This is a genomic window from Methylorubrum thiocyanatum (assembly GCA_014138645.1).
Lineage (GTDB): Bacteria > Pseudomonadota > Alphaproteobacteria > Rhizobiales > Beijerinckiaceae > Methylobacterium > Methylobacterium thiocyanatum.
Genome location: JACJIB010000003.1, coordinates 281,394 through 389,454, shown reverse-complemented (window position 1 = coordinate 389,454; position 108,061 = coordinate 281,394). Strand labels below are relative to the sequence as shown.

General features: G+C 69.8%; 111 protein-coding genes (2 of these 111 only partly in view). 52 read left to right on the top strand and 59 right to left on the bottom strand.

Translation table 11 applies throughout. The features are described 5' to 3' along the window. Positions 1 to 287, bottom strand: the 5' portion of a protein-coding gene (locus HNR51_RS09340; RefSeq protein ID WP_182554762.1) for a hypothetical protein. 196 nt of this gene lie to the left of the window's left edge; the window shows 287 of its 483 coding nt (coding positions 1-287); its start codon is at positions 285 to 287; the stop codon falls past the left edge of the window. Between the two features lie 650 nt (positions 288 to 937). Between HNR51_RS09340 and HNR51_RS09335 the strand changes: the two genes are divergently transcribed. Beyond that, complete coding sequence (locus tag HNR51_RS09335) at positions 938 to 1,867, top strand: histone deacetylase family protein (protein WP_182554985.1); 930 nt, start codon at positions 938 to 940, stop codon at positions 1,865 to 1,867. Positions 1,868 to 1,892: 25 nt separating this feature from the next. On the opposite strand, the gene HNR51_RS09330 is transcribed toward HNR51_RS09335, so the two are convergent. The 3 genes from HNR51_RS09330 to aroC form a co-directional block, all read right to left on the bottom strand. Continuing rightward, entirely contained in the window at positions 1,893 to 2,126 is a 234-nt protein-coding gene (locus HNR51_RS09330; RefSeq protein ID WP_182554761.1) for a zinc ribbon domain-containing protein, read from the bottom strand. A 99-nt stretch (positions 2,127 to 2,225) separates the two neighbouring features. Next, positions 2,226 to 3,302, bottom strand: a complete 1,077-nt coding sequence (gene ribB, locus HNR51_RS09325; RefSeq protein ID WP_182554760.1) for a 3,4-dihydroxy-2-butanone-4-phosphate synthase — start codon at positions 3,300 to 3,302, stop codon at positions 2,226 to 2,228. Between the two features lie 35 nt (positions 3,303 to 3,337). Further along, complete coding sequence (aroC, locus tag HNR51_RS09320; RefSeq protein WP_182554759.1) at positions 3,338 to 4,438, bottom strand: chorismate synthase; 1,101 nt, start codon at positions 4,436 to 4,438, stop codon at positions 3,338 to 3,340. A gap of 132 nt (positions 4,439 to 4,570) precedes the next feature. Between aroC and HNR51_RS09315 the strand changes: the two genes are divergently transcribed. Further along, positions 4,571 to 4,873 (top strand): type II toxin-antitoxin system RelE/ParE family toxin, encoded by a 303-nt coding sequence (locus HNR51_RS09315; protein ID WP_152277436.1) that lies wholly within the window; start codon positions 4,571 to 4,573, stop codon positions 4,871 to 4,873. Beyond that, positions 4,870 to 5,157: an addiction module antidote protein gene (locus HNR51_RS09310; protein ID WP_182554758.1), complete on the top strand. Its 288-nt coding sequence runs from the start codon at positions 4,870 to 4,872 to the stop codon at positions 5,155 to 5,157. The genes HNR51_RS09315 and HNR51_RS09310 overlap by 4 nt, the downstream gene beginning before the upstream one ends. 4 nt (positions 5,158 to 5,161) lie before the next feature. Here HNR51_RS09310 and HNR51_RS09305 read toward each other — a convergent pair whose 3' ends face one another. Next, entirely contained in the window at positions 5,162 to 5,767 is a 606-nt protein-coding gene (locus HNR51_RS09305; protein ID WP_182554757.1) for a DUF3578 domain-containing protein, read from the bottom strand. Then, positions 5,764 to 6,897 (bottom strand): anhydro-N-acetylmuramic acid kinase, encoded by a 1,134-nt coding sequence (locus HNR51_RS09300; RefSeq protein WP_182554756.1) that lies wholly within the window; start codon positions 6,895 to 6,897, stop codon positions 5,764 to 5,766. The genes HNR51_RS09305 and HNR51_RS09300 overlap by 4 nt, the downstream gene beginning before the upstream one ends. Before the next feature lie 138 nt (positions 6,898 to 7,035). On the opposite strand from HNR51_RS09300, the gene tyrS reads away from it, so the two are divergent. Continuing rightward, positions 7,036 to 8,307 (top strand): tyrosine--tRNA ligase, encoded by a 1,272-nt coding sequence (tyrS, locus tag HNR51_RS09295; protein WP_182554755.1) that lies wholly within the window; start codon positions 7,036 to 7,038, stop codon positions 8,305 to 8,307. A 134-nt stretch (positions 8,308 to 8,441) separates the two neighbouring features. On the opposite strand, the gene HNR51_RS09290 is transcribed toward tyrS, so the two are convergent. Both HNR51_RS09290 and HNR51_RS09285 read right to left on the bottom strand, forming a co-directional pair. After that, positions 8,442 to 9,167: a hypothetical protein gene (locus HNR51_RS09290; RefSeq protein WP_182554754.1), complete on the bottom strand. Its 726-nt coding sequence runs from the start codon at positions 9,165 to 9,167 to the stop codon at positions 8,442 to 8,444. Continuing rightward, positions 9,136 to 12,585 (bottom strand): YhdP family protein, encoded by a 3,450-nt coding sequence (locus HNR51_RS09285; RefSeq protein WP_182554753.1) that lies wholly within the window; start codon positions 12,583 to 12,585, stop codon positions 9,136 to 9,138. The genes HNR51_RS09290 and HNR51_RS09285 overlap by 32 nt, the downstream gene beginning before the upstream one ends. A 150-nt stretch (positions 12,586 to 12,735) precedes the next feature. On the opposite strand from HNR51_RS09285, the gene HNR51_RS09280 reads away from it, so the two are divergent. After that, entirely contained in the window at positions 12,736 to 13,203 is a 468-nt protein-coding gene (locus tag HNR51_RS09280; protein ID WP_182554752.1) for a peroxiredoxin, read from the top strand. Between the two features lie 178 nt (positions 13,204 to 13,381). Then, on the top strand, positions 13,382 to 14,557 hold the full coding sequence (locus HNR51_RS09275) for a M23 family metallopeptidase (RefSeq protein WP_182554751.1): 1,176 nt from the start codon (positions 13,382 to 13,384) through the stop codon (positions 14,555 to 14,557). Positions 14,558 to 14,648: 91 nt separating this feature from the next. Here the strand turns inward: HNR51_RS09275 and prfB are convergent. Then, positions 14,649 to 15,777 (bottom strand): peptide chain release factor 2 gene (prfB, locus tag HNR51_RS09270; protein ID WP_182554750.1). Its coding sequence is split into 2 segments (ribosomal slippage): positions 14,649 to 15,707 and positions 15,709 to 15,777, totalling 1,128 coding nucleotides; the frame shifts between segments, so codons are not numbered across the junction. Between the two features lie 76 nt (positions 15,778 to 15,853). Between prfB and HNR51_RS09265 the strand changes: the two genes are divergently transcribed. From HNR51_RS09265 to HNR51_RS09255, 3 genes are all read left to right on the top strand, one after another. Continuing rightward, positions 15,854 to 16,243, top strand: coding sequence for a ribosomal maturation YjgA family protein (locus HNR51_RS09265; protein WP_182554749.1), 390 nt, complete (start codon positions 15,854 to 15,856; stop codon positions 16,241 to 16,243). 122 nt (positions 16,244 to 16,365) lie between these two features. Beyond that, positions 16,366 to 16,620 (top strand): type II toxin-antitoxin system Phd/YefM family antitoxin, encoded by a 255-nt coding sequence (locus HNR51_RS09260; RefSeq protein WP_012455033.1) that lies wholly within the window; start codon positions 16,366 to 16,368, stop codon positions 16,618 to 16,620. Next, complete coding sequence (locus HNR51_RS09255) at positions 16,617 to 17,039, top strand: type II toxin-antitoxin system VapC family toxin (RefSeq protein ID WP_210279960.1); 423 nt, start codon at positions 16,617 to 16,619, stop codon at positions 17,037 to 17,039. The genes HNR51_RS09260 and HNR51_RS09255 overlap by 4 nt, the downstream gene beginning before the upstream one ends. Positions 17,040 to 17,096: 57 nt before the next feature. Here the strand turns inward: HNR51_RS09255 and HNR51_RS09250 are convergent, their stop codons facing one another. The 4 genes from HNR51_RS09250 to HNR51_RS09235 form a co-directional block, all read right to left on the bottom strand. Further along, the gene (locus HNR51_RS09250; RefSeq protein ID WP_182554747.1) at positions 17,097 to 18,800 is read right to left on the bottom strand and encodes a lysine--tRNA ligase; all 1,704 of its coding nucleotides are present in this window, start codon (positions 18,798 to 18,800) and stop codon (positions 17,097 to 17,099) included. A 109-nt stretch (positions 18,801 to 18,909) separates the two neighbouring features. Beyond that, positions 18,910 to 19,839: an AEC family transporter gene (locus HNR51_RS09245; RefSeq protein ID WP_141951856.1), complete on the bottom strand. Its 930-nt coding sequence runs from the start codon at positions 19,837 to 19,839 to the stop codon at positions 18,910 to 18,912. 111 nt (positions 19,840 to 19,950) lie between these two features. Next, entirely contained in the window at positions 19,951 to 20,256 is a 306-nt protein-coding gene (rpmB, locus tag HNR51_RS09240; RefSeq protein WP_012455029.1) for a 50S ribosomal protein L28, read from the bottom strand. Between the two features lie 200 nt (positions 20,257 to 20,456). After that, the gene (locus HNR51_RS09235) at positions 20,457 to 21,305 is read right to left on the bottom strand and encodes a tetratricopeptide repeat protein (RefSeq protein ID WP_182554746.1); all 849 of its coding nucleotides are present in this window, start codon (positions 21,303 to 21,305) and stop codon (positions 20,457 to 20,459) included. A 96-nt stretch (positions 21,306 to 21,401) separates the two neighbouring features. Between HNR51_RS09235 and HNR51_RS09230 the strand changes: the two genes are divergently transcribed. Next, complete coding sequence (locus HNR51_RS09230; protein WP_182554745.1) at positions 21,402 to 22,811, top strand: leucyl aminopeptidase family protein; 1,410 nt, start codon at positions 21,402 to 21,404, stop codon at positions 22,809 to 22,811. A gap of 27 nt (positions 22,812 to 22,838) precedes the next feature. On the opposite strand, the gene HNR51_RS09225 is transcribed toward HNR51_RS09230, so the two are convergent. After that, positions 22,839 to 23,078 (bottom strand): hypothetical protein, encoded by a 240-nt coding sequence (locus tag HNR51_RS09225; protein ID WP_152277423.1) that lies wholly within the window; start codon positions 23,076 to 23,078, stop codon positions 22,839 to 22,841. A gap of 162 nt (positions 23,079 to 23,240) precedes the next feature. Continuing rightward, positions 23,241 to 24,053 (bottom strand): cold-shock protein, encoded by an 813-nt coding sequence (locus HNR51_RS09220; protein ID WP_141951852.1) that lies wholly within the window; start codon positions 24,051 to 24,053, stop codon positions 23,241 to 23,243. A gap of 408 nt (positions 24,054 to 24,461) precedes the next feature. Between HNR51_RS09220 and HNR51_RS09215 the strand changes: the two genes are divergently transcribed. Further along, the gene (locus tag HNR51_RS09215) at positions 24,462 to 24,938 is read left to right on the top strand and encodes a response regulator (RefSeq protein ID WP_012455024.1); all 477 of its coding nucleotides are present in this window, start codon (positions 24,462 to 24,464) and stop codon (positions 24,936 to 24,938) included. Positions 24,939 to 24,973: 35 nt separating this feature from the next. On the opposite strand, the gene HNR51_RS09210 is transcribed toward HNR51_RS09215, so the two are convergent. Further along, entirely contained in the window at positions 24,974 to 25,924 is a 951-nt protein-coding gene (locus tag HNR51_RS09210) for a metallophosphoesterase family protein (protein ID WP_141951851.1), read from the bottom strand. 219 nt (positions 25,925 to 26,143) lie between these two features. On the opposite strand from HNR51_RS09210, the gene HNR51_RS09205 reads away from it, so the two are divergent. Genes HNR51_RS09205 through lpxK form a run of 3 tightly spaced genes read left to right on the top strand, consistent with a single transcriptional unit; the run spans position 26,144 to position 29,188 of the window. Then, positions 26,144 to 26,896 carry a lysophospholipid acyltransferase family protein gene (locus tag HNR51_RS09205; RefSeq protein WP_182554744.1) on the top strand — a complete coding sequence of 251 codons (753 nt, stop codon included), beginning with the start codon at positions 26,144 to 26,146 and terminating at the stop codon, positions 26,894 to 26,896. Then, positions 26,893 to 28,197, top strand: a complete 1,305-nt coding sequence (locus tag HNR51_RS09200; RefSeq protein ID WP_182554743.1) for a 3-deoxy-D-manno-octulosonic acid transferase — start codon at positions 26,893 to 26,895, stop codon at positions 28,195 to 28,197. The genes HNR51_RS09205 and HNR51_RS09200 overlap by 4 nt, the downstream gene beginning before the upstream one ends. A gap of 7 nt (positions 28,198 to 28,204) precedes the next feature. Further along, positions 28,205 to 29,188 (top strand): tetraacyldisaccharide 4'-kinase, encoded by a 984-nt coding sequence (gene lpxK, locus HNR51_RS09195; RefSeq protein WP_182554742.1) that lies wholly within the window; start codon positions 28,205 to 28,207, stop codon positions 29,186 to 29,188. A gap of 24 nt (positions 29,189 to 29,212) precedes the next feature. On the opposite strand, the gene HNR51_RS09190 is transcribed toward lpxK, so the two are convergent. Further along, positions 29,213 to 29,437: a DUF2093 domain-containing protein gene (locus tag HNR51_RS09190; RefSeq protein WP_012455019.1), complete on the bottom strand. Its 225-nt coding sequence runs from the start codon at positions 29,435 to 29,437 to the stop codon at positions 29,213 to 29,215. A gap of 145 nt (positions 29,438 to 29,582) precedes the next feature. Between HNR51_RS09190 and cdd the strand changes: the two genes are divergently transcribed. Genes cdd through deoA form a run of 4 tightly spaced genes read left to right on the top strand, consistent with a single transcriptional unit; the run spans position 29,583 to position 32,884 of the window. Continuing rightward, complete coding sequence (cdd, locus tag HNR51_RS09185; RefSeq protein ID WP_012455018.1) at positions 29,583 to 29,996, top strand: cytidine deaminase; 414 nt, start codon at positions 29,583 to 29,585, stop codon at positions 29,994 to 29,996. Continuing rightward, positions 29,986 to 30,810, top strand: a complete 825-nt coding sequence (locus HNR51_RS09180; RefSeq protein WP_182554741.1) for a purine-nucleoside phosphorylase — start codon at positions 29,986 to 29,988, stop codon at positions 30,808 to 30,810. The genes cdd and HNR51_RS09180 overlap by 11 nt, the downstream gene beginning before the upstream one ends. A gap of 8 nt (positions 30,811 to 30,818) precedes the next feature. After that, a complete protein-coding gene (gene deoC, locus HNR51_RS09175) occupies positions 30,819 to 31,577 on the top strand; it encodes a deoxyribose-phosphate aldolase (protein ID WP_182554740.1) in 759 nt (252 codons plus the stop codon). Then, a complete protein-coding gene (gene deoA, locus HNR51_RS09170; protein WP_182554739.1) occupies positions 31,574 to 32,884 on the top strand; it encodes a thymidine phosphorylase in 1,311 nt (436 codons plus the stop codon). Before deoC ends, deoA begins: the two co-directional genes overlap by 4 nt. Before the next feature lie 23 nt (positions 32,885 to 32,907). Here deoA and HNR51_RS09165 read toward each other — a convergent pair whose 3' ends face one another. From HNR51_RS09165 to dnaK, 4 genes are all read right to left on the bottom strand, one after another. Beyond that, entirely contained in the window at positions 32,908 to 33,225 is a 318-nt protein-coding gene (locus tag HNR51_RS09165) for a hypothetical protein (RefSeq protein ID WP_182554738.1), read from the bottom strand. A gap of 320 nt (positions 33,226 to 33,545) precedes the next feature. Then, the gene (locus HNR51_RS09160; protein WP_012455013.1) at positions 33,546 to 34,202 is read right to left on the bottom strand and encodes a class I SAM-dependent methyltransferase; all 657 of its coding nucleotides are present in this window, start codon (positions 34,200 to 34,202) and stop codon (positions 33,546 to 33,548) included. A gap of 169 nt (positions 34,203 to 34,371) precedes the next feature. Continuing rightward, entirely contained in the window at positions 34,372 to 35,523 is a 1,152-nt protein-coding gene (dnaJ, locus tag HNR51_RS09155; protein ID WP_012455012.1) for a molecular chaperone DnaJ, read from the bottom strand. A gap of 233 nt (positions 35,524 to 35,756) precedes the next feature. Beyond that, positions 35,757 to 37,676: a molecular chaperone DnaK gene (gene dnaK / locus HNR51_RS09150; protein WP_012455011.1), complete on the bottom strand. Its 1,920-nt coding sequence runs from the start codon at positions 37,674 to 37,676 to the stop codon at positions 35,757 to 35,759. Positions 37,677 to 38,044: 368 nt separating this feature from the next. On the opposite strand from dnaK, the gene HNR51_RS09145 reads away from it, so the two are divergent. The 3 genes from HNR51_RS09145 to HNR51_RS09135 all read left to right on the top strand — a co-directional run bounded on the left by HNR51_RS09145 (position 38,045) and on the right by HNR51_RS09135 (position 42,348). Further along, complete coding sequence (locus HNR51_RS09145) at positions 38,045 to 39,076, top strand: hypothetical protein (RefSeq protein ID WP_141951841.1); 1,032 nt, start codon at positions 38,045 to 38,047, stop codon at positions 39,074 to 39,076. A 123-nt stretch (positions 39,077 to 39,199) separates the two neighbouring features. After that, the gene (locus tag HNR51_RS09140; RefSeq protein WP_182554737.1) at positions 39,200 to 41,515 is read left to right on the top strand and encodes an FdhF/YdeP family oxidoreductase; all 2,316 of its coding nucleotides are present in this window, start codon (positions 39,200 to 39,202) and stop codon (positions 41,513 to 41,515) included. 539 nt (positions 41,516 to 42,054) lie between these two features. Continuing rightward, the gene (locus HNR51_RS09135; protein WP_012254285.1) at positions 42,055 to 42,348 is read left to right on the top strand and encodes an RNA polymerase sigma factor region1.1 domain-containing protein; all 294 of its coding nucleotides are present in this window, start codon (positions 42,055 to 42,057) and stop codon (positions 42,346 to 42,348) included. An 86-nt stretch (positions 42,349 to 42,434) separates the two neighbouring features. On the opposite strand, the gene HNR51_RS26680 is transcribed toward HNR51_RS09135, so the two are convergent. Beyond that, on the bottom strand, positions 42,435 to 42,644 hold the full coding sequence (locus HNR51_RS26680) for a hypothetical protein (RefSeq protein ID WP_239681473.1): 210 nt from the start codon (positions 42,642 to 42,644) through the stop codon (positions 42,435 to 42,437). Between the two features lie 406 nt (positions 42,645 to 43,050). On the opposite strand from HNR51_RS26680, the gene HNR51_RS09125 reads away from it, so the two are divergent. Continuing rightward, positions 43,051 to 43,275, top strand: a complete 225-nt coding sequence (locus HNR51_RS09125) for a hypothetical protein (RefSeq protein WP_182554735.1) — start codon at positions 43,051 to 43,053, stop codon at positions 43,273 to 43,275. Positions 43,276 to 43,392: 117 nt separating this feature from the next. On the opposite strand, the gene recN is transcribed toward HNR51_RS09125, so the two are convergent. Continuing rightward, on the bottom strand, positions 43,393 to 45,090 hold the full coding sequence (gene recN / locus HNR51_RS09120) for a DNA repair protein RecN (RefSeq protein WP_182554734.1): 1,698 nt from the start codon (positions 45,088 to 45,090) through the stop codon (positions 43,393 to 43,395). 174 nt (positions 45,091 to 45,264) lie between these two features. Between recN and HNR51_RS09115 the strand changes: the two genes are divergently transcribed. Further along, a complete protein-coding gene (locus tag HNR51_RS09115) occupies positions 45,265 to 46,704 on the top strand; it encodes a beta-1,6-N-acetylglucosaminyltransferase (protein WP_182554733.1) in 1,440 nt (479 codons plus the stop codon). A 102-nt stretch (positions 46,705 to 46,806) separates the two neighbouring features. On the opposite strand, the gene HNR51_RS09110 is transcribed toward HNR51_RS09115, so the two are convergent. The 9 genes from HNR51_RS09110 to murB form a co-directional block, all read right to left on the bottom strand. After that, positions 46,807 to 47,682, bottom strand: coding sequence for an outer membrane protein assembly factor BamD (locus HNR51_RS09110; RefSeq protein ID WP_012455005.1), 876 nt, complete (start codon positions 47,680 to 47,682; stop codon positions 46,807 to 46,809). A gap of 164 nt (positions 47,683 to 47,846) precedes the next feature. Then, on the bottom strand, positions 47,847 to 48,788 hold the full coding sequence (gene lpxC, locus HNR51_RS09105) for a UDP-3-O-acyl-N-acetylglucosamine deacetylase (protein WP_063986948.1): 942 nt from the start codon (positions 48,786 to 48,788) through the stop codon (positions 47,847 to 47,849). A gap of 351 nt (positions 48,789 to 49,139) precedes the next feature. Then, positions 49,140 to 50,906 carry a cell division protein FtsZ gene (gene ftsZ, locus HNR51_RS09100; protein WP_182554732.1) on the bottom strand — a complete coding sequence of 589 codons (1,767 nt, stop codon included), beginning with the start codon at positions 50,904 to 50,906 and terminating at the stop codon, positions 49,140 to 49,142. Between the two features lie 205 nt (positions 50,907 to 51,111). Continuing rightward, the gene (gene ftsA, locus HNR51_RS09095; protein ID WP_012455002.1) at positions 51,112 to 52,434 is read right to left on the bottom strand and encodes a cell division protein FtsA; all 1,323 of its coding nucleotides are present in this window, start codon (positions 52,432 to 52,434) and stop codon (positions 51,112 to 51,114) included. A 62-nt stretch (positions 52,435 to 52,496) separates the two neighbouring features. Then, positions 52,497 to 53,435, bottom strand: a complete 939-nt coding sequence (locus HNR51_RS09090; protein ID WP_141951833.1) for a cell division protein FtsQ/DivIB — start codon at positions 53,433 to 53,435, stop codon at positions 52,497 to 52,499. After that, entirely contained in the window at positions 53,402 to 54,325 is a 924-nt protein-coding gene (locus HNR51_RS09085) for a D-alanine--D-alanine ligase (RefSeq protein ID WP_182554731.1), read from the bottom strand. The genes HNR51_RS09090 and HNR51_RS09085 overlap by 34 nt, the downstream gene beginning before the upstream one ends. Positions 54,326 to 54,388: 63 nt before the next feature. After that, the gene (locus tag HNR51_RS09080) at positions 54,389 to 54,595 is read right to left on the bottom strand and encodes a type II toxin-antitoxin system HicB family antitoxin (RefSeq protein WP_012454999.1); all 207 of its coding nucleotides are present in this window, start codon (positions 54,593 to 54,595) and stop codon (positions 54,389 to 54,391) included. After that, on the bottom strand, positions 54,595 to 54,789 hold the full coding sequence (locus HNR51_RS09075) for a type II toxin-antitoxin system HicA family toxin (RefSeq protein ID WP_012454998.1): 195 nt from the start codon (positions 54,787 to 54,789) through the stop codon (positions 54,595 to 54,597). Before HNR51_RS09075 ends, HNR51_RS09080 begins: the two co-directional genes overlap by 1 nt. A 6-nt stretch (positions 54,790 to 54,795) precedes the next feature. After that, entirely contained in the window at positions 54,796 to 55,725 is a 930-nt protein-coding gene (murB, locus tag HNR51_RS09070) for a UDP-N-acetylmuramate dehydrogenase (protein ID WP_182554730.1), read from the bottom strand. Positions 55,726 to 55,769: 44 nt separating this feature from the next. Here murB and HNR51_RS09065 point away from each other — a divergent pair, with 44 nt between their 5' ends. Next, the gene (locus HNR51_RS09065; RefSeq protein ID WP_239681474.1) at positions 55,770 to 56,027 is read left to right on the top strand and encodes a type II toxin-antitoxin system RelE family toxin; all 258 of its coding nucleotides are present in this window, start codon (positions 55,770 to 55,772) and stop codon (positions 56,025 to 56,027) included. Positions 56,028 to 56,037: 10 nt separating this feature from the next. Beyond that, positions 56,038 to 56,427 (top strand): helix-turn-helix domain-containing protein, encoded by a 390-nt coding sequence (locus tag HNR51_RS09060; protein WP_182554729.1) that lies wholly within the window; start codon positions 56,038 to 56,040, stop codon positions 56,425 to 56,427. Between the two features lie 16 nt (positions 56,428 to 56,443). Here the strand turns inward: HNR51_RS09060 and murC are convergent, their stop codons facing one another. The 3 genes from murC to HNR51_RS09045 form a co-directional block, all read right to left on the bottom strand. Then, on the bottom strand, positions 56,444 to 57,850 hold the full coding sequence (gene murC, locus HNR51_RS09055) for a UDP-N-acetylmuramate--L-alanine ligase (RefSeq protein WP_012454996.1): 1,407 nt from the start codon (positions 57,848 to 57,850) through the stop codon (positions 56,444 to 56,446). A 117-nt stretch (positions 57,851 to 57,967) separates the two neighbouring features. Next, the gene (gene murG, locus HNR51_RS09050; protein ID WP_182554728.1) at positions 57,968 to 59,080 is read right to left on the bottom strand and encodes an undecaprenyldiphospho-muramoylpentapeptide beta-N-acetylglucosaminyltransferase; all 1,113 of its coding nucleotides are present in this window, start codon (positions 59,078 to 59,080) and stop codon (positions 57,968 to 57,970) included. Between the two features lie 115 nt (positions 59,081 to 59,195). Then, complete coding sequence (locus HNR51_RS09045) at positions 59,196 to 60,362, bottom strand: FtsW/RodA/SpoVE family cell cycle protein (RefSeq protein WP_012454994.1); 1,167 nt, start codon at positions 60,360 to 60,362, stop codon at positions 59,196 to 59,198. A gap of 361 nt (positions 60,363 to 60,723) precedes the next feature. On the opposite strand from HNR51_RS09045, the gene guaB reads away from it, so the two are divergent. Then, on the top strand, positions 60,724 to 62,214 hold the full coding sequence (gene guaB / locus HNR51_RS09040; protein ID WP_012454993.1) for an IMP dehydrogenase: 1,491 nt from the start codon (positions 60,724 to 60,726) through the stop codon (positions 62,212 to 62,214). Positions 62,215 to 62,659: 445 nt separating this feature from the next. Here guaB and HNR51_RS09035 read toward each other — a convergent pair whose 3' ends face one another. After that, positions 62,660 to 63,505, bottom strand: coding sequence for a hypothetical protein (locus tag HNR51_RS09035; RefSeq protein ID WP_182554727.1), 846 nt, complete (start codon positions 63,503 to 63,505; stop codon positions 62,660 to 62,662). 217 nt (positions 63,506 to 63,722) lie between these two features. Continuing rightward, positions 63,723 to 64,607, bottom strand: coding sequence for a hypothetical protein (locus HNR51_RS09030; RefSeq protein WP_182554726.1), 885 nt, complete (start codon positions 64,605 to 64,607; stop codon positions 63,723 to 63,725). A gap of 207 nt (positions 64,608 to 64,814) precedes the next feature. On the opposite strand from HNR51_RS09030, the gene panE reads away from it, so the two are divergent. Next, a complete protein-coding gene (gene panE, locus HNR51_RS09025; protein ID WP_182554725.1) occupies positions 64,815 to 65,753 on the top strand; it encodes a 2-dehydropantoate 2-reductase in 939 nt (312 codons plus the stop codon). A gap of 16 nt (positions 65,754 to 65,769) precedes the next feature. Here the strand turns inward: panE and HNR51_RS09020 are convergent, their stop codons facing one another. Further along, complete coding sequence (locus HNR51_RS09020) at positions 65,770 to 65,946, bottom strand: hypothetical protein (protein ID WP_012454988.1); 177 nt, start codon at positions 65,944 to 65,946, stop codon at positions 65,770 to 65,772. Between the two features lie 154 nt (positions 65,947 to 66,100). On the opposite strand from HNR51_RS09020, the gene HNR51_RS09015 reads away from it, so the two are divergent. Together HNR51_RS09015 and HNR51_RS09010 are read left to right on the top strand one after the other, a co-directional pair. Further along, entirely contained in the window at positions 66,101 to 67,393 is a 1,293-nt protein-coding gene (locus HNR51_RS09015; protein ID WP_182554983.1) for an RsmB/NOP family class I SAM-dependent RNA methyltransferase, read from the top strand. 134 nt (positions 67,394 to 67,527) lie between these two features. Beyond that, positions 67,528 to 68,556, top strand: coding sequence for an alpha/beta hydrolase (locus tag HNR51_RS09010; RefSeq protein ID WP_012454986.1), 1,029 nt, complete (start codon positions 67,528 to 67,530; stop codon positions 68,554 to 68,556). Positions 68,557 to 68,614: 58 nt separating this feature from the next. On the opposite strand, the gene HNR51_RS09005 is transcribed toward HNR51_RS09010, so the two are convergent. After that, positions 68,615 to 68,842, bottom strand: coding sequence for a hypothetical protein (locus HNR51_RS09005; RefSeq protein ID WP_012454985.1), 228 nt, complete (start codon positions 68,840 to 68,842; stop codon positions 68,615 to 68,617). A gap of 169 nt (positions 68,843 to 69,011) precedes the next feature. Here HNR51_RS09005 and guaA point away from each other — a divergent pair, with 169 nt between their 5' ends. Together guaA and HNR51_RS08995 are read left to right on the top strand one after the other, a co-directional pair. Continuing rightward, positions 69,012 to 70,577: a glutamine-hydrolyzing GMP synthase gene (gene guaA / locus HNR51_RS09000; protein ID WP_182554724.1), complete on the top strand. Its 1,566-nt coding sequence runs from the start codon at positions 69,012 to 69,014 to the stop codon at positions 70,575 to 70,577. Positions 70,578 to 70,644: 67 nt separating this feature from the next. Next, entirely contained in the window at positions 70,645 to 71,580 is a 936-nt protein-coding gene (locus HNR51_RS08995) for a DUF6925 family protein (RefSeq protein WP_182554723.1), read from the top strand. 42 nt (positions 71,581 to 71,622) lie between these two features. Here HNR51_RS08995 and HNR51_RS08990 read toward each other — a convergent pair whose 3' ends face one another. From HNR51_RS08990 to HNR51_RS08965, 6 genes are all read right to left on the bottom strand, one after another. Then, positions 71,623 to 73,947 carry a TonB-dependent receptor family protein gene (locus tag HNR51_RS08990; protein WP_182554722.1) on the bottom strand — a complete coding sequence of 775 codons (2,325 nt, stop codon included), beginning with the start codon at positions 73,945 to 73,947 and terminating at the stop codon, positions 71,623 to 71,625. Between the two features lie 63 nt (positions 73,948 to 74,010). Then, positions 74,011 to 75,381, bottom strand: a complete 1,371-nt coding sequence (locus HNR51_RS08985; protein WP_182554721.1) for a PepSY-associated TM helix domain-containing protein — start codon at positions 75,379 to 75,381, stop codon at positions 74,011 to 74,013. Positions 75,382 to 75,419: 38 nt separating this feature from the next. After that, a complete protein-coding gene (locus HNR51_RS08980) occupies positions 75,420 to 75,785 on the bottom strand; it encodes a hypothetical protein (protein ID WP_182554720.1) in 366 nt (121 codons plus the stop codon). A gap of 104 nt (positions 75,786 to 75,889) precedes the next feature. Beyond that, positions 75,890 to 76,297 carry a hypothetical protein gene (locus HNR51_RS08975; protein ID WP_012454918.1) on the bottom strand — a complete coding sequence of 136 codons (408 nt, stop codon included), beginning with the start codon at positions 76,295 to 76,297 and terminating at the stop codon, positions 75,890 to 75,892. A gap of 174 nt (positions 76,298 to 76,471) precedes the next feature. Continuing rightward, positions 76,472 to 77,131, bottom strand: a complete 660-nt coding sequence (locus tag HNR51_RS08970) for a 3-oxoacid CoA-transferase subunit B (RefSeq protein WP_182554719.1) — start codon at positions 77,129 to 77,131, stop codon at positions 76,472 to 76,474. Between the two features lie 101 nt (positions 77,132 to 77,232). After that, positions 77,233 to 77,970 carry a CoA transferase subunit A gene (locus tag HNR51_RS08965; RefSeq protein WP_041372033.1) on the bottom strand — a complete coding sequence of 246 codons (738 nt, stop codon included), beginning with the start codon at positions 77,968 to 77,970 and terminating at the stop codon, positions 77,233 to 77,235. Between the two features lie 365 nt (positions 77,971 to 78,335). On the opposite strand from HNR51_RS08965, the gene HNR51_RS08960 reads away from it, so the two are divergent. Further along, positions 78,336 to 80,240 carry an AsmA family protein gene (locus tag HNR51_RS08960; protein WP_182554718.1) on the top strand — a complete coding sequence of 635 codons (1,905 nt, stop codon included), beginning with the start codon at positions 78,336 to 78,338 and terminating at the stop codon, positions 80,238 to 80,240. Positions 80,241 to 80,466: 226 nt separating this feature from the next. Here the strand turns inward: HNR51_RS08960 and HNR51_RS08955 are convergent, their stop codons facing one another. Further along, positions 80,467 to 81,723, bottom strand: a complete 1,257-nt coding sequence (locus HNR51_RS08955; protein WP_182554717.1) for a D-alanyl-D-alanine carboxypeptidase family protein — start codon at positions 81,721 to 81,723, stop codon at positions 80,467 to 80,469. A 169-nt stretch (positions 81,724 to 81,892) separates the two neighbouring features. Between HNR51_RS08955 and HNR51_RS08950 the strand changes: the two genes are divergently transcribed. The 6 genes from HNR51_RS08950 to HNR51_RS08925 all read left to right on the top strand — a co-directional run bounded on the left by HNR51_RS08950 (position 81,893) and on the right by HNR51_RS08925 (position 85,681). Next, positions 81,893 to 82,282: a hypothetical protein gene (locus HNR51_RS08950; RefSeq protein ID WP_182554716.1), complete on the top strand. Its 390-nt coding sequence runs from the start codon at positions 81,893 to 81,895 to the stop codon at positions 82,280 to 82,282. Positions 82,283 to 82,376: 94 nt separating this feature from the next. After that, positions 82,377 to 83,531, top strand: coding sequence for a ribonuclease D (gene rnd / locus HNR51_RS08945; protein WP_012454912.1), 1,155 nt, complete (start codon positions 82,377 to 82,379; stop codon positions 83,529 to 83,531). Between the two features lie 156 nt (positions 83,532 to 83,687). Next, positions 83,688 to 83,975 carry a hypothetical protein gene (locus tag HNR51_RS08940; RefSeq protein WP_012454911.1) on the top strand — a complete coding sequence of 96 codons (288 nt, stop codon included), beginning with the start codon at positions 83,688 to 83,690 and terminating at the stop codon, positions 83,973 to 83,975. Positions 83,976 to 84,024: 49 nt separating this feature from the next. Next, entirely contained in the window at positions 84,025 to 84,951 is a 927-nt protein-coding gene (locus HNR51_RS08935; RefSeq protein WP_182554715.1) for a DNA-3-methyladenine glycosylase family protein, read from the top strand. Further along, entirely contained in the window at positions 84,948 to 85,406 is a 459-nt protein-coding gene (locus tag HNR51_RS08930) for a GNAT family N-acetyltransferase (RefSeq protein ID WP_182554714.1), read from the top strand. Before HNR51_RS08935 ends, HNR51_RS08930 begins: the two co-directional genes overlap by 4 nt. A gap of 56 nt (positions 85,407 to 85,462) precedes the next feature. Continuing rightward, positions 85,463 to 85,681, top strand: coding sequence for a hypothetical protein (locus HNR51_RS08925; protein ID WP_012454908.1), 219 nt, complete (start codon positions 85,463 to 85,465; stop codon positions 85,679 to 85,681). Positions 85,682 to 85,693: 12 nt separating this feature from the next. Here HNR51_RS08925 and HNR51_RS08920 read toward each other — a convergent pair whose 3' ends face one another. The 3 genes from HNR51_RS08920 to HNR51_RS08910 all read right to left on the bottom strand — a co-directional run bounded on the left by HNR51_RS08920 (position 85,694) and on the right by HNR51_RS08910 (position 88,586). Beyond that, positions 85,694 to 86,608 (bottom strand): metallophosphoesterase, encoded by a 915-nt coding sequence (locus HNR51_RS08920; RefSeq protein WP_182554713.1) that lies wholly within the window; start codon positions 86,606 to 86,608, stop codon positions 85,694 to 85,696. 37 nt (positions 86,609 to 86,645) lie between these two features. Beyond that, a complete protein-coding gene (locus tag HNR51_RS08915) occupies positions 86,646 to 86,861 on the bottom strand; it encodes a hypothetical protein (protein WP_182554712.1) in 216 nt (71 codons plus the stop codon). Between the two features lie 333 nt (positions 86,862 to 87,194). Further along, positions 87,195 to 88,586: an aminotransferase gene (locus HNR51_RS08910; RefSeq protein WP_182554711.1), complete on the bottom strand. Its 1,392-nt coding sequence runs from the start codon at positions 88,584 to 88,586 to the stop codon at positions 87,195 to 87,197. Between the two features lie 119 nt (positions 88,587 to 88,705). On the opposite strand from HNR51_RS08910, the gene HNR51_RS08905 reads away from it, so the two are divergent. Then, positions 88,706 to 89,245: a CxxCxxCC domain-containing protein gene (locus HNR51_RS08905; RefSeq protein WP_182554710.1), complete on the top strand. Its 540-nt coding sequence runs from the start codon at positions 88,706 to 88,708 to the stop codon at positions 89,243 to 89,245. 18 nt (positions 89,246 to 89,263) lie between these two features. Here HNR51_RS08905 and HNR51_RS08900 read toward each other — a convergent pair whose 3' ends face one another. Both HNR51_RS08900 and HNR51_RS08895 read right to left on the bottom strand, forming a co-directional pair. Next, positions 89,264 to 89,626, bottom strand: coding sequence for a hypothetical protein (locus tag HNR51_RS08900; protein WP_012454903.1), 363 nt, complete (start codon positions 89,624 to 89,626; stop codon positions 89,264 to 89,266). Positions 89,627 to 90,078: 452 nt separating this feature from the next. Beyond that, positions 90,079 to 90,882, bottom strand: coding sequence for a response regulator (locus HNR51_RS08895; RefSeq protein ID WP_012454902.1), 804 nt, complete (start codon positions 90,880 to 90,882; stop codon positions 90,079 to 90,081). A gap of 186 nt (positions 90,883 to 91,068) precedes the next feature. Between HNR51_RS08895 and HNR51_RS08890 the strand changes: the two genes are divergently transcribed. Further along, positions 91,069 to 91,290: a NepR family anti-sigma factor gene (locus tag HNR51_RS08890; RefSeq protein ID WP_182554709.1), complete on the top strand. Its 222-nt coding sequence runs from the start codon at positions 91,069 to 91,071 to the stop codon at positions 91,288 to 91,290. A 73-nt stretch (positions 91,291 to 91,363) separates the two neighbouring features. On the opposite strand, the gene HNR51_RS08885 is transcribed toward HNR51_RS08890, so the two are convergent. Then, positions 91,364 to 91,540 carry a DUF1328 domain-containing protein gene (locus HNR51_RS08885; protein WP_012454900.1) on the bottom strand — a complete coding sequence of 59 codons (177 nt, stop codon included), beginning with the start codon at positions 91,538 to 91,540 and terminating at the stop codon, positions 91,364 to 91,366. Positions 91,541 to 91,649: 109 nt separating this feature from the next. Here HNR51_RS08885 and HNR51_RS08880 point away from each other — a divergent pair, with 109 nt between their 5' ends. The 3 genes from HNR51_RS08880 to HNR51_RS08870 all read left to right on the top strand — a co-directional run bounded on the left by HNR51_RS08880 (position 91,650) and on the right by HNR51_RS08870 (position 94,424). Continuing rightward, a complete protein-coding gene (locus tag HNR51_RS08880; RefSeq protein WP_182554708.1) occupies positions 91,650 to 91,949 on the top strand; it encodes a hypothetical protein in 300 nt (99 codons plus the stop codon). A 502-nt stretch (positions 91,950 to 92,451) separates the two neighbouring features. Further along, a complete protein-coding gene (locus HNR51_RS08875; protein ID WP_239681475.1) occupies positions 92,452 to 93,417 on the top strand; it encodes a DUF2865 domain-containing protein in 966 nt (321 codons plus the stop codon). Positions 93,418 to 93,491: 74 nt separating this feature from the next. After that, positions 93,492 to 94,424, top strand: coding sequence for an MBL fold metallo-hydrolase (locus HNR51_RS08870; protein ID WP_182554706.1), 933 nt, complete (start codon positions 93,492 to 93,494; stop codon positions 94,422 to 94,424). Between the two features lie 12 nt (positions 94,425 to 94,436). On the opposite strand, the gene HNR51_RS08865 is transcribed toward HNR51_RS08870, so the two are convergent. After that, entirely contained in the window at positions 94,437 to 95,216 is a 780-nt protein-coding gene (locus tag HNR51_RS08865; protein WP_012454897.1) for a DUF1499 domain-containing protein, read from the bottom strand. A 118-nt stretch (positions 95,217 to 95,334) separates the two neighbouring features. Between HNR51_RS08865 and HNR51_RS08860 the strand changes: the two genes are divergently transcribed. Continuing rightward, positions 95,335 to 95,808, top strand: a complete 474-nt coding sequence (locus tag HNR51_RS08860) for a MarR family winged helix-turn-helix transcriptional regulator (RefSeq protein ID WP_012454896.1) — start codon at positions 95,335 to 95,337, stop codon at positions 95,806 to 95,808. Positions 95,809 to 95,928: 120 nt separating this feature from the next. Here HNR51_RS08860 and HNR51_RS08855 read toward each other — a convergent pair whose 3' ends face one another. Continuing rightward, positions 95,929 to 96,117, bottom strand: a complete 189-nt coding sequence (locus tag HNR51_RS08855) for a con-10 family general stress protein (protein WP_041371474.1) — start codon at positions 96,115 to 96,117, stop codon at positions 95,929 to 95,931. Positions 96,118 to 96,320: 203 nt separating this feature from the next. On the opposite strand from HNR51_RS08855, the gene HNR51_RS08850 reads away from it, so the two are divergent. Next, positions 96,321 to 96,569 (top strand): hypothetical protein, encoded by a 249-nt coding sequence (locus HNR51_RS08850; RefSeq protein ID WP_012454894.1) that lies wholly within the window; start codon positions 96,321 to 96,323, stop codon positions 96,567 to 96,569. A 173-nt stretch (positions 96,570 to 96,742) separates the two neighbouring features. Then, a complete protein-coding gene (locus HNR51_RS08845; RefSeq protein WP_141951806.1) occupies positions 96,743 to 97,192 on the top strand; it encodes a Crp/Fnr family transcriptional regulator in 450 nt (149 codons plus the stop codon). 47 nt (positions 97,193 to 97,239) lie between these two features. Here the strand turns inward: HNR51_RS08845 and HNR51_RS08840 are convergent, their stop codons facing one another. Continuing rightward, positions 97,240 to 97,500, bottom strand: a complete 261-nt coding sequence (locus HNR51_RS08840) for a hypothetical protein (RefSeq protein ID WP_182554705.1) — start codon at positions 97,498 to 97,500, stop codon at positions 97,240 to 97,242. A 118-nt stretch (positions 97,501 to 97,618) separates the two neighbouring features. Beyond that, positions 97,619 to 98,062, bottom strand: coding sequence for a VOC family protein (locus HNR51_RS08835; RefSeq protein ID WP_012454891.1), 444 nt, complete (start codon positions 98,060 to 98,062; stop codon positions 97,619 to 97,621). 199 nt (positions 98,063 to 98,261) lie between these two features. On the opposite strand from HNR51_RS08835, the gene HNR51_RS08830 reads away from it, so the two are divergent. From HNR51_RS08830 to HNR51_RS08810, 5 genes are all read left to right on the top strand, one after another. Further along, positions 98,262 to 98,957 carry a L,D-transpeptidase gene (locus HNR51_RS08830; RefSeq protein WP_012454890.1) on the top strand — a complete coding sequence of 232 codons (696 nt, stop codon included), beginning with the start codon at positions 98,262 to 98,264 and terminating at the stop codon, positions 98,955 to 98,957. Between the two features lie 107 nt (positions 98,958 to 99,064). Beyond that, positions 99,065 to 99,217, top strand: coding sequence for a DUF3096 domain-containing protein (locus tag HNR51_RS08825; protein ID WP_012454889.1), 153 nt, complete (start codon positions 99,065 to 99,067; stop codon positions 99,215 to 99,217). 277 nt (positions 99,218 to 99,494) lie between these two features. Continuing rightward, positions 99,495 to 102,161, top strand: coding sequence for a pyruvate, phosphate dikinase (ppdK, locus tag HNR51_RS08820; RefSeq protein WP_182554704.1), 2,667 nt, complete (start codon positions 99,495 to 99,497; stop codon positions 102,159 to 102,161). Between the two features lie 216 nt (positions 102,162 to 102,377). Further along, positions 102,378 to 102,635, top strand: coding sequence for a hypothetical protein (locus HNR51_RS08815; RefSeq protein ID WP_012454887.1), 258 nt, complete (start codon positions 102,378 to 102,380; stop codon positions 102,633 to 102,635). A 106-nt stretch (positions 102,636 to 102,741) separates the two neighbouring features. Continuing rightward, the gene (locus HNR51_RS08810) at positions 102,742 to 103,647 is read left to right on the top strand and encodes a cell wall hydrolase (RefSeq protein WP_182554703.1); all 906 of its coding nucleotides are present in this window, start codon (positions 102,742 to 102,744) and stop codon (positions 103,645 to 103,647) included. Positions 103,648 to 103,672: 25 nt separating this feature from the next. On the opposite strand, the gene HNR51_RS08805 is transcribed toward HNR51_RS08810, so the two are convergent. From HNR51_RS08805 to HNR51_RS08795, 3 genes are all read right to left on the bottom strand, one after another. Further along, positions 103,673 to 104,941 carry a hypothetical protein gene (locus HNR51_RS08805; protein WP_182554702.1) on the bottom strand — a complete coding sequence of 423 codons (1,269 nt, stop codon included), beginning with the start codon at positions 104,939 to 104,941 and terminating at the stop codon, positions 103,673 to 103,675. Beyond that, entirely contained in the window at positions 104,938 to 106,569 is a 1,632-nt protein-coding gene (locus tag HNR51_RS08800; RefSeq protein WP_182554701.1) for an alpha-D-glucose phosphate-specific phosphoglucomutase, read from the bottom strand. The genes HNR51_RS08805 and HNR51_RS08800 overlap by 4 nt, the downstream gene beginning before the upstream one ends. A gap of 103 nt (positions 106,570 to 106,672) precedes the next feature. Continuing rightward, positions 106,673 to 107,353, bottom strand: coding sequence for an MgtC/SapB family protein (locus tag HNR51_RS08795; RefSeq protein WP_182554700.1), 681 nt, complete (start codon positions 107,351 to 107,353; stop codon positions 106,673 to 106,675). A gap of 140 nt (positions 107,354 to 107,493) precedes the next feature. Here HNR51_RS08795 and lgt point away from each other — a divergent pair, with 140 nt between their 5' ends. Further along, a protein-coding gene (gene lgt, locus HNR51_RS08790; protein WP_182554699.1) for a prolipoprotein diacylglyceryl transferase crosses the window boundary here: on the top strand, positions 107,494 to 108,061 show its 5' portion. It continues 323 nt past the right edge of the window; the window shows 568 of its 891 coding nt (coding positions 1-568); the start codon lies at positions 107,494 to 107,496; its stop codon lies beyond the right edge, outside the window.

Here is a 108,061-nt window from a genome sequence, read left to right as displayed (position 1 = left end):
CGGCCGGCGATGGAGGCGGCGAGCCACGCCGACATCTCGCGGGTGATGATGCCGGTGGGGCGCTCGCCGTAGACGGCAAAGTTGACGACTTCCGCCGTGACGAAGGCGGAAAAGCCCTCGTGGATGTCGGCGACGGCGCGGTCCAGGGCCAGCAGCAGGTCGGCCTCGTCCCGGCCCATGATGCCGTCGGGCAGGATCTCGCGGGCGAGTTCGCGAACGTCGTCCTGGGTCAGGCGGCCGGCGTCGACGATGCGGGTGCAGAACAGTTCAAGCGCAGTGTTGGTCATGGTCTGATGCCTCTCCAGCTCGTTGTCGCCGGTGTTTGTTCGTGTCTGTGCTGACATTACGGGCCGACAACGCTCGAAGAGGTTAATGGCCAAATCTGAACCCGTGTTCAGGTAAACGGCTGCTCACGATTGAGCCTTTCGGAAAGCTTGCTTTTTCGCGGTAAGACTCCGTTTAACGTGCCGACTTTCGTCCCGATAGGGCGTCCCGCTCGGGCCCGGGCGGAAGGGGCGGAACCGCGGGCCGTTCGGCGACCGACTGGATCGGCGCCACGGCCTGGGCTGTCGGCGACTGGCAGGCGGTCAGGTGCGGCGCGAGGCCCACGGGGAAACGAGGGCGAGCGAGGGGCGCATGTGGAAGGCCCGTGGTGCGAGGCAATCCACCGGGGGTTGCGCACCGCTCGATGGCCGAGCGTGGGCCGAAATGATGCCGGCGCATGGAGACGGTGATCGTGCATCGCCGTCTTCAACTGTGCTGTTGCGCGCCGGGGCCAAGATCGACAAGTTCGAGCCAACGAGAACGGTGGCCCTGGCCCAGACCGGGAGCGCCGCATGGCAGCAACGAGGTTGCCCTGCCCCCGCAGGGCGGCGCGTGACGAGGCGGGATGGCCGTGGCCCGGCATCACCGTCTCGCGCACCCGGGAGAAACGGCCCTGAGCACCCTGTACGTCACCCATCCGAGCGCGCTGGAACACGCGGTTCCCACCGGCCATCCGGAGCGGCCCGCCCGCATGCAGGCGGTCGAGCGCGCCCTCGAGGACGAACGCTTCGCCGCGCTGGTGCGCTGCCACGCGCCGAAGGCCGAGGCTTCCGTCGCCGAACTCGTCCACCCGGCGGCCTTCGTCGAGACCATCCTCGCCGCCTCGCCCGACGAGGGCTTCTTCCAGATCGACGGCGACACGCTGATGTCGCCCGGCTCGCTCAACACCTGCCTGCACGCCATCGGCGGATCGAATCACGCGGTCGATGCGGTGATGAAGGGCGAGTGCGCCAACGCCTTCGTGGCCATGCGTCCGCCCGGCCATCACGCCGAGCGCGAGCGCGCCATGGGCTTCTGCCTGTTCAACCATGCGGCGATCGCCGTGCGCCACGCCCAGAAGGCGTTCGGTGCCACCCGCGTCGCCCTGGTGGATTTCGACGTCCACCACGGCAATGGCTCGCAGGACATCTTCTGGTCCGACAAAAGCGTGATGTACGCCTCGACCCACCAGATGCCGCTGTTTCCCGGTTCGGGCGCGACGGGGGAGCGGGGCGACCACGACACCATCGTCAACGCGCCGCTCAAGGCCTTCGACGGCAGCGAGATCTTCCGGGAAGCCTTCGAGGCGCGGATCCTTCCGCGGCTCGACGCGTTCGCGCCGGATCTCGTGGTGATCTCGGCCGGGTTCGACGCGCACAAGCTCGACCCGCTGGCCAACATCCAGCTCGAAGAGGCGGATTTCGGCTGGGCGACGCGCCGGCTGATGGAGGTCGCCGACCGCCACGCGGGCGGCCGGGTCGTGTCGATCCTAGAGGGCGGCTACAGCCTCGACGGGCTCGCCCGCTCCGTCGCCGCGCATGTGGACGCGCTGATGGGGCGGTGACGGGCACCGCCCCGGTCCCTTCGGCTTATCGGTGGGTCAGGATCAGGGTGATGAGCACGGCCGCGAAGCTGATGAACATCACGCTGCCGAGGATCGCCCCCGTGATCGCGTTGGCGGAGACGTAGGTTCCGGCGAAGCGGCCCAGCGCCGGCACGAGGCCGTGCCGGTCGCTCCCGCTGCCGGGATGCCCGCAGGAGGGGCAGGCGACGGCCTTCTCGGAAATGCGGTGATCGCAGGCGGGACAGGCGACGAGGACCATGCGCGCTCCTTTTCCGCAGATAGCGGCCGAGAGAGCCGCCTCGGAAAGGAACTGGGAACGGCCGCGCTTGCCCGCAAGGGGCAGCGCGGCCGCCTGCCTTCAACCCTCCAGCGGCTCTTCGCTCACCAGCTCGATGCCGAAGCCAGACAGGCCGACATAGGAGCGCGACGAGGAGGACAGGTTGCGGATCGAGACCACGCCGAGGTCACGCAGGATCTGCGCGCCGAGTCCCACCTCGCGCCACTGGCGCACGCGCTGCGCCTCGGCCCCCTCCTCGGCGTAGCGGTTGAGCGGGACGCCCGCGGTGCCGTCGCGCAGATAGACGAGGATGCCGCGGCCCTCCTTGGCAAAGCGGCGCATCACGCTCTCGATCTGGCCGCCGCCCTCGATCACGTCGGCGACGACGTTGGAGCGGTGCAGGCGCACCGGCACGTTGCGGCCGTCGCCGATGGCGCCGTGGACGAAGGCGAATTGCTGGATCGGCTCGAACGGCGTGACATAGGCGTAGCCGGTCATGGCGCCGAACTCGGTCTTGACCGGGAAGGTGCCGACCCGCTCGACCAGCCGGTCGCGGGCCTGCCGGTAGGCGATGAGGTCGGCCACCGAGACGCGCTTGAGGCTGTGCTGCTCGGTAAACGTGTCGATCTGCGGCCCCTTCATCACGGTGCCGTCGTCGTTGGCGAGTTCGCAGATCACGCCCACCGGCGGCAGACCCGCGAGCTTGCACAGATCGACCGCCGCCTCCGTATGACCCGAGCGCATCAGCACGCCGCCGTCGCGGGCGATCAGCGGGAAGACGTGGCCCGGCCGCACGAAGTCGCCCGCGCCCATATTGCCGTTGGCGAGCGCGCGGACCGTATTGCAGCGCTGCTCGGCGGAGATGCCGGTGGTCAGCCCGTGGCGCACGTCCACCGTGACGGTGAAGGCGGTGCCCAGCGGCGCGTCGTTCGAGGCCACCATCGGGTCGAGATGCAGACGGCGCGCCTCGTCGAGGGTGATCGGCGCGCAGACGATGCCGCAGGTGTTGCGGATGATGAACGCCATCTTCTCCGGCGTGCAGAGTGAGGCGGCGACGACGAGGTCGCCCTCGTTCTCACGGTCGTCGTCGTCGGTAACGACCACGATCTCGCCGCGGGCAAAGGCCTCGATGGCCTCGGTGACGCTGCAATGGGGCACGGGCTTCGTCTCGTTCAGCACTTCGAATGGGGCGGTCAGGCGCGGTCGCCGACCTGCCCGCGATGGCGGAGATGGTGATCGGCCAGCACGCACGCCATCATCGCCTCGGCGACGGGAACGGCGCGGATGCCGACGCAGGGGTCGTGGCGGCCCTTGGTGACAAGGTCGATTTCTTCACCCTGGCGATTCACGCTTTGCCGCGGCGTCAGGATCGAGGAGGTCGGCTTCACGGCAAAGCGCACCACGATCGGCTCGCCTGACGAGATGCCGCCCAGGATGCCGCCGGCATGATTGCCGAGGAAGCGCGGGCGGCCGTTATTGCCCGCGCGCATCTCGTCGGCATTGTCCTCGCCGCGCAGCGCGGCGGCCGCGAAGCCGTCGCCGATCTCGACGCCCTTGACCGCGTTGATCGACATCATCGCCGCGGCGAGATCCGCATCGAGCTTGCCGTAGATCGGCGCGCCGAGGCCGGGGGGCACGCCCTCGGCGATCACCTCGATCACCGCGCCGACCGAGGAGCCGTCCTTGCGGATCCCGTCGAGATAGCTCTCGTAGAGCGCGGCCGCCTTGGCGTCCGGGCAGAAGAACGGGTTGTTGCCGACCTCCGCCCAATCCCAGTTCGCGCGGTCGATGGCGTGCGGGCCCATCTGCACCAGGGCGGCGCGGATGGTGATGCCGGGGATCACCTTGCGGGCGATCGCGCCAGCGGCGACGCGTGCGGCCGTCTCTCGCGCCGACGAGCGCCCGCCGCCGCGGTAATCGCGAAAGCCGTATTTGGCGTCGTAGGTATAGTCGGCGTGGCCGGGGCGGTAGCTGTCGCGGATTTCGGAATAGTCCTTCGAGCGCTGATCGGTGTTCTCGATCATCAGCGCGATCGGCGTGCCGGTGGTGAGCTGGCGCCCGCCCGTGCGGTCGTCGCCGAATACGCCCGACAGGATCTTCACCTGATCGGGCTCGCGCCTTTGCGTGGTGAAGCGCGACTGGCCGGGCTTGCGCCGGTCGAGCTCCGCTTGGATCTCCTCGGCTTCCAGCGCGAGGCCGGGCGGGCACCCATCCACCACGCAGCCGAGCGCCACCCCGTGGCTCTCGCCGAAGGTGGTGACGCGGAACAGGTGGCCGAAGGTGTTGTGCGACATGGCGCGCGTGCCTTAGCGCGGGATGCGGAGCGGCACAAATTCCGCCCGCCCTTCAACCCATCGTGCGGGGCCCGCGCTCGGTCTGATCGTGAAGCCCGTTGTCGAAATGTAGCCTATGGGCTACGATCCGGAATGCCGGAGATTATCCGAACCCGCGTGTTCGCGGACTGGCTTCGAAATCTCCGGGACGATCGTGCCAAGGCACGGATCGCCTTGCGGATCGACCGCCTTGCACTCGGCCACGAAGGTGACTCGAAGCCTGTCGGCGGAGGCGTCAGCGAACTGAGGATCGATTACGGGCCGGGTTACCGGATCTACTTCAAGTACCGCGACGGAACGCTCGTCATCCTTCTTTGTGGAGGGGACAAGTCCAGCCAGAAGCGCGACATCGCCCGTGCGCTCTCCCTCGCGGCGACGCTGAAAGAAAAGCCATGACAGAGTTGAGCCCGTACGACTCGGCCGAGTTTCTCGACAGCGACGAGGCTGTCGCTGAGTATCTGGCTGCAGCCATCGAGCAAGGCGATGCCGCGCTGTTTCGTCGGGCGCTTGGCGTGGCGGCGCGGGCCCGAGGCATGACCCAGATCGCCCGCGAAACGGGCTTGTCGCGGGAAAGCCTCTACCGGGCGCTGTCGGATGACGGCAATCCCAGCCTCGACACAGCCTTGCGCGTCCTCAACGCTCTGAACGTGCGCCTTACGGCCTCCGTGATGCCTCACTGAAGCTTCAGCGTTGAGTTGGAAGATCGAGCCCACCCCGCGCCTTCAGCGCCCGGTAGGCGGCGAGGCCGGTGGCGAGGTCGGCGTGCAGGCGCCGCTCATCGGCGAGCGCGGCGAGATCGTAGGTCAGGCCGAGGATGTGGGCGGCCTCGTAGCCTTCGGGCAGCTCGCCCGCACTGCCGAGGGTGATTGCCGTGACCGGCAGGTCGGCGGCGAAATCGGCCAGCCGTTCCCGCAGCCGGGCACCGCTTTCGCGCAGATGGTCGCCCGAGCGCGGCCCGTATTCGCGGATCGCTGCCACCGTCCCCTGCGCCAGCGAGAGATGCACCGCCTCGCGATGCGCCGGAAACAGGTAGACGAGGTAATAGCCGCGGGTCGCGCTCGTCGTCACCGCCGGGTCGAACAGAGCGAGCCAAGGCACGGCGGCCCAGTGGCTGCCGCGGCCTGGGCTGCCCTTGACCACGAACGGGCTGCCGAGGGGAGCCAGCGCCCGGCGCAGCTCGTCCGGCGCGCCTTTTCGGATCACGTGGGCGAGCGGGTGCCCGGCCGGCGGATCGGTGCGCGCCAGCGGATACTCCTCGACGATGCGGCGCAGGGCGTAGCCGAGGCTCACGGCTCGGAGACGATCCCGCCCGTGACCGGTTCGCTGACACCCGTCGTCGTCGGATAGGTGAGCGGCAGGCCCTCCAGCGCCCGTAGGGCGAGGTAGGCGAAGGCCTGCGCCTCCAGAAAATCGGACGACCAGCCGATCGCGTCGGCGTTCAGCACTTCCGCCTTGAGGAGGCGTTCCAGCATCGCCATCAGCGTGCGATTCTTCGCGCCGCCGCCCCCGACGATCCAGCGGGTCGGGCGCTCGCTGGCGAAGGCGAGGCTGCGGGCGACCGCGTGGGCGGTGAAGGCGGTGAGCGTCGCCGCTCCGTCCTCGATCGTGAGATAACCGGCCAGACGATGCGAGAACCAGTTGCGGTCCAGCGATTTCGGCGGCGGGCGCAGGATCAGCGGGTGGCCGAGCAGGTTTTCGAGCAGATCCTCATCCACCGTGCCGCGGGCGGCGGTGGCGCCGTCCTCGTCGAGGTCCCGGCCGGTTCGCTCCTTCATCCAGTCGTTGATCGGCCCGTTGCCCGGCCCGGTGTCGAAGGCGAGCATGTTCCCGCTCGAATCGATCAAGGTCGCGTTGGCGAGGCCGCCGATGTTGAGGATGCCGAGCGGCCCGGCAAAGCCCGCAGCCCCGGCCAGGGCCTTGTGGAACACCGGCACCAGCGGCGCGCCCTGGCCGCCCTGGGCCACGTCGTTGGCGCGCATGTCGGACACGACGCGGATGCCGAGGCGCCGGGCGAGCGCCGCGCCGTCGCCGATCTGCACGGTGAGGCCGAGCTTCGGCCGGTGGATCACCGTCTGGCCGTGGAAGCCGACGACGTCGATATCCGCGGGGCTCAGGCCGTTTTCCGCCAGGAAGGCTTCGATGGCCTCGGCATGGGCGCGAGTGACGAAATCCTCCGCCTGCGGCAGGCGTCCGGGCCGATCGGCGCGCGCCCGGATGCCCTCGGCGTCGCGGGTCGCCTCGCGCAGCAGGGTCTTCTCGTCCTCACGGTATCCGCGGTAGCCCGTCGGCCCGAGCGGCGCGATGAAGCCGTTGGCCGATTTGACGATACGGATGCTCTCGCCGTCGCTCTCGATCAGCGCCACGTCGATCCCGTCCAGCGAGGTGCCGCTCATCAGGCCGATCGCGCGCTTCATCGTCATGCCGCCCTCTCCCCCGAAATCCGGGCTCGTGCCTTTCGCGGCCTGCCCTGCTAAGAGCGCGCGCGAGCGCTTCCCCTCGCGGGATAGCATTGCGGCCGCGCCCCTGTCGCGCCGCCAAACCATCCGAGACCGATCATTATGACCGCCGAGAGCTTCGCGCCGAAATCCGACTTCATCCGGGTGCTGCAGGAGCGCGGCTACATCCACCAAGCCTCGGATCTGCCCGGCATCGACGCCCTGGCGGCGGAGGGGGGGCTGACGACCTATACCGGCTACGACTGCACGGCTGCCTCGCTCCATGTCGGCCACCTGCTCTCGATCATGATGCTGCACTGGCTCCAGAAGACCGGCGGCAAGCCGGTCGTGCTCATGGGCGGCGGCACCACCCGCGTCGGCGACCCGTCGGGCCGCGACGAGGCGCGCAAGATCCTGACCCTGGAGCAGATCGAGGCCAACAAGGAGGGGATCAAGCAGACCTTCGCCCGCTTCCTCAACTTCGGCGAGGCCGGCAACGACGCGATCATGGTCGACAACGCCGAGTGGCTGACCAAGCTCAACTACATCGAGATGCTGCGCGACATCGGCCGGCATTTCTCGGTCAACCGCATGATGTCGATGGACAGCGTGCGGATGCGGCTGGAGCGCGACCAGGAACTCTCGTTCCTGGAATTCAACTACATGATCCTCCAGTCCTACGACTTCGTCGAGCTGAACCGCCGCTTCGGCACCCGCCTGCAGATGGGCGGCTCGGACCAGTGGGGCAACATCGTCAACGGCATCGATCTCGGCCGCCGCATGGGCACGCCGCAGCTCTACGCCCTGACCTGCCCGCTGCTGACCACCGCGTCGGGCGCCAAGATGGGCAAGACCGCCGCCGGCGCCGTCTGGCTCGATGCCGGGATGCTCTCGCCCTACGATTACTGGCAGTTCTGGCGGAACACCGAGGACGCCGATGTCGGCCGTTTCCTCAAGCTGTTCACGCTGCTGCCGCTCCCCGAGATCGAGCGGCTCGCCGCGCTCCAGGGCGCCGAGATCAACGAAGCCAAGACGATCCTTGCCACCGAGGCGACCGCGCTGATGCACGGGGCGGAGGCGGCGACCGCCGCCGCCGAGACCGCCCGCAAGACCTTTGTCGAGGGCACGCTGGCGCAATCCCTGCCGACGATCCCCGTGCCGTCCGCGGTGCTGGAGGCGGGCCTCGGCGTGCTGACCGCCTTCGGGCCGGACTACGCCCGGCTCGTGCCGTCCACGAGCGAGGCGCGCCGCCAGATCAAGGGCGGCGGCCTGCGGATCAACGACGTGCAGGTGAGCGACGAGAAGGCGGTGCTGCGGCCTTCCGATCTCACGGCCGAGGGCGTGATCAAGCTCTCGTTCGGGCGCAAGAAGCACGTGCTGCTGCGGCCGGAATAGCGTTTCTGTCCGGCGACGGTTCCTCGAACCGTCGCGCCGTCCGAAGACGCGACGAGGTCGATCGCCCCTCATCGTGCGCGTCCACGACGTGACCGGGCCTCGGCACCCATGGATGCCCCGCGGGTTCGATCCTGCTACCGCGTGGGCGGGCGCGTGCCGTCGCGGATCGCGCGAAACACCGGCAGGGCGCTCGGCAGCGCCTGTTTCGTCGTCGCGCAGACGACGTCCGTTCGGCCGATGACGCGGTCCATGATCGCCATGTAGATGCGGATGGTCCGGTGGTCCGGCCCGCTGTTCGGGATCGAGACGATCTCGAAGCCGGCGAACGCGCTGCTCTCGATCGGATCGACGGTTTCCGTCTCCAGGCCCTGGCCGGCCAGAACGGTCCTGGCTTCGGCCACCCTGCGTTTGAGGGCCGGCAGCGCGTTCAACTCCGCCTGCGAGGCGACAGCGCCCTCTGGATTCCGTCTGAACCCTGCGGCGCAGAGCGCGTGGCTTCGTCCCGCGACCGGCGGTTGCCCGGTCAGGCTGACGATGCCGACGAGGATCTCGTGGTTCGGATCCTTGCGCGGAGGGCGCAGGGCGAACCCGGCCGGCACCGTCACCGAGAATCCGGTCGACGGGTCGGTGAACGCCTCACTGCGTGCGGGTGGGCCGAGGATGGTGAGGGTGAGCGATAACCCGAGCGCCTGGATCCATCCGCGCGGCATGCCCTCTCCCATCACTCGATGCTCGACCGCAGGGTGCCATCGCACTTCATCGTGGTGAGGCCCTGCGCTTGCCGGCCAGGGCTGTTCGTCATCGTCACGGGCCGACCGGGCCGCGCCCTTACTGCTCCGGTCCACTCGGTTGCGCGCCATTGGCAAACGCATCGCCGCCGCCGGCGCCGAAGAGCTTGCGCAGGAAGCCGGGGGCGACCGCCGAGAGCGGGTTCACGCTGACCGTCGGCTTGGCGATCGGGCCTGAGACGGCGAAATTGACCGCGAACAGGCCCTCGTTGCTGCCGCCGCCGAGCAGAGGTCCGATCAGCGGTACCTGCGACACGACGTTGTTGAGCCCGTAGAGTGGCACGAAGGCGCCCGTGATCTCCGTGCGCTCCTTGGCGGTGTCGAGCCAGCCCTGGGCCGTGAATCCCATCGCCGGGTTGGAGATCGCCGCATCGGTGAAGCTGACCTTCGAGCCGTTGCGGGTGAAGTTCGCCCGCATTCTGTCGAAGTTGACGTCGTTGGCGCTGGAGGCCGCCCGCCGCCCGTCCGCGGGCGGCGGCGCCTGCGCGACGATGCTCGACAGGGCCGGTTCGTTGCGCAGGGCGAAGTCCTTGATCTGGACCACGCCGGCCTGCGGCCCGTCGTTGAGGTAGACGTTGAGCGCGAGCCGCCCGCCATACATCCGCTTGTAGATGTCGAGGAAGCGCAGCGTCGCGCCGGAATCGACGGAATCGAGGGTGAGCAGCGGCGCCCCGCGCTCGCTCCGGACCACGGCGCTGAGCGGGGCCGCACCGAAGCGGCCCTTGAACTGGGCGGCGCGCAGGTCGCCGCCCTTGAAGTTCGCCTTGAGCGTCGCGTTGGTGAGCGATTCGCCGTTGAAGCCGGAGACGATGCTGGCGGCGACATCCGCCTCGATGTCCTTGCCGGGATCCTTGCTGCCCTTGGCGTCGTCCGTCATGCCCTTGAGGAAGGGCCGCGCATCGATGACCGCGCCCTTCACCGCCACCTTGTAGGTCGAGCCGGCCCGGTCGAGGCTGACGCGCATGTCGTCGCCCGGCGAGATCTTGAGCGCGGTCAGGTCCGCCCGCTCCAGGTTGCCCTCGGCCGAAATCGCGGCACTGCCGCGGGCGAGCGCCGGAGCGGCGTCGAGGTTGATGTCGCGCAGCTCCATCCCGCCGCCCGCACCCTCCACCAGGGTGAAGCCGAGGCGGCCGGCCTTGCCCGCGGGCTTGCTCCAGCCCGGCAGCAGGCCGTTGATCGAGGCGCGGGTCAGGTCGGCCTCGACCCGGGCCGGCGGCTTGCCGGCGGAAGCCGGGCGTCCCACCGGTATGACGACGCGGGCCGGGATGACGCCGCCGAGCTGCGGCGCGGTCGGCAGGCCGCGCTTGGCCCGGAAGGCGTCGTCGAGGGCGAGGCTCACCACCGCCTCGCCGGGACTGCCGGGCTTGGGCTGCTTCAGGTCGATGGCCACCGCCGCGCCGAGCAGCCTTCCGTCGCCTTTGAGGGCGAAGCCGCTGCGGTCGTACGAGACCGTGAAGCGGCCCCCCTCGAAGCGGTCCTTTCCGACCGCCTTGTCCATGCTGAAATCGGCGAGCGTGCCCGTGAGCGTTACCGGCATGTCGGCCAGATCGGGCATGTGCTTGAGGTTGATCGGCACGTCGAGGCGCAAGTCCGCCTTGCCCTTGATCGTGGACGGATCGATGTCGGCGCCGGTGAGCCCCTTGAACATCGGGGTTTCGAGCAGCGCGGCCAGGGAATCGGCCGATCCGGACAGGCGCAGGCCGAGCTGGGCGACGATCTTGTCCGGCGCGGGATCGCGGATCAGGAAGGAGGCGTCCGAGATCGTCAGCGCCCGGGTGTCGGAGAGCCGGATATCGGCGGTGGCGTTCTGGATCGTCGTGCTGCGGCCGGTGATCGTGCCGGCGACGCGCCCGCGGCTCAGCGGCGGCGCGTCCGGCGAGACCGTGAGGCCGGCATCCGAGATCGCGAAGGTGACGTTGAGGGCGTGGTCCGGCATCGGATCGCCGTGGGTCGCGGCGGCGAGTTCCGGGCCGCTCATGTCGACCTGGATATCGGCCTGATCGAGCCGGCCGCCGCGCAGCTCGTCCACGAGGTAGTTGCGCACGCCGGGGGCGATGTTCTCGGGCCAGAGCCGCAGCGCCTTGCGGCCGTCGGTGTCGCTGGCGACGATGTGCAGGGTGAGGCCGTCGTCGTCGGCGCGGGTGCCGACCGTGCCGCTCAGGCGGCCGTGCAGGCCGTCACCCGCGATCGCGATCGATTCGATGTTCACGCCCCCGGCCCGGCCGGTGAGCCGGCCGGTGATCTCGCCGATGCGGAAGGAGGGATCGCTGCGGGCCGCGCCACGCAGCAGGGCGTCCTTGCCGGCGAAGTCCAGGGTCCAGGCATCCTCGGCGCCGGGCGGGCCGATGGCGAAGGCGCCGGTCAGGTGCGCGTCGTTGCCGCCACCCTTGTAGTCGATGGCCGAGATCGCGAGGGCGCGCCGCGCCTCGTCCCAGGCCGCCTCGGCGCGCAGCTCGTCGATGACGACCGGGTTGAAGTCCTTCTCGTCGACGAGGAGCGTGCCGCCGCCGGTCCTGACCTCGGCCTTCATCGTGTCGATGCGCCCGCCCGACAGGGCCACGTCGGCCTTGGCCGAGAGCTTGAGGTCGGTATCGACCGGCATCTTCGAGTGGCCGGACAGGAGCAGCAGGTCGGTGACGGGCAGGTCGTCGAGGGTGATGACGCCCGCGCGCCGCCCCTCCCCCACCTCGTGGACACGCCCGCCGAAGCGCCACTCGCCGTGCGGGCCGTCGATGCGCAGCTCGAACACCCGCGAATCGTCGCTGGTGCCGCGGCGGAACAGGCCGTTCACCCGCTCGAAGGTCGCCTGATGCCGGGCGTCGTCGACCAGGGTCAGGCGTCCGTTGGTGATCCGCGCCCGGTCGAGGGCGCCGATGACGCCGGCCGGGTCGAGCACGACGCCGAAGATCGAGGCGACCGCCGCCGAGACCGGCGAGACGGTGCCGCGCGCGGCGTCCACGCTCGGAAGGGTGTGGGGCTTGGCCGCCTCCCCTTGCGCCGGCGCCGACGCCGCGAAGGCGATGGAGCCGTCGTCGTGGACGAGGGCCGTCATCTCGATGTCGCGGAACTCGATGGAGCGGGGCTGGACCGAAAGGCGCAGCAGGCTCCACGTGTCGAGGCTGACCACCGCGAGCGGCGCGCGGACCACCAGCGCGCCCTCCGGATTGAAGATGTCGAGCCCGCCGACCCTGAGCGCCAGGGAGGATTCGCTGTCGAGTTCGAGCGCGCTGTCGCGCAGGGCCACGCGCCATCCCGGCCCGAAGCGGCCCGCCACCGCATCCGCGACCTGATGCGTCAAGCCATCGATGCGCAGCGGCCCCTGCGACAGCCGCAGGACGACGAGACCGCTGCCGAGCCCGATCAGGAACATGAGAAGCAGCGTGCACCAGAGCACCGGCCGCCGACGACGGCGCACCGCGCGACGCGCTTTGCGCGGCGCAGGAGGCTCGACGGCTTCCTGGAGCAGGGTCCTGGCCGTTTCCTGATCCATCACTCGTTCGCTGCTGCACCCGTAGGTTCGGGCGGAGGTCCGTTCACCGCGGCGTCTTTCCTCAGGATTCAAGCCACTCCGACATGGCGTCCCGGGAGGTCTGCGTGCATGGGTTCAGGCACACCATCAATCGGCCGAAAGGAAGGCGAGATGCCGCTAGAACCCGGCAATGCCGCGCCCCTGTTCTCGTTACCCGGAGCGGGTGGAGAGACCATCTCTCTCGAAAGCCTGCGTGGTCACAAGATCGTGCTTTATTTCTATCCCAAGGACGACACGAGCGGTTGCACCTTGGAGGCACAGAACTTCAACGCCCAGAGCGACGCCTTCGCCGCCGCCGGGGCGACGGTGATCGGCGTCTCACCCGACTCCGTGAAAAGCCACGATAAGTTCAGGGCGAAGTACGGCTTGACCTTTCTGCTCGCCTCCGACGAGGCGAAATCGATGCTGGAGACCTACGGGGTCTGGGTCGAGAAAAGCATGTATGGCCGGAAATACATGGGCGTCGAGCGCACGACCCTGCTCATCGACCGGGAGGGACGGATCGCCCGGGTTTGGAACAAGGTGAAGGTGCCGGGCCATGTCGAGGAGGTTCTGGCCGCCGCCCAGGCCCTCGCGTAACGGCAGATCATCGACCGCGTGCCGGATCCCGGGAGCTGGCCCTCAACTCTCGGGAGACGGGCCTGCGGTTGCGGCGGCACGGTGCGTCGTCCGGACTGTCCGTCCCGAAACGATGCGATAATCTTCCTTAACCTTAATCAGCTGTGATCGAGCGCGTCACCGTAACCTTCGACGTGCCATGCCATCGACTGCCCAAGGCCGCCGCAGCGCCGGCCTCACGCCCCTCCTTCAGCATCGTCTTCTGGTCACCCTGAGCCTCGGACTGGTCCTCTCGACGCTCTGGGCGGGGGCCGCGAGCTACTACCTCGTTTTCCACGACGAAGTTCTGGCCCGCTTCGTCTCCCGCCAGAGCGCGATGCAGTTCGCCTACGAGGAGCGGCTCGGCACGCTCCAGCGCGCCCTCGACCGGACGGCGGCCGAGCGCAGCGCGGAGCGCGGCAGCGTCGAGAACCGGCTCTCGGCACTGACCGAACGGCAGGCCCTGATCGAGAAGCGCCAGGGGCTGCTCTCCGGTCTCGGCGGGGCGGCCGCGCCGATCGATGAGCCGCCGCCGGCGCCGATGCCGGTCGCGGAGCCCGCGCCGCGGGTGCAGAAGCCGTTCCCGACACCGGAACTCCGGATGGGGCGCGAGGATCGGGCCGAGGCCGCCGGGCGCGATTCGGCCGGGCGCCTGTCGCGTCTGGAGGCGGGGCTGCAGCGGGTCGCCGAGGCGCAGGCGCGGTCCGTCGCCGGGATCGCCCTGCAGGCGGGGCGCAGCGCCGAGCGGTTCCGCGACCTGATCGCCCTCACGGGCCTCTCGCCGGCCCGGTTCGACCCGCCCGCGAGCGGCATCGGCGGCCCCCTGGTCCCGCTCGGGCTCGATGCCTTCGAGCAGGCGCTGGTCGAGGCCCGGCGCCGGATCGAGGAGGAGACGCATCTGCGCCGGGTGACCGCCGCCCTCCCCTTCCGCCAGCCGCTTCCGGGCGAACTCGCCTTCACCAGCAGCTTCGGTGCCCGCCTCGACCCGTTCACCCGCGGCTACGCCCTGCATACGGGCGTGGACATGCGTGCCGAGACCGGTGCCCCGGTCCAGGCCACCGCCGCCGGGCGGGTGACGGCATCCGAATATGCCGGCGGCTACGGCAACATGGTCGAGGTCGATCACGGCCGCGGCCTCGTCACCCGCTACGCGCACCTCTCGGCGAGTGCGGTCTCGGTCGGGCAGCAGGTCGATGCGGGGAGCGTCGTGGGATTTGCCGGCTCGACGGGCCGCTCGACCGGCAGCCACCTGCACTACGAGACCCGCATCGACGGCGAACCGGTCGATCCGCAGCGGTTCCTGAGGGCTGGCGCGCAGCTCGTCTTCGCGGACTGATCGCCGCCCGGTTCTTTCGAAACATATCGAGCGGAGTGTCGGCGATGCGGCGAAAGCGGCGGTCCCGACGAAGGCCGGGACCACCCAACAATCAGTCGATGTCCGCGACCTCTTCGCCGCCGCCGAAGACGCGTTGCGCCAGCGAGGCTTCCATGAACGGGTCGAGGTCGCCGTCGAGCACCTCGTCCGGGTCGGTGGACTGCGTGCCGGTGCGCAGGTCTTTGACGAGCTGGTACGGCTGAAGCACGTAGGATCGGATCTGGTGGCCCCAGCCGATCTCCGTCTTGGAGGCGGCCTCGGCGTTGGCCTTCTCCTCGCGCTTCTTCAACTCGGCCTCGTAGAGGCGGGCGCGCAGCATGTTCCAGGCGGTGGCCCGGTTCTTGTGCTGCGAGCGCTCCTGCTGGCAGGCCACCACGATGCCGGTCGGATTGTGCGTGATGCGCACCGCCGAATCGGTCGTGTTGACGTGCTGGCCGCCCGCACCCGACGACCGGTAGGTGTCGATGCGGCAGTCGGATTCCTTGATCTCGATCTCGATTCGGTCGTCGATGACCGGATAGACCCAGACGGACGCGAAGCTCGTGTGCCGCCGCGCATTCGAATCGTAGGGCGAGATCCGCACCAGCCGGTGCACGCCCGATTCGGTCTTGAGCCAGCCATAGGCGTTGTGGCCCTTGATCAGGAGCGTGGCGCCCTTGATCCCGGCCTCTTCGCCGTCGGTCATCTCGACGATCTCGACCTTGAACTTCCGCCGTTCGGCCCAGCGGGCATACATGCGCTGGAGCATGTTGGCCCAGTCCTGGCTCTCGGTGCCGCCGGCACCCGCATGGACTTCGAGATAGGTGTCGAAGCCGTCGGCCTCGCCCGAGAGCAGGGTCTCGACCTGCCGGCTCGCGGCCTCCTTCTCGACCGCCTTGATCGCGTTCTCGCCCTCGGTGATGGAGGCTTGGTCGCCCTCCATCTCGCCGAGTTCGATCAGCGTCACGGCGTCCTCGAGATCCTGCTCGAGCTTCTTGATCGCGGTGACGGCCTCGTCGAGCTCCTGACGCTCGCGCATGACCTTCTGCGCGGCCTCCGGATCGTTCCAGAGGTCGGGGTTCTCGGACGCGGCGTTCAGCTCCGCGAGGCGTTTATCGACGGTGTCCCAGTCAAAGATGCCTCCTCAGCAGCCCTATAGACTGCTTGGCGGCATCCGAGGCCTGCTCGATCTCGGCGCGCATCTGGTGTGAAACTCGTATGTCGGTGTGGCCGGGGGTGATACCGGGCGGTTCCCGCCCTGTAAACCGCCGCGCCCTCATGCCGAGCCCCCAGACCCGCCGCCTCGGCCTGCTGGCCGCCATCCTGATCGTGATCGCGGCCGGCATCGGCGTGCGCCTCCTGCCGCTCGGCCTGCCGCGGGAGGTCATGAAGTATGCGGGCTCGGTGCTGTGGGGCGCGATGGTCTACGGGCTCGTCGCCCTCGTCCGCCCGCGCGCCGCGACCGGTCGGCTCGCCGCCGTCGCCCTGGCGCTCGCGGTGCTGGTGGAGCTGTTCCGCCTCGTTCACACACCGGAGCTCGATGCGTTCCGCCGCACGCTGGCGGGTCAGCTGCTGCTAGGCCGCATCTTTTCTGTCTGGAACGTAGTCGCCTACGCCGTCGGCATCGGACTGGCGGCGGGATTGGACGCTGGAACGCGGCGACGCTGATGCGTCGCAGCCGGAACGCTCAGGCCCACGATCCGTACCGTCTCCTGCTGGGCGAGATTGTTCTTACATCTAGGATGTAGTAACAAACCTACATCCTGATCGCGCGTTATGCGGGTGCCCTCATGACCATCACGACACTCTCCAGCCGCGAGCTGAATCAGGACGTGAGCCGTGCCAAGAAGGCCGCGGAGAACGGTCCCGTGTTCATCACCGACCGCGGTAAACCTGCCCATGTTCTGTTGAGCATCGAGGAATATCGACGGCTGACGAGGCAGCGGCGCAGCATCGCTGAAGCCCTGGACATGCCGGGCGCCGCGGAGATCGATTTCGAGCCTCCGCGCGCGAACATCGCAAGCCGACCGGCCGATTTCTCCTGATGTACGTCCTCGACACCTGCGTCGTGTCCGAGTTGCGGAAGGTCCGCTCCGGCCGGGCCGATCCCGGTGTCGCCGCTTTCGAGAAGACGGTCGATGCCAGCGCGCTGTTCCTGTCAGCCGTGACGATCTTGGAACTGGAACTCGGCATCCTTGCGCTTGAGCGAAAGGATGCTGCCCAAGGCTCGGTGCTTCGCGCTTGGCTGGAAAAGAACGTTCTGCCGGAGTTTTCCAGCCGGACGCTGCCGGTCGATGTCGCCGTCGCTCGGCGGTGCGCCCGGTTGCACGTTCCCGACCGGCGAAGCGAGCGCGATGCGTTCATTGCCGCGACAGCACTCGTGCACGGGATGTCGGTCGTGACCCGGAACGTTGCCGATTTCGAGCCGACCGGTGTCGCGATCATCAATCCCTGGGCGGTATGAGGATCGGGCGAAGGGAGGGCGAGAGCGCGGCTTACCCTCCCACCGCCCCGCGCCAACTCACTCCGCCGCGGCCTTGCGGCTGTCGAGGAAGGCCGCATGTTCGGCCACCAGCGCGCCGCTCAGCGCCTTCTCGATCAGCGCCCGCGTGCCGGCCACGCCGTAGAGCGCGATGAACGAGCCGAAGCGCGGGCCCTGCGCCTCGCCGAACAGCACGTTGTAGATCGAGGCGAACCACGTCTTCGACACGCCGGGCCGCCCGTCCGGGCTCTTGGCCTTGCCCGACAGGTCGGGGAAGTGGCGCCGGCCGACCTCGTAGACCACCGCCTGCAGCGCCTCCGGATCGGTCGAGCCCTCGTGCTCCTTGAGCGTCTCGGACAGATCGCGCAGGGCCGCGGCTTCTTCCTCGGTGGGCGCGCGGTACTGCTTCTGCGGCCGCACGAAGTCCCGGTAATAGGCGAGCGCCCGGGTCACGAGACCGGCGAGTCGCGGATGCGTCTCCGGCCCGACATTCGGCGCGTAGCGGCGGATGAAGCCCCACAGCACCGCCTCGTCCTCGGCATTGGCCACCGCCACGAGGTTCAAGAGCATGCCGAAGGACAGCGTGGTGCCGGCCTCGTCGATGGTCTCGACCGCCGGCGGCGCGCCCGCGTGCAGATGCCAGACCGGGTTGCCGAGCCGGTGCTTCGCCTCCTGGCCGGCGAAGCGGCCGAGGAAGTTGTCGTATTCGTCGACGTGGCGCGGAATCACATCGAAGAACAGGCGCTTGGCCTCGCGCGGCTTGTTGTACATGAACAGCGCGAGCGACTCGGGCGTGGCATAGGTCAGCCACTCGTCGATGGTCAGGCCATTGCCCTTCGACTTCGAGATCTTCTGGCCTTTTTCGTCGAGAAACAGCTCGTAATTGAAGCCCTCGGGCGGTTCCGCCCCCAGGGCCCGTGCGATCTGGCCCGAGAGCTTGACCGAATCGATCAGGTCCTTGCCCGCCATCTCGTAATCGACGCCGAGCGCCACCCAGCGCATGGCCCAATCGGGCTTCCATTGCAGCTTGACGTGGCCGCCGGTCACCGGCGTCTCGTAGACCTCGTTCGTCGCCGGGTCGCGCCAGACGATGGTGCCGGCGCTCGGGCGCACCTCGTCGATCGCCACCTGCATCACGTGGCCCGTGACCGGGTGGATCGGCAGGAACGGCGAGTAGCTCGCCGAACGCTCGGCCCGCAGCGAGGGCAGCATGATCGCCATCACCGCGTCGTAGCGCTCCAGCACGAGGCGCAGCGTGTCGTCGAAGACGCCCGACCGATAGCACTCGGTGGCCGAGCGGAACTCGTAATCGAAGCCGAAGGCGTCGAGGAAGCGGCGGAGCTCCGCGTTGTTGTGCGCGCCGAAGCTCTCATGCGTGCCGAACGGGTCGGGCACCTTGGTCAGCGGCAGGTTGAGCGCATCGCGCAGCATCTCGCGGTTCGGCACGTTGTCCGGCACCTTGCGCAGGCCGTCCATGTCGTCCGAGAAGGCGATCAGCCGGGTCGGCACCGCGTCGTTGGTCAGCACGCGGAAGGCGTGGCGCACCATCGAGGTGCGGGCGACCTCGCCGAACGTGCCGATATGCGGCAGGCCCGAGGGGCCGTAACCGGTCTCGAACAGCACCTCGCTCTTCGGCTTCTTCTCCAGCCGCGCCACGAGCTTGCGCGCCTCCTCGAACGGCCAGGCGGCGGCGGAGGCGGCGGCCTCCAGGATATCGGGGTCGAGGCGGAGGGGCGCGGACATCGGAAGCGAGCTTTTCGGGGTTCAGGACAGGCGCCGCGCCGGCCATCCGGGCCGGGGCGCGAGAGCGGGCAACCTATGGAGCGGGCGGGCCGGGGTCAACGTAAGGCGGTTATCCCCGTCCGAGCAGCATCAGCCAGCCGACGGTGGTCGCCGTCGCGGCCAGCGTCGAGACCAGCACGGCGGCGGCCACCAAGCCCTGTTCGCTCTTGTAGCGGGCGGCGAGCAGATAGGCGTTGATGCCCACCGGCATCGCCGCGAACAGCACGGCCACGCCCGCATAGGCCGGTGGCATGGTGAAGACGTGAAAGGCTAAGAGATAGACCGCGAGCGGGTGCAGCCCGAGCTTCAGGGCCGCGACGATGCTGGCGCCGGGCAGATCGTGCAGCACCTTATAGCGGGTCAGGCCGGCGCCGAGGGCGATCAGCGCGCAGGTCGAGGCGGTGCCGCCGAGGGAATCCACCAGCGCTTTCGGGATGCCGGAGAGCGAGAGGCCCGTCGCCTTCATCGCCATGCCGACGGCGAGCGCCAGGAAGATCGGGTTCTTGGCGAGCACGAGGCCGAGCGACGTGAGACGGTGGCCGAGCGGGCGCCCACCCTCCGATTCGATCAGGAAGGTCGCCGCGCCCATCATCAGCGGCAGATGGACGGCGAGGAGCATGAACAGCGGGAAGGCCCCGGCCTCGCCATAGGCCTGGAGGATCATCGGAACGCCGACGAAGACGGTGTTCGACTGGCTCGCGGCGAAGCCGTGCAGCACGGCGCCGCGCCGGTCCACGCCCTCGGTGCGGCGCCCGATCAGCGAGCCGGTGGCCCAGGCGATGGCCGCGCCGCCGAAATAGCTCGCCCAGTAGCCCCAGGCGATCTCGCCCGACAGGCCCGGCCGCGTCAGCGTCGAGACGATGAGGGCCGGCACCGCGAGCGAGAAGACGTATTCCGACAGGCCGTCGCCGACCCGCTCCGAGATGATCCCCGTGAGCGAGGCGATCCAGCCGACCAGAACGAGGCCGAAGATCGGAATGATGAGGGTGAGCGCCGTCATCGGCAGCGTGTGTCTCGCGCAACGGAAAAGGCCACCGGGCGCGCGCTGCGCATCCGGTGGCCTCCCGATTCGGTTCTGGAAGAAGCGCGGGCCGCTATGGGCCCGGGCGCGTTACGCGGCGGCGGGCGTCGCGGTCTCGGCGATCTTCTTCTCGATGTCGCGCTTGAGCAGGCGAGCGGTCTGCGACAGCTCGATCTCGCGCGCCTTGATGAGGAAGGCGTCGAGGCCGCCGCGGTGCTCGACCGAGCGCAGCGCGTGGGCGGTCACGCGGAGACGGACGCGGCGGTTGAGGGCGTCCGACTGCAGCGTGACGTTGCAGAGGTTCGGCAGGAACCGGCACTTGGTCTTCCGGTTCGAGTGGCTCACGAGGTGACCGACCTGGACGGCCTTGCCCGTGAGTTCGCAGCGACGCGACATCGTTACAGTCCTGTCAACGTTAGGCCGGGTCTCGGCGCTGAGGCGTTTCGGCAATGCCACACGGCTCTCGCGCCGAGGGCGTCGAACCCTCGCGACAATCGATACCGGCGGAGTCCTATGGGAGTGGCGAGCCTATAGGGGAGTTGCGCCGGATTCGTCAAGGTCGGAAGGCGAGAACTTTCGTGGAACCGGCCCAGGGCTTACTGGATCGCCGTCCGAGCGAGCTGCCGCCCCGGCGTCGGTTCGGCGGCCTGCGCCGTCTTCGGCGCGCTCCGCTTGGCCGCCATGGCGCGGATGGCCTGCACGTTGGCCGCCGCTTCCGCCGGACCGAGATCCTGGGCCAGCACGCGTTCCGCCTCGTCGTAGCGGCCCTTGAGCCCGAGCACCAGGGCGAGGTTCTGGCGCACCCGCGCATCGGCCTTCGGCTGCGCGACCGCGAGGCGCAGGGTCGTCTCGGCCTCGCCGAGTTGGCGGGAGAGTGCGTAGGACAAGCCGAGATTCGACAGGATCCGCGGCTCGTTCGGCGCGATCTTGAGGGCGGCGTCGTAGAGGCTCTGCGCTCGGGCGTGGTCGCCGGTCTCGTCGGCCACCATGCCTTGCGCCGAGAGCACGCGCCAATCGGGCTGGGCCGGGCTGTGGGCGTTCTGGAGAACTTCGCTGGCCTCCTGGTAGCGGCCGGCATCGGCAAGGCTCTTGCCGTAGGCGGCGAGCACCGCCTTGTCCTTCGGGTTGCGCAGGGCGACCTGCTGCAGCACCGCCGCGGCCTGGGATTTCTGGTCGGTCGCCCGCAGCGCCGCGGCATAGCGCATGGCGTTGCGCACATCGCTCGGGTCGGAATTGTAACGCGCCGCAAGCGCGTCGATCTCGGCGCGGGGCGAGCGCTCGGGGCGGCTCGTGCCGAGGAGGTTGAGCCCGCCGATGGAGCCCGTCGTCTCCGGCGAGCGGCTCTGGCAGCCGGCGAGGCCGAGGCCGATCACGGCCAGAGCGAGCAGGCGCCGTGTCCGGACCGTTCCAGGCCGGTCCGAAGCCCCGCCGCAGATGCCGGTCATGTCGTCCTCCCCCCCAATGCCACGGCCGGCGCTTGCGCCGTACCGATGACGGGGTGATAGAGCGTTAACCCTAATGGCCGGTTAAGCTTATTTTCCATGACCCCAGCGCAGATTCCGCACGGACCAGCTCTTCTGGACGCAGCCGCGGGCGCGGTCCCGATCCGCTGCGTCTCGGCGGAGGGATGGAAAGCCGTCGAGTCCGGCCTGCCGCCGCTCCAGCGCAGCTTCGCCGCCGCCACCGGCTTTGCGCCGAAGGCCGGGCGCATCGCACTCCTGCCGGGTGAGGATGGCGGGCTCGGCCTCGTGCTGTTCGGCCTCGGCGATACGAACGCGGCGGGCCACGACCGCTTCCTCGCCGGCAAGCTGCCGGGCGCCCTGCCCGCGGGCGATTACCGCTTCGAGCCCACGGACGGCTTCGATGCGGGCGAGGCGGCCCTGGCGTGGCTGCTCGGCAGCTACCGGTTCGAGCGCTACCGCAAGCCGGGCGAGCCGCGCCCGCGCCTCGTCGCGCCACATGGCGTCGATGCGGTGGCGGTCGGGCGGGTCGCCGCGGCGGTCGCGGCCGGACGTGACCTCGTCAACACTCCCGCCAATGATCTCGGCCCCGCCGAGATCGAGGCGGCGGTGCGGGCTCTGGCCGAGCGGTTCGGCGCGGCGGTGGCCGTGACCGTCGGCGAGGCCCTGGAAAAGGAGTTTCCGCTCGTCCACGCGGTCGGCGCCGCCTCGCCGCGGGCGCCCCGGCTCATCGACCTGACTTGGGGGCCGGCGGACGCGCCGCGTGTGACGCTGGTCGGCAAGGGGGTCGTGTTCGATACCGGCGGGCTCGACATCAAGCCCGCCTCCAACATGCTGCTGATGAAGAAGGACATGGGCGGGGCCGCCGCGGCCCTGGCGGCGGCCGAGATGATCATGGGCGCGGATCTGCCCGTGCGCCTTCGGCTGATCGTGCCGAGCGTCGAGAACGCGATCGCCGGCGACGCCTTCCGCCCCGGCGACATCATCCGCTCCCGCGCCGGCCTCACCGTCGAGATCGGCAACACCGATGCGGAGGGGCGCCTGATCCTCGCCGACGCCCTGGATCTGGCCGATGCCGATGCGCCCGACCTCATCCTCGATTTCGCGACGCTGACCGGCGCCGCCCGCGTGGCTTTGGGCCCCGACCTGCCGGCCTTCTTCACCGAGGACGAGGCGCTGGCGGGCGCGGTCGCCGCAGCGGGCCGACGGGTCAACGATCCGGTCTGGCGCCTGCCGCTGCACGCGCCCTACGCCGGCCAGCTCGATTCGAAGGTCGCCGACCTCAACAACGCGCCGGGGGGCGGTTTTGCCGGGGCGATCACCGCCGCCCTGTTCCTGCGCCGCTTCGTGCGCCGGACTCGGGCGCACGTGCATTTCGATCTCTATGGCTGGAATCCCTCGACCAAGCCCGGACGGCCGGAGGGCGGCGAGGTGCAGACCGCTCGCCTCGCTTACGCCCTCGTGGCCGAGCGCTACGGGCGTAAGCCCTGACGCGCGGGCGGGCTTCCGCGATCGGGTTCAGCGCCGTCCGGACGGCGGCGAGGTCTCCGGCCGTCGACGCTCCTGAACCCGTGCCACGCTCGGTGGTAGTCCGTCCTCCGGCTTCGCCGAGCCCGGCAGGCCGGGGGCGTCGCGAGGGCCGCCGCGCTCGAACGCCCAGCCCGCATTCACGCCGGCATAGAAGCCGGTGAAGTCTTCCGCCGCGGCCGGTGCGGCGCATAGGAGAAGCAGGCCGAGCGCGCTCACGGTCCGACGCATCGCGTTCCCATCATGATCTCTGCCGGCCGGCGCCTTTTGTAGGCACCGTCTTCCTCCGAAAGCCGGCCACCACCCTCCGGGACGATGCGATCGCGCCGCCATGGCGCCAAACGAAAACGGCGGCCGTGAGGCCGCCGCTTCCATCAAACTGTCAGGCGTCGATCAGTAATCGACGGTGATGCTGGAAGCCTCGCGGCCCTTCTGGCCCTCGACCACGCCGAGGGTGACCTGCTGGCCTTCGGCCAGGGAGTCGAGGCCGGCACGGGAGAGCGCCGAGCGGTGCACGAACACGTCCTTGCCGCCGTCGTTCACCGAGACGAAGCCGAAGCCCTTGGCCGGATCGTACCACTTCACGGTGCCGGTCATCTCGACCGACGGGCCGGAGGCGAAACGCCCGCCGCCACCGCCGCCGCCACCGCCGCCGAAGCGATCACGGCCACCGCCGCCGAAGCGGTCGCCACCGCCGAAGCGATCGCCGCCGCCACCGAAGCGGTCGCCGCCGCCGAAGCGCGGGCCTTCGCGCCGGGGCGGAGCCGCCTCGGCCGTGGAGGTGTCGACGCTGTTCACGGCGGTGACCTGCGGACCCTTCTGCCCCTGGGCAGTCTGAACCGTCAGGCGCGTGCCGGGAAGGAGGTCGTCGTGACCGGCGGCTTCGACCGCGCGGATGTGGAGGAAGGCATCGCCGGAGCCGTCGCCGAGCTCCACGAAGCCGAAGCCCTTCTCCTTGTTGAACCACTTGACCGTCGCGTCACGCTCCGGTCCCGTCGGAGCCGCCGCTGCGCGGGCCGGGCCGCGGTCGAAGCCGCCGCCGCCACCGCCGTAACCGCCGCCGCCGCCGAAGCGGTTGCCACCGCCACCGCCGCCGCCGAAGCGGTCACCGCCGCTGGGGGGGAGTTCATCGGGCCAACGCGGCTCGGAACCACCCTCGTCGAAGCCGCGCTTCTGCGGCCCCCTGAAATCACGACCACGTCCCATTGAAAGCTCGCAAAAACCGTTCGCCCGCCAAGTCTCGAATACCGCGTGCGCGCTATCTCGAGACAGCCGACGCGCCGCACTATCATCCCCCCGGCTGCGGCCACCGGGAGCGATGCCTCAGGTCTGACGCAATCCCGTCCATACCGCAAGGATCTTCTAACCGATCCGTGCTCCGGGCTCCGCATTTTCGCGGTGAAACTGCGTACGTACCCCGTTTGGGATGGCAACGGCTCCGATTTCCGCTTGCACGCAGAGGCAGCAGTTCCGGATGATTCTCGCCCGCGAGTCCCGTCGCTGATTCATGTCGATGATTCCCGCAGGCCGCCGCCGCTTTAGGGAAACGCAAACCCGATCCGACTTAGCCTCGCCCGTGAAACGCTCCGGATTCGAACCGGGCGCCGGCCGCCGATGATCGCAACTCCGACCTTCCCGGATCTCTCCGCCCTCGTCGTCGACGAGAGCCTCTATATCCGCCGCATCGTGCGCGACATGCTCATGCGCGTCGGCATCAAGCGCGTGCTGGAGGCGCCCGACGGCGCCGAGGCGCTCGGCGTGCTGGCCGAGAGCAAGCCGGACCTCACCATCATCGACTGGGATCTGGCGATCCTGTCGGGCGAGGAGTTCATCCGCCTCGCTCGCACCCCGGCTACCTCGCCCTCGCCGACGGTGCCGATCATCCTGATGCTGGCCCAGCCGCGCCGCAACGTGGTCGATCGGGCGATCGCGCTCGGTGTCAACGAGATCATCGCCAAGCCGTTCTCGCCCAAGACCCTGTGGTCGCGCCTGGACGAGGTGATCAACCGGCCGCGCCCCTTCTCGCAGGTGAAGAGCCTTCTGCGCCCCCTTCCCCGGGCCAATGGCATGGCGAAGCTGGGGGCGCTCTGAGGGGGCAGGGCTTGGCGGATCGGGGCGCTGCCGCCTCAGCCCCGGAGCCGCCGACGTTTCCGATAGCTCAGCCCGAGCCGGTCCGCCGGCGGCGTCTCGATGTCGAAGCCCGACAATTCGCCGATGCCGCCCGCCTCGTCGAGGCCGCGCTCCGTCACGCCGATCCGGTAGCCGCTGTCGTGCGGTGTGACCGTGTAGAGGTAATAGGAGGCGCGCCGGTTGGTGAGCAGGGTGCGCGCCGAGGCCGAGGGTGCGCCTACCACCGGCACCGGCCGCCCGTCCGGCCCGAGGATCTGGGCCACCGAGCCGACATGGTTGTGCCCGTGCAGGATCAGATCCGCCCCGGCCCGGCCGATCATCGCCGCGAAATCCGCCGCGTCCTTCAACTCGCGTCCCGCGGCCGCCCCGCCCGGATGGGGCGGGTGATGGATCATCACCACGCGGCAGGGCCGGTCCGGCGCCGCGGCGAGGTCGCGCAGCAGGCGCTCGGCCGCGTCGATCTGCACCGAGCCGAGGCGCCCGCTCGCAACGAAGGGCTTGGTCGGGATCGCCGAGGACAGCCCGACCAGGGCGAGCGGCCCGCGCCGCCGCAGATAGGGGAACAGGCGGCTCTGCCCGTCATCGGCCGCGGTCCAGCCGCCGCAGGCGGCGAGCAGGCCCTCCAGCGAGCCGCGCACATAAGCGTCGTGATTGCCCGGCACGAAGCTGACCCGCTCCGCCGGGCCAAGCGCTTCGAGAAACAACCGGGCGCTCTCCCACTCGTCGGGAAGGCCGAGATTGCACAGGTCGCCGGTGCAGGCGACGTGATCGGCGCCCTGGCCGTGCAGATCGGCGATGAGGGCGCCGAGCAGATCCATGTCGTGGTGGTGGCAGCGGCCCCGGCGCCAGTTCACGTAGCCCGCCGCCCGCTTGCTCAGGAGCTGGCGCAGGCGCGGCCGCGGCAGCGGCCCGACATGGGGATCGGTGAGATGGGCGAGACGGAACATGCGTCGCCCCGCATCGCGGCAATGCGCTCCGGCGTCAATATCCGCATCCTGCCGCACCGCAGCGTAGGGGTTGCAACGTATAACATACGTTATAATGTGCGCCCGGCTCCGTTGCGTCCGTCGCACGGACGGGTCTAGACAGCCGGCGGATCCGGTCGTCTCGTCGTGGGAGGCGGGCGGGCACGTGGTGCACGAAGCGGGACAGGGCGGTCCGAACCCATGGGCCTGATCAAGACCATCGGCCGCAAGCCCGGTGTCCAGCGGGTGCTGAGCCTCGTCGCCTCGGGCTATCTCCAGCTCGTGCGGCGCACCAACCGCTTCACCGTCGAGCCGGCGGATTCCGATGCACGGCTGGACAGCTACGGCCCGTTCATCGCGGCGATGTGGCACGGCCAGCACATCATGATCTCGTTCATGCGCCGTCCGCACGACCGGATCGCGACGATCATCTCCCGCTCTCCGGACGGCAACATCAACACCATGGCCCTGACGCGGATGGGCGTGCGGGTGATCCGCGCCTCCGGCGCCCGCGGGCGCGTGGTCAAGGATGCCCGCGCCAAGGGCGGCGCCGAGGGCCTGCGGGCGATGGTGAAGGCGCTGAAGGGGGGCGAGACCGTCGCCTTCTCGGCGGATGTGCCCAAGGTGTCCCGCGTATGCGATGCCGGGATCATCATGCTGGCGCGCTTCTCCGGCGCCCCCATCGTACCGGTGGCGGTGGTCACGAGCCGGCACATCCGGTTCAATTCCTGGGACCGCGCCTGCCTCGGCCTGCCCTTCGGCCGCGGCGCGATGGTGTTCGGCGAGCCGATCTACGTACCCCGCGAGGTCACGCCGGAGGAAGTCGATAGCCTGCGCCAGCGGGTTCAGACCGAGCTGAACCGCGTCCACGACCGCGCCTACACCCTCGTCGGCCGACCGGACCGGGTCGGGATCGCCGCCTCCGCCCCCGACGCGCAGGGCAGCCCGGCGTGAGGGTGCCGAAGCTGCCCGTGGCGCTGCGCGCCTACCGCTACGGCCTCTATCTCGGCGAGCCTGCGGTGGCCGGCCTGCTGGCGTGGCGTTCGCGCCGCGGCAAGGAGGACCCGGCCCGGCTCTCCGAGCGCCGCGGCCTGCCCGGGCGGGCGCGGCCGGTGGGCCATCTCGTCTGGATGCACGGGGCCAGCATCGGCGAGGCGCTCTCCCTCGTCGGGCTGATCGAGGGCATGATCGCCCGGGGCTGCTCGGTGCTCGTCACCACCGGCACGCGCAGCGCTGCCGACCTCCTGAGCAAGCGCCTGCCCGCGGGGGCGGTGCACCAGTACATGCCGCTCGACGCGCCGCGCTGGATCGAACGCTTCCTGGCGCATTGGCAGCCGGATCTCGCCATCGTCGCCGAATCCGAGATCTGGCCCAACACCATCGTCTCGCTGCATCGCCGCGGCATTCCGCTCGTCCTCGTCAACGGCCGGATGTCGGAGCGCTCCTTCAAGGCCTGGACGCGCTCGCCCGACACCGCGCGCGCGCTGCTGGCGCGGATCGCGGTCTGCCTCGTGCAGACGCGGGAGGACGGGGAGCGTTTCGCCCGGCTCGGCGCGCCGCGCATCAGCGTCGTCGGCAATCTCAAATACGATTCGGCCGTTCCCCCCGCCGATGCCCAGCAGGTGGCCTATCTCGGCGACATGATCGGCGATCGGCCGGTCTGGGTCGCGGCCAGCACCCATCCGGGCGAGGACGAGGTCATCGCCCGCGTCCATGCCGGCTTGAAGGCGCGTTTCCCGCGCCTGCTGACGGTGATCGTGCCGCGCCATCCGCGCCGGGGCGAGGAGGTCGCCCGGGTCGCCGCTGAGGCCGGCCTGCGGGTGAGCCGCCGCGCCAAGGGCGGGCGCCCGCTGCCGTCGATCGACCTCTACGTTGCCGACACGCTGGGCGAACTCGGTCTGTTCTACCGGCTCTGCCCGCTGGTCTTCCTCGGCGGCTCGCTGGTGCCGCATGGCGGCCAGAACCCGATCGAGCCGGTGCGCCTGGAAAGCGCGATCCTGCACGGGCCGCACGTCCACAATTTCCACGAGCCCTACGGTGCGCTCGATGCCGGGGACGGCGCCCGCATGGTCGCCGACGAGGCGGCGCTCCTGGCCGCCGTCGCCGCGCTGGTCGCCGAGCCGCGCGCGCTGGCGGCGATGTCCGCCCGGGGACAGGCCGCGCTCCTGCCCCTGGAGGGCGCGGTGGCGCGCACCTTCGCCGTGCTCGAGCCCTATGTCGCGCAGATGAAGCTCTCCGCCCGCGAGCGCGCCTGAAGCCGCGATGCGCCCGCCCGGCTTCTGGTCCCGCCCGCCGACACATCCCCTGGCTCGGATCCTGGCTCCCGTGGGGCGGATCTATGGCGGGCTGACCGCGGATCGGATGGACCGCCCCGGCGCGGCACCGCCCTGCCCGGTCCTGTGCGTCGGCAACTTCACCCTCGGCGGCGCCGGCAAGACGCCGACCGCCCTGGCGCTCGCCGACCTCCTGCGCGATCTCGGCCGAACGCCCGCGTTCCTCAGCCGCGGCTATGGCGGCCGGCTCTCCGGGCCGGTGATCGTCGATCCCGCGCGGCACCGTGCGGAAGAGGTGGGCGACGAGCCGCTCCTGCTGGCGCGGGCCGCGACCGCCGTCGTCGCCCGCGACCGGCCGGCCGGAGCCCGGCTCTGCGCCGGCTCCGGCGCCGACGTGATCGTCATGGATGACGGGCTGCAGAATCCGAGCCTGAGCAAGTCGCTCTCGCTCGCGGTGATCGATGGCGGTGCCGGCATCGGCAACGGACTGCCCTTCCCCGCCGGGCCGCTGCGGGCGCCGCTCCTGCGGCAATGGCGGCACGTCGCCGGGCTGGTCCTGATCGGCGAGGGCATGGCCGGCGCGGGTGTGGCGGCGGAGGCGGAAGCCCAGGGCCTGCCGGTCCACCGCGCCCGGCTGGTGCCCGAGGGCGGCGCGGATTGGGCCGGCCGCCGCGTCGTCGCCTTCGCCGGGATCGGGCGCCCGCAGAAGTTCTTCGAGACGCTGCGGGGCTTGGGCGCCGAGATCGTGGCGGAGCGGGCTTTTCCCGATCACCACCCCTACCGGCCGCGGGATTGGGCGGCGCTGACCGCGCTCGCCGCGCGCAAGGGGGGCGACCTCGTCACCACGGCGAAGGACGCGGTGCGTCTGCCACCGGAGGCCCGCGGAGCCGTGGCGGTGCTCACGGTCGCCCTCGCCTTCGACGACGAGGCGGGTCTGCGCCGCCAGCTCGCGGCGGCGCTCCCGCGGGCCTGACGCCCGAGCGGCCTTGCCGCGCCGTCAACGGGCCGCGCCGGTCTCCTTCAGGCGCTGCATCGCCGCCTCGGGCGTAGCGTAGGCTTCCTGGCGGTCGACGTTCCAGTAGCGCAGGGCGTCGAGGGCGATCGGCTCGCCGGTCACGGCGCAGCGGACATAGGTGCCCGGCTTGATCACCCGCATGGTCCCGTCGCCGTACTCGACCTTGGCCTCGCCGTTAGTCGGTCCCCGATCGTAGCGTCCGAGCATTGTGTGGGCTCCCGGTGCCGCGTCCGTGCGCGCTCGGGACTGCCTTAGAAGCCGCCGCCGCCGCTGTCGATGGCCTGCCCCTCGACAGCGGCCCCGCCCTCGGGCCAAACGGGGCCATGCGCCTCACTTCGCTTCGGTGTCGCCCGTGACCGAGCCCGATCTCGATGCCCTGTTCACGGCCGCCAGTGCGGTGCGTGGGCAGGCCCATGCGCCCTATTCGGGCTTCCGGGTCGGCGCGGCGCTGCGGGACGAGGCCGGGCGCATCCATGCCGGCTGCAATGTCGAGAACGCCGCCTACCCGGTCGGCACGTGTGCCGAGGCCGGCGCCATCGCCGCGATGATCGCCGCCGGCGGCCGGCAGATCCGCGCGATCCTCGTGCTCGCCGACAGCCCCGCCCCGGTGACGCCCTGCGGCGCCTGCCGCCAGCGCATCCGCGAATTCGCCGGCCCCGACACCCCGATCCTCTCGGGCGATTCCAGCGGCCTGCGGGCGCGCTACACGCTGGACCAGTTGCTGCCCGCTTCCTTCGGTCCGGAGCATTTCGTCCATGGCAGCTGAGGACCGAGCGCCGGGAGACGCGGCCACCGCGCATCTGCGGGCGGCGGGCTTCGCCGGCCCCTACGACCTCGCGATCGTCACCGGCACCGGCCTCGGCGCGCTCGTGGAGGCGGTCGAGGATCGTGTCAGCCTCGCCTACGCGGCGATCCCCGGCTTTCCCGCTCCGGGTGTCAGCGGGCATGGCGGGCGGCTGCATCGCGGGCGCCTCGCGGGGCGGCCGGTGCTGGTGTTCGAGGGCCGCGCCCACGCCTACGAGACCGGCAACGCGGCTGCCATGCGCGTCCCGCTCGCCGCCGCGCGGGCGCTCGGCGTCAGGCGGCTTCTGCTCACCAATGCCTGCGGCTCGCTGCGGCCGGAGGTCGGTCCCGGCAGCCTCGTGATGCTCGCCGATCACATCAACCTGTCGGGGCTCAACCCGCTGATCGGCGAGGCGAGCGAGGCCCGCTTCGTGCCGATGACGGAGGCCTACGACGCGGGTCTGCGCGCCCATCTCGCTGCGGCGGCCGGAGAGATCGGTCTGCGGCTGCATTCCGGCGTCTACGCATGGTTCTCCGGCCCGAGCTTCGAGACGCCCGCGGAGGTGCGCATGGCCGGCTTTCTCGGCGCCGATCTCGTCGGGATGTCGACCGTGCCCGAGACGATCCTGGCTCGCTTCCTCGGCCTGCCCGTGGCGGCCGTCTCCGTGGTGACCAATCTCGCGGCGGGGATCGCGGGCGGAGACCCGCATCACGCCGAGACCAAGGCCGTCGCCGCCGGGGCCGGGGCGGATCTGGCCCGTCTCGCCGCCGTTTTCGTCGGCCGACTCGACGCTTGAGGAACCGGATGACCGCCCCAGCCCCCCTCCCCCCGCAGGATGCGGCCCTTGTGGCGCGCCGCGCCCTGCCGCTGCTCGACCTCACCGACCTGAGCGACGCCTGCACCGCGGCCGCCGTCGCGGAGCTGTGCGGCAAGGCCCGCGCGAGCGGGGTCGCGGCCGTCTGCGTCTGGCCGCGCTTCGTCGCGGATTCGGTACGCGCGCTCGAGGGCAGCGGCGTGCGGGTCGCGACCGTCATCAACTTCCCCGAGGGCGGCGAGGATGCCGAGCGCGCGGTCGCCGATACGAGCGCCAGCCTCGCGGGCGGCGCCGACGAGATCGACCTCGTCCTGCCCTACCACGCGCTGATGCGCGGCGATGCGGAAACCGCTCGGGGCATGGTTGCGGCGGTGCGCGCGGCCTGCGCCGGCCGGCTCCTCAAGGTGATCCTGGAGACCGGCCGGCTCAAGGAGCCGGACCTGATCGCGCGGGCGAGCCGCCTGTCGCTGGACGCCGGCGCCGACTTCATCAAGACCTCCACCGGCAAGACGCCGGTTTCCGCCACGCCGGCCGCCGCCGAGAGCATGCTGAACGTCATCCGCGCGCGCGGCGACCGCTCGGCGGGGCTCAAGGTCTCGGGCGGCCTGCGCCGGGTCGAGGATGCGGGCGCCTATCTCGCGCTCGCGGACCGGATCATGGGGCCGGACTGGGCAAGCCCGAACACCTTCCGTATCGGCGCGAGCGCGCTCCACGCCGACCTCGTCCGCGCCCTGGAGGCGGCACCATGAGACTTCCCCAGGAGATCATCCGCGACAAGCGCGACGGGCGCGCCCTGTCCGAGGCGGACATCGCCGGCTTCATCGAGGGCCTGACGCGGGAGCAGGTCACCGAGGGGCAAGCGGCCGCCTTCGCCATGGCGGTGTTCTTCCGCGGGCTCGCCCTCGACGAGCGCGTGGCGCTGACCCGCGCCATGACGCAATCGGGCACGGTCCTCGAATGGGATCTGCCCGGTCCCGTCCTCGACAAGCATTCCACCGGCGGCGTCGGCGACACCGTGAGCCTGCCGCTCGCGGCGATGGTGGCGGCCTGCGGCGGCTATGTGCCGATGATCTCGGGGCGCGGCCTCGGCCATACCGGCGGCACCCTGGACAAGCTCGCCAGCATCCCCGGCTACGACGTGACGCCGGGACTCGACCGCTTCCGCGCGGCGGTCGCGCAGACCGGCTGCGCCATCATCGGCCAGACCGCCGACCTCGCCCCGGCCGACCGGCGCCTCTACGCCATCCGCGACGTGACCGGCACCGTCGAATCGCTCGATCTCATCACCGCGTCGATCCTGTCGAAGAAGCTCGCGGCGGGGCTCCAGGGCCTCGTCATGGACGTGAAGACCGGCTCCGGCGCCTTCATGGCGGAGCTTGAGGCGGCGCGGGCTCTGGCCGAGAGCATCGTCACGGTGGCCAACGCCGCGGGGCTGCGCTCCCGCGCCGTCATCACCGACATGGATGCGCCGCTCGCCTCCTGCGCCGGCAACGCGGTCGAGGTGGCCTACGCCGTCGATTACCTCACCGGCCGCGCCCGCGAGCCGCGCTTCCACGCGGTGACGCTGGCGCTCGCCGCCGAGATGCTGGTGATCGGCGGTCTCGCCGCGGATCTCGCGGAGGCGCAGGCGCGCCTGACGGCGGCGCTCGATACGGGGCGGGCCTGCGAGGCGTTTTCGCGGATGGTCGCGGCGCTCGGCGGCCCCGGCGATTTCGTCGAGGCGGCGGAGCGGCATCTGCCGCGGGCGGCCGTGATCCGGCCGGTCATCGCCGGCGTGGACGGGATCGTGGAGCGGATCGATACCCGTGCCGTCGGCCTCGCCGTGATCGGCCTCGGCGGCGGGCGCACCCGGCCCCAGGACGCGATCGATCCGAGCGTGGGCTTTACCGGTCTCGCCCGCCCCGGTGACCGGCTGGAACCGGGCGCTTCGCTCGGAACCGTCCACGCGGCGAACGAGACCGCAGCCGAGACGGCGGCTCGCGCCCTGCGGGCGGCCTACCGCCTCGGCGAAGCGCGGCCGGAGCCGCGCGAGGCCGTGTTGGAGCGGTCGGGCTGAGCAGGCTCAACCCGTCTCACGCCCTACCAGTGATGGTGGTGGCCCCAGTGACGGCGGTGATGCCCCCAATGGCCGTGATGGTGGTGGCGATGCCCCCAGTGGCGGCGGTGATGGCCCCAATGCCCATGGTGATGGTGGCGGTGGCCCCAATGGCGGGGATGGTGGCGATGGCCGAAATGGTGGTGCTGCCACTGCACCGTCTCCACCGTGGCCTCCGCGGCGAGCGTCGTCGCCGGAGCCAGGGGGGCGGCGTTGGCGGCGCTACCGCCGAACAGGCCGCCGGCCATCAGCGCGAGAGCGGCAAGGGCGAAGCGGGAGCGGCGTGTCGTAGATCGCGACATGGTGTGACCTCCGTTCATCGGGCCGTCCGAGCGGCCTTGGAGGCGAAGCTAGGAGCCGACCGATGAACGGGTACTGAGCGGGATCGGAACAATGAGAAACATGTCCGCTTCCGACCGCGGCGCGACTTCGAAGGCGGTCGAGCGCGACCTGGGATCAGACCGCTTCCGGTAGATCCTTCCAGTCCCGCCACCATTCCGTCATCCCGAGGCCGCGCAGCGGAAGTCGGAGGCCGCGGCCCGTCGCGGATTGCGGGTTCGCTGGATCAGCGCCCCGGAATGACGGCGGGAGCCTGGATCCGAACGATTCCGTGGAAGCCGTATCAGACCGCGCCGGCCTTCGGCTCGGGGCGCCGATAGACCCACACCCGCGCCGGCGGCAGGTTGAGCCAGACCCGGTTGGAGCGGCTCGCCGTGTAGCTGCCCGCCTCGCACTTGGCCGGGATCGGCGGCACCACCGCGTAGGTGAACTGCACGAAGGGGGCACCTGGATGCATCAGGTCATGGGCGCCCTGCAGCAGCTCGAAGCGCTGCTCCAGCGGCTTGGTGAACAGCGGGAGGCTGGAGATCGTCGCGGCGCAGGGGCCGCCGAGCTTGTCCCGCAGCGTCTCGCGGATGCGGTAGGCGTCGCCGCAGATCACGGTCACGCCGGGGAAGCGGCGGCGCAGCAGCGTGCAGAAATCGGGATTGAACTCGACGAGGACGAGCCGGTCCTGATCGAAGCCGCGGCGGATCAAGGCCTCGGTCACGGGGCCGGTGCCGGGTCCGAGTTCGATCACCGAGCCGCTGACGTTCGGATCGGCATAGGCCGCCATGGTGCGGGCCAGCATCCGGCCCGAGGGCGTCACCGCGCCGGTGACGAGCGGGCGCTCGAACCAGGAGCGCAGAAAGCGCGCCTCGTCCTCCAACGGATCCTTGCGCTCGCGGATGACGCGGGTGGCGGCGACGGCTCGGGCACTGGAACGGCGAAGCGGCGGCACGTCCGAAGGTCCTCGGCTCATCATGGTTGAGACAGGCTAGACGACGAAAACCCGTGGGCAGTCAAGCTTCGCGGCGCGGTGTCGAACGCACGATCAGCACATGACCGCAGCGATGCGCCGCGGTCATAACCGGCGGAGAGACGGGTTTGATCCCGGGTCGTGGGAGCGGTCACGCGCGGGTCGCGCCGCTCACGAAGAAGTCACGCACCTTGGAGAAGAAGCCGGCGCTCTCCGGGTGGTTCTCGTCCGAGGCGCTCTGGTCGAACTCCTGCAGCAGCTCGCGCTGGCGCTTGGTGAGGTTCTGCGGCGTTTCCACCGAAACCTGGATGTAGAGGTCGCCGACCTCGCGCGAGCGCAGCACCGGCATGCCCTTGCCCTTGATGCGGAACTGCTTGGCCGTCTGCGTTCCGGCCGGGATGCGGACCTGCGTCTGCGAGCCGTCGATCACCGGCACGGTGATCTCGCCCGAGAGCGCGGCCGTCACCATCGAGATCGGCACCCGGCAGAACAGGTCGGCCCCGTCGCGCTGGAAGAACGGGTGCGGCTTGATCGAGAGGAAGACGTAGAGGTCGCCCGACGGTCCGCCGCGCAGGCCGCTCTCGCCCTCGCCGGCGAGGCGGATGCGCAGGCCGTCATCGACGCCCGCCGGCACGTTGATCGAGAGCGTGCGCTCGCGGTTGACCCGGCCGGCGCCGGAGCAGGCCGTGCAGGGGTCGTCCACCACCTCGCCGCGGCCGTGGCAGTTCGGGCAGGTCCGCTCGATGGCGAAGAAGCCCTGCGCTGCCCGCACCCGGCCGTAGCCGCCGCAGGTCGAGCAGGTGCGCGGCTTCGAGCCGGCCTTGGCGCCGGTGCCGGAGCAGGCCTCGCAGGCAATCGAGGTCGGAATGCGAATCGTCTCGGTCTTGCCGGAGAACGCCTCTTCGAGGCTGATCTCGAGATTGTAGCGCAGGTCCGCGCCGCGCTCGCGGCCGGGCGCGCCGCCGCGTCCGCGTCCGCCGCCCGGCGCGCCTCGGCCATCCCCGAAGAAGTTCTCGAAGATGTCCGACATGAAGTCGCCGAACTCGTTGCCGAATCCGGGGCCGCCCGCGCCGCCCTGGCTGAAGGCCGCGTGGCCGAAGCGGTCATAGGCCGCCCGCTTCTCGCCGTCGGAGAGGCACTGATAGGCCTCGTTGACTTCCTTGAACTTGATCTCGGCTTCCTTGTCGCCGGGATTGCGGTCCGGGTGATGCACCATCGCGAGCTTGCGGAAGGCAACCTTCAGCTCGCTCTCCGAGGCCGTCTTCGCGACGCCCAAGACCTCGTAATAGTCCCGCTTCGACATTCCCGGCCCCTGGAGCCTCTCGTTCGCGCCGGCTGCCTGCTCAGGTGCAGAGCTTCGGCCGCGCCGCGATCCGCCTCCCGACTCGAACGGGACAGGCCGGATCGACCTTCGCTTCTGTCGGACGCCCGGCATGGTTGATCCCCGAGCCATGCCCGAGGATCAAGCCGTCCGCGCCGCTGACGATGAAAAATTGTCGGGAGCGGCGCTGGCGCACCGCTCCCGAACCGCCGGACTTACGCGCGCTTCTTGCGCTCGTTCTCGTCCACTTCCTGGAAGTCGGCGTCGATGACGTCGTCCTTCTTCTCGCCCGAGGCTGCGGCACCCTCGGCGCCCGGCGCGCCCTCGGCCTGGGAAGCGGCGTACATCGCCTCGCCGAGCTTCATCGAGGCCTGCATCAGGTCGTTGGTCTTGGCCTTGATGCCCTCGGCGTCGTCGCCCTCGAGCGCCGTGCGCAGGGCCGCGATGGCGGACTCGATGGCACCCTTGTCGGCGGCCGAGACCTTGTCGCCGTACTCCGACACCGACTTTTCGGTGGCGTGGATCAGGCTCTCGCCCTGGTTCTTCACCTCGACGAGTTCGCGGCGCTTCTTGTCGGCCTCGGCATTGGCCTCGGCGTCCTTGACCATCTTCTCGATGTCGGCGTCCGACAGTCCGCCCGAGGCCTGGATGCGGATCTGGTGCTCCTTGTTCGTCGCCTTGTCCTTGGCCGTCACGTTGACGATGCCGTTGGCGTCGATATCGAAGGTCACCTCGATCTGCGGCATGCCGCGGGGCGCCGGCGGGATGCCGACGAGGTCGAACTGGCCGAGCAGCTTGTTGTCGGCCGCCATCTCGCGCTCACCCTGGAAGACCCGGATGGTGACCGCGTTCTGGTTGTCCTCGGCCGTCGAGAAGACCTGGGACTTCTTGGTCGGGATCGTGGTGTTGCGGTCGATGAGGCGCGTGAACACGCCGCCCAGCGTCTCGATGCCGAGCGAGAGCGGGGTCACGTCGAGCAGCAGCACGTCCTTCACGTCACCCTGGAGCACGCCCGCCTGGACCGCGGCGCCGATGGCGACGACCTCGTCCGGGTTGACGCCCTTGTGGGGCTCCTTGCCGAAGAACGCTTTGACGACCTCCTGCACCTTGGGCATGCGGGTCTGGCCGCCGACGAGCACGACCTCGTCGATCTCGGAGGCCGAGACGCCGGCATCCTTGAGCGCCTTGCGGCACGGCTCGATCGTGCGCTGCACGAGGTCGTCGACCAGCGACTCGAACTTGGCCCGGCTGAGCTTCAGCGCGAGGTGCTTCGGGCCGGAGGCGTCGGCGGTGATGTAGGGCAGGTTGATCTCGGTCTGAGTCGCCGAGGACAGCTCGATCTTGGCCTTCTCGGCGGCCTCCTTGAGGCGCTGGAGGGCGAGCTTGTCCTTGGTCAGGTCGATGCCCTGCTCCTTCTTGAACTCGGCGGTCAGGTACTCGACCACCCGGTTGTCGAAGTCCTCACCGCCGAGGAAGGTGTCGCCGTTGGTGGACTTCACCTCGAACACGCCGTCGCCGATCTCGAGGATCGACACGTCGAAGGTGCCGCCGCCGAGGTCGTAGACCGCGATGGTGCCGGACTTCTTCTTGTCGAGGCCGTAGGCGAGCGCGGCGGCCGTCGGCTCGTTGATGATGCGCAGCACCTCGAGACCGGCGATCTTGCCGGCATCCTTCGTGGCCTGGCGCTGGGCGTCATTGAAGTAGGCGGGCACCGTGATGACGGCCTGCGTCACCGGCTGGCCGAGATGCGACTCGGCGGTCTCCTTCATCTTCTGAAGGGTGAAGGCCGAGATCTGCGAGGGCGAGTACTTCTTGCCGTCGGCCTCAACCCAGGCGTCGCCGTTGTCGCCGCGAGCGATCTTGTAGGGCACGAGGCCCTTGTCCTTCTGCGTCAGTGGATCGTCGTAGGTCCGGCCGATCAGACGCTTGATCGCGAAGAAGGTGCGTTCCGGATTGGTCACGGCCTGCCGCTTGGCGGGCTGGCCGACGAGGCGCTCCCCGTCGTCGGTGAAGGCGACGATGGACGGAGTGGTGCGGGCGCCTTCCGCGTTTTCGATGACCCGCGGCTGCGTGCCTTCCATGACGGCCACGCAGGAATTGGTGGTGCCGAGGTCGATACCGATGACTTTACCCATGGTGGGATCCCTCTGTTGGATTCTTCAAGCAGACCGCCGAGCCCCGAAGCAGCTCGACCCATGGCGGTTGAAACGTCAGGTTTGAGAACGGGATGGATCCGAAGCGCATCACCCTGGCGGGCTGTGCTTTCCAGGCTTCGTCCCGTGTCCCGCCGCATATAAGAAGACGGCTACGCCGCCGCAAGAACGCCGGCCGAACGGTTGCGCGACGACCCCCCATCCTCTGCCGCATCAAGGCATTTTCCGGGATCGGGTCGTCCCGGAAGGGCTTGTTTGTTGCCAGGCTGCCACGTCCGCGCCACGGGTGACGTGTTAGGACGGTGGGACATGGCCCGTGAAGTGGCTTCAACCGGGAGGCCGACGGCCTGATGTTCCTGCCCGTCTCCGAGAAGGTTTCCACGACCAAGGCTCGCCCGTCGCGCGTCGCGGCGGGGGCGCTGCTCGTGTTTGCCGGCCTGACCGTGGTTCCCACCACCCCGGCGCGGGCGCAGAACTTCTTCGAGGAGCTGTTCGGCATCGGTCGGGCGGCCCGTCCGCCGCAGCCGCCGCGCAACGTGCCGGTCCAGCCGCCGCCGCAACAGCCCGTCGATCCCGCTGCCCCCGCGCCGGGCGACGGCGCCGAGACGCGGCCGAGCGTGCCGGCTCCGCCGCGCCAGCCGGTGGTGCTGCGCGTGCCGGCCGAGGACAACGTCGCGGGCCAGGAATTGCTGTTGAACGGCCTGAACGGCTCGCTGAAGATCGAGCGGAACGGTTCGGCCTACACCGCACTGATGAGCCTGCCGGGCACCAAGATCTCGCAGCCGACGGAGAGCTGCACCGTCAAGCTCAACGGCGGCAAACCGGTCTCGCTGAGCGCCGAGGGGCGTGCGCAGGGCGTCTCCCGCTTCTCGGCCTCGAGCGCCGAATGCCCGCTGCGCCTCGAGATCCTCGACGGCAGCGTGCTCGCCACCCCGCTCGGGTCGGGGCCCGCCTGCACCTTCACCGCGGCGGATTGCGAGACGACGCCGTCGGGTCTGTGGGGGCCCGGCGCGGCGAGCCTGATTCCGCAGGCCGGCGAGTTCGACACCGCCCGCGGCGTCGCCGACAAGGCGGTGCGCGACAATTACAAGATCATGACCCAGCGGTCGCGGGGCAGCGACGTCCGGCCGATCGTGCAGGAGCAGGCGGCCTTCTCCTCCGATCGCGAGCAGGCCTGCCGGACCTATGCCCGCGAGGGGGCGCACGGCTACTGCCACCTGCGCTTCACCGAGGCGCGGGCGATCGCCCTGGCCACGCGTCTGGGCGCCAACACCGCTACGCCCACCGCGTCCAACACCGCGCCGCGGCCCCGCCGCAGCCGCGCTCCGGTCGAGGGCATGAACCCGGACGCGCCCGGGGCGGAGCCCTTCGCCGATCAATAGGGGCCGCCCCCTGCGCGACGATCACCGGCCGCGATCCTCGAATCGGAGCCAGCGTCGCACGGGCGGAACCCGGCGTTTCGCGTAGGTGTTGCGCCGAGGTTCACGCGAGACGCGAGCCCGGCCATGCCCGACGAGAAAATCGAAGCCTATACCGACCCGGCCGGCGGATGGGGCTCGGCCCGGTCCCTCGTCGATATCCTGACCCGCGAGGAGATCCCGGCCTCCGGCGCGGCGATGCTGATGAAGCAGAACAAGCCGGGCGGCTTCATGTGCGTGTCCTGCGCATGGTCGAAGCCGGCCAAGCCCTCGACCTTCGAGTATTGCGAGAACGGCGCCAAGGCGACCGCCTGGGAGCAGACCCGCAAGCGGATCGGACCGGACTTCTTCGAGCGCTACTCGGTCACCGAGCTCCTGAGCTGGCCCGATTACGACCTGGAGGAGAAGGGCCGCATCACCCATCCCCTGCGCTACGATCCGCAGCGCGACCGCTACCTTCCCGTTTCCTGGGAGCAGGCGTTCGAGGAGATCGGCCGCGAGCTGAAGGCGCTGCGGGAGGAGGACCCGAAATCGGCGGTGTTCTACTCGTCCGGGCGGGCCTCGCTGGAGACGAGCTACATGTACGCGCTGTTCGCGCGCATGTACGGCAACAACAACCTGCCCGACTCCTCCAACATGTGCCACGAATCGACGTCGAAGGCGCTGCCGCAATCGATCGGCGTGCCGGTCGGGACGACGGTGCTGGAGGATTTCGAGACCACCGACCTGATCCTGTTCTTCGGCCAGAATGTCGGTTCGAATTCGCCGCGGATGCTCCATCCGCTGCAGGACGCGCGGCGGCGCGGCGTTCCGATCATCACCTTCAACCCGCTGCGCGAGCGGGGCCTGGAGCGCTTCACCAACCCGCAATCGCCGATCGAGATGCTGACGCATTCCTCGACGCAGATCTCGACCCAGTACCATCAGGTGAAGGCGGGCGGCGACATCGCGGCGATCGCAGGCATCTGCAAGGCGCTGTTCGCCATGGATCGGCAGGCGCAGGAGGAAGGGCGCCCGCGCATCCTCGACATCGATTTCATCAGCGAGCACACCCACGGCTTCGAGAAATTCGAAAAATTCTGTGACCGGCTCGAATGGCCGGCGCTGGAGGCCAAATCCGGCTTGAAGCGCGAAGGGATGGAGGCGGCCGCCGCCGTCTACGCCCGCGCACGGGCGGTGATCGGCATCTACGGCATGGGCCTGACGCAGCACCGCCGCGGCACCGAGACGGTGCAGATGTTCGTCAACCTGCTGCTGCTGCGCGGCAATATCGGCCGCCCCGGCGCCGGCATCTGCCCGGTGCGCGGCCATTCCAACGTGCAGGGCCAGCGCACCGTCGGCATCGCCGACGAGCCCGAACTGGTGCCCCTCGACAAGCTCAAGGAGATGTACGACTTCGAGCCGCCCCGCGAGAAAGGCCTCAACACGATCGAGACCTGCGAGGGCGTTCTCGACGGCAAGGTGAAGGCGTTCGTCGGGCTCGGCGGCAACTTCGTGCGCGCGGTCCCCGACACGCAGCGGATGGAGGAGGCGTGGCGTGGTCTGCGGCTCACCGTCCAGGTCTCGACCAAGCTCAATCGCTCGCACCTCGTCCACGGCGAGGTCGCCTATATCCTGCCGTGCCTCGGCCGGATCGAGATCGACGAGCAGGCGAGTGGGCCGCAGGCGGTGTCGATGGAGGATTCCACCTCCTGCTTCCACGGCTCGCGCGGCGTCGCCTCCCCGATCAGCGACCACGTCCGTTCCGAGCCCTGGATCGTGGCGCAACTCGCCAAGGCCACGCTGCCGGTGAATCCGAAGGTCGATTGGGATGCCTGGGTCGGCAACTACGCCAAGGTGCGCGACGCGATCGAGGCGACCTACCCGGAGAAGTTCAAGGACTTCAACGCGCGCCTCTTCGAGCCCGGCGGCCTGCACAAGCCGCTCGCCGCCCGCGAGCGCAAATGGGAGACGCCGACCGGCAAGGCGAACTTCGTCGTGCCGCCGGACGGCCTCGACATGGATCCGGACATGAAGAGCGACCGGCGCGACGTGCTCGACCTCATCACGCTTCGCTCGAACGACCAGTTCAACACCACGATCTATGGTTATCACGACCGCTTCCGTGGGGTGAAAGGCACGCGGCAGGTGTTGTTCATGAACGAGAACGACATCGAGCGCCTGCAGCTCGCCGACGGCGAGACCGTCGATGTGGTGACCGAGGCCGCCGATGAGTTCGCCCGCGAGGTGAAGGGGCTGAGGATCGTCAAATACGACATCCCCGAAGGCAATTGTGCCGGCTACTACCCGGAGCTGAACGTGCTGATTCCGCTCTGGCATCACGACGCGCAGGCCAAGGTCCCCGCGGCCAAGGCGATTCCGGTGCGCATCGCCAAGGCGGCGGAGCTGGCCGTGACGGATTGATCGCACGCTCGTCGGGTGCCTGTGATACGCCGCCGGGCAAGACGGTCAGATCGATTGTGCGGTGTGCAAACGAGGCACATCCATGGTGGCGTGACGAAGCGGTCACGCCACCGGAATGATTCAGGTCGACGCTGTTGCGGGTCTTTTACGCACGGCGCCGCCGCGCAAGGCCCGCGACGAGGCCAACGACCGGTACGCCTCACGGAGGTCGAGGGGCGCGCGGCCGATCCGGAGACCCGCGCCATGGCGGCCCTCGTCTCGGGCCGCGGGGATCGGGCCCGCGCGGCGGCCGAGACCATCGCCAGCCTTGCGACGGAGCGGACTACCCTGCGCGCCGCGTAGGCGGCCTTCGCCGCGGAGGTGGTGCGGCTGTGTGCCGTGCTTGCCGATGCGCCCCGGCGTCGGACGTCCCTGGAGCGCGACGGGCGGTTCACCGAGCGCCGGCTGATGCCGGTGGGCAAGGCGTGATCCCAGGACCGGCGAAAGACGGCGGCCTGGGAAGACTCGACGCGCGCCCGCGCCGGTCCATATTCCGTTGCATGGACAGTTCGGACGGAGCTCACGCGCGACGGCAGGCGATCATCGATCGTCTGCTCAGCGACGCCCTGCGCCCGGCCGGCGGGATCGTGCTGCCGAGTCACGACGCCCTGCCGGCCGACATCCGCATGACGGTCGATCGCCTGCTCGCCAAGGCGGATGCCGAGCGCCGCCGTTCGCTGACCTACGACGACCTCGAAGAGGCGCTGCCGCCCCGCGACGTGACCGCGGACGATCTGGAAGCGATCTTCTGGGTGCTGGCCGAGTATGGGATCGAGCTGGACGAGGGCGATTAGGGAGTCCGTGTCGCGCGTGCTCAGGCGAGCGGGAGCGAGGCCGTAAAGGGGAGGATCGCGCCGCTGCGGCCCCTAGCCCGAACGTTTCAGTAGTCCGGGGCTTGGGCCGGATCGCCGACAAGATTCTCAGGTTGTTGGGCCAAGGCGACGAGCCTCCGGTGCGAGACGCCGACGAGCCGATCCGGCTGGCAGCCCTGGCAGATCGAGCGGGCGGCCCTGTCTGCATGATCGTCGAGCCGCCTGTAGAGGGCTTCCATCCGCGCTTGGGCCACGGCACGCTCGGCTTCGCCGGGCATGTGCGCCCGCTCCTCCGGTGCGAATTGCTCGCAGAGCCCCTGCGTCGAAGCCGCCGTCGGCTGCCGGACCGGCCGGCCGGACTGCGCCTCGGCTCGATCGATCCAGAGTAATGCTACGGAGGCCGCCAAGGCGCATCTGATCTGCATAGCGAGACCGCGAAATGCGAAGTATACTGATATTTGATGCCAAGATGGAAAACGGGCCGTTAACAGCGGCGCTCTCGACACACTTTTCCCGAATTGACGGGCTCTGATCGAGCGCGCGTTCGGCCTCACATAGCCCAGGCCGCCGGTGCTGAGCGGCGGTCTTTCTTTGAAGAGGACGATGCCCTGCGATCGGCGGCGGGCCGGCCTGATCAACGCACGTTGAGGGGATGGTCCGGCAGCCGGAACGATCACGGAAATATTGACGAATGCGCCCGGCCGGATCAACCTCGTCGCGCATCTTCGCGAGCTTCAGCGCCCCCGCATGCAAGAGACACTGATCGATCGGTGGCGTCGAGAGAACCTTGCGACCGATGAGTCGCCGTCAGCGTTGCAGCAATGCGTGACGGGAGCGATCCGGGGCGGCCTGCTCGGGATCGTCCTGCTCGCAGTGCTCTTCCTGGTCGCTTGGGTCGGTTTCCTCTGACATGCGGCGTCATCGCCGTCCGATGTCGGGCCTCGCCGCACGGATCGGCGAGCGAGAGGACTTGGCAGGACGTTCGAGTCCGCGACGCATTCCGTTCGGATGCGAGGGGACGACGGGTCAGCCCTCCGCGCCCTGAAGCAACCGTGCCGCCGCGGCGCGGGCCTCGTCGGTGACCGTGGCGCCCGCGAGCATCCGCGCGATCTCCTCTCGGCGCGCATCCGCCGCGAGGCCGACCACGCGGGTCGTCACCCGATCGGCCTTTTCCGCGCCCTTGGCCGTCTTCCCCTTCACGCTGTCCTTGGCGATGCGGAAATGCGTCACGGCGCGGGCGGCGACCTGCGGCGCGTGCGTCACCGCCACCACCTGGACCTGCTCCGAGAGCCGGCCGAGCCGGGCGCCGATGGCATCGGCCACCGCGCCGCCGAGGCCGGTGTCGATCTCGTCGAAGATCAGGGTCGGCGCCGAGCCCTTGCCGGCGAGCACCACCTTGAGCGCCAGCATGAAGCGGGACAGCTCGCCGCCCGACGCCACCTTCATCATCGGGCCGGCGCGGGTGCCGGGATTGGTCTGCGCCCAGAATTCGACCCGCTCCGTGCCCGCGGCATCGCGTGAGGCCTCGTCCACGGTGATCTGGGTGATGAAGCGCGCGCCCTCCAGCTTCAGCGGCGGGAGTTCGGCCTGCACCGCCGCATCGAGGGCTTTGGCCGCCTTGCGTCGCCCGTCGCCGAGCTTCTTGGCGGCCTGGGCATAGGCGGATTCGGCCGCTTCCAATTCGGCTTCGAGCGCGGCGAGCGCCTGCTCGCCGGCATCGAGGGCGGCGACATCCGCATCGTAGCGGCTGCGCAGGTCGGCGAGGTCGTCGGCCGGGACCGAATACTTTCGCGAGGCGGCACGCAGGGCGAACAGGCGCTCCTCGACCCGTTCCAGCTCGCGCGGGTCGAACTCGGCGGCGAGGACGGCAGCGTCGAGGGCGGCGCGGGCCTCGTCGAGAGCCACCAAGGCCGCATCGAGGGCGGCGATGCTCGGATCGACCAGGGTCGGCACCGTGGCGCTGCGCCGTTCCAGGCGGCGCACGGCGGAGGACAGGTGCGGCACCAGCGAGCCGGAGCCGCCGACGAGGTCCAGCGCCTCGTTCAACTCGCGGGCGACCTTCTCACCCTGCTGCATCACCGTGCGGCGCTCGGCGAGCGTCGCCTCCTCGCCCGCCTGCGGATCGAGGGTACCGAGTTCCTCCACCGCGTGGCGCAGGAAGTCGGCCTCCTTCCGCGCCGCCGCGACCCGCTCGCGCTGCTCGGACAGGGATGTGCGGGCGGAACGGACGCGCTTGGCGGCGGCGGCGACCTGATTGAGCGGGCCCTGGAGGCTGCCGAAGGCGTCGAGGATGGCGCGGTGGGTCGTGGGGTCGGCGAGCGCCCGGTCGTCGTGCTGGCCGTGGATCTCGACGAGCGCCGTGCCGATCGCCCGCATGGTTTGGACGCCGACCGGCTGGTCGTTGACGAAGGCGCGTGTGCGTCCGTCGGCGAACTGCGTGCGGCGCAGGATCAGGTCGCCGTCGGTATCGATCTCGGCCGCCGCGGCGACAGCGCGGGCGGGATGATCCGCCGCCACGTCGAACACGGCGGTGACGCCGCCCTGCGCCTCGCCCTGGCGCACGAGGCCGCCATCGCCGCGCCCACCGAGCGCCAGGGCGAAGGCGTCGAGCAGGATCGATTTGCCCGCACCGGTCTCGCCGGTGAGCACGGTCAGCCCGCCGGAGAATGTCAGTTCGAGCTTATCGATCAGAACGATGTCGCGGATCGCGAGCTGGACGAGCATGCCGCTGCCCGGTTCCCCTTCGTTGTCGTGAGCGTGATCTAGACGGAAGAGGCTGCGACTTCACGCGGAAAATCGCTGCCGTCCATTTCGAGAGGATCGGGGCCGATGGACCGATCGGCGCGTCTGCCGCTAGAAGGCGGGACAGGCAACGGCGTGTCGCGGCCGAGCGGGATCATGACGGCCTATTTCATCACCTGCCACCAGTCACCCGCCTTCGTTCGCGATCAGTTCCGCTTCCTCTACCATCCCGATCACCTCTACCTCTATCACGTCGATGCGAAGGCGCCGGTCGTCCTGCACGAGACCGTGCGGCACTTGGCGCAGGCCTTCCCGAATGTCGCCGTGCTGCCGAGCCGGCACTATGCCTGGGCCTCCTACTCGCAGGTCGCCACCACGCTCGAAGCGGTGGCCTGGGCGCTGAAGGCCGCGTCGGCATGGTCGCATTTCGTGGCGCTGAGCGAGCAGCACTGTCCCTTGCGTGATCCGGCCGAGATGGCGGTCGCCCTGCAGCCCGGCGTCTCGTCTGTCGGCATGACGCCGTTTGCAGCCCTGGGGCCCGGTGAACAGGAGGACGTCGCCCACCGTTCCAGCATGGACTACCGCGAGCTTCCCGGAGTCGGCAGCTTCGGTGTCGCCCCCCTCGCGCGCGATCCCGCTTTTCTCGCCCGGCTCCGCCACGGCAGCAACTGGTACGTCCTCTCGCGGGCGGCCTGCGCCTATCTGCACGACGTTGCGCCCGCTCTGCCGGACGCCGCGCGCTTCCGGCGCACGGTCCACGCGGACGAGGACATGGTGCAGACGCTGCTGGCGCAAGCGGGCGGCCGGGCCGGCACGGTCGCCGACCGCGAGACGACGTTCGTGGCGTGGCCGCACATCATCGGCGACGACAGCATGATCTTCCGCGAGGCGGACTTCTTCGCGGCCCGCGACGCGGGCTGGCTGTTCATCCGCAAGCGCCCGACCACGCTGCCGGAGCGGGTGGCCGCGACCCTCGAAGCATCGGCCGGAATGACGGAGGCGGAACTGACGGCCGCGGCCGGCGCGTGTCCGGAGACGGTCCCCGTGCTGCCCGATCCGGACGGCATCGCGCTCGCCCGACGGGTCGCACGCACCGTGGTGCGGCGCGGACGCGGCGTGCGGGCCGATCTGCCCAACCTTCGCCGCGGCCGGCGCGACCCTCTCTTCAGCCTGACGTTCCAGACGGATCGCATCCCGGACGATGTCGAGGTCAGGGTGGTTTCGCAGAACCTGCAGGATTTCCGCGTTCTGCTGCTCGCGATGGCCCCTCCGGCCATCGACTTTTCCACGCGGCACATCCACGGGCGGCTGGCACCGCTGCTGCGCATCCGCTGCGACGACCTCTATTGCCGCCGGGAAATCCTCGTGCCGGAGGATCCGGCGCACGGCTTCTGGACCCGTCCGTCCGATGGAAGCGTCTCCGGCCTCGTCCGACGGATCGAACTGCATCTTGCTGCGGCCGAGACCCTGGGCTGCCGGAGCGAGCCTCTCGTCCAGCCGCGGCCCCTTGCCGTCGCGGCCCGGGAGGCCGCGGCCCGCTGGCGCAGCGCGCACGGGATGCTGCGGCGGCTCCTGCGCCGCCGGCCGGCGGCTTGAGCGACCGCTTCCATCACCGGAATTCGGACAGGCGGGCCCAAACGAAACGGCGCCGATCCCGGTCTGGGATCGGCGCCGTTTCGACAGCCAAGGAAGACGGGCTTACTCCGCGGCAGCGGTCCGGCCGATCACGCCGCGGTAGACCTTGCTGATCCAGGAGGTCTTCTCCTCCCGCGGCTCCAGGCCGCCGGTCTGCAGGAGCTTGTAGGCATCCTGGTACCAGGGGCTGTCGGGGAAGTTGTGGCCCAGCACCGCCGCCGCAGTCTGCGCCTCGGCCGTGAGGCCGAGTGCCATATAGGCCTCGACGAGACGCTCCAGCGCCTCTTCGGCGTGGCGGGTCGTCTGGTACTTGCTGACCACGTCGCGGAAGCGGTTGATCGCCGCCGGGAAGGCGCGCTTCTCGAGGTAGAAGCGGCCGACCGCCATCTCCTTGCCCGCGAGCTGGTCGCGGGTGATCTGGATCTTGGCCTTGGCGTCGGCGGCGTATTCGGAGGTCGGGTACTTCTGCACCAGCTCCTGGAGGGCGACGAGGGCGCGCTCGGAGCGCTCCTGATCGCGGGTCACGTCCGGGATCTGCTTATATTGCGACATCGCCATCAGGTACTGGGCGTAGGCCGCGTCCTTGCTCGCCGGGTGGCGCTGCAGGTAGCGCTTCGAGGCGTTGATGGCGTCGTCGTACTTCGCGCCCTCGTAGTTGGCATAGGCCGTCATCAGCAGACCTTTCCGCGACCAGTCGGAATAGGTGTACTGCTTGTCGAGCTGCTCGAACTGCTTGGCGGCGTTCTCGTAATCCTTGTCTTCCATCTTCGCCAAGCCCTCGCTGTAGAGCTTGTCCGCCGGCGTGTCCGGGACCGCCTCGGGCTTGTACTTCTCGGCGAAGAGGTTGGTCGGGTCGAGGGCGTCGCAGCCGCCGAGCCCGAGGCCGAGGCTGAGGAGCACGGCCGCCATCGCGCCACGGGTCGGGAAGGTCAGAGGCATCTCGGTCAAATTCCCTGTCAGGCCCGGCCGCTTCGAGGCGGCACGCGACCTACGCGCAGGCTTTCACGGGTGGAGGCCGATTCGGGCGTCAAAACGGCAGGGCGGCGGAAACCGTTAATGGAGTCCGCCGGAAGCGTGGATCGCGGACCGATGTGGCGCAGCGGCTACAGTTCCGCAGCGAAGGCAGCGATGCCGAGGCCGAACTCGGCGCGGGCGGGCTCGCGGCGGGCGCCCGGACCCTCGACGATGGCGAAGTTCGCGCGGTCGGCGAACAGGGCTTCGAGGATGCCGACATTCATGCGGTGGCCGCCGCAATAGGAGCGGTAGGCGCCCTGGATCGGCAGGCCGGCCAGCGCGAGGTCGCCGACCGCGTCGAGGAACTTGTGGCGGACGAACTCGTCCGCGAAGCGCAGGCCTTCCGGGTTGACCACGGCGGTCTCGCCGACGGCGACCGTGTTGTCGAGGGAGGCGCCGAGCGCGAAGCCCGCCTTCCAGTAGCGCTCCACGTCCTTCATCATGCCGAAGGTGCGGGCTGGGGCGATCTCGCGGCGGTAGGCGGCCGGGGTCAGGTCCATCGCCTTGCGCGAGCGGCCGATCACCGGGGATTCGAAGTCGATCTCCACGTCGAGGCGGAAGCCGCGGTCGAGCGGGCGGAGTTCGGCGAAGGCGCGGCCGGCCTCGATGCGGACGGGCTGGAGCACCTTGATCCAGCGGCGCGGCGCACCGCAGGTGGTGAGGCCGACGCTGTCGATGGCAGTGACGAAGGGGCGGGCGCTGCCGTCGAGGATCGGCATCTCGGGGCCGTCGATCTCGATCAGCGCGTTGTCGACGCCGAGCCCGTAGAGAGCCGACATCAGGTGCTCGATGGTGGCGACGGCGCCGGTCTCGACATCACCGATGACGGTGCACAGCTCGGTGGCGGAGACGCAGGCGAAATGGGCCTTGATGAGCCGGTCGTTGCCGGTGGTCGTGCCCGTTCGGAGGAAGGCGATACCGTGGTTGGCTTTGGCGGGGTGGATCGTGATCTCCGCCGGGTTTCCGGAGTGGACTCCGATTCCGGTGAGGGTCACGGACGTTTTGAGCGTTGTCTGTTGGTTCGTCCGCATACCTTAGCCCTCGGCCAGGATCCTTCCCGCGCATCCCCGTTTCGGGGCGCGGTGTGGGAAAGTCCGTCCGCTGCTTGAAGCCTCTGCGGGCGCTGCCGGTCGTGAGACCCTGCGCGCCTTCTGTCGTTCCGGCATGGTGTATAGCTGTGGCAAACAGGGCGGCCAAATCACGGATTCTTACGATCTGTTACAGCCACGGTTTCGCCATGATCTTTGAAAAGCATTTTGTGTTCAATGTCTTAACAAGCAACTAAACCCGGGATCTTGCGATCCCGGGTCTGTTGCCGAAACACCTCACCGTAGGCCGATGGAGGTAGGGTTGCCCCCATCAATCCACAGCTGATCCGATCCTCAGTTCGCCTGCCGGCGAAGGAAGGCGGGGATTTCGAGCTGGTCGTCCTCCATCATCCGCGGCGGCAGGGCGCGGCCCTGGGCGTCGAGGTTGCCCTGAGCGGCGCGGTACTGCGGCGCCTGGGGCGCGGGTGCCCGCAGGGCCGGCTCGACGCGGGGCGCGGCCACGGGCGCCGGGGCCGGCGCCGCGGCGCGGGCGGGCTGCGCCGGGGCGGGCTCGGCCTCCTCGCGGCGACCGCCGAAGCCGACGGTGGCGAGGCGGCGCAGCAGGGTCATGCGCTTGGAGTCCTGGCTCGGCTCCGGCTGGGGCTCCTCGCCGCGGCTCTTAAGGATCTGCGCCTGGGTGTGGGGCGGCAGGTCCGAGATCTGCGGCATCCGCGGCGGCCGGGCGAGCTGCGGACGCGGCGGCACGTAGGGGCCGTTCGCCACCTGGGCGGGCTCCTGCGCCTGCATCGGGGCCGGCGGCTCGTATGCCGGGGCGGCGGCGCGGGCCGGTGCCTGGGTCAGCACGACGTCGTGGTGGTGCAGGGCCGGCGCGGGCTCGGCCCGCATCGGCTCCGGCGCGACCGGCTCGGACAGCATCGCCCGCGGCCCGGCGTTCGGGGCGAGCAGCGGCTCGGGGGCCGACATGCGGGGCGCCGGCTGATGCGCGCTCTGCTGCACCGGCTGGTGCGTCGAGGCGGGGCTCAGGGCGGCGGAGGCGCGGGCGCGGGCCTCGGAGCGCAGGCGCTCGGCGACCTCGGCGATGCGCTGCTCGGTCTGGGCGATCTCCGGGTTGTTCGGGGAATCGGCCGAGATCAGCGCCGGCTCGATGCCGGTGGCGACCACCGACACGCGGATGATGCCGTCGAGGCTCTCGTCGAAGGTGGCGCCGAGGATGATGTTGGCATCGGAATCGACCTCTTCGCGGATGCGGGTGGCGGCTTCATCCAACTCGTACAGGGTAAGGTCCGAGCCGCCGGTAATCGAGATCAGCAGGCCGCGGGCGCCCTTCATCGACACGTCGTCGAGGAGCGGGTTGGCGATGGCCGCCTCCGCCGCCCGGTTGGCGCGGTTCTCGCCGGAGGCTTCGCCGGTGCCCATCATCGCCTTGCCCATGCCGCGCATGATCGCGCGCACGTCGGCGAAATCGAGGTTGATCAGGCCTTCCTTGACCATCAGGTCGGTGATGCAGGCGACGCCCGAGTAGAGCACCTGATCGGCCATGGCGAAGGCGTCGGCGAAGGTGGTCTTCTCGTTGGCGACCCGGAACAGGTTCTGGTTCGGGATGACGATCAGGGTGTCGACCGCCGCTTGAAGCTCCTGGATGCCGGCCTCGGCCGTGCGCATCCGGCGCATGCCCTCGAACTGGAAAGGCTTCGTGACGACGCCGACCGTGAGGATGCCCATGTCACGCGCTGCGCGGGCGATGACCGGGGCTGCGCCGGTGCCGGTGCCGCCGCCCATGCCGGCGGTGATGAAGGCCATGTGCGCGCCCGAGAGCTGATCGCGGATTTCGTCGATCACCTCCTCGGCCGCCGCCGAGCCGACTTCCGGGTGCGAGCCGGCGCCGAGGCCCTGCGTCACGCCGATGCCCATCTGGATCACCCGCTCGGCCTTCGAGGAGGTGAGCGCCTGGGCGTCGGTGTTGGCCACGACGAACTCGCAGCCGAGCAGCCCCGACTCGATCATGTTGTTGACGGCGTTGCCGCCCGCGCCGCCGACGCCGAACACGGTGATGCGGGGCTTGAGTTCCCGGATGTCCGGAGCCTGAAGAGAGATGGCCATGTGGTCGAACCCTTCGTGACTTTCGATTGCCTGAACGACGCCTTGCGACGCCTGCCCTGTCTTGCTTGTCCCGCGCTGGCCTCGTGGCCGGCGGGGCCGTTCTTTGTTGGAGACCTTCCCGCCCCTTCAGGTCAGGGAGGCCTCCAAGTCATTGTCTTGACGCGATTTCTTCACGCGAACCGGAACCACTTCGCTCGAAATCGCTCTAGAAACTCTCCCGGATCCAGCGTCCGACCCGCGAGAAGTAGCCGTCCGTTCCCGTGCCGGCGAAGGCGCCCTGCCCCCGCGGCTCGAAATGCTCCGCATGCGCCACCTGCGGGTAGACCAGCAGGCCGACGGAGGCCGAGAAGGCGGGCCCCTTGGCGGCTTCGGGCAGGCCGCGGATGCCGAGCGGGCGCCCGATCCGGACCTGTCCCTGAAGGATGCGGCGGGCCGTCTCCGGCAGGCCGACGAGCTGGCTCGCGCCGCCGGTCAGCACCACCCGGCGCCCGGCCTGGGCGCCGAAGCCCGCGTTGCGCAGGCGGTCGCGCACGAGTTCGAGCACCTCCTCGACCCGCGGCTTGACGATGCGCACGAGCTGCGAGCGCGGCACGTGGCCGGGCGCCTCGCCCTCGTCCTCGCCGACGCCGTGCACGGCGATCATGTCCCGCTCGTCGGAGGCGGTGGCGATCGCCGAGCCGTAGAGGGTCTTCAGCCGCTCGGCGACGTTGACGCGGGTCGAGAGACCGCGGGCGATATCCATGGTGACGTGGTGACCGCCGACCGCGACCGCGTCGCAATGGACGAGGTGGCCGCCCATGAAGACGCCGACGCTGGTGGTGCCGCCGCCCATATCGACCACGGCGCAGCCGAGTTCGGCCTCGTCGTCCACCAGCGCCGAGAGGCCGGCGGCGTAGGGCGTGGCGATCACCGCATCGACGCCGAGATGGCAGTGCTCCACCGCGAGCATCAGGTTGCGCGCAGCCGCCGCCTCCGCGGTGACGACGTGGAGATCGACGCCGAGCGCGTTGCCGATCATGCCGGAGGGGTCGATCACCGCCCCCTGGCCGTCCAGCGCGTAGCCGGTCGGCAGGGCGTGCAGCACGGCCCGGCCGGGGCTGACGCCGTGGGCGCTGGCGGTCTCCAGGACGCGCTCGACATCGGCGCCGGTGACGGTGCCGGAGCGGACGTTCACCCGCGCCTCGAAATGCTGCGAGGCGATGCGGCCGCCGGAGATGTTGACGATGACCGACTGCACCTCGGCCTTGGCCATCCGCTCGGCGGCGTGGACCGCCTGACGGATCGCGCCCTCGGCGGCTTCCAGATCGACGATGGCGCCGCCCTTGAGCCCGAGCGAGCGCTGGTGGCCGATGCCGATGATGCGGGCGAGATGGGTGCGGCCGCGCAAGGTCGACATCGCCTCGGCCGGCTGCAGCTCGGCGATGAGGCAGACAACCTTGCTGGTGCCGATGTCGAGCACCGACATCGTCGCGCTCCGGCGGGCGGAGAGCGGTTTCAGGCGCGGCGTGAGGCCGTGGTGGGTCTGCATCGGACGCTACTCGGCGGATACGCGACAGGACACGGAGGATGCGGCGGCGGGACGGGCAGCGTTCATGTCGCCGTCCCCTTCTTCGGCTTCTTGCGGCTCTCGGCCCGGGCAGCCGCGGCCTCCTCGGTCAGGCGCACCACGACGCGGTCGGCCATGCGCAGGTCGACCGCGATGATGTCCTTCTCCAGAATCCTGCTGTCCCGCTCCAGGCGGACGAGGCGGGCCAGCGCCTCGGCGGGTTCGGTCTCGGGCAGACGGATATCGACGCCGTCGAGCTTGAGCGTCCAGCGGCGGCCGGAGACGTAGGTGCCGGCGCGGATGCGCGAGCCCAGTGGACCCGCCGCCTCGATCAGGTCGAGATATTCCTTGAGGCGCTCGTTGGCGCCCGCACCCACGACGAGGGGCAGGTTGACGTAGCGCTCGTCGCGCAGGTCGTCGATCACCTTGCCGTCGGCGGCGATCACCTGGATCTCGCCGTTCTGCTGCCACAGGGCCGCGGGTTCCCGCTCGACCTGATTGATGACGATCTCGTTGGGGTAGAGCTTGCGCACCGAGGCGCTGGCGATCAGCTTCTCGGCGAGCAGGCGGTCGCGGACTTGATCGACGTCGAGGAACGGCACGGAGGAGCGCCAGTCGATGCCGGCGGTGCTCAGCACCTCGCGCTCGTACATCCGCGACAGGCCGGTGATGGTCACCCGCTCGACGCCGAAGCCGGCGATCCGGGCGAGGATGTCGAGCGGACGGCCGTTCTCGGCGACGAAGCCGTCGTAGCGCCCGCTCATGACGAAGCCGGTCAGCGCGACGGTGCCGGCGAGCCCGGCGACCAGCGCGGTGCCCGCAAGCCGCGGCACGCGCGCCTCGATCGGCACCGCCGGCCGCAGCCGCCGCGCCGACGAGAACCGCCTGAGGATTCTCGGGAGCCGCAGCCCCGCGAGGAATCCGCCGCTGCCGGACGTGCCGGCGGCGTTCAGCGGTTGAGAGAAGCGTCCTCCACCATCCATCGGACGAGTTCACCGAAACTCAGGCCTGCGTGGGCCGCGATCTCCGGCACAAGGCTCGTCTGGGTCATCCCTGGCTGCGTGTTGACCTCGAGGACGACGAGGGCGCCGGTACCCCCCGGCGTGTCGTCGTAACGAAGGTCGGCACGGCTGACGCCACGACATCCCAGTGCTTGATGCGCCGTTAACGCCAACTCTTGGACACGCTGGTAAATATTTAGTTTAAGATCCGCGGGGAGGACGTGGATCGACCCCCCGCCGGCGTACTTCGCATCGAAGTCGTACCACTCCCCCGAGACGGGCTTGATCTCGGTGACCCCGAGCGCCCGGTCGCCCAGCACCGCGCAGGTCAGCTCGCGACCGGCAATGTAAGTCTCTGCAAGGACTTCCTCCCCGTAGACCCATTCGTCGGAGGCCAGGATCTGGGGCGGGTGGGAGCGCTCCTCGCGCACGATGATGACCCCCATGGACGAGCCCTCGGCGATCGGCTTCACGACATAGGGAGGGGTTAACGGGTGTGACTTCGCCGCATCATGACGGTTAACGACCCGGCCCTCCGGGACGCTGACGCCGGCCGCGCGCATGACCGTTTTGGCACGCTCCTTGTGCATGGCCAGCGCCGAGGCCAGCACGCCGGAATGGGTGTAGGGGATCTTCAGGATCTCCAGGAGGCCCTGGATCGTGCCGTCCTCGCCGGCCGGGCCGTGCAGCGCGTTGAGCGCCGCATCGGGCTTGAGGTCGGTGAGCACCGTGGCGATGTCGGGCCCGACATCGACGCGGCTGACGCGATAGCCCTCCCCTTCCAGCGCCTCGGCGCAGGCATTGCCGGAGCGAAGCGAGATCTCCCGCTCGGAGGACCAGCCGCCCATCAGGACGGCGACGTGCTTGGACATGATGGGACTCCGGGCGGATGCCGTAACGGCATCGGTCAGGGATGAAGGGGATGCGCCGGTCGCTCAGGCATCAACGTATTCGGCCCGGCTCGTCGGCTCGGGCACAGGATCGCCGTCGGCACGAAGGCCTTCGATGTGGAAGCGGATGGCATCGCGGATCTCGCTTTCGACGGCTTCAGCCGTCGGGGCGGTGGCGATGCAGCCCGGCAAATCGGGGACGTAGGCCGAGTAGTTGCTTCCGGCTCGTTCGATGACGACGGCGTAGCGCATCAGTACTGTCCTTTCAGACCCGCCTGCTTGAGGATGCTCCCCCGCGTTCCGGGCGCGACCTCGTCCGACATCGCCCCGGCCACCGTAACGCGGCCGGGCTTCGTCGGATGCTTGTACTGCCGGTGCGAGCCCCGTGTCGCGACGAGAGTCCATCCATCGGTCTCGATGAGGCGGATGATCTCGCGGACCTTCATGGCCGTTCAGCCTTTGGAGGATTCGACGCCGATCCGCTTGATCTCCCAGTGGAGTTCGAAGCCCGAATGCTCGCGCACCCGGCGGCGGACCTCCTCGCCGAGTCCCTCGATGTCGGCGGCGGTGGCGCCGCCGCGGTTGATCAGAAAGTTGCAGTGCATCTCGCTGACCTGGGCTCCGCCCCGGATCAGGCCGCGGCAGCCGGCGGCGTCGATGAGCTGCCACGCCTTGCCGCCCTCCGGATTCTTGAAGGTCGAGCCGCCGGTGCGCTCGCGGATCGGCTGGGCGGCCTCGCGGGCGGCGGTGACCCGCTCCATCTCCGCCTCGATTTCTTCGCGATCGCCGGGTCGGCCGCGGAAGGTCGCGCTCGTGAAGATCACGTCGTCCGGCGCCGAGGAGTGGCGGTAGCGGAAGCCCATCTCGGCATGGGTGAAGCTGCGGACCGCGCCGTTGCGGTCGATGCCGCGGGCTTCCGTCAGCACATCGGTGGTTTCGCCGCCGTGCGCCCCGGCATTCATGCGAAGCGCGCCGCCGACGGAACCGGGGATCCCGCGGAAGAAGGCGAGCCCGTCCAGGCTGGCCTCCGCCGCCGCCTTCGCGAGACGCATGTCGGGCACGGCAGTGCCGGCGCGGATGGTTTCGCCATCGATCTCGACCGAGCCGAAGGCCTTGCCGCCGAGCCGGATCGTCACGCCGGGAATGCCGCCGTCGCGCACGATCAGGTTCGAGCCGAGACCGATCACGGTCACCGGCACCGACGGATCGAGCGCGGCGAGAAAGGCGGCGAGGTCATCCTCGTCGGCCGGGCTGAACAGCACCTGCGCCGGCCCACCGACGCGGAACCATGTGAGGTCGGAGAGCGACTGGTTCTCGAGGAGCCGCCCGCGAAGATCGGGCGCGGCGGCGCGGATGTCGTCGATGAGGGAATGCGCGGTCATGCTAACCTGTCGCTCGCATCTGTCGATTCTGGCGGAGGACCGCGGTGGGACGGAGCCTGGTTTTCACCCGTGCTGCCGCGCGCACCTTGAGCCGGATGCCGCGGAATACCGAGGAATTGATCCGCGGCAAGCTCCGTCAGCTCGCCGACGACCCGTCCACCCTCACGAACAACGTGAAGGCCCTCAAGGGAAGCGACGGCCGGCACCGCCTGCGGGTCGGCGACTGGCGCGTGCTCTTCACCATCGTGGCGGATCAGATCATTGTCCACGAGGTCGGCCCCCGAGGCTCGATCTACGGGTAGGAGAGGCACCATGACCATCGTGCGCACCCGCACGCCCTCGGGCGAGGCGATCGTCATCCTGCCCGAGGCCGAGTTTGAGCGGCTACGGGAGCTTGCCGAGGATACGCTCGACATGCGCGCGCTCGACGTCTCCGAGCGGCGTCTGGACGCTGGTGAAGAGGAAATTCTAAGCGAGGACGACCTGGATGCCCTGCGCCGGGCGCCGAGCCCCCTGGCCTTCTGGCGGGAGCGGCGGGGCATCGCTGCGGATACCCTCGCGCAGCTCTGCGCCATCGAGGCCGGACTTTTGGCGGCGATCGAGCGGGGCGAGCGCACGGCGGAGCGCGCCATCTACCAGCGGCTCGCGCACGTCCTCGACGTCGATGTCGAGGATCTGGCGCCCGAACCGGCCAGCGCGTGAGGCCCTCGCACCGATCTCACCCCTTCAAAGCCGCCAGTTCCCCCGGCAGGGCGTAGGCCCACTGGGTGATCGTGCCGGCGCCCAGGCACACGACGTAATCGTTCGGCTCGGCGCGGCCGGACACGAGCCGGGCGAGATCCTCGGGCCGCTCCAGGGCGACGGCGTCGCGGTGGCCGCGGGCCTTGAGGCCGGCAATCAGCGAGTCGCGGTCAATGCCCTCGATCGGCGCCTCGCCCGCGGCGTAGACAGGCGCGACGATGACCGTGTCGGCGTCGTTGAAGCAGGTGCAGAAATCCTCGAACAGCGACTGCAGCCGGGTGTAGCGGTGGGGCTGCACCACCGCGATCACCTTGCCGTCGGTCGAGGAGCGGGCCGCGCGCAGCACTGCGGCGATCTCCACCGGATGGTGACCGTAATCGTCGAAGATCGCCGCACCGTTCCACTCGCCCGTGCGGGTGAAGCGGCGCTTGACGCCGCCGAAGCCGGCCAAAGCCTTGCGGATCGCGTCCTCGGACACGCCGAGTTCGTGGGCGACCGCCAGCGCCGCGGTGGCGTTGAGCGCGTTGTGGCGGCCCGGCATCGGCAGGACGAGATCCTGCATCTCCAGGCGGAAGCCGGGGCGCCGGTCGCGGATCATGACCCGGAAGCGGCTCTGTCCGCCCTTCAGGTCGATGTCGATGAGGCGCACGTCGGCCTGCGGATTCTCGCCGTAGGTGATGATGCGCCGGTCCTCGATATGCCCGACCAGATCCTGCACGATCGGGTGATCGATGCACATCACCGCGAAGCCGTAGAACGGGATGTTGTCGATGAAGCGCCGGAAGGCGTCCTTGATCGCGTCGAACGAGCCGAAATGGTCGAGATGCTCGGGGTCGATGTTGGTGACGATGGCGACGTCGGCCGGCAGCTTGAGGAAGGTGCCGTCGGATTCGTCGGCCTCGACCACCATCCAGTCGCCGGCGCCCATCCGGGCATTGGTGCCGTATGCGTTGATGATGCCGCCGTTGATCACCGTCGGGTCGAGGTTGCCGGCATCGAGCAGGGTGGCGACGAGCGAGGTCGTGGTGGTCTTGCCGTGGGTGCCGGCCACCGCGACGCAGGACTTGAAGCGCATCAGCTCGGCCAGCATCTCGGCGCGGCGCACCACCGGCAGGCGGCGCTCGCGGGCCTCGATCAGCTCCGGATTGTCGCGGCGGATCGCGGTCGAGACGACGACGAGGGCCGCGTTCTCGACGTTCTCGGCGCGGTGGCCGACGAAGGTGCGGATGCCGTTCTCGGACAGACGCCGGACGTTGGCGTTGTCGTTCGCGTCCGAGCCCTGCACCGTGTAGCCGAGATTGGCCATCACCTCGGCGATGCCGGACATGCCGATGCCGCCGATGCCGATGAAGTGGATGGGGCCGAGCTTTTCGGGCAGCTTCATATCGAAAACCTTTTGAGTCCGGGGCTCTGACGAGCCTCGGCTGTCTCGTTCCGGACGCCGACGATCCTGGATCGCCGAAATCCACCCCCGCGCCCGCGGGGCAGCGGCCGTCCGCCTCTACGAGGTCGCGGCCGCGGTCTCGGCGACGAGGGCGGCGAGGCGGTCGGCCGCGTCGAGGATGCGGGCGGTTTTGGCCGCAGCCGCCGCCTGGGTCAATTTCCGCGGCGCCTCGAACAGGTCCACCAGCTCGGCGGCGAGCCGATCCGGCGTGAAGGCGCTCTGAGGGATCGACAGCGCGGCGCCGATCTGCGCCAGGGTCGCGGCGTTGGCCGCCTGATCCTGATCCAGCGCCCCGGGCAGCGGCACGAGGATGGCGGGCCGGCCGATGGCGGCGAGTTCCGAGACGGTCGAGGCGCCGGAGCGCGCCACAACGAGATGGGCGGCGGCCATGCGGCCGGGCAGATCCTTGAAGAAGGGCGCTGCTTCGATCCCGCCGAGCCCCATGGCGAGGTAGCGGTTCTGCGTGGCGGTCAGATCCTCGGGCCGCGCCTGCTGCACGAGGTGGAGCCGGGCGCGCAGGTCCTGCGGCAGCTTCTCGATCGCCGCCGGCACGATCTCGCTCATGACGCGGGCGCCCTGGCTGCCGCCGAAGACGAGGAGGCGCAGGGAAGAGCCTTCGTCGAGGGCGGGATAGGGCGTCTCGGCCACCGCCAGCACCGATGGGCGGATCGGGTTGCCGGTATGGACGCGCCGCGCCGTCGCCTTCTCGGGCACGCCGCGCACCTCCTTGAAGCCGGTGGCGATGACCTGCGCGCCCTTGGCCAGGAAGCCGTTGGCCCGGCCCATCACCGCGTTCTGCTCGTGCAGGATGGTGGGCACGCGCAGCAGCTGCGCCGCCAGCATCGGCGGCACGGTCGGGTAGCCGCCGAAGCCGACCACCGCCGCCGGGTTGAGGCGACGCACGGCGCGGGCGGCCTGTCCGAAGCCGCGGCCGAGCGTCAGCACGGCCCCGGCCCGGCGCAGCATCGAGCGGCCGGAGGGGGTGGCCGAGGCGATGGTGACGATCTCCTCCGCCGGGAAGTCGCCCGCGATCGAATCGACGCGGGCATCGGTGGCCAGCGCGACGCGGATGCCGCGCGCCTTCAGGGCGTAGGCGAGGCTCTGCGCCGGGAACAGGTGGCCGCCGGTTCCGCCGGCACAGACGAGGACCAGGGGGGTGAAGACAGTCATGACGGTTGTCCTCGATGCTGTCGCTTCGAGGACAGTCCGCCGCAGGGGCGGCGGGGCGCGTTCGCGCTTGCCGGCAGCATTCGGCAGAGGACTTCCATGATGATCGCCGCCGGGATCACTGCATCAGTCCTGGAACGGCGGAGGGGGTGGTGCCGGGCGGGCGCTGGTTGATCGCCGTGGTGCGCGGGCGCTTGCGGGTGAGCGCCACGAGGAAGCCCATGCCCAGAGCCAGCGAGATCAGCGAGGAGCCGCCGTAGGAGACGAACGGCAGGGTCATGCCCTTGGCCGGCATGAGCTGCGTATTCACGGCCATGTTGATGCAGGCCTGGAGGCCGAAGAGCGTCGTCAGACCGGTGATGGCGAGCCTCGTGAAGGTGTCGTCGGTGCGGCGTGCGAGCTTCAGCCCGCGGATGACGATGTAGGCGAAGAGTGCGACGAGGCCCAGGCACACCAGCACGCCGAATTCCTCGCCGGTGACCGAGAAGATGAAGTCGGTATGCGCGTCGGGCAGGTGGCGCTTGGCCACGCCCTCGCCCGGCCCGGTGCCGAACCAGCCGCCGGAATTGAATGATTCCCGCGACCAGACCTCCTGGAAGCTGTCGCCGGATTCCGGGTCCATGAAGCGGTTGATGCGCTCACGCACGTGGTGGAGGAAGGTATAGGCGGTGAACACGCCGATCATGCCGGCAAAGCCGAGGCCCGCCACCCAGAACCAGTGCAGGCCGGCGACGAAGAACAGCGTGCACCAGACCATCGTGATCAGCATGGTCTGCCCGAAATCGGGCTGGAGGATCAGCGGCACGATGGTCGCCGGCAGCAGCAGCAGCGCGAGCGTCACGCCCGGCATGTCGCGTCGGTTGGCGCCCTCCGAGAAGGCCCAGGCGGTCACGACCACGAAGGCGGGCTTCACGAATTCCGAGGGCTGAAGGCCGAAGGAGCCGAACTGGATCCAGCGATGCGCGCCCTTGATCTCGGGGCCGAACTTGCCGGCGAGGATGCAGAGCACCACGCCGAGGAGCCACGTCACCAGCGCGAAGCGGCGGATATGACGCACCGAGAGGAACGACACCGCGATGATGAGCAGGATCGTCGGGGCGAGATACATCGCCTGCCGGTTCAGGAAGTAGAAGGTCGGTAGGCCGATGCGCTCGGCCACCGGCGGGCCGCCGCCCATCAGGAAGACGAGGCCGGCCACCATCAGGCAGCCGAGGCCCGCGAGCAGGCCGCGATCGACCGTCCACCACCAATCCGCAAGGGGACTGCGTTCGGCCCGGGACATCATGACAGCGGCGCTCTCCGTTGGCCGGCCGGATGGGCATGGCCGGCCGGAATGGTGAAGCGGAAGGGTTAACGCCGTCTTGCTTCCGTCGATCGTCAGAGGCGAGCGGGTCTGCGGTGACGGGAAGGCGCGATGCAGCCGAGGCTCTCACCGAGCTGACCTCCCGCAGGCGACCGTCGCGCGGCCACTCGACGATGGACCCGGTCGCCCAGCCCTCGCGGAAATTCATCCCCACCCATGCGCGGCGCACCGACACGGTGCCTTTGCGCGTTTAACCCGCGCGTGATACTGGCGCTTGCCAATCCGATCACGCCGGCAGACCGGCGGCGCCCGGTTTTTTCAAGCCCGTCTCCGGAGTTGGCAAATGGCCCGTATCAGCGCAGAAACGATCATCGAGGGCCTGACCTTCGACGACGTGCTACTGCGCCCTGCCGCGTCCTCGGTGATGCCGGCGGAGGTCGACATCGCGAGCCGCCTCACCCGCACGATCCGGCTCAATATGCCGATCATCGCGTCGGCGATGGACACCGTCACCGAGGCGCCGATGGCCATCGCCATGGCGCAGAACGGCGGGCTCGGCGTCATTCACCGTAATCTCGAGCCGGCCGAGCAGGCCGAGCAGGTCCGCCTCGTCAAGAAGTACGAGTCGGGCATGGTGCTCAACCCCATCACCATCCATCCCGACGAGACGTTGGCCGACGCCTTCGACGTGATGAAGAAGAACCGGATCTCCGGCATTCCGGTGGTGGAGCGCGGCCCCAACGGCTCGCGTGGGAAGCTCGTCGGCATCCTGACCAACCGCGACGTGCGCTTCGCCACCAATACCGGCCAGCCGGTGGCCGAACTCATGACCCGCGACCGGCTCATCACCGTGCGCGAGGGCGTGACGCAGGACGAGGCCAAGCGCCTGCTGCACCAGTTCCGCATCGAGAAGCTGCTCGTCGTCGACGATCACTACCGCTGCATCGGCCTCATCACGGTCAAGGACATCGAGAAGCAGGTCGCCTACCCGAACGCGGTCAAGGACGAGCAGGGCCGCCTGCGGGTCGCGGCGGCGACGACCACGGGTGATTCCGGCTTCGAGCGCGCCGAGCGCCTGATCGATGCCGGCTGCGACGTGATCGTGGTCGACACCGCCCACGGTCATTCCCGCAAGGTGCTCGACAGCGTCGCGCGGGTGAAGCAGCTCTCCAACGCCGTGCAGATCATCGCCGGCAACGTCGCCACCGCCGAGGGCGCCCGCGCCCTGATCGATGCCGGCGCCGACGCGATCAAGGTCGGCATCGGTCCGGGCTCGATCTGCACCACCCGCATCGTCGCGGGCGTCGGCGTCCCCCAGCTTACGGCGCTGATGGAGGCGGTCGAGGCGGCGCAGGGCGCCGACGTGCCGGTGATCGCCGATGGCGGCATCAAGTTCTCGGGCGATCTCGCCAAGGCGATCGCGGCGGGTGCGTCCGTGGCGATGCTGGGCTCGCTGCTCGCGGGCACCGACGAGGCACCGGGCGAGGTCTTTTTGTATCAGGGCCGTTCGTACAAGAGCTACCGCGGCATGGGCTCCGTGGGCGCCATGGCCCGCGGCTCGGCCGACCGCTACTTCCAGGCGGAGGTCAGCGACACCCACAAGCTCGTGCCGGAGGGCATCGAGGGGCAGGTGCCGTACAAGGGCCCGGTCGCGGCGGTGCTGCACCAGCTCGCCGGCGGCCTGCGCGCTGCCATGGGCTATGTCGGCGCGGCCACCGTGCCGGACTTCCAGGAGCGGGCGCAGTTCGTCCGCATCACCAATGCCGGCCTGCGTGAGAGCCACGTCCACGACGTGACCATCACCCGCGAGAGCCCGAACTATCCGAGCCGCTGAGCGAGGTCTGCGCGAGGTCCCGGCTTCGGGGCCTCGCCGCGCGGGCTCACAGCCAGATCAGGCTTGCGAGCAGGATCAGGCATTCGAGAAAGACCATCACGCCGAGCGTGAAGGGGACGACGCGGTCGAGCATCGTGCCGGGCTCCGAGGATCGGATATGCCGCATCGTGGCCTCCGCGAGGTCACCAGCGTAGCCGGGTCACAGGCTCGGCGATTCCATGAAGATCAAGTCCGTCGTAGAAAGTCTTTCCTGTCATCAGAAAAATCTCCGCAGACCTGATCCGGTCGCGGAGATGAGTCTGGGGAGGAAAGCACACGACGAGGGGTGCGGCGCCGCGGCTTCGGGACTTGCCGGAAACCGCGTTCGGCGCGACGGAAGACTCGCACGACCGCTCGCCCGGCCCAATGATATGGGTCAAACGATCCCGCCCGATCCGGCGCGGCGCTACGGCTTTGCGACGGGCGCGGCCGGGGCTGCCCCCGCCTGCCGGTCGATCGCTGCGGCGAACTCGTCGGGGCTCAGGGCAATGAAGCGGCGCAGCGCCTCTTGGAACTCCGCCTCCTTGTCGGCGGTCGGACAGGCGAAGCCGCGGGACTTCGTGACCTGCGCGCGGATCGCCGTCTCGTAGGGCGCCATTTCGGTGCGGAGCGCCGCCATCTTCGCCTCGACCGCCTCGCGCTGGGCATCGGTCGCGGCCATGCCGCAATTCTGAAGCCCGGCCTGGAGTGCGAGACCCACGGTATAGGTCGCCATCCGCGCCCGGGCCGGCAGCGGCGGTTCTGCCGCGACGGCAGGCCGGCTCGGAGCGGCAGCGGCACAGCGCCGCAGGGCCGCGACGGCGGCGGCGAGATCGGGCGCCGCCACCGCCATGTCGCCGTCGGCGAAGCGCAGGGCCAAGGCCCGCGCCGCCAGCATCGCCGGTACGATCGCCTCCGGCAGCGGGGTGCGCAGGATCTGGCCGTCGCCGGTCCAGATCGGAGTCGACCCGGCCGGCTTCCCGTCGAGGAGGATCGGTACGGCGAACCGGGCGCCGGCCGGGAAGTCCCAGTTCCGGTCGGCGACCGCCAGCGTGAACCCGCCGCGATCGAGGGAGAGGATCACCAAGCGGGCGATCTCACCCTGCGCGTCCTGCTCGGTGCGGGTCATCCGGCAGGCGGGGGCGCCGGTCTCGCCGCCGCGGCGCTCGATCGCCCAACCGCCCACGGTCTCGAACGGCGCACGGTCCGCGGCGGCGAGCGGGCCGCCGAGAATCGTCGCCAGCATCGCGGCCGTGACGGGTGAGAGACGCACGCGACAACTCCGCGGGGACGGCCGGCCGCCGCCGCCCGCCGAATGCAGGGGGGGCCAACCGGCCGCGGAAGCCTAGCCGCAGCCCGTCGGCACAGCCAGCCTCGAAGACGGCGTCCCGCACAGCGTTCTGCGGATGGGAGGCGAAGGATCGAGCCTCGGCCCGATCGCTCGACCCCCGGCGGCCGCCTCGTGCGACATGTCCACGGTCGCGAAAGCTTCAGAGCTTCGGACCGGTCTGGCTCTCCGTATTCTTCTCCGCGGCGGGGGCCTTCTCGAGGGTGGCGATCAGGTCTTCCGGGCTCAAGTCGATGAACTTGGTCAGGATCGCCTGGAAGTCCGCCTGCTTGTCGGCCGTGGGGCAGGACTCGCCGTTGCGCTTCAACTCGCTGCGCACCTGCGCGTCGAGCGGCGCCATCTCCCCTTGAAGCGCGGCCATTCGCGCCTCCACGGCGGCGCGCTGCTTGCCGGTCGAGGGCACGTCGCATTCCTTGAGCACGCGCTGCACGGACAGGCCGATCACGTAGGCGGCGATCCGCTGCTGCGACGGCAGAGCGGGCTGAGCCGGCGCGGCCGGAACCGCGGTGGCGTTGGCGGTCTTCGCCGGGGCGGCATCGCAGCGTCGCAGCGATTCATAACCCGCTGCGAAATCCGGAATCCGGAAATCGGCGTTGCCGTTGTCGAAGCGCAGGATCACCGTCTTGGCCGCGAGCAGGTCGGGCACGACGCTGTCCGGCAGTTGCGTGCGCAGGGTCTTCCCGTCGCCGATCCAGGTCGTCTTCACCTTGATCGGCTTCTTGTCGAGGAAAAGCGGCACCTTAACCGCCTCCTCCTTGTCGAAGTCCCAGCCCTGGTAAACCAGCACCAGCACGGCGGTGGAACCTTGAAGGGCGAAGATCACCGCGTTGGCCGCGTTGTTGTCGTCCTTGTCTTCGTAGGCATGGGTCATCATGCAAGGATTGGCGCTGGTATCGCCGACCGTCCGCTCGACTTCCCAGCCTTTCACGACTTCGAAGGGCTGGCGCTCGCCCGCCGAAGAGGGTTGCGAGACGAGTGCGGGAAGAAATCCTGCGGCCAGGGCGGCAAGGGCCTGAAACGTGCGCATGGGCGAAACCTGCAAGTGCCAGCAATCGCCGGTGCGGAATGCAGGGGCCGTCTGGTGGAATCAGGATTAGCCTCTGAAAAGTTACGATTCCGGCACGGCGAAGGACGCGGCGCCCGTCCGTAGATTGGTGGCGGCATTCCGGTCCCGCCGGGATGCGGCGGCCGAGGCTTCGCGGTAAGGGAGAACGCAACAGGAAAGGGGAGGACGATGCGGATTCTCGTGGTCGGAGCCGGCGCGACGGGCGGCTATTTCGGGGCGCGGCTGCTGGAGGCCGGGCGGGACGTGACGTTTCTGGTGCGCCCGGCGCGCGCGGAGAAACTGGCGGCGCAGGGCCTTTCGGTTCGCAGCCCGGTCGGCGATCTCCATATCGACGCGCCGAAGACCGTGACCGCGGACGGGCTCGCCGGGGCCGGTCCGTTCGATCTCGTGCTTCTCTCCGCCAAGGCCTACGACCTCGACACGGTGGTGGCGGATGTCGCGCCCGCCGTCGGGGCCGGCACGGCGGTGCTGCCGATCCTCAACGGCCTGCGCCACCTCGACGTGCTGGATCGCGCCTTCGGCGCCGAGAGGGTGCTGGGCGGAAGCTGCGGCATCGTCGCGACCCTGACCCGCGATGGTGAGATCCGGCAGATGACCGAGCTGCACACCCTCACCTACGGCGAGCGGGACGGCTCGCGCTCCGAGCGGGTCGCGCGGATCGAGGCGCAGATGGACGGCGTGCGCTTCCAGGCCCGCGCCAGCGACAAGATCCTTCTGGAGATGTGGGAGAAGTGGGTCTTCCTCGCGACGCTCGCGGGCGCGACCACGCTGATGCGGTCGGCGGTCGGCGATATCGTCGCCGCGCCGGGAGGCCCGGCCTTCATGGAGGCGCTGCACGACGAGTGCCAGGCGGTGGCCGTCGCCAACGGGTACGGCGCCCGCGAGAAGGTGTTCGCCGGCGCCCGCAAGATGCTGACGGCGGAGGGCTCGGCGATGACCGCCTCGATGCTGCGCGACATCGAGGGCAACGCCCGCATCGAGGCCGACCACATCGTCGGCGACCTGATCGAGCGCGGACGGGCCAAGAATGTCGCGACGCCGGTGCTCGAGCGGGTGCTGACGCACCTCAAGGCCTACGAACACCGGCGCGCCCGAGAGGCGGCCTGAACCGCTCCGGCCCGGCTCAGTAGCGGCCGGGCCGAAGCGGGGGCGGGTTGCCGTATTCGAGCTGCGTCTTGGCATCGGGCCGCGGCGCGGGCGGCGGCACCGGATCGAGTGCGGGCGCGGCCGGGGCGGTGGAGCAGGCGGCGAGCGTGAGCGCCAGAAGGCTCGCGCAGATGACGGGCTTCAGGGATGGCATCCCGGGATCCTTTCCTCACATGTCCTTGACGGACGGGGCCATCGTGCCGTTCTGAACGGTCAAAGGGCCGGAAGCTCGGCCAGACCGTGACGGACCCTGGGTCCAAGCGTGGCCGCACCGCGGCAAGTTTAACGAAACCTTTCCGGAGCCGACCCTGACCCCCTCCGCTCGCCTCTCCGCCGCCATCGAGATCCTCGACGAAATCGCCGCGCGCCGCCGTCCGGCCGCCGACGCCCTCAAGGATTGGGGCCTCGCCCACCGCTTCGCCGGCTCCGGCGACCGGGCCGCGATCGCGAGCCTCGTCTACGACGGGTTGCGGCGCCGGGCATCCGCCGCCTGGATCATGGGGGCGGAGACCGGGCGTGCCATCGTGATCGGCATGCTGCGTCTGCAGCGGGGACTGGCCGAGCCCAGCATCGCCTCGCTGTTCGACGGCGCCCGCTTCGCCCCCCCTCCCCTCACCGAGGACGAGCGCAGGCGGCTGGCGGAGGGCAGCCTTGCCGATGCGCCCCCGGAGGTGGCGGGCGACGTTCCGGCCTTCGTCTTGCCCTCGCTCGCCGAACTCTTCGGTGACGCCCTGCTGCCGGAGTTGCGGGCGCTCGGCCGCCGGGCGCCGCTCGACATCCGCGCCAACACGCTCAAGCAGGATCGCGAGGCTGCCCTGGTGGCACTCGCCGACCTCTCGCCCGAGGCGACGCCGCTTTCGACCCTCGGCCTGCGCATCCCGCTCGGCGAGGACGGGCGCGGCCCGGCGCTCCACGTCGATCCGCTGTTCCTGGAGGGCGGTTTCGAGATCCAGGACGAGGGCTCGCAGATCGCGAGCCTGCTCGCCGGGGCGCAGCCGGGCGAGACGGTCGTCGATCTCTGTGCCGGCGGGGGCGGCAAGTCGCTGGCGCTCGCGGCGATCACCGGCAACGCCGCCCGGCTCATCGCCACCGATGCCGATCCGCGCCGGCTCGCGCCGATCCACGAGCGCCTGCGCCGCTCCGGCGCACAAGTCGAGGTGCGCACGCCGCGCACCGGCAAGGCCCGCGCCGACGTGCTGGCCGATCTCGACGGCACCGTCGATCGTGTGCTCGTCGATGCCCCCTGCACCGGCACCGGCACGTGGCGCCGCAACCCCGACGCCAAGTGGCGCCTGCGGCCGGGCAGCCTCTCCGGCCGGATCACGGAGCAGGCCGAGGTGCTCGACCGGGCCGCCCGGCTCCTGCGCCCCGGCGGCACCCTCGTCTACGTCACCTGCTCGCTCCTGCCGGAGGAGAACGATGCCGCGGTGGACGGCCTGCTTCAGCGCAGCGGCGACACGATCGGCGCGGCGGCGACCGATCCGGCGCCGGTGCCCGGCCTCTCCGAGAGGGTCCGCCGGACGGCGCGCGGCATCCAGATGAGCCCGGCGCTGACCGGCACCGACGGTTTCTATGTCGCGACGATGACACGCAAAAGCTGATCCGGGATCGGATCGCCCGGGCGCCTTCCTCGTTGTCCACGGGACCGCGTGCGGGACATGCCGGGGCAGGCGCCGCGGACGAGATTCCTGCGCGGTGGCGCGGCAGGAGTGTCGATGACGGCGAGGCCGAGACCATGACGTTGCACCGGCGAGCCCTGCTGGCGGGGACGGCGGCGGTGCTGACCGGGACCGAGGCGCGGGCGCAGCAGCCGGACGCGCCTTCGATCCTGCGGCTCCCGGTGCGTCCGCAGACCGGCGACGTCGTCCAGCCTCTGCCGAAATCCGCCCCCGGCTCCGATCTCGAAGTCATCGATCTGTGGCCGGACCTGCCGCCGGGCGGCGGCGGCCCGTTCCGCTCGGAATATCGCTTCGACGAGACCCTGACGGGGGTCATCACCGGCGTGGTGCGCCCCTGCCTCCTCGTGATCCGCCCCGAAAAGCCCAACGGTGCGGGGATCGTCATCGCGGCCGGCGGCGGCTACCTGCGCATCGATATCGGCAACGAGGGCCTTCCCGTCGGCCAATGGCTGGCACGGGCCGGCATCACCGCCTTCGTGCTGGTCTACCGCCTGCCGAGCGAGGAGTGGCGCGACGGCCCCGACGCGCCGCGGCAGGACGCGCAGCGGGCGATGCGCCTCGTGCGCTGGCGGGCGGAGGATTACGGTCTCGATCCCGACCGGATCGGCGTGCTCGGCTTTTCCGCCGGCGGCCACCTGATGGGTGTGACCGCGACCGATGCCGAGCAGGATCTCTACGACGACGCGGACGACGCCGACGGGCTCAGCGCCCGCCCGTCCTTCGCCGGGCTGATCTATCCGATCATCACCATGCGGGCGCCGTTCGACCGGACCATGTCGAGCCGGCGGGTCCTTGTCGGCGACGATCCGCCCGATGCGCGGCGGCGGGCCTATTCGGTGGAGGTGCAGGTCAACGAGCGCACGCCGCCGGTCTTCATGGTTCAGGCCTCCGACGACCGGATCGCGGTCACCGACCATCCGCTCCTGATGTACGCCGCCCTGCGGGCGGCGAAGGTGCCCGCCGAGATGCATCTGTTCGAGCGCGGCGGCCACGGCTTCGGGCTCGGCGTGCCGGGCAGTCCAGCGGCGGCCTGGCCCGCCCTGTTCATGGCCTGGATGCGCGGCCACGGCCTGCTGAAGTCGTAAAAAAAACGGCCCCCGTCGCCGGGGACCGCTCATCGTCGCCCGGAAGGGGCGGCCGGGATCAGAAGCAGCGGCGCTCGCGGGTGATGACCACCCGGCCGAACCGACCGCGACGCTTGGTGACGACGGTCTTGCAGCGCGGACCGCGCACGACGCGGCGGCTGTACTGAGCCTGCTGGAAAAGTCCTTCCGACGCCGGGGCGGCGCCTGCGAGGGGAAGAGCCTGGGCCGGCGCGATGGCGCCGAGACCTGCGATCGTGACGGCGATTCCGAAGAGGGCTGCTCTCATGGTCGGATGGCTCCTGTCCGTTTCGAGGGGCGTGCCGTGTCGCCCCCAAACCGTGAACGTGAGATTAACGCGCATAATCTGAGGGCCGCCGCATATGCCCTCCGACGCGGCGCGCGTTGCGCGGTTCCGAGGCCTCGTCTAACCGGTATCGCAGAAGGCCCGAGGCAGCATGACCATCGACACGTCCCACCACGACAAGATCCTGATCGTCGATTTCGGCTCCCAGGTGACGCAGCTCATCGCCCGCCGCGTGCGCGAGGAGGGCGTCTATTGCGAGATCGTGCCCTTCACGAAGGCGGACGCCGCCTTCGACGAGCACCGGCCCAAGGGCGTGATCCTGTCGGGCGGCCCGGAATCGGTGACGACGGACCTGTCCCCGCGCGCACCGCAGAAAATCTTCGAATCCGGCGTGCCGGTCTTCGGCATCTGCTATGGTCAGCAGACCATGGCGGCCCAGCTCGGCGGCGAGGTCGAGGGTGGCCACCATGCCGAGTTCGGCCGGGCCGAGGTCGAGATCGTGTCCGACTCGCCGCTGTTCCGGGGCATCTGGCATCCGGGCGAGAAGTACCCGGTCTGGATGAGCCACGGCGACCGGGTCACCAAGCTGCCCGAGGGCTTCGCCACCATCGCGATGTCGCGCAATGCGCCCTTCGCGGCCGTCGCGGATGAAGCGCGGAGATACTACGCCGTCCAGTTCCACCCGGAGGTGCATCACACCCCGCACGGCGCCCTGCTGATCCGCAATTTCGTGCGCGACATCGCCGGCTGCTCCGGCGACTGGACCATGGGGACCTACCGCGAGGAGGCGATCGCCAAGATCCGCGAGCAGGTCGGCACCGAGAAGGTGATCTGCGGCCTGTCGGGCGGTGTCGATTCCTCGGTCGCGGCGGTGCTGATCCACGAGGCGATCGGCGACCAGCTCACCTGCGTCTTCGTCGATCACGGCCTGATGCGCCTCGGCGAAGGCGAGGAGGTGGTCCGCCTGTTCCGCGACCACTACAACATCCCCCTCGTCCACGTTGAGGCGCAGGACCTGTTCATCGGTGCGCTCGAAGGGGTCGACGACCCCGAGGTGAAGCGCAAGACGATCGGCCGTCTGTTCATCGACGTGTTCGAGGCCGAGGCCAAGAAGATCGGCGGCGCCGCCTTCCTCGCCCAGGGCACACTCTACCCGGACGTGATCGAGAGCGTCTCGTTCTCCGGCGGTCCCTCGGTGACGATCAAGAGCCACCACAATGTCGGCGGCCTGCCCGAGCGCATGAACATGCGCCTCGTCGAGCCTCTGCGGGAGCTGTTCAAGGACGAGGTGCGGCTGCTCGGCAAGGAACTCGGCCTGCCCGAAGCCTTCGTCGGCCGCCATCCCTTCCCCGGTCCCGGCCTCGCGATCCGCTGCCCCGGGATCATCACCCGCGAGAAGCTCGAGGCCCTGCGCAAGGCCGATGCGATCTATCTCGACGAGATCCGCCAAGCCGGGCTCTACGACACGATCTGGCAGGCGTTCGCGGTGATCCTGCCGGTAAAGACGGTGGGCGTGATGGGCGACGGGCGCACCTACGACCACGTCTGCGCGCTGCGCGCCGTCACCTCGGTCGACGGCATGACCGCCGACTTCTACCCGTTCGACATGGCCTTCCTCGGCCGGGTCGCCACACGGATCATCAACGAGGTGAAGGGCATCAACCGGGTGACCTACGACATCACCTCGAAGCCGCCCGGCACGATCGAGTGGGAGTGAGGTGGCTACCCGCGGCGGGACGGTAGAGCGACCCGGCTCTCCCGTTGCGTCGCGGGCGGATGGCCCGATGCCGCCGGTCGAAGTCGGGTCGGTCGCGGCGCTCCTGCACAGCGCGCTGGCCGATCCCGATACGGCCTGGAGCCTCGGCAGCTTCGGCGCCATCGCCGTCTTCAGGCGCGGGGCCGATGAGCCGATGCGTGCCCTGCCCGACGCGCGACTGGGGCTCGCCACCGAGCGTGGCGCCATCGCCCTGACGCCCGGCGCCGATCTCAGGCCCGTCGCCTACGAGACCGGCTTCTCCGGCGGCTACAATCATGCCGTGGCGCTCTGCCTGCCCGACTCGGCTTGTGCCATGAGCGGGCGGACACGTGTCACCGAACTCGGGCCCGACCGGGACGCGGCGCGGGACGAGGATCGCGAGGCGATCCTCTTCGATCTCGGGCTCGGTCTGCGCGCGGTTAATGCCTGCCTGCGCGCGCATGATCCGGAGGTCGTCGCCTGCCTGCGTGCGGGTACCGGAAGATCCCTCTTCGCGGCGGACAACCCGATCGGCCCGCATCTTGTGGCGATGAGTCCGCATCGCGTGTTTCAGGCACGCATCGGGCGGATCGAGGTCTACGCGCCGATCCCCGGCCCCGGCGAGACGAGCCCGGCGGGACCGCACACCCACGTCCTGCCGCAGGTCCTGCGGGCCGGCCGGACCCACGCGGCGACGACACCGATTCCCGCCGGCTTCGTGCCCTGCGCCGGACTTCACCCGCCCCACCCCTACAAGGACGCGATGGGCCGCCGCATCGCCTTCGTTCCGGCCCGCCATGCGGCGTTTCAGGCCCTGCTCGAACGCTGGGGCGACCCGGATCTCTTGGCGGTCAAGCGCGGGCGGGCGCCCTCGCCGCGCGTTTCGCGCAGACATGCCGGGTCAGCCCGCCGCGTTGCCGCGCTTCAGTCGCAACTGCTGCGCGGTGAGTGCGTGGTGCCGGGCGAGACCGACGGGCCTGCATGAGCCTTTAGTCGGCCGCCCACCACCGCGCGCCCCCCCTGCCCTTCAGAACGACAGCTTCATCCCGGCCACGAAGGTCCGCGGCGGCCCGGCGAAGATCGAGCCCGTCGTGCCGGCGAGCACGGCGCGGCCGTTCTGGGCGCCGGTCGTCGCGTTGATCGTGTTCGCCAGCGGGTTGGCCGAGCCGACATAGGTCGCGTCGAGGACGTTGCGCAGCTCCGCGTAGAGGTCGATCCGTTTCGCGGCGCCGTTGGGAAGCGGCGCCGCGTAGTGGACGTTGAGGTTCAGGATCGCGAAGCCCGGCACCTTCAGGAAGTTGGCGTTGTCGACGAAGTAGCCGTCCTGCGCCACCACTTCGGCGAAGCCGCCGAGCCCGGCCAGCGGCCCCGCCGGGACGTCGTAGCCGACGCGGGCCAGGAGCTGGTGGGCCGGTACGCCGGGGATGCGGCGGCCCGCGCGGTCGAACTGGGCGGTAACGCTGCCGGCGCTGATCTGCTCGACGTAGTCGGTGTAGACCTGATCGTCGAAGGTGTAGGCAAGCCGGCCGTTCCAGCCCGGCGCGAAGGCCCAGTCCGCCCCGACCTCGACGCCGCGATGCTCGGAGGCCGGCGCGTTGAAGGTGTAGTTCAGCAGGCCCGCCCCCGGCGACTGCGTGACGAACTCGTTGCGGAAGAACTCGTAGAAGCCGGTGAGGCTGAGCTTCATTCCCTCGAAGGGAATGAAGTCGGCGCCGAGATCGAAGCCGAGATTCTCCTGCGTCTTCAGGTCGGTGTTGTTGCCGGGCAGACCGGTGGCGTTCACGAACAGGCTCGCGAAGGACGGCGTCGCGTAGCCCGTGGCGACCCGGCCGCGCAGGGCCCAGTTCGGATCCGGCCGGTAGACCAGGGCGAGTTCCGGCGCGACGTTGAGGAAGCTGCGGTCGGCCAACGCTACGGCCGACGTCGTGCCGGCGGCACTGATCGCGAAGGTTCGGTTGCGCCCGAGGATACTCGATTGCTCGGCGCTGATGCCCGCCACCGCCGTCCATTGCGGCGCGAGTTCGAGTTCGAGCCGGGCCCGACCGCCGAGATTCGACTGCACCGTATCCTGCAGCCCGATCAGTGCGCCGAGTCGGGCGCCGCCGTAGGGGGCCCGGTTGTAGACCGAGGCGGCGATGTCCACCGTGCTGTAGGCGAGCGCGACGTAACCGACCGCCGGCAGGCCGAACAGCTCGCCGCGGCGGGTCAGGTCGGTCTGCACGAAGTAGGAGGGCAGGCTGCCCCGGCCCGAGGTGGTGTAGAACGGCTGGTTGTAATTGCGCTCGTCGAAGCCGACCTGCACCCGCCACGTCGTCTGCGCGTCGATGTCGTGCTCCCAGCGCCCGGCGATGATGGTGCGCCGGTCGTTGCGGCGGAACGCCCCCTCGGTCGCCGTCACCGGCACCCGCGGGCCGAAGGCGCCATTGGCGAAGAGGCCGAAGGTGGTGCAGCCGGGGGCGGCGCTCGCCGCCGCGTCGCAGCCGCGCTGATACGGGTTGATGCGGAACTGGTACAGCGACGAGCGGGCCGGGATGTTGGCGGTGAGCTCGTTGTTGATGACCTTCAGGGTGAAGCGGTTGTCCGGGCTCGGCGTGTAGCTCGCGAGCAGGTTGATCGTCTGCGTGTCGTAGGAGCTGTTGTCCTGATAGCCGTTGCCGCGCACGTCGCTGGCGAACAGGCTGACCTCGAACGGGCCGCTCGCGCCGCCCACGGTGAAAGAGTGGCTGAGATAGCCGAAGCTGCCGGCATCGACGCCGATCTCGTAGCCGTCGATCTCGCGGCCGGTGCGGGTGCGGAAGGCCAGCGCGCCGCCGGTGGCGTAGTTGCCGAACAGAGCCGATTGCGGTCCCCGGAACACGTCGATGCGCGAATAGGCGCGGGGATCGACCAGATCGAAGCGCGAGGCGCCGTCGGGCTGGGTGACGGGAAAGCCGTCCTCCAGCACCACCATGTTGCGGGTGACGCCTGTCGCGCGGGCGTTGTTGCCGCGGATCGAGATCACCACGTCGCGCCCGCCATTGCCCTGGCGCAGGGTCACGCCGGGGCTGTCGAGCAGCACGGTGCCGATGGAGGTGGCGGGGCGGTTGGCAATGGTGCCCTCGCGCCCGACCGCGGTGACGACCTGACCCACCGGGCGCTCGATGACGAGGGGGGCCGCGCCCGGCAGGGCGGCGACGCCGAAGCCGGACGCACCGGCCCCTGCTTGCCCTTGCGCGCTGCCTTCGCCGGTGACGGCGAGTTCTTCCAGGGTGACGGATTCGCTCGCGGTCTGAGCCGAGGCAGCCCCGGACAGGGCGAGCGGCGCGGCGGCGAGGAGCCAGGCGGCAGGGCGCATGGCGGGGCTGGACGGCATGGGGCGGCTCGTGAAGGACGTGAGATCGGCGCGGGCCGGGAGCGGCCCACGGAAGGCGGGGCGTCAGGCGCGGGCGGCGGACCGCAGGCTCTGAGCGGCGAGATCGAGTCCGAGCAGAGCCAGGATCGCGAGGCCGGTCAGGGGAAACAGGGCGCCGAGGCCGAGCACCAGAACGGTGACGATGGCCACGACCCGCCGGTCCCGCGGCCAGGGCGGCGTGCCGAGGCGCCCTGCCGGGCGCCGCTTCCACCACATCACCGCGGCGGTGACCGAGAGCAGGATCGTGCCGAGGCAGAAGGCCAGCATCACGAGCTGGTTCGCCCGGCCCCAGAACTCGCCCTTGTGAATGCCGATCCCGAGCTGGATCGCCCGTGCCACCGGGCCGAGATTGGCAAAGTGCACGTCGAGGATCGGCTGGCCGCTGAAGCGGTCGAGGGAGACCATCCGCTGGCCTGTCACGTCGCGCGGATAGGCGGAGGCGGCGAAGACACCGGTCTCACCCGTCGGCAGCGCCAGCTCGAAACCGGCGGGCATGCCCATGCCGCGCAGGATCGCCACGGCGCGGTCGATGCCGAGAGCCGGCGCTCGAGAGGGCTGTGATTCGGGCAGCGGGGCCTCTTCGAGCGCCCAGCCGACACTCTCCAGCCGCGCACCCATCGGCACGGTGGAGACCGGTCGGCCGGCCCAGAGCGCGCTCGGTTGGCCGAGCCCGACCCGGTTCGACCATGACCGCAGCTCCTGCCCCCACCAGACCGACCACGGCAGGCCGGTCAGCGCGAGAAAGAGCAGGCCCGCCCCGGCGAACAATCCGGTCGCGGCGTGGAGGTCGCGCCACCAGACTCGGCGCCGCGGCGTCTCGCGCAAGGTGACGGCACCGCCCTGCCCTCGCGGCCACCAGAGATAGGCGCCGGTCACCACGAGGATGATCGCGAAGCCCGCCACGATTTCGATCAAGGCATTGGCCGCGGTCCCGAACAGGCTGAGGCTGTGCAAGCCGCGCACGATTCCGAAGAATTCGCGGTTCGCCGCGATCCGGTCGAGCACGTCGCCGGTATAGGGGTTGAGGTAGACGAGGGTCCTGCCCTCGCCCGCGGTCAGGGTGACGAGGGCCGAGGCGGTCGGGCTCGCGGGCTCGGTATAGGCGAGCGGGTTGCCGTCCGGCACTGCCTGCATCGCGTTGAAGATCAGTCGATCGGGGCCGAGCGGCGGGCTGCCCGCGGGTACGACCGTCGTGCGGTGTGCGAAGACGGTGGCGTTGATCTCGGCCTTGAACAGGTAGAGCGCCCCGGTGACCGAGAGCAGGATCAGGAAGGGCAGGCAGAGCAGGCCGGCATAGAAGTGCCAGCGCCAGACGGCGCGGTAGATCGCATCGCGCGACATGCGCAGGGCCGCTGCGGCGGAGAAGCCGGCGGCGCCCGAGACGGTGGAAGGCATGGCTTTAGGGTCCGTGTCCGAGGGATCGGGTGATCGGCTCAGACGGCGGGCGGACCTCGGGGACTGGTGCCCTGGTCGGGCGGGGCGCGGGCGCGGACCGTCTCCGCGGCGCGCCAGATGACGGGGACGGCGCGCGGCGGCCACACGGCGAGGGACGAGGCCGCTTGAACCGGCGGCGGGAGATGGACGGCCTGGACCTGCGTGCAGCAGGCGTGATGGCCGCAGGACTGCCCATCCTTGGATCGCTCGCCGGACGCGGCATGCTCCGCGCAGAGCACGCCGCCGTCGAGGCGCGGCGGCGTGGGGGCGAGCACCGTGACGAAGGCGTGCAGGACGAGCGCGTAGAGCGCGATCACCCCGATGATCGCGCGGCCGTGCACGGATCGGTGCGGGCGCTCGCGCATGGTCACGCTTCTAGGTGGCGTCGGCGCGACGGGTCAACGCCGATGCGACGGCTGTGCCCACACCTTGACGGCACCCGGGCTCGGGCGCCGTTCGCGCGGAAAGATCAGGCCGGCAGGCCCGCCGGCTCGAACAGGAAGTCGTCGACGGAGGGGATGGTGACGGCAAGACCCGCACCGTAGCCGGCCTTCGACAGGCGCCAGGGCCGCTCGGAGCGGGCGCGGATCGCCTCGGACGGACGCAAGCGGCGCAGGGAGCCGTCCTCGCCCATCTCCTCGATCGTCAGGAAGCCGTAGACCTGCAGGCGCGAGGCGATCAGCTTGGTCTCGCGGTCGCCCGCCGGAACCCGCAGGCTGCCCGTGGCATAGACCGCGTCCATCAGGCTGCGCTGGTCGGCCCGCGACCGGCTGCGCGGAGCCTCGACAGCGCCGAACCCGGAGGCGATGGCTCCCTGCCGGGCCGCGGCGGGGCGGCGGAAGGGGATGACGTTGTCCGTTCCCGGAACGCTACGCATACACACAGCACCTTCGTATCGCGAAAAGCTCCCCGACCGGTGCGCTCTCGCGGCGCCGTCCCGGTCGATGCGTAGCTTTCGACGATCCCGATTAATGCCCGCTTAGCCATGCCCGCCCGCGGGACGCGGGATGCGTCCCGAAACGGGCCGCCTCCCGCCTCCGGACCGCGAACGTCAGTTCAGGGCGACCTTGAACTCGCCCTCGGTCTTGGCGCGGATCTCGTCCTCGGAGACGCCGTCGGCGAGTTCGACGAGGGTCATGCCGCCGTCGCCCTTCTTGTCGATGGTGAAGACGCCGAGATCGGTGATCACCATGTCGACGACCTGCGTTCCGGTGAGCGGCAGGTCGCAGGCCTTCAGGAGCTTCGGGCTCTCGGAGCCGTCCTTTCCCTTGGCGACGTGCTCCATCACGACGACGACTTTCTTGACGCCGGCGACGAGGTCCATCGCCCCGCCCATCCCCTTCACCATCTTGCCGGGGATCATCCAGTTGGCGAGGTCGCCGTTCTGCGCCACCTGCATCGCGCCGAGGATCGACAGGTCGATGTGGCCGCCGCGGATCATCCCGAACGAATCGGCCGAGGAGAAGTAGCTCGTCGTCGGCAGCGCGGTGATGGTCTGCTTGCCGGCATTGATGAGGTCGGGGTCCTCCTCGCCCTCGTAGGGGAAGGGGCCCATGCCGAGCATGCCGTTCTCCGACTGCAACTGCACCGACATGCCGTCGGGAATGTAGTTCGACACCAGCGTCGGGATGCCGATCCCGAGGTTCACGTAGAAGCCGTCCTGCAGCTCCTTCGCGGCGCGCTCCGCCATCTGCTCACGGGTCCAGGCCATTGTTTGTGACTTTCCCTCGTTTGGCACCTTCAGGGCGACGCGCCGGCCGGCAGGGGCGGGCGGCATCGCGCGGGGTGGCCTCGCGGCCGATTTTCGAAGAATCAGATCTGGCCGCCGCCGGCCGCGGCCGCTTCCGGCTCCTTGCGCTTGCGCACGGTGCGCTGCTCGATCCGCTTCTCACGCACCGGCACATGGATGATGCGGCCGATGAAGATGCCCGGCGTGTGGATGTGGTCGGGGTCGATCTCGCCGGGCTGGACGAGGTTCTCGACCTGCGCGACCGTCACCTCCGCGGCGGTGGCCATCATCGGATTGAAGTTGCGCGCCGTCTTCCGGTAGACGAGGTTGCCCTCGGTATCGCCCTTCCAGGCGTGGACGATGGCGAGATCCGCGAACAGCCCGCGCTCCATCACGTAGCTCTCGCCGTCGAACTCGCGCACCTCCTTGCCCTCGGCGACCTTGGTGCCGACGCCGGTCTTGGTGAAGAAGGCCGGGATGCCCGCGCCGCCAGCGCGGATGCGCTCGGCCAGGGTGCCTTGGGGGTTGAACTCGATCTCCAGCTCGCCGCCGAGATACTGGCGGGCGAATTCCTTGTTCTCGCCGACATAGGACGAGATCATCTTCTTGACTTGGCGGGTGTCGAGCAGCTTGCCCAGGCCCACGCCGTCGATGCCGGCATTGTTGGAGACGATGGTCAGGTCCTTCACGCCCGAGGCCTGGATCGCGTCGATCAGCTCATCCGGGATGCCGCACAGGCCGAAGCCGCCGGCCATGATCGTCATGCCGTCGCGCAGGAGCCCGGCCAGCGCCGCTCCGGGATCCGGATAGACCTTCTTCATCGACAGCGTCCCTTCCTCGTCTTCCGCCATGGCGGGGTCGGCTCGCATCGTTGGCCACGATTCGGCGGCCGCCCGCGCTCTCGATCGACGGTGATCGGGTGTGCAACGCGGGGCAGCCTTCGTCAAACCGGCGACGCATTTGTGCGCGATGCAAAAATCCTGCGCCGTAACCGTCCGCCGGCCCGAACGGGGGCGGCCGCTCCTTTTCGGGAGCACGGCTCCCGCCATCCACCGCATTGCGGAGGGATCGACCTCGGGTTGCAGGACAGGAGCCGCGGAACCGGCTAAGGAGTCGGATCGCACGGCTCGCCACGCCGATGCGGGTCGGCTCAGATCCGATCCGCGTCGCCCGCCTACGGAGTGCAATGTCGCTGCGCCGCACCCTCTCTGCCGCCGGACTCGGGCTTCTCGCCTTGGGGCTCGTGGCCGCCTGCCTGCCGTGGTCGGTCGAGGCCCCGTCCGCGTCCCGCTTCGTGAGCCGGGGCCTGCAGCAGAGCTGGGGCGTGGCGCTCGCGGCACGAGGACGGACGGAGATCGTGCTGCTCCCTCTTCCCCGGGTCGTCTTCGAGGATATCCGCCTGACCGAGGGCGATGCTGCCGGGCCGGTGCTGGCCTCGGGCGGGAACCTGTCGCTCCAGCTCGGGCTGGCCGCCCTGTTCACCGGCCGGGTCGAGGTCGAGTCCCTGACGCTTGACGGCGGGGAGGTGGTGCTGCCGCAGGAGGCGAGCGACACCCGCTGGTCCGCCACGGTCGAGCGCCTGACCCGCAGCATCGCCGGCGAGGTCGGTGACCGGCCCCGCCGCATCATCCTCGCCCGGTGCGCGGTCAAGGGCCGCGACCCGCGGGACGGTACACTGCAGACGGCCCGCGACGTCGATCTCACGATCTCCTGGCCGGCGTGGAGCGAGAGCCTCGCGGTGAGTGGAGGCTTTCACTGGAACGGAGGCAGCGCCCGGATCGCGCTGGCCGGTCTGCGCCCTCACGCGCTGCTGTCGGGGGGCGAGAGCCCGTTCACCGTCGCCCTGACCTGGCCGACGGGTTCGCTGAATGCCGAGGGCAGCGGCAGCCTGCATGACGGTCTCAAGGCCTCGGGCACCGGCAGCCTCCAGACCCGCTCCCTGCACCGGACGCTGGCGCTGAGCGGGGGCGGTCTCGCCCTGTCGCCCTTCGTCGAGGATTTCTCGGTGGAGGGCAGCTTCGAGGCGGCCGCGAGCCAGATCCAGTTCCCGAGCGTCACCGTGCGCAGCGACGGGAACGTCTTGGAGGGCGCCGGCTCGGCCAGCTTCGGGTCGCCGCGCAACGCGGTGCAGGCGACCCTTGCCGCCGAAAGCCTCAATCTCTCGCCGCTGCTCGCCGGCTTCCTGCGCCTGACCGGCTTCGATTCCGCCGACGATCCGGCATGGCGCCGCCAGCCGCTCGACCTGCGGCCGTTCACCGGAGGCGACCTCGATCTGCGGATTTCGGCCGGCAATGCCCGGGTCGGGCCGGTGCAACTGACGGATCTCGCCTCCAGCGTTCTCGTGCGCGAGGGCGGCATCGAAGCCACCCTCGGCCGTGCCAGCCTGCGCGGTGGCATGGTCAAGGGCCGCGTCTCCCTCGCGGCCGACGAGGGCGACGCCGCCCTCACACGCGTCAAGGCGCAGGGCAGCTTCGACGGGCTCGATCTCGGCGCGTTGATGGACGATCTCGGCCAGCCGCGCTGGCTGCACGGGGCGACGCGGGGCAGCCTCGCCCTCGAGGGGGCCGGCCACGACGTCGACGCCCTGACCCGCTCGGTCTCGGGCCGCGTCGCCCTGGAGAGCGCCGACGGCGCGCTGTCCGGGCTCGACCTCGCCGACGTGATCCACCGCGGCGGCGCCGTGGCGCCGGGCGCGCTGGCGCGCCGCAACGGCCGGACGCCGTTCGAGCATGCCGCCCTGACGCTGCTCTTCGTCGATGGCATCGGCGAGATCGTCGAGGGCCGGCTCGCATCCCGCACCCTCGGCGCCTCGCTGAACGGGCGCGTCGCCCTGGCCGACCGCCGCTTCCAGGCGCGAGCGGAACTCCAGTCGCGAACGGCCCCCTCCGCCGAGGGGGCGACACCGCCCACCACGCTGTTCGAGATCGCCGGTCCCTGGGATGCCGTCAGCGTCCGGGCGAGCGCCGGCCCGCGTCACGACGGGGACGAGGCGCGTCAGCGCGCCGCCTCCGACGCCGTCCGCCGACCCGGCGCGGACCTCCCGCTCGGCATCCGTGCCTACGCCCCGGCGAACGCGGCCGCGGCCCCCTAGGGCCGTCTCCGACCCGATATCTTCTGCCCGGCGTCTCTCGAGCATCGTGCTGGATATCGGATCCGGCGCGATGCTTTAAGTTTCTGTTTTTGCATCGCCTTTTCCCCGAGAGCCGGAAACCGCCTCTCGGGATGATGCGTCAGGATCGATGTCGTCACGCGCACGCTCTCGACGAAGCGTTGGCCGCTTCGTCACGATGGGCTCTCGGTCCGGACCCGGAAGGCTCTCACGAATTGCCGTTCGCCGTCCCGGCGGCGGAAGAGCCACCGGAGGCGTTGCCACCCTTGGCCTTCTCGAAGGCGCGGCGGACGAGGTCGGTGCCGACTTCCATCGCCGCATCGAGCGCCCGCTGCGACAGGGTGCCGGCCTCCACCGTCTCGCCGGCATAGAGCGGCTGCTCCAGGGCGAGGACGTCGCCGCGGGTGACGCGCAGGCGCCCGACCTCGCGGCCCTGCTCGACCGGGGCGACGAGCGGGCCCTGGTAGACGACCTTGGCCGTCACCCGATCCGAGGTGCCGCGGGGCAGCAGCAGGCGCACGGGCTTGTTGGCGACCACCGGCACCGAGCCCTTCTCGCCGCCGAAGACCGACACGTCCGCCACCGGCTCGTTCGCGGCGAAGACCTGCCGCGGCTCGAACGCGCGGAAACCCCATTCCATCATCTTGCGAGACTCCGCCGCGCGGTCGCGGGCGGTCTTCAGGCCGGACACCACCATGATGAGCCGCTGGCCGTTCTGCACCGCCGAGCCCGTGAGAGCATAGCCCGATTCCTCAAGGTAGCCGGTCTTCAGTCCGTCGGCGCCGATATCGAGGGTCAGGAGCGGGTTGCGGTTCTGCTGCTTGATCTTGTTCCAGGTGAACTCGCGCTCGGAGTAGATCTTGTAGAATTCAGGGTAGCTGTCGATCAGGTGCTGGGCGATCCGCGCCATGTCGCGGGCAGTCACCTTCTGGTCGGGGGCCGAGTAGCCGGTCGCGTTGCGGAAGGTCGAGCGCGTCAGCCCGATCTCCTTGGCGCGCTGGTTCATCATCCCGGCGAAGGCCTCCTCGGTGCCCGCCATGTTCTCGGCGATGGTGATCGCCGCGTCGTTGCCCGACTGGACGATCAGGCCGCGCAGCAGGTCGGACAGCTTGATGCGGCTGTTGACCTGCGCGAACATCGACGAGCCGCCGCCGCCCGCACCGCCCCGGCGCCACGCGTCCTCGGTCACCGTGAATTCGGTGTCCATGGAGAGGCGCCCTTCCTTGATGGCGCGGAACACGATCTCCGCCGTCATCAGCTTGGCCATGCTGGCCGGGGAGAAGGGCTCGTCGGCGGCCTTCTCGAACAGCACCGAGCCGGACTCGGCGTCGACCAGGATCGCGTGGGCGGCCGCCGTCTGGAAGGTCTGGGCGCGGGCGGGCGCCGGCGGGAGGACCGCGTTCAGAACCGCGGCCAGCATCCCCGCGAGCGCCCAGCGCGCCGCTCGGAACCGTGTCTCACTCATCCTCGCCTCTCCCGCGATCCTGATTTTCGCCCGCCCGCGCCAAGCGTGACCTTAGCCCGGATTCAATCCGATTCCGAAGCCAAAGTTCGCTTTCGCACCGCGTCACGACCGCACCCAGCGGGCTGCGCGCACGCTTGTGGACAACAGGTCGAAATCCCATATCAAGCCCATGGAATTCCGAGACTTTCACCCTACCACTGCGCCCGCGTCCCGGGCCCGCCGTCCGGCGGCGCAGGCGCCGTCCGGAGAGGCTCACGGCCTGTGGCGGACGCTGCCCCTCGAAGGGGCCTTCGAGGTCGTCTACGAGGACGCCCGCGGCGCCTGGACGACCCGCATCCTGGACGCGCGCGAGCTGAAGCTCGGGCCCGGCCGCACCCTGCTCGGCGGCACCGACCGGGCGCACGGCCTCTATCGCGGGTTGCGTGCCGACCGCATCCGGCGACTGACGGAGCCGGCCAGCGGCACCCGCATCGAGACCGGCATCCTCGACTGGCTCCTCGCCCGTGCCGAGGCGCAGCGCAGGGCCCGCGGCGGGCGTCAGCGCCCCCGCGCCGCGTGAGGCGGCAAAGTTTTCCGCATCCCACGCATTCGCGTGGGGACAAGCGCCCCCTCGTCGTCTCGCGATAGCGCACGACCTCCGGTATAGCCGGTCTATGGAACTGATCTCCGCAACGCAGGCCCTGTCCGACGCCTGTGCCCGGCTCGCCGCGCAAACCTTCGTCACCGTCGATACGGAGTTCATGCGCGAGACGACCTACTATCCCAAGCTCTGCCTGATTCAGATGGCCGGGCCGGACGGGTTTGCCTGCCTCGTCGATCCCCTGGCGAAAGATCTCGATCTCAAGCCGTTCTTCGAGCTGATGGCCGACGAGAGCACTGTGAAGGTGTTCCACTCGGCCCGCCAGGATCTGGAGATCATCTGGCTTCTCGGCGGACTCCTGCCGCACCCGTTCTTCGACACGCAGGTCGCGGCCATGGTCTGCGGCTACGGTGACTCGGTCTCCTACGAGCAACTCGTCAACGACGTCGCCAAGGCGCGCATCGACAAGTCCTCCCGTTTCACCGACTGGTCGCGCCGCCCGCTTTCCGAGGCGCAGCTCGCCTACGCTCTGTCCGACGTCACCCACCTCGTGACGATCTATCAGGTGCTCGCCGCCGAGCTGCTCAGCACCGATCGCGGCCTCTGGCTCGACGAGGAGATGGCGGTCCTCACCTCGCCCGAGACCTATCAGGCCGAACCCGCCCAGGCGTGGCGCCGGCTCTCCGGCCGGATGCGCAAGCCGCGGGAGATCGCGGTGCTGATGGAGGTCGCCGGCTGGCGGGAGGCGGAGGCGCAGAGCCGCAACGTCCCCCGTGGACGCATCCTGAAGGACGAGGCGGTGATCGATATCGCCACCGCCGGGCCCCGCAGCGTCGAGGCGCTGGGGCGGTTGCGCACGATCCCCGCCGGCTTCGAGCGCTCGCGCACCGGCACCGAGATCCTCGCCGCGGTCGAGCGCGGTTTCGCCCGCGACCTCTCCCAGATCGCGGTGCCCGAGCGCAGCCGCTCCCGCGGCGGCGGCAACGGCGCCCTGGTCGATCTGCTCAAGGTGCTGCTGAAGGCGGTGGCCGAGGCCGAGGGGGTCGCGCCCAAGATCATCGCCACCGTGGACGATCTCGAGGCGCTGGCCGACGACGATCACGCGGACGTGGCCGTGCTCCAAGGCTGGCGCCGCAGCCTGTTCGGCGACAAGGCGCTGGCGCTCAAGCACGGGCGCATGGCTCTGGCGGTCGAGCGCGGCCGCGTGACCGTGCGCGAATTGCCGTGATCGCGTCGGCGCCCGCACCGACCCGGCAGCGCCGAAGCGGTGGGAGAAGCGCGAGACTGTTATCGAAGGATCTTGGCGCCGGAACGCCGGTGACGTAGTTCGGGATCAAGTGGCAAATCTTTTTGCCTGTCGGTCCCGGCTGCTGTCCCCCGCCTCATGTTCGAGCCGAACGAAGTCCTACAAGTTCTGAGCGGCCGAGGTGCCCTGTCCGCTGAGGGGATCGAGCCGGTCAAGGTTCGCTACAAGCTCGTCATCGAGCGCCGCAACGGCACGGTGCTCGCCCATGGCAGCGTGACGGGCCGGCACGCCGCCCTGCACCCGCTCTGGCTCACGCCGGATGCGACGCTGCAGTTGAAGGACACCCGCCTCCTGGCGGTCTCCCTCACCGATCTCGTCGGCGATACCGCGGAATTCGAGAGCACCGAACCGGTTGCGCCCGGCTGACGCGCGCCCGAGAGTGGCGCGGTTCTTCGCGCCACGCCGCCACCCAACGATGATCCTCGCCCCTTCGCCCACGGTCCGCACGGACGGCGCATGCTTCCGGCTCGCCCTGCGTCCGCCCTACGATTGGGGCCATCTCGAACGTTTCTTCGCCGACCATGCCAGCCCCGGCGTCGAGACCGTCACGCCCGGCCGCTATGCCCGCACCTTCATCCTCGCCGGTCGGCCCGGCACCCTGTCCGTCACCTGCGAACGGGGCAGCCTGTCGGTTCGCATCCGCGGTCTCGAAGCTGGTGATTCCTTCGAGGCGATCCTCGCGCGGCTGCGCGCGATGTTCGATCTCGGTGCCGACGCGGACGCGATCGCCGCCGGGCTCGGCCGCGATCCGACGATGGCCGCGCTCGTGGCGCGCCGGCCCGGGTTGCGGATGCCCGGGGCCTTCGACGGGTTCGAACTGGCGGTGCGGGCGATCCTCGGCCAGCAGGTCTCGGTGGCGGCCGCGACGCGTCTGGCCGGCCGTCTGGTCGCGGCCTTCGGCACGCCCCTCGGTCCGGAGGTGGACGGGGATGAGCCGGGCCTGACCCACCTCTTCCCGACGCCGGAGCAGCTTCTGGAGGCTGAAATCTCGCTCGTGCTCAACATGCCCCGTGCGCGCGGCCGGGCGATCCAGGGGCTCGCCGCAGCGGTGCTGGCCACGCCCGATCTTTTCGCCCCCGGCGGCGATCTCGACGCGACGGTCGCCCGGCTGAAGGCCCTGCCCGGCATCGGCGACTGGACCGCGCATTACATCGCCATGCGCGCGCTGGCCCAGGCGGACGCCTTCCCGGCGGGCGATGTCGGGCTGATGCGCGCCCTCGACGACGGCGCCGGGCGACCGGGCCGGGTCGCCCTCCTCGATCGCGCGGCGGCGTGGCGGCCCTGGCGTGCCTACGCCGCGATCCATCTCTGGGCCGAGGATGCGGCACGGAGGATGCCATGACGGCTGCCGGGAAGCCCGCACTGATCCGCGATCCTGCCGCCGACGACGAGGCGGACTGGCGCCGGCTCTGGGCCGGCTATCTTGCCTTCTACGGCGAGGATCTGCCGGAGGCGGTCACCGCAGCGACTTGGCGGCGCATCCTCGATCCGGCCTCTCCGGTCTTCGCGCGCTTTGCGGCCTGTGACGGGACGCTCGTCGGCATGACGGTCAACGTCCTGCACGAGGGGACGTGGACCGTCGCGCCGGTCTGCTATCTGGAGGATCTTTTCGTCGCGCCGGAAGCGCGGGGCGCCGGCATCGGCCGGGCGCTGATCGCCGACCTCGTCGATCTCGGGACGATGCGGGGCTGGTCGCGGCTCTACTGGCACACGAAGTTGGGGAATGCGGAGGCGCGGCGGCTCTACGAGCGCTTTGTCGCGGCCGACGATTTCTGCCGCTACCGCCTCGTCCTGTGAGCGTTAACGCCTCGTTTACCATGACCGCCTCACGGTCGGGTTCAGGAGAGAGAGCCATGAACCGACGAGTCGGCCGTAGTTTCGATGTCCTCAGCGAGGCACAACTCGTGGCCGGGCGCACCAACGCCCGCCGGGTCGCCCCGGACGCGCTAGTCGCCCAGGCCGGCCCGCGGCCGATCGCCCAGCTTCTCGACACGATCCAGCACGTGGCCGAGGTCGCGACCGGCGAGCGCAGCTTCCTGCATGTCGGCGCCTCGGGGGCGCGGAAGGGCTGAGGAGACGGCCCGTCAGGATACGGGCGCGTCTCCGCCCAGTTCGATCAGCACGATTTCCGGCGGCACCCCGAAGCGGATGCCGACGCTGCTGACGCCGAGACCGCCGGAGACGATCAGGTGGCGCCCCTCCTCGACCACGTGGCCGTAGGCGAAGCGCTGGCCGTAGCGAGAGGGCAGAACCGGCGAGTAGCCGAACAGGCGGATCTGGCCGCCATGGGTGTGGCCCGACAGCGTGAGTGAGACGCGGGCGGGCACACCCACGAAGATGTCGGGCTCGTGCGCCATCAGGATCACGGGGGCCGCATCGGTGACCTTGGCCAGAGTGCCCGGCAGGTCGGCGAGGCTGCGGCGGCTGCCGATCGGTAGGAACGGCTCCTGATCGGCGAGACCGGCGATCCAGAACGGGCGCCCGTCGTGGACGAGGCGCACGGTGTCGTTCTCTAGAACCGGGATGCCGCGCGCTTCGAGCAGGCGGCGGACCTCCACCGGCCCCTTGCCGGCCCGCATCGCCTCCCGGTCGTCCCACCAATCGTGATTGCCGAGGATGGCGTAGGTGCCGAGCGGCGCGCGCAGTTCGGCGGCGAGCCGCGCGAAGTCGGGGAGCGGCACCCGGTGCCACGTGACCTTCCGGCCGGCCGGGTAATCGCCGAGCAGGAGGATCAGGTCCGGCGCGAGGGCGTTCGTCGCCGCCACGATCTCCGCCACCCGGTCGAGCGGCATGTAGGGCTCGCAGACATGGATGTCGGCGAGCACCGCGATGCGCAGCCGGTGCGTGGGATCCCAGCCCGGCGGGGTCAGGCCGTAGCGGGTCAGCGCGAGACGGAACCGCGGCTCGACCACGAAGGCATAGGCGCCGCCGGAGCCGAGGGTCAGCGCCGAGGCGCCGAACCCGCCCAGGACCTGCCTGCGGGTCGGGAGGATGAGCATCCCGCCAGAGCCGACAGACCGACGGCGGCGTCAAGCCTCAATCGACGGGCTCGTCCTCGTGGACGACGCGCACGCGGGTGCCGACCTCTGCCTTGGCGCGCGCTGCCTTGACGGCGGCGCTGCTGACGTGGACGGCGGCGGCGAGCGCCGGAAGGGCGACGGGGCGGAAGTTCTCGCGATCCCCGGCCACGGTGACCGGGGCGCTTCCACCCGGTTCGGCCGCGAAGGTCGGGGTTCGGCTGGGGGCGTACATGGGTCCTGTCCTGTTTGCTCGTCGGGACGGCCGGTTCGCGGCCGCGGCGGCTTGTTCCTGCACCGCGTGAACGGTGCCAGGACGCCCCTTCAACACCCCGGTCGTGGCGAGATTGCGAAGATGCCGTCCTTGCTTTGATCAATCCGGTGACCTGAACGGAAGCTTAAAGCTTCCATCAAGCCTGGATTTCGAGCAAGGCGTTCTATTGAGCATCGCCTGTTGTTGCTTCTCGGCCACGCGATAGTGCAATGCAGCGCCGGCCACCTTGCAATGCCCTCGGTCGATGTACGCCGGAAGAGCCCGCGACTGCATCCGCTGGCTGCCGGCCATCGCTCAGGTGGCCGGCATGGCTTCAAGACGCTCCTGCGCGATCCATGCCGCAGTGCGGTCGAGGGCGCGGGCCAAGCGTTCGAACAGGGTATCGATCTCGTCCGGCTCGATCACCAGGGGTGGGCAGACCGCGATGCGGTCGCCGGCCAGAAACCGCACGATCAGCCCCTCGTCCTGCGCAAAGGCGACGCAGCGGGCCGCGACCGCGGCCTTCGGCTCGAACTGCCGCTTCGACGGCTTGTCGGCGACGATCTCGATGCCGCCGATCATACCGAGGCCCCGCGCCTCTCCGACGAGCGGATGGTCGGCGAGGCGCGCCAAGGCCGCCTGGAAATGCGGCGCGCGCTCGGCGGCGCGCTCGACGATGCGGTCGCGCCGGTAGATGTGCAGCGCGCGGTTGGCGACCGCGCAGGCGACCGGATGTCCGGAATAGGTGGTGCCGTGGCCGAATCCGCCGAGCTTCACGCTCTCGTCGAGCATCGCCCGGTAGAGCGGCTCGTCGATGCTGATGCCGCCGAGCGGCAGGTAGCCGGAAGTCAGCGCCTTGGCGAAGGACAGGGTGTCCGGCCGCATGCCGAGTGCTTCGCTGCCGAACCACGTTCCGAGCCGGCCGAAGCCGCAGATCACCTCGTCGGCGACGAGGCGCACGTCGTAGCGGTCGAGCACCGCCTGGATCGCGGCGAAGTAGCCTGCGGGCGGGACGATGGCGCCGCCCGCCCCCATCACCGGCTCGGCGAAGAAGGCGGCCACCGTGTCGGGATCCTCGGCCAGGATCTGCGCTTCGAGTTCCGCCGCGAGACGCTGGGAGAAGGCCTCCTCGCTCTCGCCGGGTTCGGCGCCGCGGTAATGATGCGGGCAGGCGGCGTGCAGGAAGCCGTCGATCGGCAGGTCCCAGTCGGCGTGGTTGGCGGGAAGCCCCGTGAGCGAGGCGGTCGCAACGGTGACGCCGTGATAACCCTTCTTCCGGGCGATAATCTTCTTCTTGCGCGGGCGCCCGAGGGCGTTGTTCATGTACCAGAGCAGCTTGACCTGCGCGTCGTTGGCCTCCGAGCCGGACGACGTGAAGAAGATCTTCGAGGTCGGGACCGGCATCAGTTCCTTGAGCGTCTCGGCGAGTTCGATCGCCGGATCGTGGCTGCGGCCCGAGAACAGGTGGGCGAAGGGCAGCCGGCCCATCTGCTCGGCCGCAGCCTCCACCAACTCCTCATTTCCGTAGCCGAGCGCCGTGCACCACAGCCCGGCCATGCCTTCGAGATAGGGGCGCCCGTCCGTGTCGTAGACCCAGACGCCGTGACCTCGCTCCAGCACCAGCGGGCCGGTGTCGCGGAACGTGGCGAGATTGGTGTAGGGGTGGATCAGGGTCTCGACGTCGCGGGCGGCGATGTTCGACAGCATGGTGCGGCAGCCGGAAGACTTCGCCGACGGGGCGCGCCGGCAACCCCGCCACACTAACGGCCGCAATCTCCCTCAGGAAGGCGGCGTCGACTTTACCGAAAGACGCACGAACGCCTGCGATGCTCGATCCGGCCACCATCGTCGCCGTGCCCGCTCCGGGCCGCGTCTGCGGATCCTGCACGCTCTGCTGCAAGGTGTACCACGTGCCGGCGGTCGAGAGCCCGGCCGGGCGCTGGTGCCGCCACGTCCGCTCCGGCGGGGGCTGCGGCATCCATGCCGAGCGGCCCGATCATTGCCGGGCCTTCCACTGCCTCTGGATGACGGAAGCTTGGATCGGCCCGGAATGGCGGCCGGACCGGGCCAAGATGGTGCTGAGCCTCGACCCCGTGACCCGCTTCCTCAATGTCCAGGTCGACCCCGGTCAGGCGGGGGCCTGGAAGCGTGCGCCGTATCACGACCAGCTGCGGCGATGGGCAGCGGCGTCGCTGCCGCTCCAGCGCTACGTGCTCGTCCACGTCAACACGTTGACGACGGTGATCCTGCCGGACCGGGATGTTCCCCTCGGTGCCTTTGCGCCCGGCGACCGGCTCGTGGCCCGTGAGCGGATGGGCCCGGCGGGAATCACCGCCGACGTGGAAAAGGTCTCTCAGCCGGCCTGACGCCCAGGCACCCCCGCATCAGGTCATGCAGCGGCCGGGGACCATGCGGCGCGCTTCGGGGCCGACGAGGGAGCTGAGCGGCGCCTCGCAGCCTTCCTTCGTCAGGCGCCGGGGCTTGGCCGGAACCTCCTCCTGAGCGGAGCGGGCCGGGGCCGACTCCGTATGCGCGGCCGGGCGGCGCGCGGTGGCGACATGGATCGGGTAGAGGGCCGTGGAGTAGGGGCGCATGCCCGGCAGGGCCGTGGCGGGCGCCTCGTAGGCGACGCGCGGGGCGGTCGGCGCCCCCATCGCATCGGCCTCCTGCCGGACGACCGGCAGCAGGGCCAGGGTCAGGATCGCAGCGGGAACACTCACACCGAGGACAAGGCCGGTCCGAAGCATCTTTGCGATCTCCGATGGGAGCTTGACAGGTTGTTAGCACAACGCTGCTTTCGGATCTTCGGTTCCTTCACTGTCCCGCTTCGGATCAAGTCAGTATTCTAGCCTCATCCGGAGATCTCGGCGCGGCCATGCCGATCCCGGGCGGCGTGGGATGGACGTGGCAAAATCGCATCTGTGGATGAAAAATCGGCGTTCGAGTGTGGCTTTCGGAACCCAGGCCTCCGACATTCGTTGAAGAAGCACCCGGCCACCTGGTCCTCCCCGCATTCCCCTTGTGCATCGGCCGGAACCTCTTCACGGGTCGGACAATCGTCCGGCCCGTTTTTTGTTGCGCGCCGTCCGCGTGGCGAATCCGCCCGCCTGAGGGTCGAGCCCCCGGGTTTCCAGCGCCCACGAAAAAGGGCGCCTGCCACGTGGCCGGCGCCCTGCTGGTGCGTCTCTGACGCGACGGATCAGGCGTTGTGCGCCTCGCGGCGGCGGGCGCTCTGCTGGAAGAACAGCGCCTGACTGATGACTGCGGACACGTTGGCGGGCTGGAACGGCTTGGCAATCAGGAAGGCCGGCTCCGGCCGCTCGCCGGTGAGGAAGCGCTCCGGATAGGCGGTGATGAAGATCACCGGCACTTCGAAGGTCTTCAGCAGGTCGTTGACCGCATCCAGGCCCGACGAACCGTCGGCGAGCTGAATGTCGGCGAGGATCAGGCCCGGGCGCTTGTTCTCGGAGGCGATCTTGACCGCCTCGGTACGGGTGCGCGCCACGCCGATGACGTTGTGGCCGAGTCCCTCGACCAGGGCCTCCAGATCCATGGCGATCAGCGGCTCGTCCTCGATGATGAGGATTTCGGTCGCCATGTCGGCCGCGAGTTCACGGCCGGCCTCGTCCACGAGGTCGCGCACCTTGCTCACGTCCACATCGAGGATCACGCCCGCATCCTCCTCCGAGAAGCCTTCGAGGCACGAGAGCAGGAACGCCTGCCGGGGCAGCGGCGTGATCTGGCCGAGTCGGACTTCGGCCGGCAGATCGTGCTGCACCTGATCGCTGTGGCCGTTCACGGACAGCGAGTTCCAGATCCGCGTGAACACGCGGAACAGGTCGGCCTTGACGTTGGTGCTGCGACCCAGGGTCTCGGGTTCGTTAACCAGCGTCTCGAGTGTGGCCGCGACGTAGGCGTCACCGGCGACCTGACTGCCCGTGAGCGCGCGCGCGTAACGGCGCAGGTACGGAAGGTGCTGCACGACCAGTTGTGCTGTCGACATGAATTCCCCTGAGCCTCTTCGCTCTTCGCTCTTCGCTTGTCGCTGCGCCCCTAACGCGGGGGCGCGACGTCCGTTCCTGAACCGCGCGGAACTCATGCCGCATGGCCGCGTTGCTGCTGCAGCCATGACTCATGTCAAGCTGCAAGACAATCGCGGCGGGTGTGGCGGCAAGGGGATCTTGAAAGCATGAACGAGGACGAGCCGGCTGGCGGGTTCCCGCAGGGGGGCCGGGCCACTCGGGTGCGTGGCGAGAACGGTTTGAATGACCAGACGCAGCGGCGCATCGGAAATCACCTGCGCGCCCTCTACGATTCCGTCGTGCAACAGCCGATTCCGGACCGTTTTCGGGACCTGATCGCGCGGCTCGAGGATGAGCAGCCGAAGCCGGACGATCCCACGGAAGCCTGATCTCTGTGCCGTACTATCTTTCGGCGGTGAGGGCCGCCCCGATGCCGGGTGCGGCCCTTCTGTCATGCGACGGTTACAAGGTCGTCGAGCGACCGCGCATCAGGCCGATCACGGCCGAGATCGCGAACAGGACGATCGCGACGAAGAACACGAGCTTGGCGGCCTCCATGGCCGTGCCGGCGATGCCGCCGAAGCCCAGCAGGGCCGCGACGAGGGCAACCACCAGGAACGTAACAGCCCACCCGAGCATGTCGAACTTCCTTCCAACAACTGGCGCGGCCCGTGCCGCAGCCTCTTGGAAGCAATAACGCCAAGTTTTCGTCGCAGGTTCCTTTGAGGGCTTCCGACGGCGTGAAGACTTGATTACGACAGGTGAGGCGGTCCGGTGCCCTGCGTCGCAGGCCCTCGGAACCGACTGGCAAATCCGGCCGTTCGTCACCATCTCACTGCAAGACGACCAGACGACGATCAGACTTGATCATGTGAAGGAGGCCTCTGGCGTGCCCGCACAGAAAATGCCCTTAGTTCCCGGCCTTGCCAAAGGCATCGCTCAAGCGAAGACCGCGCTTGAGGCCGCCGCGCGGCTCGTGTCGACGCTGTCGCCGCAGCCGGTCGTGCAGCCCATTCCGGTTCGTGTAAAATCGGCTCGCCGCCGCTAGAGCGCAGTCCGCTGAAATGGTCGCCGGATTCGCCACGGATGCGTGCCGAACCGGACGGGGAAGACAGTGACCCGGTCAAGTCGCATCGGGCGTTGCGCGAAGGCGGATCGCTTCCCTCGACCCCAACGTCATGATCTCGAGCGCCGTCCGGATGGGCGGCGCTTTTTTCGTGCCTTCCCGGTTTCCACAGCCTCGCCCTCGCTTCGAGCGCTCGACTGATTTGATGGACGAACCCGATGACGCTGGCGGCGCAAGGCTTTGCGTGTCGGCAGACCCGATTTTGGCGACGCAAAGGGGCGGGGCGTTCGTCCCTGCGTGGTTTCTACGAAATTGTCACCGCCAGGACGGGCGGCCTAGCTCGAGGCCGGGCGAGGCATCCGGCCCGTCATGCCCGTGATGCGGGTGCGTCGCGCGCACCGGATCGACGGGGACGGCGGAGATGGGTTTCGGCAAGCGCGCCCCCGGCGCATGGACGGCGAAGAGCGATGCGGATTCCGCAACCGTGCCGCGGCGTCCTCTCGTCGCCACCGCCCTCTTGGGTCTGCTCATCGGCCTCGGCGCCACGAGCGCGGCGACGATGGTGCGCGCCTCCGAGCGCGGACTGCTGAACGGATTGTTCGAGACCATCTTCGGCGTCGGCGCCCCGACGCCGGTGCCGGTCGCCAAGCCGGCATCGACGCCGCCGCGGCGCTACGCGGCGCTCCCCGACGCGCCGCGCTCAGCCGGACATCGCTTGGTGCAGCGGACGCCGCGGTTCGATGCCCGCCCGGTGAGCGCCGGCGGCCAGGAGCGGAGCCCGAGCCCGGCCGCTTTCGCGGCAGGAACGCGGACGGTCTGCGTGCGCCGGTGTGACGGCTATGTCTTTCCGCTGGGCCGCCTGCGGTCGCGGACCGACCTTCCCATCCATGCCGCGGCCTGCGCCGCCGCTTGCCCCAACGCGACCACCGACCTGTTCACCCTGGCGCCCGGTCGCTCCGAACTCGACCAAGCCGTCGGTCTCGACGGTCGAGCCTATCGCCGCACGGCCTCGGCCCACCTCTTCCGCCGCATCCGGGTCGAGAACTGCGCCTGCCAGCCGCCGGGCGTCGCAGGTCCGCTGATGACGCTGGCCGCGGACCGTACCCTGCGCCCCGGTGATGTGGTCGGCTCCGAGGAGGGGGCGGATCTCGTCGCCGGTCTGTCTCCAAAGGGGCCGGTACTCGTCGATTACCGGATCGCTGCCCTGGGCCGGCAGCGCCGCGATGCCATCGAGGATCGGGTCGGCGCCCTCCGCCGCGACGCGGCGCGTCTGGCGTTCCGCGAGGTTCTGCGCGCGGCGCGGACCGAACCCCGTCGACTCCGCGTCGCCGAGGCGCAGATCATGCCGGCGCGGATCGATGCGGCGCCGGCAGGCTTCGCGCCGGTCGCCGCCCGCGGCGAGGGCTTCGCGCCGGTCCGCGTCGTGTCGCCCTCGCCCTTCGGTCGCTGAGCGCTCCGGGCGAGTTGGCGAACGCGCCGGCCTGTCGTAGGCGGGCGGCCCCGTCGTCGTTTGAAGCCGTTGCCATGAGTGAATCGTCCGCGGACACGCAAGGCCCCGCGCCCGGCTTCGAGAGCGCCCTGCCCGTCTCAGGGCAGACGGAAGCGCTGAGCCCGCTGGTGCGGAGACGGATCTGCCCCAATGGCGGCCCCTTCACCGCGAGCGGAACCTGCAGCTACATCGTCGGCCACGGCCGGGTCGCGGTGATCGATCCGGGGCCGGACGACGCCGGGCATATCGAGGGGCTGCTCGCCTCGCTCGCCGGCGAGCGGGTCGCGGCCATCGTCGTCACCCATACTCATCGCGATCATTCGCCGGGGGCGCGCCTCCTCCAGGCGCGCACGGGCGCGCCGATCGTCGGATGCGGCCCGCACCGGGCCGCGCGGCAACTGGCCGAGAACGAATTGCCGGCTCTGGATGCCAGCGCCGACCGCGAGCACCGGCCCGACCGGGAACTGGCTGACGGGGAAAGTCTGGATGGCGACGGCTGGACGCTCACCGCCGTGGCGACGCCGGGCCACACCATGAACCATCTCGCTTTCGCCCTGCCGGAGGAGAACGTGCTGTTCTCTGGCGATCACGTGATGGGGTGGTCGACCTCCATCGTCGCACCGCCCGACGGGTCGATGCGGGCCTACATGGAGTCCCTGGACCGCCTGCGCGAGCGCGGCGAGACGCTGTACTGGCCGGGTCATGGCGGGCCCGTGCGCGATCCGCGCCGCTTCGTGCGCGGTCTGGCCGCCCATCGACGCCAGCGCGAGGCGGCGATCCGCGCCCGGCTCGCCGCGGGCGACCACGACATCGCGGCCATCGTCCGCACCGTCTACCAGGGCCTCGCGCCCCACCTCCTCGGCGCGGCCGCCCTCTCCGTCTTCGCCCATCTGGAAGATCTGGTGGAGCGAGGCCTCGCCGTCACCGACGGGCCGCCCCTTCTCGGCGGGACGTTTCGGCCCGCCTGAATGGCCGGCGCGCTACTTGAGGGCGATGGCGAGGTTGGCGACCTCGTCGAGATAGGAGCGGATCCGGTCAGCATTGTCGCCGAAATCGCGGTCGCCGATCCGGGAGGCGGAGCGGACGTCGATGCGTGCGCCATCGGCACGCGGATGGACCCGCACGGTGATGTCGGCCGGCAGGTTCAGGATCCGGGTATGGGCCACCGCCTCGATCCGGCCGTTGCCGATCCGTCCGCCGGGCCGGATCGCCTCGACGATCTGCCATTTGCGGTTCACGGCGGCCTTGCGCGCCAACTCGAACGCCTCGTCGGCTTCCACGTCGAGGGTGAGAGGCGCGATCTGCGGATAGGCCGCGCGCTGCGCCTCGCGCGTCGCCGGTCCGGGCTCGGGCGGATAGCGGCCGTCGCGGGCGGCGAAGGCGAGGCGCGAGCGCGAGAAGGCGGGCGGGCGCTCGATATCCGTCGTCACGTCGGTGAGCGCCGGAAGGCGCACGCCCTTGAGCGCGGCATAGGCCGGATAGGCCAGGACGAGGCTCGCCAGAAAGAGGCCGCCGATCGCCGCTCCGAGACCGCCCGCGCCCTCGCGCCACACCCGCGCCATCGCGAACAGCGCGAAGGCGACGGCAATCACGGAAAGGGCGATCCCGCTGCCCAGTACCGCCAGGGCCGGCGCCGGCTCGGCCGACGGGCTGCGCACGATAAGAACGGCCATGGCGGTCACGATCAGGGAGAACAGGGCCAGGGTCCGCGCGTAGCGGCCGGCCCGCGTCACCGGTTCATCGAGAAGCTGACGACGCATGGTCCCGGAAAATGGAAGGTGTGGGGGAAGGAAAATCCGCTGGCCAGTCTACAGGCTGGGGGTGACGTGCGCCACTCGGCTGCCCGGCGCCCCGCCCTCTGCTACAAGCTGGACGGACATGTCCGAGCGTCAAGCCCGCCCCGCTTCGAACGCCGAGGCCGTCGATCCGCTGCGGGTCTGGTTTCGGTTCATCCGCCTTAGCCGGCGCGTCACCGCCGCGGTGGCCGCTGAACTGCGGGACCTCGGCCTGTCGATTCCGCAGTTCGATGTGCTGTCGACGTTGAGTGAGCGCGAGGGACTGACACAGCAGGAACTCGCCGCCCGGCTCTACGTGACGAAGGGCAATGTTTCGGGGCTGATCGACCGGCTCGTCGATGCCGGACTGGTCGAGCGCCGGCCGATCCCCGGCGATCGCCGCTCCCACGCGCTCCATCTGACACCGGCCGGGGCAGCGGTCGCCGAGCGTGGCATCGCGGCGCAGGCCGCCTATGTCGCGCGGACCTTGGGCCGTCTCGATGAGGCCGAACTGGAGACGTTCGAGGAACTCGTCGTCAAATGGCGCGAACTGGCCCGCACCGACGCGTCAAGCTGACCCCACGAGCGAAAAAAGAAACAGACGCCCATAGCGTCCGTAGATTGAAATATAATTCTTGATTTCGAAAGGGCCAGGCGGTCGGACGTGCACGTCACGCCCGGATCCGCCTCGGCCGAATTAAGCCTCGCCGGTGCGGCCCGTCGACTGGCCGCCCTTGCGGCCGGCGGACGACGCCAACTCACGATCCTGCGAGAACGACCGCTTCTCGGCCGGCACCGAACGACCGCCCTTACTGGCGATCTCGCGCTGCCGCTCGATATTCATGGAAGCGAAACCTCGCTTCGAGGTGGAATTACCAGATGCCATCAGCGCCTCCTCAGGCTAACTCTTCACACCTTCCTCAACCATCATCCCTTTCGATTGTTCCTTGGCTGTATCGACGGCCGAGCTCGGGGAAACCGCTGTTTCATCCAAACGTTAGCGCTGCTCATGACCGCGCGTCGCGCGGAGTTGTGAACAGGTCTCCACAGGCCCGTCCACATCCCCGCCGACAGCCGTAAGGAGCCAGAATGACGAACCGATACATGGTGAAGGCTTCGCTTATCGCCAAGGCCGGCGGCCCCCCGACTGGGGTGTCAGGCGGCACCGGCCTGCCCGAACCCAATCGCACGCCGCTTCCGGCGATGCCGGCTCCGGAGGACAGCCTGACGCCCACCACGAACGAGGAGCCGATCGACTCGCCGCAGCCGAACGCCAGCCTCAAGCGCAACCCGCCCGGCCCCGGTGAAGTCGGATTGTCGACCGACCGCGACGGCTGACCGACGGCATTATGATGCCGCTGTCCGGGCGTCCCCGACTTTGGGATGGTTCGGCGGAAGCCGCCCGTTCGCTCTCCAGAGGCGCGATGGCCTCGCCGCTTTGACACGGCCCGCGCCTGCGTCTACCCGCGGGCCTTTCGCCGGCCGCCCTGGAGGCGCATCGGAGTGAGTCCATGACCCTCGACACCGAGGTGATGTCCCTGCGGCAGGTGCCGTTGTTCCGCGAGGTGGAGCCGTCGCGGCTCAAGCTCCTGGCCTTCACCAGCGAGCGCGTGCATTTCGAGGCGGGCCAAGCCTTCTTCGCCCGCGGCGAGGCAGCGGACGCGGCCTATCTCATCCTTGAAGGTTCCGCAGCGGTTTCCATCGACGGACCGTTCGGCCCCGTGCGCCTCGCGCTGCTCGGTCCCAATGCCCTCGTCGGCGAGATGGGCATCCTGGCCGATCAGCCGCGCTCCGCGACCGTGATCGCCGATACGGCGACGACGGCCCTGCGGATCGACCGGGACGTCTTCATCGAGCTACTGGCGCAGTTCCCGCAGATCAGCATCGCCGTCATGCGCGAACTCGCCGTGCGTCTCGAACAGACCAACCAGCGGCTCGCCGAGCGCGTCGGCAACGCCTGAGCCCTGGTGCTGCGCCCGCGAGCGCTCCCCGCGCGCGGCCCCGCTGCCTAGCGGTACTTCCAGCCCCACTGGCCGTAGATCGGATAGCCGCGCCGCCGGGCTTCGTATTCGGCGCCCGGATCGTTCGGTCGGTAACCGTTGCGGTAGGCATAGGGGCTCGGCTCGATGTAGCCGGGATTCTGCAGATCCTGCCGCAGGTACCCGTCGCCCTCGCCCGAAGACCCGCCGCCCGCGCCGAAGGCTGCGGCTGGGCCGGCCGAGAGGGTCGCAACAGCCAGGGCCGCCGTCGCAATCGTCAAGCCCTTCATTGCTTGCTCCTTCTCCGATCTGCGGGGTGCATGTCCGAGTAACCGCCGATCGCGGCGCCCGGTTGCGGGCCCGGCCCTGCGGCCGGCGCGTCACGATGTCGAAGTCATGGAGGCGGCGTCACGGGGTCGGATAGGTGATGAACTCCATCAGCGAGCCGTCGGGATCGCGGAAATAGACGCTCACGCCCTGTCCCGCCGCCCCGTTCCGCTCCACCGGACCCAGTTCGACCGGGACGCCGTGGGCGGTGAGATGGGCGATCGCCTCCTCGATCGAGCCCGACCATCGGAAGCACAGGTCGCTGCCGCCGGGCATGACCGGCTCCCGCGCCCGCGGCGATCCGATCTGGCCGGGACCGTGCACGTTGAGCTGCACCCCACCGAAGCGGAACACCACGCCCTTGCCGAAGGGGATCACCTCGGCCCGCAGCACGTCGCGGTAGAAGGCAGTCGCGCGGTCCCAGTCGGAGACGTGGATGACGCAGTGATCGAGATGGATCGCTGGCGCGAGCGCGGCGATGTCGGCGCCCGTCGCCTCGACGAGCTGGGTCTCGGTCTCGGGCATCCGTCTCTCCTTCGTCCGTGCCGCTCACGCGATTTTGCGCCGCAGATAACGCTCCCCGTGCTTCCGACGAGGCGACCTCACGGCAACGTTCCTCGCCCGATGCGGCCTCGAAGTCACACCCGATCCGGGCAAGGGCGGGTAGTCATGGGCCATGACTTGTAACGCCAACCCGCCCCGGGCGGCGACGACAGGAGCCGCCATGGCAGCCCCCAGGACCGCCCAGAAGTTTGCCCCGAAGAACGCTCCCCGCATGGCCGCTCGCCGGGTGATGCTCGCCGCGCTCTGCCTTGTCCCGCTCGCGGCCTGCAAGACCTCGAAGCCTGGTCCGATGGCCGGCGGTGACGATGATGCGGCTTGGTATATCGGCACGATGCCGGACAAGCCGTTCGACGTGCCGCTCGTCGACCGGTCGCGCATCGACCCGAAATATCGCCGTCAGGAGGTCGCCTATAGCGGCCCCGAGGCGCCGGGCACGATCGTCGTCGACATCGACAAGCGCCAGCTCGCCCTCGTGCAGGAGGGCGGTACCGCGCTGCAATACGGGGTCGGCGTCGGCAAGGCCGGGTTCTCGTGGAAGGGCGACGCACGGGTCGGCCGCAAGGGCGTGTGGCCGGATTGGAGCCCGACCACGACGATGGTCTCGCTCAATCCGGGCATCGAGCGCTCGCGCAAGGGCGGCATCGACAACCCGCTCGGGGCGCGCGCGCTCTACCTCTACAATGGCAACCGCGACACGCTGTTTCGCATCCACGGCACCAACGAGCCCTGGAGCATCGGCGAGCAGATGTCCTCGGGCTGCGTGCGCATGCTCAACGAGGACATCGTCGATCTCTACGAGCGCGTCCCCGTCGGCGCCCGCGTCGTGGTCAAGCGCAACGGCAAGTACCGCGTCTGACCGGCCAAAGATGCTCGGAAGCGTCCGTCCGGGAACCTTTGGGCCGCGTCGTGCGTCCTCATCCCGCGGTCAAGCTTGACCGCGGGAGCGCCTCCGAACACCCGTCCATGACCATCACCCTCTCGCACCTCCAGCCGATCGTCGCGATCCTGGCGGGCATCCTGATCCTGATCGCGCCGCGGCTGCTGAACTACATCGTGGCGATCTACCTGATCGTCGTCGGTCTGATCGGCCTGGGCGTTCTGCGGCACTTCTCCTGACGGGGGCCGCGCGGAGCGATCGCGAGCGGCCGCGGTTCAGAAGTCCGGCGATGGGCCGGGATCCGGTTTTCGCAGTGCAATCTCGCCGTCCCGCGCCCGTCTGCGCCGGGGCGCACTCCCCTTTTTGCGGCGAGCGCTCTAGGCTCTGACAGAGCTATCATATCGTCACTCCTCATCGTGGAGTGAGACGAAGCTTATCCTTGCACTGCGACATGAGATGCGCCACGCCCGCGTGAGCGGCGCTTCAAGTCGCCATATCCGTCCAGCGGAGAGACTGATGACGAAATGGGTCTATTCCTTCGGTGACGGCAAGGCCGAGGGCGAGGCGTCGATGCGCAACCTCCTCGGCGGCAAGGGGGCCAACCTCGCCGAGATGTCGAACCTCGGCCTTCCGGTGCCACCCGGCTTCACCATCACCACGGAAGTCTGCACCTGCTATTACGAGCACGGCGAGACCTATCCGGCGGAGCTGAAGGACGCTGTGAACGCGGCGCTCGACACCGTCGGAAGGCTCACCGGCCGCCGCTTCGGCGATGCCGACAAGCCGCTGCTCGTCTCGGTCCGCTCCGGTGCCCGCGCCTCCATGCCGGGCATGATGGACACGGTGCTCAACCTCGGCCTGAACGACACCACCGTCGAGGCCCTGGCCAAGGACGCCGACGACGAGCGCTTCGCCTACGACTCCTACCGCCGCTTCATCACGATGTACTCGAACGTCGTGCTCGGCGTGGAGCACCATGCCTTCGAGGAGGCGCTGGAGCACTACAAGGAGGAGAAGGGCCTCAACCTCGACACCGAGCTGAAGGCCGACGACTGGAAGCACCTCATCGGCGTCTACAAGAAGATCGTCCGCGACGAGCACGGCTCGGACTTCCCGCAGAAGCCCGAGGACCAGCTCTGGGGCGCGATCGGCGCCGTGTTCGATTCCTGGATGATCCCGCGGGCCAAGAAGTACCGCGAGCTGAACAACATCCCCGAGAGCTGGGGCACGGCCGTCAACGTCCAGGCCATGGTGTTCGGCAATATGGGCGACACCTCGGCCACCGGCGTCGCCTTCACCCGCAACCCCTCCACGGGCGAGAGCGCGCTCTACGGCGAATTCCTCATCAACGCCCAGGGCGAGGACGTGGTGGCGGGCATCCGCACGCCGCAGGACATCACCGAAAAGGCCCGCATCGAGGCCAAGTCCGACAAGCCGTCGATGGAAAAGGCGATGCCTGAGAGCTTCGCCGAGCTGACGCGGATCTACGGGATCCTCGAGAAGCACTACCGCGACATGCAGGACATGGAGTTCACCATCGAGCGCGGGAAGCTCTGGATGCTCCAGACCCGCAACGGCAAGCGCACCGCCAAGGCGGCCCTGCGCATCGCCGTCGAACTCGCGGGCGAGGGCCTGATCTCCAAGGAAGAGGCGGTCAAGCGCATCGAGCCGGGCGCGCTCGACCAGCTCCTGCATCCGACCATCGACCCGGATGCCGAGCGCAAGGTGATCGCCAGCGGCCTGCCGGCCTCGCCGGGCGCGGCGGTGGGCGAGATCGTGTTCAACTCGGAAGCGGCGGAAGCCGCCAAGAAGGCCGAGCGCCGCTGCATCCTCGTGCGCATTGAGACCTCGCCGGAGGACATCCACGGCATGCACGCCGCCGAGGGCATCCTCACCACCCGTGGCGGCATGACCAGCCACGCGGCGGTGGTCGCCCGCGGCATGGGCAAGCCCTGCGTCTCCGGCGTCGGCTCGATCCGGATCGACTACAAGGCGCAGACGCTCACCGTCGGTGGCGTGACCCTGAAGGCCGGCGACGTCATCACCATTGATGGCTCGACCGGACAGGTGATCGAGGGCGAGGTCAAGATGCTCCAGCCGGAGCTGTCGGGCGACTTCGCCGCGCTGATGGAATGGGCGGATGCGGTCCGCACCATGAAGGTGCGCACCAACGCCGACACCCCGGCCGATGCCCGCGCCGCCCGCAAGTTCGGTGCGGAAGGCATCGGCTTGTGCCGCACCGAGCACATGTTCTTCGAGGGTGACCGGATCGTCGCGGTGCGTGAGATGATCCTCGCCGACGACACGGAAGGGCGCCGCGCGGCGCTCGCGAAGATCCTGCCCTATCAGCGTCAGGATTTCGTCGAGCTGTTCACGATCATGTCGGGCCTGCCCGTCACGATCCGCCTGCTCGATCCGCCGCTGCACGAGTTCCTCCCGCACACGGACGAGGAGATCCGCGAGGTCCAATCGGCCACCGGCATCCCGGAGGATAAGATCCGCAACCGCATCCGCGAACTCTCCGAGCACAACCCGATGCTCGGCTTCCGCGGCTGCCGGCTGGCCATCGCCTTCCCCGAGATCGCCGAGATGCAGGCCCGCGCGATCTTCGAGGCGGCGGTGCAGGCGGCCAAGGATACCGGCGCACCGGTGACCCCGGAGGTGATGGTGCCTCTGGTGTTCACGCGGATGGAGTTCGACATCGTCAAGGCCCGCATCGACGCCATGGCCAAGGCCGTGACGGAGGAGACCGGCGCCAAGCTCGAATATCAGGTCGGCACGATGATCGAGCTACCGCGCGCGGCGCTCAAGGCCGGCGAGATCGCCGAGACCGCGGAGTTCTTCTCCTTCGGCACCAACGATCTCACCCAGACGGCGCTCGGCATCTCGCGCGACGACGCGGCCACCTTCCTCGGGCCCTACACCCAGAAGGGCATCCTTTCGGTCGATCCGTTCGTGTCGATCGATCAGGAGGGCGTGGGCGAGCTGGTGAAGATCGGCGCCGAGCGCGGCCGTGCGACCCGCGACGGGCTCAAGCTCGGCATCTGCGGCGAGCACGGCGGCGACCCGGCCTCGATCGGCTTCTGCCAGGAAGTCGGCCTCGACTACGTCTCCTGCTCGCCCTTCCGCGTGCCGATCGCCCGCCTCGCCGCGGCGCAGGCGGCGCTCGGCAAGGACGCCTGAGACCGACGCCTGAGACCGACGCCTGAAATCGGCGAACAGCGACCCCGCGGGCCATGGCCCGCGGGGGCCTCTACGGAGCGGAACCAAGCTTCGCAATAATTTTGCGGACAGCGTCCTGAACCCGTGTTGCCCGGGCACGTTACCTGCTAGCGGAAGACCTCAGCGCGGTGCGCGCCGATGGGTCTTCCGACCAGGGCGCACGCGGGACTTCCAGCCATGTCGAATCCCGACTCTCCCTCCGCCCTTCTCGACCATCGCGCCGTCGTCCCCGGTCACCGGGCGATGCAGCTCGCCTATCTCTGGATCATTGCGACCTTGGCGGCCGCGGCCGGCGTCGTCGGGCTCGTCTATCTCGAGGCCGACCGCAACGGGCGCGAAGCCGGTCGGGCGATCATTGCCTCGCAGAACGGCAGCGGCTACGTCGCCGTCCTGATCGACGGCATGCTCCAGCGCCACGGCCGCCCGACGCCTTAACCGTCCGGCAACCACGTTCACGATTAAACTCCGCTCGTGAGGAACGGTCGCTTCGGCTTGGACTAAGCTGAAGCCTCCGGCCGCTCGTGAGTGTGGAGTGTCGGCGTTGCGTACGAGGCGCGTTCGAGGCCTGGGCCTCGGCCCCAGCTGGATCGTCTCGGCCGTGGTGCCGTGGATGCTGGCGAGCGGCCTGCTGGTGTCCTTCACGGCCACCGCGGGCACCGACGCCACGCTGCGGCCCGAGCGCCTCTTCGAGCGGGACGCCGCGGCCGCCGGGTCGCTCGGTGCCGCGACCGGCTTCAGTCCGGACGTGATCGAGGCCGGGCTGGTGGTGCCGGGCGCCGCGCACGAAGCGGAGCCGGGCGAGGACGGCCTACCTGCACTGGCCGATTCCGACGGTGCCACGCCCGCCACGCCGCGCGCCGTTGCCCTCTCCTCGGTGACGCCGGCCCCTGCCGACGCGACTCCGATCGAGGTTGCCGCGGCGAGCCTCGCCCTGCCCGGCTTCACGGCCCGCCTCGATCGCAACCCGTCGGTGCTGGAGCCGCCGATGTCCTCGCCGGAGGGCAAGTCGCACTATGCCGATCTGATCAACCCGGATGCGATGGACCGCGAGCAGCGCTGCCTCGCCGAGGCGGTCTATTTCGAGGCCCGCAGCGAGCCCGAAGAGGGGCAGGCGGCGGTGGCGCAGGTGGTGCTGAACCGCGTCAAGAGCGGGCTCTACCCGTCGTCGGTCTGCGGCGTCGTCTACCAGAACCGCCACCGCTTCATGGGCTGCCAGTTCTCGTTCGCCTGCGAGGGCAAGTCGCTTCGCATCACCGACGCCGAGTCCTGGCGCAGCGCCACCCGCGTCGCCAGCGCGGTGATCGAGGGCAAGACCTATGTCAGCGAGGTCGGCGGTGCGACCCACTACCATGCCGACTACGTCCGCCCCGGCTGGTCGCGCCGGCTCAAGCGCAAGGACATGATCGGCCGGCATATCTTCTATCAGTTGAAGCCGAACCAGACGTGAGATCCGCTTACGCTGCGGCCGGCGCTCACCGCCCCTGCTTCAGGTAGTTGGCCCCTCCGATCACCAGGAGCTTGTCCGAAGCCCGGTCGGGCGCGAACAGGCTCAGCGCCTCGCTGCTGCCGCCGTCATCCGTCAGCGTGAGCCGGTAGCCGGAGACCGTGTAGCGGCCGGCCCGCACCGGGCGGCGGCTATGGCCGGCCACCACGGTGCTGCCGTCCATCGAGCCGCCGGTCGAGGAGAAGCCGACGCCGCCCTCGCGGGTGAAGCGCCCGTCCGGCGTCAGGGTCAGCGTGTGCGTGCCGCCGACCGAGCCCATCGCCCCGCTCGATCCGAAACTGTGATTCCACGTGCCGTCGAAGCGATGCCCGTCGGCGAAGGGCGGCACCGCGAAATAGGTCACGTCGCCGAGCGTCAGCCGATCTTGCGCGCGGGAGAACGCCTCGCTGGAGCGCGAGACGCGGCCGAACCCGTCCTCGACCTCGACCCGCTCGATTCGGTTGGCCGAGAACCACCCGCCCTTGAGCGTGTAGGTTCCGCAGGTCGTTGGCTCGGCCTGGCAATGGGCCGCCATGTCGCCGTCGCGGGGGAAATCCGTGGTGTAGAACCCGCCCTTGTCGAAGAGCAGCGTGTCCTGATCGGCGGTGAAGTCCATCCCGCCGAAGGCGTTCGGCCGGAGTTGCGTCCGCGTGCGCGAATAGAGCCCGTCAAGGCCGCCGTCGCCCCGAGCCGGGACCAGAGCGAGGCCGCGGTCTTCCGGCGAGGGGCGATAGGACCTCACCAGCGCCTCGAAGCCCTCGCGAATCGGCTTCTCCTGCTCTCGCTCGGTCTGGAGCATGAGGAGCATCAGGAAATGCTCGCTCGTCTTGGTGGCGATCCCGATATGCCACGCGGACATGCGGATGCCGTCGGGCGTTCGGCAGCAGCGCTGCTCGATCCGGATGCGATGGCCGTCGAGGGTTTCGCCGGTCTTCGCCGTCAGCGGCTTTCCGTCGGATGGGATCTGCTTGAGGCTGCGGACGAAAGCGGCGAACGCGTCGTCGAACCGGCCCGTAGCGGGCTTCGGCTTGGCCACGATCAGGATCGCGGCGCCCTTGCGCCCGCGCGATCCGGTCGGCTCGAAGACGCGTTCGAAGACGAGGCCGTCGCCGGCCTCCCGGCGGGTCCAACCCTCGAACACGGCGGGCATGTCGAAGCGGGAAGGCCCGAGCGCCACCTTGCCGCCGTGGGCGGGCGGCCCGGCGCTGAGCAGCAGGACGAGGCCGGCCCCGCCTGCGCCAAGCCGGCGCCCCGTCACGTCACGACGCTCGGCTCCGCGCGCCCGGTGATCGCCTCGATATCGGCCAGCGCCCGCGCCACGGCGACGACGGGCCCGAGCACGTCGGCCACCGGCCGTTCCAGCCGGTCGGGGGCGGATTCGTAGCGCTCGATATAGACCCGCAGGGTCGCCCCGGCGGTGCCGGTGCCCGACAGCCGATAGACGATGCGCGCATCCTCCGCGAAGGTGACGCGCACGCCCTGCGCCTCGGTCACCGAGCCGTCCACCGGATCGACGTAGCGGAAATCGTCCGCCGCCTTCACCGTCAGGCCGCCGACCTTGGTCCCCGGCAGCGTGCCGATCTTGGCGCGCAGGCCTTCCATCAGCCGCTTGGCGGCGCCGGCATCGATCTCCTCGTAATCGTGGCGGGTGTAGTAGTCGCGGCCGAATTTGGCCCAGTGCTCGCGCACGAGGTCCTGCGCCGGCTTGCCCGTCGCGGCCAGGATGTTGAGCCAGAGCAGCACCGCCCAGAGCCCGTCCTTCTCGCGCACGTGGTTCGAGCCGGTGCCGGCGCTCTCCTCGCCGCACAGGGTGATGCGGCCGGCATCCAGCAGGTTGCCGAAGAACTTCCAGCCGGTCGGCGTCTCGAACGCCTCGATCTTGAGGGCGGCGGCGACGCGGTCCACCGCCCGGCTCGTCGGCATCGAGCGGGCGACGCCCGCAAGGCCGCCCGCATAGCCCGGCGCACGGTGGGCGTGGGCGGCGAGGATCGCGAGGCTGTCGCTCGGCGTCACGAACAGGCCGGGCGCCACGATCATGTTGCGGTCGCCGTCGCCGTCGGAGGCCGCGCCGAAATCCGGCGCGTCCGGGCCGTGCATCAGGTCGAACAGCTCGTGGGCATGGACCGGGTTCGGATCGGGATGGTGCCCGCCGAAATCGGGCTTGGGCTCGCCGTTGACGACCGTGCCCGGCGCCGCGCCGAGTGCCCCTTCCAGGATCGCCTTGGCGTAGGGGCCGGTCACCGCCGAGAGCGCGTCGAAGCGCATCCGGAAGCCGGAGGCGAACATCTTCGACAACGCGTCGAAATCGAACAGCGTGCGCATCAGTTCGGCGTAGTCGGCAACCGGATCGATCACCTCCACCGTCGTGCCGTCGATCTCGGTCGTGCCGATCCGGCCGAGGTCGAGGTCGGGCGCGTCGGAGATGCGGTAATCGCCGATCGCCTTCGTGCGCGCGAAGATCGCCTCGGTGACGCTCTCCGGCGCCGGGCCGCCGTTGCTGCCGTTGAACTTGATGCCGAAATCACCCTCCGGCCCGCCGGGATTGTGGCTCGCCGAGAGCACGATGCCGCCGATTGCCCCGTGCTTGCGGATGACGCAGGAGGCGGCCGGGGTCGAGAGCAGGCCGTCCTGCCCCACCAGCACCCGCCCGAAGCCGTTGGCGGCGGCCATCTTCAGGGCGATCTGGACGACCTCCTTGTTGAAGAAGCGCCCGTCGCCGCCGATCACCAGGGTCGCGCCCTTCCTCTCGGGGATGCAGTCGATGATCGCCTGGACGAAGTTCTGGACGTAATGGGGCTGCCGGAAGACGGGCACCTTCTTGCGCAGGCCCGAGGTGCCGGGCTTCTGGTCCGGATAGGGGCTGGTGGGGACCCGCTTCGACGCCATGATTCGCTCGATTCTCGCGAAGGATACACTCCGCACGTCGTAGTGCGGTTTGCCGGTTCGAGTAGGGTTGCGGCTTCGATTTTGGCGATGCCGGATGCGGCGGTCACAGGTTGGAGCCGAGGCGGACCTTCACCACGTTCGGATTCTGCCTCAGGCGTTCGGCGATGGCCGCGACGCTCGTCTGCGACAGCCGGACGAAGGCGATCGTCACCTCTTCCTGGCCGTCCGCCTGGCCGGGGCGGACCACGAACTGCCGCACCCGCGTGGCGCGCTCGCCGGTAACCTCCTGAAGGGTTTCGATCGAGAGGCAGCCGGCCTTGACGGTGAGCTGGAGCGAGCGGGTGTGCAGACGGTCGCGCCAACGCTCCTCGAGCGGCTTCACGCCGGCGAGGATGCCGACGACGAGCACGGTCGCGGCGATGCCCGCCACGTAAAGGCCGCCGCCGACCGCGAGCCCGATCGCCGCCACCGCCCACAGGCTCGCGGCGGTGGTGAGCCCCTTCACCACCTCGCCGCGCAGGAGGATCGTCCCCGCGCCGAGGAAGCCGATGCCGGAAACGACCTGAGCCGCCACGCGCGAGGGATCGAGCACCACGTCCTTCTGTCCCAGCACGTCGGAGAAGCCGAAGGCCGAGACGATCATGAACAGGCAGGCGCCGACGCAGACCAGCATGTGCGTGCGCAGGCCCGCGGCCCAGAGCAGCCGCTCGCGCTCGAAGCCGACGACGCTGCCCATGGCGCCCGCGAGCACGAGGCGCGCGACCATCTCACCGTTGCCGAGCATCGCCCCTCCCGATCCAAGCCTTGCCGCCGAGATTGCGCCGGGTGCCGTCGTCACGCAACGATTCCGCGCCTTGACGCCCCACCGGGCGCGGGTCCAATGCGGCGCGGATTCCAGATCCGTCAGCCGCTCGTGGGCCGTCGATGCCGCCGCTTCTCGCCCTCCCCTTCCCGGCCATCGATCCCGTCGCGGTCTCGATCGGACCGGTCGAGATCAAGTGGTATGCCCTGTCCTACATCGTGGGACTCGTCGGCGGCTGGTTCTACGCCCGTCGGCTCGTCGCGACGGACAGGCTCTGGGGCGTGGTCAAGCGCCCGACGCTCGCCGACATCGACGACGTGATCGTCTGGGTGGCGCTCGGCGTCGTGCTCGGCGGCCGCATCGGCTACGTGCTGTTCTACAATCTGCCGCTCTATCTCGAGCACCCGCTGGAGATCCTGGCGATCCGCAACGGCGGCATGTCCTTCCACGGTGGCTTCATCGGCGCGATCCTGGCGCTGCTGCTCTTCGCCCGCGCGCGCGGGCTCAGCGGCTACACCATGCTCGACATCGCCGCGGTGGTGGTGCCCGTCGGCCTGTTCTTCGGGCGCATCGCCAATTTCGTGAACGGCGAGTTGTGGGGGCGCGCCGCCCCGGACTTTCCCTACGCCGTCGTCTTCCCCACCGGGGGCGACGTGCCGCGCTATCCGAGCCAGCTTTTCGAAGCGGCCA

What these genes read in the sequence shown, in the direction of transcription:
- HNR51_RS09330 (WP_182554761.1), bottom strand. Translation starts at nt 2,126, where the DNA reads ATGGTCCTCGTCGCCTGTCCCGCCTGCGATCACCGCATTTCCGAGAAG.
- aroC (WP_182554759.1), bottom strand. Translation starts at nt 4,438, where the DNA reads ATGTCGCACAACACCTTCGGCCACCTGTTCCGCGTCACCACCTTCGGC.
- HNR51_RS09315 (WP_152277436.1), top strand. Translation starts at nt 4,571, where the DNA reads ATGCCGGAGATTATCCGAACCCGCGTGTTCGCGGACTGGCTTCGAAAT.
- HNR51_RS09310 (WP_182554758.1), top strand. Translation starts at nt 4,870, where the DNA reads ATGACAGAGTTGAGCCCGTACGACTCGGCCGAGTTTCTCGACAGCGAC.
- HNR51_RS09300 (WP_182554756.1), bottom strand. Translation starts at nt 6,897, where the DNA reads ATGACGATGAAGCGCGCGATCGGCCTGATGAGCGGCACCTCGCTGGAC.
- tyrS (WP_182554755.1), top strand. Translation starts at nt 7,036, where the DNA reads ATGACCGCCGAGAGCTTCGCGCCGAAATCCGACTTCATCCGGGTGCTG.
- HNR51_RS09290 (WP_182554754.1), bottom strand. Translation starts at nt 9,167, where the DNA reads ATGGCGCGCAACCGAGTGGACCGGAGCAGTAAGGGCGCGGCCCGGTCG.
- HNR51_RS09285 (WP_182554753.1), bottom strand. Translation starts at nt 12,585, where the DNA reads ATGGATCAGGAAACGGCCAGGACCCTGCTCCAGGAAGCCGTCGAGCCT.
- HNR51_RS09280 (WP_182554752.1), top strand. Translation starts at nt 12,736, where the DNA reads ATGCCGCTAGAACCCGGCAATGCCGCGCCCCTGTTCTCGTTACCCGGA.
- HNR51_RS09275 (WP_182554751.1), top strand. Translation starts at nt 13,382, where the DNA reads ATGCCATCGACTGCCCAAGGCCGCCGCAGCGCCGGCCTCACGCCCCTC.
- HNR51_RS09265 (WP_182554749.1), top strand. Translation starts at nt 15,854, where the DNA reads ATGCCGAGCCCCCAGACCCGCCGCCTCGGCCTGCTGGCCGCCATCCTG.
- HNR51_RS09260 (WP_012455033.1), top strand. Translation starts at nt 16,366, where the DNA reads ATGACCATCACGACACTCTCCAGCCGCGAGCTGAATCAGGACGTGAGC.
- HNR51_RS09250 (WP_182554747.1), bottom strand. Translation starts at nt 18,800, where the DNA reads ATGTCCGCGCCCCTCCGCCTCGACCCCGATATCCTGGAGGCCGCCGCC.
- HNR51_RS09245 (WP_141951856.1), bottom strand. Translation starts at nt 19,839, where the DNA reads ATGACGGCGCTCACCCTCATCATTCCGATCTTCGGCCTCGTTCTGGTC.
- rpmB (WP_012455029.1), bottom strand. Translation starts at nt 20,256, where the DNA reads ATGTCGCGTCGCTGCGAACTCACGGGCAAGGCCGTCCAGGTCGGTCAC.
- HNR51_RS09235 (WP_182554746.1), bottom strand. Translation starts at nt 21,305, where the DNA reads ATGACCGGCATCTGCGGCGGGGCTTCGGACCGGCCTGGAACGGTCCGG.
- HNR51_RS09230 (WP_182554745.1), top strand. Translation starts at nt 21,402, where the DNA reads ATGACCCCAGCGCAGATTCCGCACGGACCAGCTCTTCTGGACGCAGCC.
- HNR51_RS09225 (WP_152277423.1), bottom strand. Translation starts at nt 23,078, where the DNA reads ATGCGTCGGACCGTGAGCGCGCTCGGCCTGCTTCTCCTATGCGCCGCA.
- HNR51_RS09220 (WP_141951852.1), bottom strand. Translation starts at nt 24,053, where the DNA reads ATGGGACGTGGTCGTGATTTCAGGGGGCCGCAGAAGCGCGGCTTCGAC.
- HNR51_RS09215 (WP_012455024.1), top strand. Translation starts at nt 24,462, where the DNA reads ATGATCGCAACTCCGACCTTCCCGGATCTCTCCGCCCTCGTCGTCGAC.
- HNR51_RS09210 (WP_141951851.1), bottom strand. Translation starts at nt 25,924, where the DNA reads ATGTTCCGTCTCGCCCATCTCACCGATCCCCATGTCGGGCCGCTGCCG.
- HNR51_RS09205 (WP_182554744.1), top strand. Translation starts at nt 26,144, where the DNA reads ATGGGCCTGATCAAGACCATCGGCCGCAAGCCCGGTGTCCAGCGGGTG.
- lpxK (WP_182554742.1), top strand. Translation starts at nt 28,205, where the DNA reads ATGCGCCCGCCCGGCTTCTGGTCCCGCCCGCCGACACATCCCCTGGCT.
- HNR51_RS09190 (WP_012455019.1), bottom strand. Translation starts at nt 29,437, where the DNA reads ATGCTCGGACGCTACGATCGGGGACCGACTAACGGCGAGGCCAAGGTC.
- HNR51_RS09180 (WP_182554741.1), top strand. Translation starts at nt 29,986, where the DNA reads ATGGCAGCTGAGGACCGAGCGCCGGGAGACGCGGCCACCGCGCATCTG.
- deoC (WP_182554740.1), top strand. Translation starts at nt 30,819, where the DNA reads ATGACCGCCCCAGCCCCCCTCCCCCCGCAGGATGCGGCCCTTGTGGCG.
- deoA (WP_182554739.1), top strand. Translation starts at nt 31,574, where the DNA reads ATGAGACTTCCCCAGGAGATCATCCGCGACAAGCGCGACGGGCGCGCC.
- HNR51_RS09165 (WP_182554738.1), bottom strand. Translation starts at nt 33,225, where the DNA reads ATGTCGCGATCTACGACACGCCGCTCCCGCTTCGCCCTTGCCGCTCTC.
- dnaJ (WP_012455012.1), bottom strand. Translation starts at nt 35,523, where the DNA reads ATGTCGAAGCGGGACTATTACGAGGTCTTGGGCGTCGCGAAGACGGCC.
- dnaK (WP_012455011.1), bottom strand. Translation starts at nt 37,676, where the DNA reads ATGGGTAAAGTCATCGGTATCGACCTCGGCACCACCAATTCCTGCGTG.
- HNR51_RS09145 (WP_141951841.1), top strand. Translation starts at nt 38,045, where the DNA reads ATGTTCCTGCCCGTCTCCGAGAAGGTTTCCACGACCAAGGCTCGCCCG.
- HNR51_RS09140 (WP_182554737.1), top strand. Translation starts at nt 39,200, where the DNA reads ATGCCCGACGAGAAAATCGAAGCCTATACCGACCCGGCCGGCGGATGG.
- HNR51_RS09135 (WP_012254285.1), top strand. Translation starts at nt 42,055, where the DNA reads ATGGACAGTTCGGACGGAGCTCACGCGCGACGGCAGGCGATCATCGAT.
- HNR51_RS26680 (WP_239681473.1), bottom strand. Translation starts at nt 42,644, where the DNA reads ATGCCCGGCGAAGCCGAGCGTGCCGTGGCCCAAGCGCGGATGGAAGCC.
- recN (WP_182554734.1), bottom strand. Translation starts at nt 45,090, where the DNA reads ATGCTCGTCCAGCTCGCGATCCGCGACATCGTTCTGATCGATAAGCTC.
- HNR51_RS09115 (WP_182554733.1), top strand. Translation starts at nt 45,265, where the DNA reads ATGACGGCCTATTTCATCACCTGCCACCAGTCACCCGCCTTCGTTCGC.
- HNR51_RS09110 (WP_012455005.1), bottom strand. Translation starts at nt 47,682, where the DNA reads ATGCCTCTGACCTTCCCGACCCGTGGCGCGATGGCGGCCGTGCTCCTC.
- lpxC (WP_063986948.1), bottom strand. Translation starts at nt 48,788, where the DNA reads ATGCGGACGAACCAACAGACAACGCTCAAAACGTCCGTGACCCTCACC.
- ftsZ (WP_182554732.1), bottom strand. Translation starts at nt 50,906, where the DNA reads ATGGCCATCTCTCTTCAGGCTCCGGACATCCGGGAACTCAAGCCCCGC.
- ftsA (WP_012455002.1), bottom strand. Translation starts at nt 52,434, where the DNA reads ATGCAGACCCACCACGGCCTCACGCCGCGCCTGAAACCGCTCTCCGCC.
- HNR51_RS09090 (WP_141951833.1), bottom strand. Translation starts at nt 53,435, where the DNA reads ATGGATGGTGGAGGACGCTTCTCTCAACCGCTGAACGCCGCCGGCACG.
- HNR51_RS09085 (WP_182554731.1), bottom strand. Translation starts at nt 54,325, where the DNA reads ATGTCCAAGCACGTCGCCGTCCTGATGGGCGGCTGGTCCTCCGAGCGG.
- HNR51_RS09080 (WP_012454999.1), bottom strand. Translation starts at nt 54,595, where the DNA reads ATGCGCTACGCCGTCGTCATCGAACGAGCCGGAAGCAACTACTCGGCC.
- HNR51_RS09075 (WP_012454998.1), bottom strand. Translation starts at nt 54,789, where the DNA reads ATGAAGGTCCGCGAGATCATCCGCCTCATCGAGACCGATGGATGGACT.
- murB (WP_182554730.1), bottom strand. Translation starts at nt 55,725, where the DNA reads ATGACCGCGCATTCCCTCATCGACGACATCCGCGCCGCCGCGCCCGAT.
- HNR51_RS09060 (WP_182554729.1), top strand. Translation starts at nt 56,038, where the DNA reads ATGACCATCGTGCGCACCCGCACGCCCTCGGGCGAGGCGATCGTCATC.
- murC (WP_012454996.1), bottom strand. Translation starts at nt 57,850, where the DNA reads ATGAAGCTGCCCGAAAAGCTCGGCCCCATCCACTTCATCGGCATCGGC.
- murG (WP_182554728.1), bottom strand. Translation starts at nt 59,080, where the DNA reads ATGACTGTCTTCACCCCCCTGGTCCTCGTCTGTGCCGGCGGAACCGGC.
- HNR51_RS09045 (WP_012454994.1), bottom strand. Translation starts at nt 60,362, where the DNA reads ATGATGTCCCGGGCCGAACGCAGTCCCCTTGCGGATTGGTGGTGGACG.
- guaB (WP_012454993.1), top strand. Translation starts at nt 60,724, where the DNA reads ATGGCCCGTATCAGCGCAGAAACGATCATCGAGGGCCTGACCTTCGAC.
- HNR51_RS09030 (WP_182554726.1), bottom strand. Translation starts at nt 64,607, where the DNA reads ATGCGCACGTTTCAGGCCCTTGCCGCCCTGGCCGCAGGATTTCTTCCC.
- panE (WP_182554725.1), top strand. Translation starts at nt 64,815, where the DNA reads ATGCGGATTCTCGTGGTCGGAGCCGGCGCGACGGGCGGCTATTTCGGG.
- HNR51_RS09020 (WP_012454988.1), bottom strand. Translation starts at nt 65,946, where the DNA reads ATGCCATCCCTGAAGCCCGTCATCTGCGCGAGCCTTCTGGCGCTCACG.
- HNR51_RS09010 (WP_012454986.1), top strand. Translation starts at nt 67,528, where the DNA reads ATGACGTTGCACCGGCGAGCCCTGCTGGCGGGGACGGCGGCGGTGCTG.
- HNR51_RS09005 (WP_012454985.1), bottom strand. Translation starts at nt 68,842, where the DNA reads ATGAGAGCAGCCCTCTTCGGAATCGCCGTCACGATCGCAGGTCTCGGC.
- guaA (WP_182554724.1), top strand. Translation starts at nt 69,012, where the DNA reads ATGACCATCGACACGTCCCACCACGACAAGATCCTGATCGTCGATTTC.
- HNR51_RS08995 (WP_182554723.1), top strand. Translation starts at nt 70,645, where the DNA reads ATGCCGCCGGTCGAAGTCGGGTCGGTCGCGGCGCTCCTGCACAGCGCG.
- HNR51_RS08990 (WP_182554722.1), bottom strand. Translation starts at nt 73,947, where the DNA reads ATGCCGTCCAGCCCCGCCATGCGCCCTGCCGCCTGGCTCCTCGCCGCC.
- HNR51_RS08985 (WP_182554721.1), bottom strand. Translation starts at nt 75,381, where the DNA reads ATGCCTTCCACCGTCTCGGGCGCCGCCGGCTTCTCCGCCGCAGCGGCC.
- HNR51_RS08980 (WP_182554720.1), bottom strand. Translation starts at nt 75,785, where the DNA reads ATGCGCGAGCGCCCGCACCGATCCGTGCACGGCCGCGCGATCATCGGG.
- HNR51_RS08975 (WP_012454918.1), bottom strand. Translation starts at nt 76,297, where the DNA reads ATGCGTAGCGTTCCGGGAACGGACAACGTCATCCCCTTCCGCCGCCCC.
- HNR51_RS08970 (WP_182554719.1), bottom strand. Translation starts at nt 77,131, where the DNA reads ATGGCCTGGACCCGTGAGCAGATGGCGGAGCGCGCCGCGAAGGAGCTG.
- HNR51_RS08965 (WP_041372033.1), bottom strand. Translation starts at nt 77,970, where the DNA reads ATGAAGAAGGTCTATCCGGATCCCGGAGCGGCGCTGGCCGGGCTCCTG.
- HNR51_RS08960 (WP_182554718.1), top strand. Translation starts at nt 78,336, where the DNA reads ATGTCGCTGCGCCGCACCCTCTCTGCCGCCGGACTCGGGCTTCTCGCC.
- HNR51_RS08955 (WP_182554717.1), bottom strand. Translation starts at nt 81,723, where the DNA reads ATGAGTGAGACACGGTTCCGAGCGGCGCGCTGGGCGCTCGCGGGGATG.
- HNR51_RS08950 (WP_182554716.1), top strand. Translation starts at nt 81,893, where the DNA reads ATGGAATTCCGAGACTTTCACCCTACCACTGCGCCCGCGTCCCGGGCC.
- rnd (WP_012454912.1), top strand. Translation starts at nt 82,377, where the DNA reads ATGGAACTGATCTCCGCAACGCAGGCCCTGTCCGACGCCTGTGCCCGG.
- HNR51_RS08940 (WP_012454911.1), top strand. Translation starts at nt 83,688, where the DNA reads ATGTTCGAGCCGAACGAAGTCCTACAAGTTCTGAGCGGCCGAGGTGCC.
- HNR51_RS08935 (WP_182554715.1), top strand. Translation starts at nt 84,025, where the DNA reads ATGATCCTCGCCCCTTCGCCCACGGTCCGCACGGACGGCGCATGCTTC.
- HNR51_RS08930 (WP_182554714.1), top strand. Translation starts at nt 84,948, where the DNA reads ATGACGGCTGCCGGGAAGCCCGCACTGATCCGCGATCCTGCCGCCGAC.
- HNR51_RS08925 (WP_012454908.1), top strand. Translation starts at nt 85,463, where the DNA reads ATGAACCGACGAGTCGGCCGTAGTTTCGATGTCCTCAGCGAGGCACAA.
- HNR51_RS08920 (WP_182554713.1), bottom strand. Translation starts at nt 86,608, where the DNA reads ATGCTCATCCTCCCGACCCGCAGGCAGGTCCTGGGCGGGTTCGGCGCC.
- HNR51_RS08915 (WP_182554712.1), bottom strand. Translation starts at nt 86,861, where the DNA reads ATGTACGCCCCCAGCCGAACCCCGACCTTCGCGGCCGAACCGGGTGGA.
- HNR51_RS08910 (WP_182554711.1), bottom strand. Translation starts at nt 88,586, where the DNA reads ATGCTGTCGAACATCGCCGCCCGCGACGTCGAGACCCTGATCCACCCC.
- HNR51_RS08905 (WP_182554710.1), top strand. Translation starts at nt 88,706, where the DNA reads ATGCTCGATCCGGCCACCATCGTCGCCGTGCCCGCTCCGGGCCGCGTC.
- HNR51_RS08900 (WP_012454903.1), bottom strand. Translation starts at nt 89,626, where the DNA reads ATGCTTCGGACCGGCCTTGTCCTCGGTGTGAGTGTTCCCGCTGCGATC.
- HNR51_RS08895 (WP_012454902.1), bottom strand. Translation starts at nt 90,882, where the DNA reads ATGTCGACAGCACAACTGGTCGTGCAGCACCTTCCGTACCTGCGCCGT.
- HNR51_RS08890 (WP_182554709.1), top strand. Translation starts at nt 91,069, where the DNA reads ATGAACGAGGACGAGCCGGCTGGCGGGTTCCCGCAGGGGGGCCGGGCC.
- HNR51_RS08885 (WP_012454900.1), bottom strand. Translation starts at nt 91,540, where the DNA reads ATGCTCGGGTGGGCTGTTACGTTCCTGGTGGTTGCCCTCGTCGCGGCC.
- HNR51_RS08870 (WP_182554706.1), top strand. Translation starts at nt 93,492, where the DNA reads ATGAGTGAATCGTCCGCGGACACGCAAGGCCCCGCGCCCGGCTTCGAG.
- HNR51_RS08865 (WP_012454897.1), bottom strand. Translation starts at nt 95,216, where the DNA reads ATGCGTCGTCAGCTTCTCGATGAACCGGTGACGCGGGCCGGCCGCTAC.
- HNR51_RS08860 (WP_012454896.1), top strand. Translation starts at nt 95,335, where the DNA reads ATGTCCGAGCGTCAAGCCCGCCCCGCTTCGAACGCCGAGGCCGTCGAT.
- HNR51_RS08855 (WP_041371474.1), bottom strand. Translation starts at nt 96,117, where the DNA reads ATGGCATCTGGTAATTCCACCTCGAAGCGAGGTTTCGCTTCCATGAAT.
- HNR51_RS08850 (WP_012454894.1), top strand. Translation starts at nt 96,321, where the DNA reads ATGACGAACCGATACATGGTGAAGGCTTCGCTTATCGCCAAGGCCGGC.
- HNR51_RS08845 (WP_141951806.1), top strand. Translation starts at nt 96,743, where the DNA reads ATGACCCTCGACACCGAGGTGATGTCCCTGCGGCAGGTGCCGTTGTTC.
- HNR51_RS08840 (WP_182554705.1), bottom strand. Translation starts at nt 97,500, where the DNA reads ATGAAGGGCTTGACGATTGCGACGGCGGCCCTGGCTGTTGCGACCCTC.
- HNR51_RS08835 (WP_012454891.1), bottom strand. Translation starts at nt 98,062, where the DNA reads ATGCCCGAGACCGAGACCCAGCTCGTCGAGGCGACGGGCGCCGACATC.
- HNR51_RS08830 (WP_012454890.1), top strand. Translation starts at nt 98,262, where the DNA reads ATGGCAGCCCCCAGGACCGCCCAGAAGTTTGCCCCGAAGAACGCTCCC.
- HNR51_RS08825 (WP_012454889.1), top strand. Translation starts at nt 99,065, where the DNA reads ATGACCATCACCCTCTCGCACCTCCAGCCGATCGTCGCGATCCTGGCG.
- ppdK (WP_182554704.1), top strand. Translation starts at nt 99,495, where the DNA reads ATGACGAAATGGGTCTATTCCTTCGGTGACGGCAAGGCCGAGGGCGAG.
- HNR51_RS08815 (WP_012454887.1), top strand. Translation starts at nt 102,378, where the DNA reads ATGTCGAATCCCGACTCTCCCTCCGCCCTTCTCGACCATCGCGCCGTC.
- HNR51_RS08800 (WP_182554701.1), bottom strand. Translation starts at nt 106,569, where the DNA reads ATGGCGTCGAAGCGGGTCCCCACCAGCCCCTATCCGGACCAGAAGCCC.
- HNR51_RS08795 (WP_182554700.1), bottom strand. Translation starts at nt 107,353, where the DNA reads ATGCTCGGCAACGGTGAGATGGTCGCGCGCCTCGTGCTCGCGGGCGCC.